This window comes from Paenibacillus sp. GYB003, from assembly GCF_036577625.1.
Taxonomy (GTDB): Bacteria; Bacillota; Bacilli; order Paenibacillales; family NBRC-103111; genus Paenibacillus_AB.
Map to the genome: position 1 here is coordinate 1 of NZ_JARBDC010000070.1, position 115,343 is coordinate 115,343.

At 60.1% G+C, this 115,343-nt stretch carries 89 protein-coding genes, 1 pseudogene and 2 other annotated features (1 of these 92 running past the window's edge); of the genes and pseudogenes, 15 read left to right on the forward strand and 75 right to left on the reverse strand.

All coding sequences use genetic code 11. The annotated features are described in order from the left end of the window. The 12 genes and pseudogenes from PV407_RS23055 to PV407_RS23110 form a co-directional block, all read right to left on the reverse strand. A pseudogene (locus PV407_RS23055) lies at positions 1 to 282 on the reverse strand (hypothetical protein); the annotation flags it as partial. 229 nt (positions 283 to 511) lie between these two features. Continuing rightward, a complete protein-coding gene (locus PV407_RS23060; RefSeq protein ID WP_332092355.1) occupies positions 512 to 1,330 on the reverse strand; it encodes a divergent polysaccharide deacetylase family protein in 819 nt (272 codons plus the stop codon). A 3-nt stretch (positions 1,331 to 1,333) separates the two neighbouring features. Then, a complete protein-coding gene (locus PV407_RS23065; RefSeq protein WP_332092356.1) occupies positions 1,334 to 2,521 on the reverse strand; it encodes a hypothetical protein in 1,188 nt (395 codons plus the stop codon). A 202-nt stretch (positions 2,522 to 2,723) separates the two neighbouring features. Further along, complete coding sequence (locus PV407_RS23070) at positions 2,724 to 3,083, reverse strand: NUDIX hydrolase (RefSeq protein WP_332092357.1); 360 nt, start codon at positions 3,081 to 3,083, stop codon at positions 2,724 to 2,726. Between the two features lie 13 nt (positions 3,084 to 3,096). Further along, positions 3,097 to 3,999 (reverse strand): macro domain-containing protein, encoded by a 903-nt coding sequence (locus PV407_RS23075; protein WP_332092358.1) that lies wholly within the window; start codon positions 3,997 to 3,999, stop codon positions 3,097 to 3,099. A gap of 47 nt (positions 4,000 to 4,046) precedes the next feature. Then, the gene (locus tag PV407_RS23080; protein ID WP_332092359.1) at positions 4,047 to 7,412 is read right to left on the reverse strand and encodes an AAA family ATPase; all 3,366 of its coding nucleotides are present in this window, start codon (positions 7,410 to 7,412) and stop codon (positions 4,047 to 4,049) included. Beyond that, positions 7,400 to 9,133 carry a hypothetical protein gene (locus tag PV407_RS23085; RefSeq protein ID WP_332092360.1) on the reverse strand — a complete coding sequence of 578 codons (1,734 nt, stop codon included), beginning with the start codon at positions 9,131 to 9,133 and terminating at the stop codon, positions 7,400 to 7,402. Before PV407_RS23085 ends, PV407_RS23080 begins: the two co-directional genes overlap by 13 nt. Before the next feature lie 1,401 nt (positions 9,134 to 10,534). Next, positions 10,535 to 11,155: a nitrite reductase gene (locus PV407_RS23090; protein WP_332092361.1), complete on the reverse strand. Its 621-nt coding sequence runs from the start codon at positions 11,153 to 11,155 to the stop codon at positions 10,535 to 10,537. Positions 11,156 to 11,189: 34 nt separating this feature from the next. After that, positions 11,190 to 12,056, reverse strand: a complete 867-nt coding sequence (locus PV407_RS23095; protein WP_332092362.1) for a hypothetical protein — start codon at positions 12,054 to 12,056, stop codon at positions 11,190 to 11,192. A 34-nt stretch (positions 12,057 to 12,090) separates the two neighbouring features. Next, complete coding sequence (locus PV407_RS23100; protein ID WP_332092363.1) at positions 12,091 to 14,526, reverse strand: heavy metal translocating P-type ATPase; 2,436 nt, start codon at positions 14,524 to 14,526, stop codon at positions 12,091 to 12,093. A gap of 37 nt (positions 14,527 to 14,563) precedes the next feature. Next, on the reverse strand, positions 14,564 to 14,764 hold the full coding sequence (locus PV407_RS23105) for a copper ion binding protein (protein WP_332092364.1): 201 nt from the start codon (positions 14,762 to 14,764) through the stop codon (positions 14,564 to 14,566). 219 nt (positions 14,765 to 14,983) lie between these two features. Then, positions 14,984 to 15,313 (reverse strand): metal-sensitive transcriptional regulator, encoded by a 330-nt coding sequence (locus PV407_RS23110; protein ID WP_332092447.1) that lies wholly within the window; start codon positions 15,311 to 15,313, stop codon positions 14,984 to 14,986. 188 nt (positions 15,314 to 15,501) lie between these two features. On the opposite strand from PV407_RS23110, the gene PV407_RS23115 reads away from it, so the two are divergent. Both PV407_RS23115 and PV407_RS23120 read left to right on the forward strand, forming a co-directional pair. Further along, the gene (locus PV407_RS23115; RefSeq protein ID WP_332092365.1) at positions 15,502 to 15,813 is read left to right on the forward strand and encodes a DUF1806 family protein; all 312 of its coding nucleotides are present in this window, start codon (positions 15,502 to 15,504) and stop codon (positions 15,811 to 15,813) included. After that, positions 15,810 to 16,520, forward strand: coding sequence for a PIG-L family deacetylase (locus tag PV407_RS23120; protein WP_332092366.1), 711 nt, complete (start codon positions 15,810 to 15,812; stop codon positions 16,518 to 16,520). Before PV407_RS23115 ends, PV407_RS23120 begins: the two co-directional genes overlap by 4 nt. 265 nt (positions 16,521 to 16,785) lie before the next feature. Here PV407_RS23120 and abc-f read toward each other — a convergent pair whose 3' ends face one another. The 6 genes from abc-f to PV407_RS23150 all read right to left on the reverse strand — a co-directional run bounded on the left by abc-f (position 16,786) and on the right by PV407_RS23150 (position 26,152). Then, entirely contained in the window at positions 16,786 to 18,711 is a 1,926-nt protein-coding gene (gene abc-f / locus PV407_RS23125) for a ribosomal protection-like ABC-F family protein (protein WP_332092367.1), read from the reverse strand. A 451-nt stretch (positions 18,712 to 19,162) separates the two neighbouring features. Further along, the gene (locus PV407_RS23130) at positions 19,163 to 19,546 is read right to left on the reverse strand and encodes a VOC family protein (protein WP_332092368.1); all 384 of its coding nucleotides are present in this window, start codon (positions 19,544 to 19,546) and stop codon (positions 19,163 to 19,165) included. 83 nt (positions 19,547 to 19,629) lie between these two features. After that, positions 19,630 to 21,522 carry a right-handed parallel beta-helix repeat-containing protein gene (locus tag PV407_RS23135; RefSeq protein WP_332092369.1) on the reverse strand — a complete coding sequence of 631 codons (1,893 nt, stop codon included), beginning with the start codon at positions 21,520 to 21,522 and terminating at the stop codon, positions 19,630 to 19,632. Between the two features lie 27 nt (positions 21,523 to 21,549). Beyond that, positions 21,550 to 23,391 carry a hypothetical protein gene (locus PV407_RS23140; RefSeq protein WP_332092370.1) on the reverse strand — a complete coding sequence of 614 codons (1,842 nt, stop codon included), beginning with the start codon at positions 23,389 to 23,391 and terminating at the stop codon, positions 21,550 to 21,552. A gap of 355 nt (positions 23,392 to 23,746) precedes the next feature. Further along, on the reverse strand, positions 23,747 to 24,739 hold the full coding sequence (locus PV407_RS23145) for a LacI family DNA-binding transcriptional regulator (protein ID WP_332092371.1): 993 nt from the start codon (positions 24,737 to 24,739) through the stop codon (positions 23,747 to 23,749). Positions 24,740 to 24,865: 126 nt separating this feature from the next. Next, on the reverse strand, positions 24,866 to 26,152 hold the full coding sequence (locus PV407_RS23150) for a Gfo/Idh/MocA family oxidoreductase (RefSeq protein WP_332092372.1): 1,287 nt from the start codon (positions 26,150 to 26,152) through the stop codon (positions 24,866 to 24,868). A gap of 173 nt (positions 26,153 to 26,325) precedes the next feature. Between PV407_RS23150 and PV407_RS23155 the strand changes: the two genes are divergently transcribed. Then, a complete protein-coding gene (locus PV407_RS23155; RefSeq protein WP_332092373.1) occupies positions 26,326 to 27,153 on the forward strand; it encodes an AraC family transcriptional regulator in 828 nt (275 codons plus the stop codon). Between the two features lie 15 nt (positions 27,154 to 27,168). Here PV407_RS23155 and gpr read toward each other — a convergent pair whose 3' ends face one another. Beyond that, a complete protein-coding gene (gpr, locus tag PV407_RS23160) occupies positions 27,169 to 28,173 on the reverse strand; it encodes a GPR endopeptidase (protein WP_332092374.1) in 1,005 nt (334 codons plus the stop codon). A gap of 205 nt (positions 28,174 to 28,378) precedes the next feature. Between gpr and rpsT the strand changes: the two genes are divergently transcribed. Continuing rightward, on the forward strand, positions 28,379 to 28,651 hold the full coding sequence (gene rpsT, locus PV407_RS23165; RefSeq protein ID WP_332092375.1) for a 30S ribosomal protein S20: 273 nt from the start codon (positions 28,379 to 28,381) through the stop codon (positions 28,649 to 28,651). Positions 28,652 to 28,717: 66 nt separating this feature from the next. On the opposite strand, the gene holA is transcribed toward rpsT, so the two are convergent. The 3 genes from holA to PV407_RS23180 form a co-directional block, all read right to left on the reverse strand. After that, positions 28,718 to 29,731, reverse strand: coding sequence for a DNA polymerase III subunit delta (gene holA, locus PV407_RS23170; protein WP_332092376.1), 1,014 nt, complete (start codon positions 29,729 to 29,731; stop codon positions 28,718 to 28,720). A gap of 343 nt (positions 29,732 to 30,074) precedes the next feature. Further along, positions 30,075 to 31,406 (reverse strand): anti-sigma factor family protein, encoded by a 1,332-nt coding sequence (locus PV407_RS23175; protein ID WP_332092377.1) that lies wholly within the window; start codon positions 31,404 to 31,406, stop codon positions 30,075 to 30,077. Beyond that, entirely contained in the window at positions 31,403 to 31,951 is a 549-nt protein-coding gene (locus PV407_RS23180; RefSeq protein WP_332092378.1) for an RNA polymerase sigma factor, read from the reverse strand. Before PV407_RS23180 ends, PV407_RS23175 begins: the two co-directional genes overlap by 4 nt. 244 nt (positions 31,952 to 32,195) lie before the next feature. Between PV407_RS23180 and PV407_RS23185 the strand changes: the two genes are divergently transcribed. The 3 genes from PV407_RS23185 (at position 32,196) to PV407_RS23195 (ending at position 34,162) form a co-directional block, all read left to right on the forward strand. Continuing rightward, complete coding sequence (locus tag PV407_RS23185) at positions 32,196 to 32,615, forward strand: BlaI/MecI/CopY family transcriptional regulator (protein WP_332092379.1); 420 nt, start codon at positions 32,196 to 32,198, stop codon at positions 32,613 to 32,615. Continuing rightward, positions 32,612 to 33,469, forward strand: coding sequence for a M56 family metallopeptidase (locus tag PV407_RS23190; protein ID WP_332092380.1), 858 nt, complete (start codon positions 32,612 to 32,614; stop codon positions 33,467 to 33,469). Before PV407_RS23185 ends, PV407_RS23190 begins: the two co-directional genes overlap by 4 nt. A 93-nt stretch (positions 33,470 to 33,562) precedes the next feature. After that, positions 33,563 to 34,162, forward strand: a complete 600-nt coding sequence (locus tag PV407_RS23195; protein ID WP_332092381.1) for a DUF3105 domain-containing protein — start codon at positions 33,563 to 33,565, stop codon at positions 34,160 to 34,162. Positions 34,163 to 34,248: 86 nt separating this feature from the next. On the opposite strand, the gene PV407_RS23200 is transcribed toward PV407_RS23195, so the two are convergent. The 9 genes from PV407_RS23200 to PV407_RS23240 form a co-directional block, all read right to left on the reverse strand. Beyond that, positions 34,249 to 35,331, reverse strand: a complete 1,083-nt coding sequence (locus PV407_RS23200) for a VanZ family protein (RefSeq protein ID WP_332092382.1) — start codon at positions 35,329 to 35,331, stop codon at positions 34,249 to 34,251. A gap of 172 nt (positions 35,332 to 35,503) precedes the next feature. Beyond that, positions 35,504 to 36,859 carry a tyrosine--tRNA ligase gene (tyrS, locus tag PV407_RS23205; protein ID WP_332092383.1) on the reverse strand — a complete coding sequence of 452 codons (1,356 nt, stop codon included), beginning with the start codon at positions 36,857 to 36,859 and terminating at the stop codon, positions 35,504 to 35,506. Continuing rightward, positions 36,844 to 37,095, reverse strand: a binding site (T-box leader). It overlaps the preceding gene by 16 nt. A 514-nt stretch (positions 37,096 to 37,609) precedes the next feature. After that, a complete protein-coding gene (locus tag PV407_RS23210) occupies positions 37,610 to 38,260 on the reverse strand; it encodes an SOS response-associated peptidase family protein (RefSeq protein ID WP_332092384.1) in 651 nt (216 codons plus the stop codon). A gap of 88 nt (positions 38,261 to 38,348) precedes the next feature. Continuing rightward, positions 38,349 to 38,837 (reverse strand): NUDIX domain-containing protein, encoded by a 489-nt coding sequence (locus tag PV407_RS23215; RefSeq protein ID WP_332092385.1) that lies wholly within the window; start codon positions 38,835 to 38,837, stop codon positions 38,349 to 38,351. A 1,390-nt stretch (positions 38,838 to 40,227) separates the two neighbouring features. Beyond that, positions 40,228 to 41,685 carry an RCC1 domain-containing protein gene (locus PV407_RS23220; protein ID WP_332092386.1) on the reverse strand — a complete coding sequence of 486 codons (1,458 nt, stop codon included), beginning with the start codon at positions 41,683 to 41,685 and terminating at the stop codon, positions 40,228 to 40,230. Positions 41,686 to 41,849: 164 nt separating this feature from the next. After that, the gene (locus PV407_RS23225) at positions 41,850 to 44,429 is read right to left on the reverse strand and encodes a DNA internalization-related competence protein ComEC/Rec2 (RefSeq protein WP_332092387.1); all 2,580 of its coding nucleotides are present in this window, start codon (positions 44,427 to 44,429) and stop codon (positions 41,850 to 41,852) included. Positions 44,430 to 44,525: 96 nt separating this feature from the next. Next, on the reverse strand, positions 44,526 to 45,038 hold the full coding sequence (locus PV407_RS23230) for a deoxycytidylate deaminase (RefSeq protein ID WP_332092388.1): 513 nt from the start codon (positions 45,036 to 45,038) through the stop codon (positions 44,526 to 44,528). Positions 45,039 to 45,051: 13 nt separating this feature from the next. Further along, positions 45,052 to 46,344 carry a homocysteine synthase gene (locus PV407_RS23235; RefSeq protein WP_332092389.1) on the reverse strand — a complete coding sequence of 431 codons (1,293 nt, stop codon included), beginning with the start codon at positions 46,342 to 46,344 and terminating at the stop codon, positions 45,052 to 45,054. A 103-nt stretch (positions 46,345 to 46,447) separates the two neighbouring features. Next, positions 46,448 to 46,939, reverse strand: coding sequence for a ComEA family DNA-binding protein (locus tag PV407_RS23240; protein ID WP_332092390.1), 492 nt, complete (start codon positions 46,937 to 46,939; stop codon positions 46,448 to 46,450). 180 nt (positions 46,940 to 47,119) lie between these two features. On the opposite strand from PV407_RS23240, the gene comER reads away from it, so the two are divergent. Further along, positions 47,120 to 47,953 (forward strand): late competence protein ComER, encoded by an 834-nt coding sequence (comER, locus tag PV407_RS23245; protein WP_332092391.1) that lies wholly within the window; start codon positions 47,120 to 47,122, stop codon positions 47,951 to 47,953. Positions 47,954 to 48,032: 79 nt separating this feature from the next. On the opposite strand, the gene leuS is transcribed toward comER, so the two are convergent. The 6 genes from leuS to fabF form a co-directional block, all read right to left on the reverse strand. After that, on the reverse strand, positions 48,033 to 50,483 hold the full coding sequence (gene leuS, locus PV407_RS23250; RefSeq protein WP_332092392.1) for a leucine--tRNA ligase: 2,451 nt from the start codon (positions 50,481 to 50,483) through the stop codon (positions 48,033 to 48,035). Between the two features lie 220 nt (positions 50,484 to 50,703). Beyond that, positions 50,704 to 50,951, reverse strand: a binding site (T-box leader). A gap of 158 nt (positions 50,952 to 51,109) precedes the next feature. Continuing rightward, positions 51,110 to 51,715: a pentapeptide repeat-containing protein gene (locus tag PV407_RS23255; protein ID WP_332092393.1), complete on the reverse strand. Its 606-nt coding sequence runs from the start codon at positions 51,713 to 51,715 to the stop codon at positions 51,110 to 51,112. Between the two features lie 124 nt (positions 51,716 to 51,839). Continuing rightward, the gene (locus PV407_RS23260) at positions 51,840 to 51,956 is read right to left on the reverse strand and encodes a pentapeptide repeat-containing protein (RefSeq protein WP_332092394.1); all 117 of its coding nucleotides are present in this window, start codon (positions 51,954 to 51,956) and stop codon (positions 51,840 to 51,842) included. Beyond that, the gene (locus PV407_RS23265) at positions 51,953 to 52,372 is read right to left on the reverse strand and encodes a pentapeptide repeat-containing protein (RefSeq protein ID WP_332092395.1); all 420 of its coding nucleotides are present in this window, start codon (positions 52,370 to 52,372) and stop codon (positions 51,953 to 51,955) included. Before PV407_RS23265 ends, PV407_RS23260 begins: the two co-directional genes overlap by 4 nt. A gap of 272 nt (positions 52,373 to 52,644) precedes the next feature. Beyond that, positions 52,645 to 53,766, reverse strand: coding sequence for a DUF3900 domain-containing protein (locus tag PV407_RS23270; protein ID WP_332092396.1), 1,122 nt, complete (start codon positions 53,764 to 53,766; stop codon positions 52,645 to 52,647). Between the two features lie 105 nt (positions 53,767 to 53,871). Then, positions 53,872 to 55,110, reverse strand: coding sequence for a beta-ketoacyl-ACP synthase II (gene fabF / locus PV407_RS23275; protein WP_332092397.1), 1,239 nt, complete (start codon positions 55,108 to 55,110; stop codon positions 53,872 to 53,874). 148 nt (positions 55,111 to 55,258) lie between these two features. On the opposite strand from fabF, the gene PV407_RS23280 reads away from it, so the two are divergent. Then, complete coding sequence (locus tag PV407_RS23280; RefSeq protein ID WP_332092398.1) at positions 55,259 to 56,101, forward strand: helix-turn-helix transcriptional regulator; 843 nt, start codon at positions 55,259 to 55,261, stop codon at positions 56,099 to 56,101. 580 nt (positions 56,102 to 56,681) lie between these two features. Here the strand turns inward: PV407_RS23280 and PV407_RS23285 are convergent. The 30 genes from PV407_RS23285 to PV407_RS23430 form a co-directional block, all read right to left on the reverse strand. Further along, positions 56,682 to 57,152 carry a DinB family protein gene (locus PV407_RS23285; protein WP_332092399.1) on the reverse strand — a complete coding sequence of 157 codons (471 nt, stop codon included), beginning with the start codon at positions 57,150 to 57,152 and terminating at the stop codon, positions 56,682 to 56,684. 25 nt (positions 57,153 to 57,177) lie between these two features. After that, a complete protein-coding gene (locus PV407_RS23290; protein WP_332092400.1) occupies positions 57,178 to 58,365 on the reverse strand; it encodes a HEAT repeat domain-containing protein in 1,188 nt (395 codons plus the stop codon). 124 nt (positions 58,366 to 58,489) lie between these two features. Beyond that, entirely contained in the window at positions 58,490 to 59,524 is a 1,035-nt protein-coding gene (locus PV407_RS23295; protein ID WP_332092401.1) for a stalk domain-containing protein, read from the reverse strand. A 541-nt stretch (positions 59,525 to 60,065) separates the two neighbouring features. Continuing rightward, entirely contained in the window at positions 60,066 to 64,793 is a 4,728-nt protein-coding gene (locus tag PV407_RS23300) for a cadherin-like beta sandwich domain-containing protein (protein WP_332092402.1), read from the reverse strand. Positions 64,794 to 64,811: 18 nt separating this feature from the next. After that, on the reverse strand, positions 64,812 to 67,559 hold the full coding sequence (locus PV407_RS23305; RefSeq protein ID WP_332092403.1) for a VCBS repeat-containing protein: 2,748 nt from the start codon (positions 67,557 to 67,559) through the stop codon (positions 64,812 to 64,814). Between the two features lie 382 nt (positions 67,560 to 67,941). Then, positions 67,942 to 69,906, reverse strand: coding sequence for a glycoside hydrolase family 15 protein (locus tag PV407_RS23310; protein ID WP_332092404.1), 1,965 nt, complete (start codon positions 69,904 to 69,906; stop codon positions 67,942 to 67,944). Positions 69,907 to 69,929: 23 nt separating this feature from the next. Beyond that, a complete protein-coding gene (glgA, locus tag PV407_RS23315; RefSeq protein WP_332092405.1) occupies positions 69,930 to 71,366 on the reverse strand; it encodes a glycogen synthase GlgA in 1,437 nt (478 codons plus the stop codon). 27 nt (positions 71,367 to 71,393) lie between these two features. Next, a complete protein-coding gene (gene glgD / locus PV407_RS23320) occupies positions 71,394 to 72,506 on the reverse strand; it encodes a glucose-1-phosphate adenylyltransferase subunit GlgD (RefSeq protein WP_332092406.1) in 1,113 nt (370 codons plus the stop codon). Then, the gene (locus PV407_RS23325) at positions 72,503 to 73,669 is read right to left on the reverse strand and encodes a glucose-1-phosphate adenylyltransferase (protein WP_332092407.1); all 1,167 of its coding nucleotides are present in this window, start codon (positions 73,667 to 73,669) and stop codon (positions 72,503 to 72,505) included. Before PV407_RS23325 ends, glgD begins: the two co-directional genes overlap by 4 nt. A gap of 59 nt (positions 73,670 to 73,728) precedes the next feature. Further along, on the reverse strand, positions 73,729 to 75,636 hold the full coding sequence (gene glgB, locus PV407_RS23330; protein ID WP_332092408.1) for a 1,4-alpha-glucan branching protein GlgB: 1,908 nt from the start codon (positions 75,634 to 75,636) through the stop codon (positions 73,729 to 73,731). Between the two features lie 466 nt (positions 75,637 to 76,102). Beyond that, positions 76,103 to 77,410 (reverse strand): 2-oxoglutarate dehydrogenase complex dihydrolipoyllysine-residue succinyltransferase, encoded by a 1,308-nt coding sequence (gene odhB / locus PV407_RS23335; RefSeq protein WP_332092409.1) that lies wholly within the window; start codon positions 77,408 to 77,410, stop codon positions 76,103 to 76,105. Beyond that, the gene (locus PV407_RS23340) at positions 77,403 to 80,300 is read right to left on the reverse strand and encodes a 2-oxoglutarate dehydrogenase E1 component (protein WP_332092410.1); all 2,898 of its coding nucleotides are present in this window, start codon (positions 80,298 to 80,300) and stop codon (positions 77,403 to 77,405) included. The genes odhB and PV407_RS23340 overlap by 8 nt, the downstream gene beginning before the upstream one ends. Positions 80,301 to 80,489: 189 nt before the next feature. Continuing rightward, positions 80,490 to 81,134: an HD domain-containing protein gene (locus tag PV407_RS23345; RefSeq protein ID WP_332092411.1), complete on the reverse strand. Its 645-nt coding sequence runs from the start codon at positions 81,132 to 81,134 to the stop codon at positions 80,490 to 80,492. A 19-nt stretch (positions 81,135 to 81,153) separates the two neighbouring features. After that, positions 81,154 to 81,987 carry a class I SAM-dependent DNA methyltransferase gene (locus PV407_RS23350; protein ID WP_332092412.1) on the reverse strand — a complete coding sequence of 278 codons (834 nt, stop codon included), beginning with the start codon at positions 81,985 to 81,987 and terminating at the stop codon, positions 81,154 to 81,156. 120 nt (positions 81,988 to 82,107) lie between these two features. Then, entirely contained in the window at positions 82,108 to 83,007 is a 900-nt protein-coding gene (locus PV407_RS23355) for a CvfB family protein (protein WP_332092413.1), read from the reverse strand. Further along, positions 83,004 to 83,351: a ribosome silencing factor gene (gene rsfS, locus PV407_RS23360; protein WP_332092414.1), complete on the reverse strand. Its 348-nt coding sequence runs from the start codon at positions 83,349 to 83,351 to the stop codon at positions 83,004 to 83,006. The genes PV407_RS23355 and rsfS overlap by 4 nt, the downstream gene beginning before the upstream one ends. 37 nt (positions 83,352 to 83,388) lie before the next feature. Next, a complete protein-coding gene (gene yqeK, locus PV407_RS23365) occupies positions 83,389 to 83,967 on the reverse strand; it encodes a bis(5'-nucleosyl)-tetraphosphatase (symmetrical) YqeK (protein ID WP_332092415.1) in 579 nt (192 codons plus the stop codon). Continuing rightward, positions 83,957 to 84,544 (reverse strand): nicotinate-nucleotide adenylyltransferase, encoded by a 588-nt coding sequence (locus PV407_RS23370; RefSeq protein ID WP_332092416.1) that lies wholly within the window; start codon positions 84,542 to 84,544, stop codon positions 83,957 to 83,959. The genes yqeK and PV407_RS23370 overlap by 11 nt, the downstream gene beginning before the upstream one ends. A 12-nt stretch (positions 84,545 to 84,556) precedes the next feature. Further along, positions 84,557 to 84,847 carry a ribosome assembly RNA-binding protein YhbY gene (yhbY, locus tag PV407_RS23375; RefSeq protein ID WP_332092417.1) on the reverse strand — a complete coding sequence of 97 codons (291 nt, stop codon included), beginning with the start codon at positions 84,845 to 84,847 and terminating at the stop codon, positions 84,557 to 84,559. Between the two features lie 57 nt (positions 84,848 to 84,904). Next, positions 84,905 to 85,756 (reverse strand): shikimate dehydrogenase, encoded by an 852-nt coding sequence (gene aroE / locus PV407_RS23380; protein WP_332092418.1) that lies wholly within the window; start codon positions 85,754 to 85,756, stop codon positions 84,905 to 84,907. 122 nt (positions 85,757 to 85,878) lie between these two features. After that, entirely contained in the window at positions 85,879 to 86,994 is a 1,116-nt protein-coding gene (gene yqeH / locus PV407_RS23385; RefSeq protein ID WP_332092419.1) for a ribosome biogenesis GTPase YqeH, read from the reverse strand. Then, positions 86,991 to 87,539, reverse strand: a complete 549-nt coding sequence (locus PV407_RS23390; RefSeq protein ID WP_332092420.1) for a YqeG family HAD IIIA-type phosphatase — start codon at positions 87,537 to 87,539, stop codon at positions 86,991 to 86,993. Before PV407_RS23390 ends, yqeH begins: the two co-directional genes overlap by 4 nt. Positions 87,540 to 87,713: 174 nt before the next feature. Further along, entirely contained in the window at positions 87,714 to 89,963 is a 2,250-nt protein-coding gene (locus tag PV407_RS23395; RefSeq protein ID WP_332092421.1) for a DUF4129 domain-containing transglutaminase family protein, read from the reverse strand. After that, the gene (locus tag PV407_RS23400; protein WP_332092422.1) at positions 89,960 to 91,186 is read right to left on the reverse strand and encodes a DUF58 domain-containing protein; all 1,227 of its coding nucleotides are present in this window, start codon (positions 91,184 to 91,186) and stop codon (positions 89,960 to 89,962) included. The genes PV407_RS23395 and PV407_RS23400 overlap by 4 nt, the downstream gene beginning before the upstream one ends. A gap of 27 nt (positions 91,187 to 91,213) precedes the next feature. Beyond that, positions 91,214 to 92,173 (reverse strand): AAA family ATPase, encoded by a 960-nt coding sequence (locus tag PV407_RS23405; RefSeq protein ID WP_332092423.1) that lies wholly within the window; start codon positions 92,171 to 92,173, stop codon positions 91,214 to 91,216. Positions 92,174 to 92,534: 361 nt separating this feature from the next. Then, a complete protein-coding gene (locus tag PV407_RS23410; protein WP_332092424.1) occupies positions 92,535 to 94,640 on the reverse strand; it encodes an LTA synthase family protein in 2,106 nt (701 codons plus the stop codon). A 242-nt stretch (positions 94,641 to 94,882) separates the two neighbouring features. Beyond that, on the reverse strand, positions 94,883 to 95,248 hold the full coding sequence (gene spoVAE / locus PV407_RS23415) for a stage V sporulation protein AE (RefSeq protein WP_332092448.1): 366 nt from the start codon (positions 95,246 to 95,248) through the stop codon (positions 94,883 to 94,885). A gap of 14 nt (positions 95,249 to 95,262) precedes the next feature. After that, complete coding sequence (gene spoVAD, locus PV407_RS23420; RefSeq protein WP_332092425.1) at positions 95,263 to 96,279, reverse strand: stage V sporulation protein AD; 1,017 nt, start codon at positions 96,277 to 96,279, stop codon at positions 95,263 to 95,265. Between the two features lie 2 nt (positions 96,280 to 96,281). After that, positions 96,282 to 96,758 carry a stage V sporulation protein AC gene (gene spoVAC / locus PV407_RS23425; RefSeq protein WP_332092449.1) on the reverse strand — a complete coding sequence of 159 codons (477 nt, stop codon included), beginning with the start codon at positions 96,756 to 96,758 and terminating at the stop codon, positions 96,282 to 96,284. 48 nt (positions 96,759 to 96,806) lie between these two features. Then, complete coding sequence (locus PV407_RS23430) at positions 96,807 to 97,667, reverse strand: DUF421 domain-containing protein (RefSeq protein WP_332092426.1); 861 nt, start codon at positions 97,665 to 97,667, stop codon at positions 96,807 to 96,809. Positions 97,668 to 97,827: 160 nt separating this feature from the next. Here PV407_RS23430 and PV407_RS23435 point away from each other — a divergent pair, with 160 nt between their 5' ends. Further along, a complete protein-coding gene (locus tag PV407_RS23435) occupies positions 97,828 to 98,034 on the forward strand; it encodes a DUF1657 domain-containing protein (protein WP_332092427.1) in 207 nt (68 codons plus the stop codon). Between the two features lie 235 nt (positions 98,035 to 98,269). On the opposite strand, the gene PV407_RS23440 is transcribed toward PV407_RS23435, so the two are convergent. Beyond that, on the reverse strand, positions 98,270 to 99,451 hold the full coding sequence (locus PV407_RS23440; RefSeq protein WP_332092428.1) for an MGDG synthase family glycosyltransferase: 1,182 nt from the start codon (positions 99,449 to 99,451) through the stop codon (positions 98,270 to 98,272). Between the two features lie 256 nt (positions 99,452 to 99,707). Between PV407_RS23440 and PV407_RS23445 the strand changes: the two genes are divergently transcribed. The 4 genes from PV407_RS23445 to PV407_RS23460 all read left to right on the forward strand — a co-directional run bounded on the left by PV407_RS23445 (position 99,708) and on the right by PV407_RS23460 (position 103,641). Continuing rightward, positions 99,708 to 100,742, forward strand: a complete 1,035-nt coding sequence (locus tag PV407_RS23445; protein WP_332092429.1) for a sensor histidine kinase — start codon at positions 99,708 to 99,710, stop codon at positions 100,740 to 100,742. Between the two features lie 110 nt (positions 100,743 to 100,852). Continuing rightward, entirely contained in the window at positions 100,853 to 101,392 is a 540-nt protein-coding gene (locus PV407_RS23450; protein WP_332092430.1) for a SiaB family protein kinase, read from the forward strand. An 11-nt stretch (positions 101,393 to 101,403) separates the two neighbouring features. After that, positions 101,404 to 101,793 (forward strand): DUF1987 domain-containing protein, encoded by a 390-nt coding sequence (locus tag PV407_RS23455; protein WP_332092431.1) that lies wholly within the window; start codon positions 101,404 to 101,406, stop codon positions 101,791 to 101,793. Next, positions 101,794 to 103,641: a SpoIIE family protein phosphatase gene (locus tag PV407_RS23460; RefSeq protein WP_332092432.1), complete on the forward strand. Its 1,848-nt coding sequence runs from the start codon at positions 101,794 to 101,796 to the stop codon at positions 103,639 to 103,641. 18 nt (positions 103,642 to 103,659) lie between these two features. On the opposite strand, the gene PV407_RS23465 is transcribed toward PV407_RS23460, so the two are convergent. The 5 genes from PV407_RS23465 to PV407_RS23485 all read right to left on the reverse strand — a co-directional run bounded on the left by PV407_RS23465 (position 103,660) and on the right by PV407_RS23485 (position 112,548). After that, positions 103,660 to 104,397 carry a response regulator transcription factor gene (locus PV407_RS23465; RefSeq protein ID WP_332092433.1) on the reverse strand — a complete coding sequence of 246 codons (738 nt, stop codon included), beginning with the start codon at positions 104,395 to 104,397 and terminating at the stop codon, positions 103,660 to 103,662. 86 nt (positions 104,398 to 104,483) lie between these two features. Beyond that, positions 104,484 to 105,875, reverse strand: coding sequence for a class II fumarate hydratase (fumC, locus tag PV407_RS23470; RefSeq protein ID WP_332092434.1), 1,392 nt, complete (start codon positions 105,873 to 105,875; stop codon positions 104,484 to 104,486). Between the two features lie 147 nt (positions 105,876 to 106,022). Beyond that, positions 106,023 to 107,957: an ABC transporter ATP-binding protein gene (locus PV407_RS23475; RefSeq protein WP_332092435.1), complete on the reverse strand. Its 1,935-nt coding sequence runs from the start codon at positions 107,955 to 107,957 to the stop codon at positions 106,023 to 106,025. Between the two features lie 157 nt (positions 107,958 to 108,114). Continuing rightward, entirely contained in the window at positions 108,115 to 109,107 is a 993-nt protein-coding gene (locus tag PV407_RS23480; RefSeq protein ID WP_332092436.1) for a Gfo/Idh/MocA family protein, read from the reverse strand. Between the two features lie 399 nt (positions 109,108 to 109,506). Next, complete coding sequence (locus PV407_RS23485) at positions 109,507 to 112,548, reverse strand: glycoside hydrolase family 2 TIM barrel-domain containing protein (RefSeq protein WP_332092437.1); 3,042 nt, start codon at positions 112,546 to 112,548, stop codon at positions 109,507 to 109,509. 113 nt (positions 112,549 to 112,661) lie between these two features. On the opposite strand from PV407_RS23485, the gene PV407_RS23490 reads away from it, so the two are divergent. Next, the gene (locus PV407_RS23490) at positions 112,662 to 113,534 is read left to right on the forward strand and encodes an AraC family transcriptional regulator (RefSeq protein ID WP_332092438.1); all 873 of its coding nucleotides are present in this window, start codon (positions 112,662 to 112,664) and stop codon (positions 113,532 to 113,534) included. A 43-nt stretch (positions 113,535 to 113,577) separates the two neighbouring features. Here the strand turns inward: PV407_RS23490 and PV407_RS23495 are convergent, their stop codons facing one another. Then, positions 113,578 to 114,861 (reverse strand): ABC transporter substrate-binding protein, encoded by a 1,284-nt coding sequence (locus PV407_RS23495; protein ID WP_332092439.1) that lies wholly within the window; start codon positions 114,859 to 114,861, stop codon positions 113,578 to 113,580. A gap of 71 nt (positions 114,862 to 114,932) precedes the next feature. Then, positions 114,933 to 115,343, reverse strand: partial view of a LacI family DNA-binding transcriptional regulator gene (locus PV407_RS23500; protein WP_332092440.1) — the end only. It continues 570 nt past the right edge of the window; only the last 411 of its 981 coding nucleotides appear in the window; the start codon falls outside the window, past its right edge — the gene reads right to left on this strand; it ends in the stop codon at positions 114,933 to 114,935.

The window sequence follows — 115,343 nt, forward strand, 5'->3', positions numbered from 1 at the left end:
TTTCGCCGAAAACGTCGTCGGCTTCCGCTCGCCCTGCAGCTGCGGCAGCTCCATGGCAAGCATGTCCATAAAAAACGATGCCGAAAGCGACGCCGCCGCCCCTTTCATCGCCCATGACGAAGAAACGTTCCACTTATGTTGAGCGAGGCCGTACAGCCCGGTTGCGAACAAAAAAAGCAGCACCGCGGTCGAAATCGCGGCGAACAGGCGGCTCATGGACCGCACCGCCCGCCACGTTCGGGTAATAAAACTGACGTTCATCGTTGCAACGACCCATTTCACGGCAATCCCTCCCGGCGTGTCTATCGAATCTACTTGTATTTCAAATCTATGAAAGAGGGAGTTCCGGTAGAACGGTTGCGCAAAAAAAATAGCCCGGGACCGGCAAGCCGCCGCCTACGGGGCGGCGCTATGCCGAATGCGGGCTATCGAACGTTCGCGACGGGAGGGCGACCGCTATCAATCTGCAAACCTTTCAACCTTCGCACGGCGGCTTGTCGGATGCGGTCCGTCATTGTCCTGCCGGTCCGATTCCGGTAGAGGGCACGAGCTCGGACAGGCGGACGAACCGCAGCTCGCCTTTCAGGGCCGGCGTCTCGTGATGCAGGACGGCCGTCGTCTTTTTGCCGGGAATGCCGACATGGCCGATCGCGATGCACGTTTTGTTTTCCATCGCGCGTTTGCGGATCAGTTGGAGCTGCTTCGTGATGTGGGACGTGCTGACGACGTCGTCGAGAAAAATTTCGTTTTGCACGAGCGGCACGCCGAGCTCGGAGGCGACGCGCGGCGCCACGCTGCGGTAGTTCGTTTTGCTGTCGAGATAAAACAGGCCGCGCTTTTTGCACACGTCCAGCACGACGCGCATGACGCGCTCGTCCGCGGTCGCTTTCGAGCCCATATGGTTGTTGATGCCGACGGCGAACGGCACCGCGTCGATCGCCGCTTCGACTTTGCGGCGAATGTCTTCTTCGGACAAATCGGTCGTGATCGCGCCGGGACCGAGCCAGCTTTTGCGGCCCCGCAGCGGCTCCATCGGCATATGGACGATCACGTCGTGCCCGACGCGATGCGCCCATTCCGCGTCGCGCTTCGTCGTCGCCAAAAACGGCATCACCGCCACCGTAAGCGGAATCGGGGCGTTCATCACTTCCTCCGTCCCGGACATGTTATTGCCCAGATCGTCGATGACGATCGCCACGCGCCTTCCTTCGACGACCGCTTTCCCGTCCGCTTCCGCGGCCCGGCCGGATAACCCCGCGAGCAATGCCGTCAGGCACGTCAGCAGCAGCGCCGTCTTTTTATGAAATCGGATGGTACCGCGTCCGTACATCGCTTATGCCCCCTTCTTTCGGATGTTCGAATTTCCTTTGCTGCCGGATTTCGATTCGACGCCGGTAATGATCCAGGGCGATCGAACCGTTTCGCGCGCAAACTGCAGCCGGACCGTTTCCTGCTTGACGCCGCCGCCTTTCCATGTCCACGCCGCTTTGACGGAAATGTCCGCGGTCACGGCGTCCTCGGCTCCGTCCTGTTCCTTCGGCGGCTCGATCCGTACCGCGTCCGCCTTGCTCAGCCACTGCAGGAACGTCTGCAGCGTTTCGGACGACGATCCTTGAAGCGCGGCCCGAAGCACCGCTTCGTCCTGTTGATGCAGCGCGTCGAATATCGCTTCCGTCCGCAGTTCCGGCGAGGATGCCCGGAACCATTCGGGCAGCTTGCCCGCCGCCTTGTGAACCATAAGCTGGTGCGACAAATCGGTTTTGCCGGAACGGTGGGTCGTGCTGCCGGCGAAATGGATGCAGAAGTGGCCGGAAAATCCGTTGTCCGGAATGCCGTCTCCTCCGTGCGGCATGCCGTGCATCGAAGCGGCGATCGCCGAGCCGTCGTCCGACGTTACGACGATCGCTCTCCGCCGCCAGCTCCATTTGCCCCCGTAGATCTCCTTCATGACCGCGGTATCGCGCCGCGTCAGCGGCTGAACGTCCGCATGGCTGCTGCCGGCTCTGCGCTGCGCCCGAAAAGAAAGCCCCGTCTCCAAATCGACGACCGTTACGATCGCTTTGCGCGGGATACGCGATTTCGCCTGGTCCCATTCGACGATTTCGCCGTAATGCCGTTTCCGCAGCGCCCCGGCGGCGGCGATCCACTGCCGGCGCACTTTGGAGGACAGTGTAATGCTGCGGTTCGCGCCGGGGTCGAACAGCACCCCGTCTTCGCGCATGGCGAACGTCCGTTTCGCGCCTCCCTCGGCGATCTCCACGTACGTATCGGTATACAAGGTCGACGGGGCGGTCAGCGTTTCGATTTTCGCTTTGTTCCAAGCCCGCGTCCAATCTTCTCGCGTATGCGTTTCGGCTGTCGCATACTTCGCGGATTCGCTGGACTTGACGGAAACGGTAATCGTGACGTCTCCGTCGTTTCGCGCCGATTCGCCCGCGGCCGGCCGTTCCGCGCAAACGAAAGCGAGCGCAATGATCCAGGCGACGACCGGCCGCCGAAACACGCCAATGATCCGTCTCATGCATTAGCCTCCAAGCAACGATGTCTCCTTTTCATTGTTTACCGCAAGTCGCAAAATATGTGCCGAATCGTTTTTGTGCCCGAAAGACCGGCGATAGCGTCACTTAGGCGGAGCAAACAAAAAACCGACCCGTCGTAGCCGGGTCGGCTGCAGCTGCCGTTCCATGTTCAGCAAATCTCGATAAAACTAGATTTTTGCTTGTTTACTCGCTCCACATCCCGATGATCGGCCCCGTATGATCGTCGAATTTGTCCGCATCGTCCAGCGGCACCCAGGCGACCTCCAGCAGCTCTCCGTTTTCCGGGCGGCACGCATCCAGGCTCAACGCGCCGCCGACGATTTCGGCCGTAAACGTATACTTCCGTTCGCTTCGATACAGCAGGCCGGTCGTTTTCACGTCGTAGCCCGTTTCCTCCTTCACCTCGCGGACGCACGCTTCTTCCGGCGTTTCGCCTTCCTCGATCCCGCCGCCCGGGAAGTTCCAGACGACGGCGCCGCGGCGAACGTATTGTTTGACCATCAGCACTTGCCCGTTTCGTACGATTACGGCCTGCGATAACATGGCGGTCGCCTCCCTAACGTTCATGCCCGGTGAGCGCCGGCCCCCGAGGTTCGCCGTACGCGCAGGCGTACTTCAAAAAGAAGCGCAGCTCCTCCAGATCGATATCGTGCGTTTGAAAATCGCGGGGATGGATGACGATCGTCAGCCGCTCGGCGAACTTGCCGGCCGCACAGGCGGCTACGAACGACAGGATGATCGTTCGGATCAGGTCGCCCCGCGTTCGGTCGATCCGGGACAGTCCGCTGCCCAGCACCGGCACGACGAGCGGACCGATTCCCCCGCGCCGCGCCACATAGCGCCACAGCTTGCTCAACGCCAGCTCGATATGGGCCGCCGAGGATGCCGCTTTGCCGTATTCGTTCAGTTCGGCGATGGCGACGAAGTACGCTTCCTTGCCGCCCGCCTCGACGCGCGCGACCGTGCCGATCGGATAAACGCGTCGGCCTCCCGAATCGTCGTCCGACGTTTCCAACCCCGGACGCTCATCCGCCAAAGACGCGGTCAGCAAGCCGTCCAAGCCGGCCGGAGAACCGCAAAAACGATGCGCGAACTGCGCCTGAACGCTCGCCGGGTCGATTCCTGACGTGCGGAAATCCGTATTGCTTCCGATAATGCATACTCCGTCCGATTCGAAGCAATCGCCCACGCATATTTCGACGAACGCGTCTTTCCCGCGGACCCGTTCCTTCATCGACAAGCGCGGCCTGCACTCCCACAACGTCCAGCCGAAGCCGACCAGCAAAAAGGAAGGCCAATGGGCTTGAATCGCCGCCCCGACGGCCGACGAGAAAAACGCGACGATCTCCGTAACGAGCCATAGAACGGCGAAAACGGCCAGCATCGACTTCACGGCGTTTTGTAACGAAAACGAATACCGCCAATAGTTTTTCGCGATAAACCCTCTCAGCCATGCCATCGCACAGTTCTCCCTTCGCGCCCGTGCGCCGCTCCGGTCGGTATGCGCTATGTCGCCAGCGGAACCCCGGATTCTCGATGCGGCAAATACGTCTCCGCCTGCACGTTCACCTGCCGGTCGGCGCGGCTGAAATGGAATGCCCGGAAGCGATCCTCGAAAATGCTGAATTTCCGCCGAAACAAGCCGGCGACCGTCGGATTCGCGGTGGTGAACACGATCTGCGTCCCGCGGGCAAGCGTCAGCTGCCGCAAAAAGTCGAGAAGGGCGAGCACGTTTAAATCGTCCATGTTGGCGACAGGCTCATCCAGCAAAATGAAGTTGGGCACCGTATCCAAGCTCATGTGCATCACGAAAAAAATCGACAAAATGACCGCCGTCCGCTGACCGGTGCTCATCTGATGGATGCCGTACCGGACTTCGCGTTGTCCGTCCCCTCTCCGGACGGCGGCCAGCTCGTTTTGCGCCAGCGTCAATCGTTCGAATTCTTGCGGGGAATGAAGACGCACGAACAAATCGCTGATTGCCGCAATATTCGCTTCCACGAAATCATCGATATAGGCGGAAAGCGGGCGCAGCCCGCTGAGCGCCGCGACGGCCCGCTCGCAGCGGCGCAATCGGTCGCGGGCGTCGTTCAGCGCCGCCTCCGCCTTCGCCAGCTCGGCCGCGGCGCCGGACGCGTCCCCGCCCGGCTGCAGCGTTTTCAGCAGCAGACGGATTTCCTCTAGCAGCTTGGTCAAATACGCCCTCCAGCCTTCGATTTCCTTGTCGTCGTCCCGGAAGACGCCCTTCTCGTAAAGCATGCGCGAAGCCGTTCGCATCGCGGTTGCCCGCTGCAGCGACTCGCTTTTCTCCCGGAGTTCGTTTTCGGCCGTTCGCCGCGAAAGCTCCAAACGTTCCAACGCTTCCGTCGTTCGGCGAATGTCCAAGCGCAGCTGATCGATCGGCTCCGCCATCGCCCGCCGTTCGCCGCTCAAGCCGCTCTCCTTTTCCGCCAAAGCTGCCCGAACCTGGTACCCGGAGCCGGCTGCGGTCATAGCCGTTTCCGATTCGATCGACCGAATCAGCCGGCCGAACCGGCGAATCCGGTCCATCGTAAAGCCGCTGCCGTCCAAACGGGCGGCTTCCCGTTCCAAGACGTCCAGCCGGCCGCGCACCTCCTCCGACCGGCGGGTCAGCTCCGCCAGCCTGGACTTGATCTGCGAGGCGTCGAACCGGTCCGGACAAGGCTCGACGCCCAGTTCGGCCGCATTCGCGTTTATGTACGCGCGCGCTTCCCGCAATTGCCCGAACCGGTCGAGCTCGGTTTGCAGACGGGCAAGCTCGGCGTCACGCCGGTCGCGCTCCCGGATCAGCTCCTGCTCTTCTTCGCGCAGCTTGCGCAAATACGTTTCGTCGTTTCGAAGCCCGGTCTCCATCAGCTCGGCGAGCCGTTCCGCCGTCCGGTGATCGGTGCCGCACAGCGGACAAACTCCGTGATCCGCATGCGTCTTCGCGTACTGCCGGCCGAGCGATTGCAGCTGTGCCAGCAGCTTCTGCGCGGAGTCGGACTTCTTCTCCTCCTCGCTTATGCGCGACGTCAGCTGCCGCAGCCGGGCAAGCGCCGAGTCGGCCAGCTCCTTCGCCGTTTCCCATAGCCGCTGCGCCTCCTCCGGCCGCTCCTGCGAGAACCCGAAGTCGGCGAGCGGGCCCCATTCCAGGCGGATGCGCTCCAGCAGCCCGGCGCGCCGGCGCAGCTCCGCCGCCTCGACCTCCAGCTTTTCCCGCAGTTGCCGGCTTCGCTCGTCGTCGAAAAGCGGCTGCAGCATTTCCGTTTCTTCGGCCAGCTCGCGAATGCGGGATATCCGGGCGTCCAGCGCCACGGCCGCCCGTTCGCGCTCATGCAGCCGCTCCCGAAGCCCGGTAAGCCCGGGGAGCTTCGCCGCTTCTTCCCGGCTCGCGGCGAGCTTCCGTTCCAGCTCGGCCGATTCCGCGGCCAGCTTCGATCCGGCGGCTTCGATTTGCCCGAAGGCGACGATTTGCAGCTTTCCGGCTTCCTTGAGCGGCAATGCGATCGCATCCAGCTCCGTCGCATGCGCATAGAGCCGTTCCAGCCATTCCGTCAGCTCGCGTCGGTCCGCGGGCCGCTCCGGCAGCGAATAGGAGACGGACGCCTCGCTCAGCAATCGTTTCAGCGCGGGGATGGACGCCCGTACCTGCAGGTCGACCCGTTTCTCGCGTTCGCGGATTTGCGTCCGCAAAATATCGAGCTCGGCTTCCTTTTCCACCGCCTGCTTGCGCAGCGACGGCAGCTTTTCCGCAAACTCTTCCCCGTACTTCTTCCATCGCTCCTCGATCAGGCCCAATTCTTCGCCGAATACGACTCTTGCAAACGCTTGCCGGTAATCCGGCTGCTCTCCGTAACAAAGTCGATACACCGTCTCGGAGGAAAAATAATTGTATTGATGAAACAGCTGATTCAGCGCCGTATTTCGCGTTCGCTCCCTGGGCCGCTGCCGGTAAAAGCGGCTTTGCCGCCCCTTTTGCTCGTTTGCGTCCGGAATATCGCAAAGCTCCAGCTCGAGTTCCCCGTGCGTCAATACAACACGCCCGTCCCACAGCTCGTTCCCGCTGCCGGCCGCCGAATCGTATCGTTTGGCCAGCTCGTTCCGCAAAATTTTTCCCGTGAACGCCAGCTCGATCGCTTCCAGCACGGACGTCTTCCCCGCACCGTTCGCGCCTTCCAGCAAATTGATCCGGGCAAAGTCGAGCGTCTCGCCCGGCCGCCAGCAGTACGGCCGGTATCGCGCGCCGAATTGCAGGCTGCGCACGCTCGTTTGCGAAGGTGCGGACGCAGGGCCGGCCGGCGATTCGTTCTCGTGCGGCTTTGCCTCGGGAGCGGCGGGGGCGACTCCGCTTAAATATTGGGTCAGCAGCGGTCCGGAGAACGGCTCCAGACAAAACGACAGGCCGGCGCCGTTCAAGCTGCGGAACCAATCCGCGTACGGGTCCGATTGCCGCACGTCTCGCCGCTTGTCCGGCAGTTTGGCGACGGGCAGCGTCTGCTCGATTTTCGAGAAAGGGACGACAAGCTTGCGGCCGTATCGTTTGCCGCTTTCGACGCGATGCCTGCTTTCCGCCGGAACCCGGTCGAACGCCTCGTCGTCCAGCACGTACACGACGTACAAATTCCATGTCCAATCTCCGCGAAGCCGGAAGTAATACGGCCCGACATGCTCGTCCTCGAACCGCTCGAAGGCGGGTCCGCTTTCCGAGATGCTCAAGAATCGTTCCGCTTCGATCGGCAATACGATATATTTGCCGACGAATAACCCGCCCGAATGGTGCGCGGCCTCGATGACGGCCGTTTCGTTCCCTTCGTGCGCCTGAATATAGGTCAAACCGGCAGCCCGCAGCCGCCCGATCAACGATTCCATGCTCGGTTCCCCCCATCGGTAAACTCGACGCTCGTCCTTACTTTGGCGGGCGACGTATACTCGACCGACCGAACGGGATAAGCGACGGTTTCATGGCTGCCGGTTTTGGTCGAAAATACGCAAACCTGGTGCTCGTAATCTTTGCCGACCCGGCGGCAAAGCTGCACCGCCATTTCCTGCGCCTTATGCTCGGTGCGGGCGTAAGCGACCCAAACGCCGTCCCGTTCCTCCCCTTCGTCCGGAAACAGGTTGAAGTGGGGATAATCGTCCGCCAAGCGAAACCGGAAGCGGCCCTCCAGATGCCGCAGTTGGCCGGGCAGCCGCTCGGACTCCGCGCGCAAGCAATCGATCAGCTTGCCGACCCGGTCGGCGTCTTCGTTGCGCAACGGCTCGCAATCGTCGTCGATATGCAGGCCGAGCCGCATGCTGATTTCCCGTCCCCCTCCGTCCGCCGCGAAACGGAGCTGGCCGTCCTCGCCGTGTCCGAGGCATAAGCCGAAGAAGCGGTCGCGCTTTTCGATCGAAGCGCGCAGCGGGAAATCGAACGAACCGGTCGCCGCCGCCGTCAAAGGGTCCGGCAGCCGGTCGTCGAACGGCAGGTCCGCTTCCCGCCACTCCCGTCGTTGTTCGTCCGGAACGTAGACGCGCAGCGCCTTCGCGCCGGCCGGAACCGCATTCGCTTCAACCGTAGCCGGATTCGGCTTCTCGATCGCGACAAGCTGCAAATGCTCCCGTTTGTGCGCATACCAAACTTTAACCTTCGCTTCGTCCCAATAAGCGAAGCCGAGACCTTTGGGCATACTGTCGTTTCTCGCCGTACGAAGCGAACTTAACCATTCGCCGGAATGCTTCATATAGACGCATGACCAGGGAGCGGCTATTTCCAGCGACGATTGCGGCAAGCGCACCTCCGTCGATTCCGCCCAATTGGCCGTAACATATACGGTCCGCCGTCCTTCCGTGCGCGAGAAAATCGCATCCCGCAAACGGACCATGTACGAATGGCGGGGACGCTTGTTCAACTGCGGGTGCAAAACGATCCAATCCCCCGCTCCCTCGTTAAACAAAAGCCCGGCGTTCATATCCGGATGGAACGCATCCGCACAAATGATCGAGCAGAGCCGGTTCGCGCGTTCGGAACCGAACGTGTAGACGGCCGAGCCTCGGCTGAGCGCATCGCCTTCGCAGTATAGCTCGGGATCGCCGGACGCATGAAGCTTCAATTGCGGAGCTATACATAACGTATGCCCGTCCGAGCCCATAAATGCGTAAACGAGCGCGCAGACGAAATCTCTCCAGACAACGTTTCCCGCCGGTCGGAAAACGCGGGCCCGTTCCCCCCAGCCGCCGAGACGGTCGAGGAACCGCGAGCGCTCTTCTCCCTGGCACGCCAGGCACCAAAGCTTGCCGGGAGGCGGCTGAAGGCGCGGGTCGGCCGCCATTTCCCCGATCAGCTCGAGCGGAAACGAATATTCCGGCGTCAGCAGCACATCCGCCTCCGTTTCGCGCGCGACGCGCAAAGCGTCCTTGCACAACCCGTAGTGGGAATCGTCGGCCGTCTGCGGTCCTTGCCGGTCGTCCGCGTTCAGCCGCCCCCCGCATTGCAGACGGAGCAAGCGGATCAGCGGAGAAGCGGTGTCCGCGAATGAAAAGGAAGGGACGAGGTCGCGGCAGCCGGCTTGTTCCAGTACGGTTTCGATCGGTATAAGCGCGATGGACACGAATTTCCCTCCTTTGCCTAATCGCATGTCGGAGCTATAAGTCGATACGAAACGTATTCGATAAACCGGCTTGAAATTCCTGCCAAAAAGAGGAATCCTGTCTTTCGAAGCGCAGAATCGTCCCGGTCGATAAAAAAGCCGTCCGGGAAAACTTCCGGACGGTACTTTGACGCGCAAACCGATACGCTTGATCATGTGGAGGGAACGGGGATCAGGCTCCGGCCGCCGGTGAAGTCGCGTTGTTGATTCGATCTATGGGCCGCAACACGACTTCAACGGCGACCCGTCAACGTTTCGCCTTCATCGCCGCTCCCCCCTAAGCTCCCGCAGCCGCTTTCGGCTTCCATTCGCTTCTTTCGGTTTCGGTCATACGGCTTACGAATCGAGCAATCGTTATCGGGGCCGAATGCGGCGGTTTGAAATTGTAACGAACTCTATCAACGTTATGACCCGCGAATCGGATCGTTTTCTTCCCTTTTCGGCTCGATATCGGTGCAGGGATTCAAGCGAGCGGGAAATGCTCCCGCTAATTTCGATGGATTTCCCGTTTCCGGGCAAAGCAACTGGAAAACGTCCCGCTACAATCGTCCATATCGTCCATTTCGCCGATACAACGCCATTTTATCGGGAGCTTCTCCAGGTATTTCGAAACGGTGCCTATACGAGAGCGAGTGAACAGGAGGATTTCCCGTTTGTTCGATTCCAGTGGCCCGGCGGGAATAGGATACGTCCGGACGCGGAAACGTAAGGCCTGCTTGCCCTATGTTTTAGCGTACTTTCCGTTTACCTTCCGCAAGTAGAGCCTAATGCTTTTTTTTTGCGCAACCTCGTATCCTTCGCCGGCCGCCCGGCATCGGTAACGAATACAATGAGATGATCGAAAAGAAACCCGGAAAGAAATAACTTACTTAGTATTAAAAAAACGTCTATCTATCGACGTATTTCGAGGATGAGCGAAAACAGCCGGCTTCCGAAACGTAACGGACGCCACGGCGCTTATTTCGCGAAAATCGGCCGTTTTCCAATCGTAACGGACACCACGGCGCTTATTGGCTCCGATCCGCCGTCCAAAAGGGGTTTTTCGCCAAATAGCTGCGCTTGTATCCTTTAGAAAAAAAATCGCCGAAATAAGGCTCATTAGCGGCCGCCATGTCCGTTAGCGCTTGGAACTGGGGGCCCGTCCCGCCGCCGCCCCATGCTCGCCCCCCGCTCCAACTCCCGACGACGCCGGCGCAGTTCATCCAGGCCGTTCTCGCCGTGTCCCGTCGCAGGCAGCAGCAAACCCGCTCCGGCTTTGGCGCTTAAGCTGAGCGGGAAACGAAATGTAAATGTTAAAAAAGAAGGCGGGCGGATCATGTTCACAAGAACATAACCCGCCCGCTTCTCCGGCGTTTTCGCCGCTCACCCGGCGATTTCCCGCAAGCGCTCCGGCGAAATCCGGTCGACGAATTTGGCGAATTTTTCTTTCCCTTTCGCATTCGCCTTATAGAAGTCGATGACGGCGACGACGATCGGGACTAGGCGCTCCTCGGGCACTCCGGCTGCGAGAAGCTTCGCGATCGATGCCTTAAGTCCTTTCGGCTCGCCTCCGACATAAATATCGAAAACATTCCGCATTTTGACGACGCCGATATCTTTCAGCAGCGGCTCGCTCGTGCCGAGGGCGCAGCCGGCGTAGCCGACCTTGAGCGGCATCGGCGTCGCGATGCCGGCGATCGCCCGGTTGAGCCTGCGCGCGATGTCGAGTCCGGCCTCGTCCGCCCCTTTGCAAAAATTGCAGGCGATCAGGCTTTTCGTCACGAAGCCCGCCGGATACACCTCCAGGCCGTAACGTTCCAGTTGCAGCCTGACATCGTCGCTGCGGTCGGCCGGCAGTTCCACGTACAGCTGTCGAAACGGCGTCATTTCGATGACGGCGTCTTCGCCGGCCGCCGTGCCGATCACGGCGAGCTGCTCCGCCGTAAACAGGCTCCCTCCGACTTGAACCGGTGCCGCGACCGCGATTTTTACGCGCTCTTCCAACGGCCTCTCCCCCATTACCGTATTTTCGCCTCGGTCACTTTATGTTGACGACATAGGGGACGGTGATCACTTCGCCGTTATGCTGAAATTGTCCCCATATTTTGTAAACGCCGCTTTTCGGAAACGTTGCGGCGAACTGGGCTTTTGGCCCTTTCGCCTTCTCGTCCAGCGGATGAACGTGAATGTACTGCTCGGCGTCCGCCGACAAGATGACGACATGGCCGACGGCGCCCAAATATGGCTCCAGGTTGTCGATCCCTTTTTTCGTTTTCGCGTCGCGAACCGTAAACGTCAGCGTCGTCTCTTCGTTAGGCTTCGCGCCGCTGAGACCGAGCTCGACCTCTTTGCCCCCCGCCTCCTTGACGAGCTTGTCGTCGGCCGTGACGGCGGCGTGCCCCGCTTCTTTCCCCGATACGTTCACCCATTCGCTGAGCGTCGTGGCGGACCCGCCCTTCGGAATAAAATCCGCGAACAGCTTATAGTCTCCGCCCGCCGGAAACGTCGTGTCGATCGTAAATGTGCCGCCGCCTTTATAGTCGGGATGAATGTGCTGGAAAACCGACAAGTCGTGATTGACGACGATCAGATGAAGCAGCTTTTCGTGATTGATTTGAAAATCGTTTACCGGCTTGCCCGCCTGATCGGAGATTCGCACGGTCAGCTCGGTTTTTTCGTTCGCTTTGGCGGCGCCTCCGGCAAACGCGAACGACGCTTTCGTCTTGTTCGCCGCGGACTCCTTGTGGTCGGTCCCGCCGTGGCCGCCGTGGCCGTCGCCGGCCGGAGCGTTCGAGCTTTGTCCGGCCTCGTGGCCGGACGTATGGCTCGCTTTGTTCGCGCTACCGCAGGCGGACAAAAGTCCGAGCGCGAGCACGCTGGAAAGTACGATCATCGTTTTGTTCATTCGGGAAATCCTCTCCGTGTTTGGAATGGAACGATTAGCTTCGGATTTTGACCCGCTGCAGCCGCAGCGCGTTGAGAACGACGGACACCGAGCTTAACGCCATCGCCGCACCCGCGACCCACGGAGCGAGCAAGCCGATCGCCGCGACCGGTATGCCGAGCGTATTGTACCCGAGCGCCCAAAACAAATTTTGCTTGATGTTGCTCATCGTCTTGCGGCTCATATAGATGGCGTCCGGAATGCTCGACAGGTCGCCGCGCATCAGCGTCACGTCCGCCGCTTCCATCGCCACGTCCGTACCGGTGCCGATCGCCATGCCGATATTCGCGGTCGCGAGCGCCGGCGCGTCGTTGATGCCGTCTCCGACCATGGCGACCGTCTTGCCTTCCGCCTGCAGCTTCTTCACCTGCTCCGCCTTTCCTTCGGGGAGCACTTCCGCCAGCACATGGTCGATGCCGACCTGAGCGGCGATCGCCCTGGCCGTCCGCTCGTTGTCGCCCGTAATCATGACGACCTGGATGCCCATTTCCTTCAGACGGCCGACGGCCGCCTTGGACGTTTCCTTGATCGTGTCGGCCACGGCGACGATGCCGGCATACCGGTCGTCGATCGCGACGAGCATCGCCGTCTTGCCCGCTTCCTCCAGCCGCGCCATCGTTTCATAGGCTCGGCTCGCCTCTACGCCGTATTGTTCCAGCAGCCGGCGCGTGCCGACGAGCAAGCTTTTTCCTTCGACGACGGCCCGAATGCCGTAGCCCGGAACCGCCTCGAACGTTTGCGTGCCCGGCAGCTCGATGCCTTTATCGCGGATGCCGGCCACGATCGCTTCGGCGAGCGGATGCTCGGAATTTTTCTCCGCCGCTCCGACAAGGCGGAGCAGCTCCGTTTCGTCGCCTTCCGCAACGACGTCCGTCAGCTCCGGCTTCCCTTTCGTAACCGTTCCCGTTTTATCCAAAATGATCGCGTCGATTTTGTGCGTCTGCTCCAAATGCTCGCCGCCCTTGAACAAAATGCCGAGCTCCGCGGCCCGTCCGGACCCGGCCATTATGGAGGTCGGAGTGGCAAGTCCGAGCGCGCAAGGACAGGCGATGACCAGTATCGCGATCGCTTTCTCGAGCGCTTCGGCGAAATCGCCGGGCGTGACGAGCAAGTACCAGACGAAGAAAGCGACGACTGCGATTCCGACGACGATCGGTACGAAAATGCCGGAAATGACGTCCGCCACCCGCTGGATCGGCGCTTTGGAGCCTTGCGCCTCCTCGACCACTTTAATGATTTGCGCCAATGCCGTTTCTTTGCCGACTTTGGTCGCTTCGACGCGGAGCATGCCGTTTTTGTTGATCGTCGCGCCGATGACCGCGTCCCCCGCTTTTTTCTCCACGGGAATGCTTTCGCCGGTCAGCATCGATTCGTCGACCGACGATACGCCTTCGAGCACGATGCCGTCGACCGGCACTTTGTCGCCGGGACGGACAAGCACGATGTCGCCCGTTAGCACTTCATCGACCGGAATCGTCAGTTCCGCGCCGTCGCGGACAACGTACGCCGTCTTCGCTTGAAGACCCATCAGCGATTTGATCGCCTCCGACGTCCGGCCCTTCGCAAGCGACTCGAACAGCTTCCCCATCACCACAAGCGTAATGAGCACTGCGCTCGTTTCGTAATACAGCGACGGTCCGTGATGGACGCTGCCGCCGGCGGCGAACCATTCGATCGTCAAGTACAGGCTGTAGAAATATGCGGCCGACGTTCCGAGCGAAACGAGAACGTCCATGTTGGCGCTGCCGTTGCGGAGCGCCTTATACGCGCCGACGTAAAACTGCCTGCCCACATAAAATTGCACCGGAGTCGCCAAAATAAGCTGAAACCACGGATTCATGAACAGCTCCGGAATATAAATCCACGAAGTGAACGAGAAATGGGCGACCATGCTCCAAAGGAGCGGCAGCGACAAAATCGCCGAAACGAGCAGCTTCCTTTTTTGACGGCTTGCTTCTTGCTCCCGGACATCACCCGCCCGCTCCCGCTCTTGCTCCGTGACCGCCTTGTACCCGAGCTGCTTCACTTTGTTTTGCATATCGGCAATCGAGACTTCGCCCGGCGCATATTCGACTCTGGCCGTCTCCATCGCGAAGTTGACGGAGGCGCTCGTGACGCCGGGAAGCTTGCTCAGCCCTTTTTCGATCCGGTTCGCGCAAGCCGCGCACGTCATGCCTTCGAGCTTGAAGTTCGCAACCTGCTTCGCCGTGCCGTACCCGAGCTTCTCGATCGTTTGCTCGAGCCGGGCGGCGTCGATTTTATGCGGATCGTAAGAGACGCTTGCCTTTTCGAGCGCGAAGTTGACGTTCGCCGAAGTTACGCCGTCGAGCTTGCTCAGCCCTTTCTCGATCCGGTTCGCGCAAGCCGCGCAGGTCATGCCGGTAATTTGCAGCGTCGTTTGCTTCGTTTCGTTTGCGGATGTCGCTTCCATTATCGTTTCACTCCTTAAGTAGCAAACGCGTTTAAAATTACTTCACGTCGTAGCCTTGTTCTTCTATCGTTTCCTTGACCGTTTCGAGGGAAAGCTTGCTTTCGTCGAACGACACTTCGACCGAATGGCCGGACAAATTCACTTTCCCGGCGGCCCCGATTTGCTTCAACGCGCCTTCGATCGAGTTCACGCAATGCTGGCAGCTCATGCCTTCCACTTGCAGCGTTACAGTTTTCATCGTCTCATCATCCTTTGCTTGAATAGTTTCGATTCGTCGCAACTATTATGGCCGAATCGCGTTGTCGCCTTTCACGATTTTAGTATACCCCACTACCCTATATTGCGTCAATACTTTTTTTACGATACCCTCGTACCCTATAAATAAGTTTCAAAAAAAGCGCCGCCTCCGCTGCCGCTCCGACGGAAAAAAGGGCAGCATTCTCTGCCGCCCGCCCGTTTACTTCATTAATTTGTTCATCGTCGTCATCAGCTCGCTAACGACGTCGGTATCGCCTTCCTGAATCCGTTCGATGACGCAGCTCTTCAAATGATGCTCGAGCAAAAGCTTGCCGACGCCGTTCAGCGCCGATTGGACGGAGGCGATCTGGTTCAACACGTCGTCGCAGTACGTGTCCTTCTCGATCAACCCTTTAATGCCGCGGACTTGACCTTCGATCCGGTTCAAACGGGAGATCAGGCTGCTTTTCACTTTATCCGAATGATGGCTTTTCCGTCCGGATTCGTCGTGCGAGCAGCATTCCGCCCCCGCTCCGGCCGTTTGTTCCATCGTTTCCGTTTCCGTACTCATTCGACTCGCCCCCTTTGCTTTCGATTATACTATACTCCCACCCCCTATTCCAAGAGGGAATCGTGCCGTTTGGCTTCCCTTATTATGCGCCGAGGAATTGCGCAAGCGGCCGTTCGCGTATGGTACAATAATGAAGAAAATACATTTCGGCAAAGGAATTCATCGCGATGATACCCATAAACCGAGCACATACCGAAACGGAGCTTCGAAAGTTCGTCGGAACGGACGCCTACGTTCACAGCGAAGCGACCTCGTTCGTATTCGTCCGCAACTTCAAGGTCCGGGTGACGAACGCTTTTGTTGCCGGAGAAGGCCCGTACCGCGTCGCCCTTCGCTTCGACGGACACGGCTGGCTCAGAATGGAAGCGCTCACGCATGTTGAGGTCGACGAGGCGGAGCGGCTGCTGCTGGCCGGCTACGACGACCGGGGACGAATGAACGTCGCCCTTCATCTGGGAAAGGAGCCGTTCCCCGAATGAACGCATCCGCGATAAACAAGACGCGAAAGCTGCTCGCCGTATTCGCCCATCCGGACGACGAATCGTTTATTTGCGGCGGCACGCTGGCGAAATACGCCGCCGAAGGCGTGGACATTACGCTCGTTAGCGCCACGCGGGGCGAGATGGGACGGCGCATGGGCAATCCTCCCTATTTGAACCGGGAAACGATGGCGGCCGCCCGGGAGAAGGAGCTGCGGCAAGCTTGCGGCTGTTTGGGCATCCGGCGGCTCCTCTTCTTCGATATTCGCGACAAGACGGTCGAGTTCGTCGACGAAGCGGCATTGACCGGGCGAATCGAAGCGCTTATTCGCGAGATCGGCCCCGACGTCGTGCTGACGTTCCACGAGAAGCTGGGGGGCCACCCGGATCATTGCGCGATCGGCAAAGCGGCGACGGCCGCCTGCAAACGAGCCGGGCTGCTGGAGTCGCTGTACTTTATTTCCTTCGGCGGCACGATGGAGCGCCCGGAACCGTACGGCTATACCCGCGACGATATCGTCAAAATCGACATTTCCGCTCATCTCGAAGCGAAGCTGTCGGCGTTCCGGGCCCACCGCTGCCAGTCCGAGATCGACGAATGGGTATGGCTTCCGGACCGCGAAGCGCTGACCCGGTTCGGCAAGCACGAATATTTCATTCGTGCCGCCGCGGATCGGAAGAAGCGAAAGCCGGACCGTTTATTTTAGTTCGTTCGGATTGACATACGGCTAACGAACCGAACAAACGTTATCGGTGCCGATTGCGAAGGTTCAAATTTGTAACGAACTCCAATATCGCTATGACCGGCAAATCGGGTCGATTTCTTCCACTTTCGGCTCGATAGCGATGCGTAGATTTGTAAGCCTGGAAAAGCGATCGTTTTCCCGCCGATAAGCATAATACGATTCGTTAGCCGTCGCCCCGGATCCGCCCGGTCGAAAAAACGGCGGACGCCTTCCCCTTTATTCGGCTTCAACGATGGCCGGCATCGGCCAGCCGCTCGTACAGCAGCTCCCGCTCCGCCTCGAGCATCGCCTTCTCGCCGTGCAGCGCCATAAGCTTGCTTGCCTCCTCCTCCGCCATCATCGCTTCGTCCAGCAGCGCCAGCTTCCGTTCCACCGCCGCGATGTCGGCTTCGAGCTTCGCCTCGAGACGCTCGCGCCTCGCGTCCTCCGCCTTGTCGCGCGGCAGCGCGCGTTCCCGTACGCGACCGCCGTCGCAGGCGCTTTCGACGCCTGCCGCCGCATTCGCCGTCCCGCCGGCGCCGAGCTCCTCCCGCTTCCGTTTCGCCTCGGCATACGTCCCCTCGTACCGGGTCAGCTTCCCGCCTTCGAGCCAATACGTTACCGGGAACAGCTTGTTCAGCAAATACCGGTCGTGCGAGACGCAGACGACCGTGCCGGGGAACGACGCGAGCGCCTCCTCCAACGTTTCGCGGGCGTCGATGTCGAGATGGTTCGTCGGCTCGTCGAGCACGAGCACGTTCAGCTCCCGGTGCATCAGTTGCGCCAGCCGGAGCCGCATTCGCTCGCCGCCGCTCAAGCCGCCCACGCTGCGGAAAACGGAGGCGCCGTAGAACAGGAAGCCCGCCAGCAGCCGGCGCGCCTCGCCTTCCTCCACCGCGACGGCGTCGCGAAATGCGTCCAGCACCGTCTTCCGCTCGTCCGGAAACAGATCCTGCTGCGCCAAATAGCCGATCCTCACGCCGCTGCCAAGCTTGACCGTCCCCTCGTCCGGCTTCAGTCCTTCCGCGATCATCCGCAGCAGCGTCGACTTGCCGCTTCCGTTTGCGCCGACGATCGCCGCGAAATCCCGGTGGCGGACGCGGAGGCCGACCCCGTCGTACAACGTTCGGACGCCGTCTTCCGCCGTTCGGTGCGACAGGCGCACGTCCTCCATGACGACGACGTCGCTGCCGCCGCGCTCGCCGACGTCGAACGCAAGCCCCATCCTCCTGCGCTCCAGCACGGGGCGGTCGATCTTCTCCATCCGGTCGATCGCCTTCCGCATCGCCGCCGCCCGCTTGAACAGCGCCGGATTGTCGGCTTGGGCCGCCCACGCCCGAAGCCGCTTGATCGCCTCCTCCATCTTCCCGATCTTTTTTTGCTGCTCCTGATACGCGGCGAACTCCGCCAGCAGCCGACGCTCTTTCTCCTCGACGAACCGGGAGTAGTTGCCGTGATAAACGTCCGCGGCGCCGCCTTCCAGATCGACGATTTTGTTGACGACGCGATCGAGAAAATACCGGTCGTGCGAGACGATCAGCACGCTGCCCCGGTACGTCTGCAAATACGATTCCAGCCATTCGACGGCGGCCAGATCGAGATGGTTCGTCGGTTCGTCCAGCAGCAGCAGGTCGGGCTCCTGGAGCAGCATGCGTCCCAAGCATACCTTCGTCCGCTCGCCCCCGCTCAAGCCGGCGAACGGCAGCGGCAGCAGCCGTGCGATGCCGAGGCCGTTCGCGACGCGCGACAAGCTCGCGTCCGCTTCGTATCCGCCCTGGGCGGAGAAGGCGTCCTGCAGCGCTCCGTATTCGCTCAGCGCCTTCCTCGCAGCCTCCGGGTCCCGCGACGCCATAAGCGATTCCAGCTCCTCCATCCGATCGCGCATCCGGTACAAATCGGAGAGCGCCTCCCGAAGCACGTCCCCCGCCGCAGCCTCCTGCCCGTAGTCGGGAATTTGCGCGAGCAGCGCCGCCCGGCTTCCTTTCTTCCAACGAACGGTCCCGGAGTCCGGCAATTCCGAGCCGGCCAGCAGCTTCAGCAACGTCGTCTTGCCGCAGCCGTTCGGGCCGACGAGCCCGATCCGGTCCCCTTCGCGGACCTCGAGCGACAGTTGTTGAATAACGGGCGTTCCGCCCCATGTTTTCGTAATGGTATCCGCCGTACAAAGCATCATATCGATCATCCTCGCATTCGGTTTATTGGGTACGACAAAAAAGCCGCAGGCAAAAGTCAACCTTTTGCCCGCGGCTTCCCATAAAGGGCGCCGATCGAATGCGGTTATGAGCATTCGTTCGATCTACGGGGTCAAAACGTTGCAATCGCCGAAAAAGGACAGACTTCTCCCGTCTGCGGCCAAACGGAATACGATCGTAGCTTGATGCACCCAATAGTGGGACCACTTGCTACGCGCGGCGACTTGCAACATTTCGACACCTCCCTTACCGAACCGATTTCAAAACGACACGTCCACTATACCAAAAAACGGGAAAAACCGCAACCGGGCTGCAGCCCGGCCGCCGGCGCTTCCCGCCTTTCCCGGTCCGACCCTTTCGGATACCGACGTGAACGGCTAACGGACGCCACGGAGACTGATTCGCCCAAAACGGCCGTTTTCGAACGGACGATCAGCTGAAGCAGGTGCATACCATAATGATATTGCCGTCCGGATCCTTGAACGTAAAGTCGGACAAGTCGGGATACGTTTGAATGTCCGTTACGATTTCCGCGCCGAGCCTGCGCACGTGCTCATAGGCGGCGTCGATATCCGCGGCGCTCAGGTTGAACAGCGGCTGATTGGACGGAACGAACGCGTAGTCCGGCTCGAGGCAGTGGTCGTCGAGCGTAAGACCGGGCCGGCCGGGCCCCATCCCGAACGTATAGATCGGGCCGGCGAACGGCCCTTCCCCGACGTCGACGCCGAGCAGCTCGGCATACCAGCGTACGGCTGTTTCCAAATTCGTCACGTGGACGAAAACGGTGTCGATTCTGTTTTCGATCGGCTTCGGCATAGCGATGACCTCCGCAATAGGGTATAGCCTATTCCTATTCGCGATACGGCTCCGCTTTCCTTCTCGCCGGCCCGAAGCTTCCGTCAAAACCAAGTTCCGACCGCGCCGCTAATTTCCCATTTGCCGTCCGCCCGGCCCGCAAGCCGGATCGAGTCGCCCGGATTCGCCGACGCCACGACCGGACCCGACCCTGCCGGCTTCATAATCGCGGCTCCCGGCTGCGGAACGACGGCAAGCGCATGCGGCGCTTCGACAAAAAACGTGAACGCATACCCCTTTTTGGCCGCCGGCAGCGTCAGCTCGATCGCGCCGGAAGCGCCCGCATTCGTAATCGTATGTCCGATATGGCCGACGCTCACCGGACCGGACGACGCGATCGCGACGGAGGGCGCCGGAACGCCGGACGAGTGAATATCCTCCGCGGCCGGATCGATAGCGTACAAGCTTTGGGCGCCGCCCAGTACGGCGCAGCCGTCGAATACGACGTTTTTGATCGTTTCTTTGGCGTTGCGCTTGATCGCGAAGCCGCGAACGACGAGCGGGACGCTTCGATCGTCTATCGATTCGCAGCCGGTAAACCGGACGTTGCCGATCGTCGTTCTCGCCTGCTGCGGAACGGTCGTTACGATGAACGAAGCCCCGTACCCGTACGGATCTTCGGGCGCATTAACCGTGTTGCAATTGATCGCCTTGCAGCGGACGAAAGTCGTCCGAACGCTTTCCGACGAATTGGACAACACCGAATAACCGGCGTACTGCTCGTATTCGGCGACGCAGTCTATAAATTTCACTTCGCCCTTGACCGCCCTTGCGCCGTCGCCGCCGTAATTGACGGAGGAGCCGAACGAGTTGCCGCGCGTCCGGCAGTTTTCGAACGTAATGTCGACCCGTTCGTTCGCCGCCGTCATGCGATGCAGCGAAACGAGGAAGCCGCGGCCCACGTTGCCGTCCGCGACGCAGCCGACAAAGCGGATGCGTTTCAAAACGTCCGCGCCCGTATTGTTGTTCGGCTCGATGTCGACGCCGCTTTTCGGCGCCGTGCCGGTCGTATTCGTAAACCGGCATCGGTCCGCGAGAAATCCGTCGACCGAAATGATCGACAGCCCTTGCCGGCGGTTATTGTTCGCCGTGCAATCGCGGAGCGTTATGTTTTTGCAATACGGCTGCGCCGCCTCGTAGTTGCCTACGTAAAAGCCGTCGCCGCCGCTGTCGTTCGCGCTGATCCGTTCGATCGTCACGTTTTCCGATCCGCTGATGTCGAAGATGTGCGCCTGCTCGCCGGACGCATAGGCGGCCTTGTTCATTTTCAATACGGCGCCGTTGCCGACGATCCGAACGTTTTTCGCGTTTTTGATGCGAATGAGCCGTTCGTACGGAGCGTTGCGGTTGAGCGTATCGACCGCTTGCACGACCGTTCCCGGCTCGAACTCGACGACGATGTCGCTCGGGACGAACAGCTGCCCGGTCAAATAATAGGCGCCGGTTTGCTTCGGGATGAACAGCCGCTTTCCGGCCGCGGCGTTCAGCGCGTTTTGCAGCGCCGCCGTTTCTGCGGTCGCGCCGTCGCCCGCCGCCCCGAACCAGGTGGCGACCACCGTGTCGCCGACGACGCGCTTGAACCGTTTGCCGCCGGCGGTGACGACGACGGTTCCCGTATCGTCCGCCGAAGCCGTATCCGCCGGATCGTACAGGAACAAGCCCTGCTTGCCCGGGTCGACGACATAATAGGCGTCGTCCGGACGGGCGTCCGCTCCGTTCCGCAGCTCGGCCAGCGTCGTTTTGACGCAAAATTCGACGCTCTCCAGGTCTTTCCAATGGAACCTGCCGTTAGCTTGGCCGGCGCTGCCATAAACGCTTCCCGTCACGCCGGCTTGCGCGGCCGTACCGGCACCCGCGTTCAACATGCCGCCGGCCGCAAGGGCCGCGCCCGCCGCTCCGAGCGATGCGAGCAATTTTCGTCTGCTGATCGTTTCCATCGTTTGTTCCTCCTCGATTGTTCCGATTCATGCGGGCGAGATCGTCAACGATCCCGCATCGGTCACTCCGACTTTGTAAACGGTTCCATTCGGCGACGCGATCGACAGCTCCGTCGCCGTCAACCCTCCCGCCGTCCCGATCGTCGCCCACGTTCCCGGCGTGCCGTCCGCCGTGCATACCCAGCCGACGGGCGACAGCGACGACGGCTGCGCGTTCCATAGGACGGTTCCGCGCTTCCACGCTCCGGACGTCGGCACGGCCGTCGCCCATCCGACCGCCGCCCCTTTCGTCTGGATTTCCGGCGTCCCCCATTTGCTCAAATAAGCGCCTCCGATTACCGGAACTCCGGCGCCGGCAAACACATTGCTCTCCGTAATGCGCAAATCCGAGCCGGCGGCCGTCGCGTCGATCAAAATGCCTTTGACTCCGCATTCGGTCACATTGCCGTCGAACAGCGAATCGGTTACGACGTTTCCGAAATAATAGCCGCCGCCGGTTACGTTCGTCATCTGGTTGCCGGCTATGAGATGTCGGCTCGTCGCGGTCGAGCCGGCGAAGCGGACCGCTCCGTCCGACGACGTCGTATTTTGGATCCGGTTGCCGCAAAAACGGACCGCTTGGCAGCTTTGGAACGTGACGGCGACGGTTCTTGCGGCGTCGAACACATTGTCCGCGATGACCGGCGCGACGGCGTTCGCGACGTTCCAGCCGGCCGGGCCGGTCGAATAATCGCGATTTCCGCTGATTTCCAACCCTTTCACGACATTCGAGCTTGTAATCATCCGGCCGGCGCCGTAAAATTCGTTGCCGCGGATCGTCACGTGTTCGGAGGCGCCCGTCGTCGTGCTGCAGCGGAACAAATAGCTCGACTTCCCTTTGTTGCCGGCGATCGTAATGCGGCGGTTCGGGTACGCGGCGTTCGGATTGTACGAATTGACGAAATAAATTTCGCTGTAAAACTCGTTGCCCTCGATCCAGACGTCTTCGACGAGATCGGAGCCCGTCGACGACCCGTTCGGCTCCAGGTCGATCGCCGACACGTACGGGAACGGGTCGCTGATCGCGTTGGCGGCGATCCGCACGTTGCGGCCGGATACGACCGCGACCGCGCAACGCCGCGGGTTGCTCAGCACGTTTTCGCGCACTTGCACGTTTTCGCACGGCGCGACATAGTCCGAGCCGATGTAGACGCAGTCCCCGTACGGGGCATGCAGCCAGTTGTTGTGCACGCAGACGTTTTTGGAATGCGAAACGTAGACCAGATGAGACCATTCCCCCGCCGTGCCCGAGGAGTAGCCGCCGTTCAAATAAAGACCGGACAGCTCGAGACCGCCGCCGGCATACCCGACGATCAGAAACATCCGCTTCGCCAATTGCCCGTTCGGCCCGTCCATGCGTATTTCCGGCATGCCGACGCCGAAAATCGAGTTCGTTAACGAGACGGGGCCGGACAGCCTGTAATAGGACGGAGGAGGAGGCACGAGCACCGGTCTTCCCGTCGCCGCCGCCGCTTGGAACGCCGCCGTGTCGTCGGCCGTTCCGTCTCCGACGGCCCCGTGGTCGAGGACGTTCGCCCAACCGGGGTCCGCGCCCCCCAGCGGCGTCGTTCCTCCTCCGTAAACGCTGGAAGCGACGCGCGGACCGGCCGCCGCCTCCGCGCTGCCTGCGGCAAGCTGCATGAACGTTCCGCCCGCTGCGACCGTAAAGCCCGTCGCCCCGAGCGCGGCCAGCAGCTTGCGCCGCGTCAAGGCCGGCCCCGCTTCGCCGGGCGCCGCGCTCCCCGCGCCGTCCGAGCCATCTTCGCGCTTCGTTCTTTCCATGCCGTCCGTCCGTTCCTCTCCGATGCCGAGCTTCCGCGAATCCGTCATTTTTCAAATCCCTCCGTGTGGAATCGATTGAAAACATGCGGGTCTGAACAAAAGCTGTATAGGCAAAGCGCCGGCGTAAGCCGTGCGCGTTGCTGGAACAAGGCGACACCGGATAAGCCCGGCGATTCGAACTCATAACACGATTTCGTTTATGTATTTGAGCCTTTTCAGAGAAATTTTTGTTACACGTGTTCCATCCGCACGTACCGACACCGGCGAATAAATCGTGCAACCCGTGCTGCAGACCGTCAGCTTTTAACCCCATCATATTACACGTGTTCGCAGAGGGTCAAGCTTTTTTTGCCGCGAAAGCGGTCGGCGGCGCATCGCCCGGAACGCTCCGCCGGAAAGCTTTTTATTCCGGGCCGGAGGCGACTTTGCCGACCGATTTCCGGATATGCATCTCGCAGCCGATTTCGACTTCGGCCCATCGGCTTTCGCCTCTGCCGTCCCGGCCGGTCAAAATGTCGAGCGCCGTCGCGGCGAGCCTCGGGATCGACGGACCGACCGTCGTCAGCGGCACCTCCATCCGCTCCATCTCGGGGATGTCGTCGTAAACGACGAGCGAATAGCGCTCCGGGATTTTTATTTTCCGTTTGCGAAACAGCTTCAGCAGCTCGAACGCATACGTCTGGCTGTCGACGACGAACGCGGTGGGCCCTTCTCCGCCCGCTTCGAGCAGCGGCAGCAGCTTGTCGTCCGTCACCGAATCGCCCGGATCGATCTGCACGTAATAATGGTCGTGGTAGTCGAGACGCAATTCCAGCAGCCCTTGCGTAAAGCCGGTCAGCTTGTCGGAACGGTTGCCGACGAACGTCAGCCTGCGGTGCCCTTGCCCGGCCAAATACCGGACCGCTTCGTACACGCCGGATTTGCGGTCGATGCCGACATAGTGCGTCCGCTCCATCCTGCCGCCGCCCATCAGCAGCATGCTGCCGTGAAACAGCTCGCGGCGCTTGACGAATTGGGCGTTCGGCCGCCAGTCCGGCGCGCACCAGAATACGATCCCGTCGACGAAATGCTCGTTGAAAATGCGAAGCGCCTCCGGGGGCTCGGCCAGCGACAAAATGACGTCGAGCCCGCGGGACGCCGCTTCCTTCTGAATTTGCATGCCGAGATGGTAAAAAAACAGCCCTTCGATTTTCGGCCAGATGAGCCCGATCGAATTCGTCTTGCGATCGACCAGCCTTTTGGCCGCCAAATTCGGCACGTAGTTCATCCGCGCGGCGATGGCGACGATTTTTTTGCGGATGTCCTCGCTGACGCCGGGCGCGCCGTTCAACGCTTTCGAGACCGTCGGATGGCTCACGCCTGCTTCTCTCGCTATATCTTTGATCGTTACTTTCATCGGGACGGGCTCTTCCTTTCCGGTCGTAAAAAATATCGCTCTTCGTCCCTCATTATATTACACGTGTTCGCAAATGTTAAGAGCCGAAATCGGCCCGTCCCGCGGGCGTCTCGCGACGCCCGCCGGTTAAAATTTGACCAAATCGTCGATCCGCACCGCGCCGCCGGTTTGCATCGACAGATTGCCCGCCACGCCGGTCAAAATCGAAACCGCTCCGTCGACATGGGACGCCGCCCGGCGGAACCGGTCTTCCGTCCGCTCGCCGAACAGGTCGTTCAGCAGGATCGGGTCGCCGCCTCCGTGTCCCCCCGCGCGTTCCTCGATTTCCACCTCGTACGCTTTGTCGAACATCGGCTGCACCGTCAGCTTTTTATACGACAAGGCGCCTTCGTCTTCCTTCTTGCCGCCGGAATTGACGTAAGCGCGCTCGACGACCTTCATCTCGATGCGTCCTTTGCTTCCGTTAAAGACGACGTTGTAGCCTTCCCACGGCAAGTAGGCGTTCAGCGAATACGTCATGATCGCCTTGTTTTTGTAGCGCACCATGACGCCGAGCGTGTCCTCGATGCTGATGCCGTCGCCGAACACGCTTTGATCGCGCTGGTAGCCGTCGTCTTTTTCCGCGTCCAAATAAAGCGACTTCAGGTGGGCGTTTTTCTCGAGATGGATCGCGAACGGATCGTTTTTCGCCGCCTCGCTGCCGTAGGCGCGCTGGTAGAAGCTCGTGACGCCGCGCCGTTCCGCGTTTTCCCGGCCGTAGAACATGAGCCCGCCCATCGCGTAAACGGTATCCGGGGTCGTGCCGAGCCAAAAGTTGACGAGGTCGAAATGATGCGTCGATTTATGGACGAGCAGCCCTCCGCTGTTGCGCTTGTCGCGGTGCCAGCGGCGGAAATAGTCGGCTCCGTGCACCGTATTGAGCAGCCATTCGAAATGGACGGAGAAAATGTCCCCGATCGCGCCGTCCATAATGAGCTCGCGAATTTTCGTATTGTGCGGCGCGTACCGGTAGTTGAACGCCACGCGCAGATCGCGTCCGGTTTTTTTGACCGTATCGAGGATCAGCTGGCATTTCTCCGCGTCGATCGTCATCGGCTTCTCGGTCACGACGTCGCAGCCGAGCTCCATGGCGCGGACGATGTACGTATGATGCGTCCGGTCCATCGACGTGACGATGACGACGTCCGGCGCCTCCTTCCGGACCATCTCGTCGAATTCATGACTGCCGTACAGCGCGACTTCCGGATGCGCGTATTTATCCTTCAGCAGCCGATTCGCGTATTCGAGCCGGGTCCGGTTTATGTCGCAAAAGGCGACGAGCTCGCATGTGTCGCGGAAGCTTTTGGCCAGCGCGCCGTAAAAAAACTCGGCTCTGCCGCCCGTCCCGACCAGGGCGTACTTCTTTCGTGTCACTTGAGGCCACTCCTTTTGGTAAAAGATGCGTACGCCCTCATTGTATAGCAAAAATTTTGCGATTTCTCCGATTTGTTTGCGCTTTTCCGCCTTTTTTGCGCATATTTTGCGGTCGCCGGCGTTACGCGATGCCGGGGTCTGTAGTACAATTCAGTGGGGGGAGGTCGTCAGCCGTGAAGGAACCGTTTTACATCCATATCAGCAAAATTTCCGGCCATCACTCGATGCCGTCCAACCATTTCCACGAGCCGTACGAAGTGTACTATTTGCTGTCCGGGGAGCGCCATTACTTCATCAAGGACCATACGTACAAAATCGCCAAAGGCGATCTCGTATTCATCGATAAAAACGAGCTGCACAAAACGAGCGATGCCGGCGTGCCGAATCACGAACGCATTTTGATCAATTTCAACGAGCGGTTTCTCGACCGTTTCGACGAGCCGCTTCTGTACGAGCCGTTCCGGCGCAAAACGAGAAGACTGCGGCTGAATTTGCCGGAGCGCGAATGGATCGAACGGCTTTTGTTCGAAATGCTGCAGGAGGATCAGGAGCAGCCTCCGGGCCATGTCGCTTCGCTGCAGGCGAAGCTCGTCTCGCTGCTGCTGTGGTGCGCGCGGAAGCTGGACCGCCAGGAGCGGGAGCCGGCCGCGCACGAGCATGAAAGTCCGGCGCACAAAAAAATTTCCGAAATCGTCGAGTTCATCAACGACACGTACGAAACGCCGCTTTCGCTCGAATCGGTCGCCAAAGCCCACTATGTGAGCCCGTTTCATTTAAGCCGCATGTTCAAGCGGGTAACCGGCTTTACGTTCGTGGAATACGTCAATACGGTGCGGGTGCGGGAGGCGCAGCGGCTGCTCAAGGAGACGGGATGGAAGGTGACGCGGATCGCGGAGGCGGTCGGCTATGAAAATATCGGGCATTTCGGCCGCGTTTTCAAAAAATTGACGAAAACGAACCCGCTTGATTACCGGAGGTCGGTCAAGCGGGCGGAAACGTAGCGGACAAGCCGCCGTTCAGTGGGTGTAGGCGGCGACGTTGTTTTGGTCGATCGCCTCGTGCAGCGCCGCATTCAAGCCGCTGGCGATAATGTTGGCCGTATCCTCGATGAATTGGTCGATATCTTTCGGCGTCACGAGCAAATTATGGCCGACCGGCTCGAGCACTTCGCGGACGAGCTGCAGCCGCTCGTTTTCGTCCATGCTTTCGAGCATGCCGAATATTTGGCTCGTATTGCTCGTCTGGTTTTTGAAATGGTTCAGCATCATGTCCATCGTGCTGTTCACGATCGTCGACGCATAGACGACGGTCGGCACGCCGATCGCGATGACCGGAACGCCCAAAAAGTCGACGGTCAGCCCTTTCCGCTTGTTGCCGACTCCCGAGCCGGGGTGAATGCCCGTATCGGCGATCTGGATCGTCGTGTTGACCCGCTCCAGCGCCCGCGAGGCGAGCGCATCGATGGCGATGACGAGGTCGGGGCGCGATTTTTCCACGATGCCCTGGACGATTTCGCTCGTCTCGATCCCGGTCGTGCCGAGCACGCCGGGAGCGACGGCGCTCACCTGGCGGTAGCCGGGGCTGACCTGTTCGGGCATCAGCTCGAAATAATGGCGCGTCACCATGACGTTGTCGACGACGAGCGGTCCGAGGGCGTCCGGCGTCACGTTATTGTTGCCGAGCCCGATGATGAGCACCTTCGCGTCTTTGCCGATACCGATCCGCAGCAAAAAATCGGCGAATTCCTGGGCGAAGCGGGTCGCCACCTTGTCCTGCAAATCCGAATCTTTCTCGCGCAGGCGCGGAACTTCGATCGTCACGTAATGGCCGCGCAGCTTTCCGACCGCCTGCGCGCCTTCGTCGGTTTCGATCGTCATCTTCGTGATCGTCATGTCCCCGTCGTCTTCCGACGTTTCCGTATGTACGCCCGGTATCGCGTCCCCGAGCCGGCCCGACGCCATCTCCTTCGCTTCCAGCGCCAGGTCGGTCCGTACGGAATATCGGCTTAAATCGAGATCCATGTCAAATCGCTCCTTCCGGTTGTCGACTGCTTGTTAGTTTGTGAGAAAGCCGGAACGATTATACGGAACCCTTTTCGCGGAATCGTTGCAATTTGGGACTGCCCATGGTAAAATGTATAAAGTTGTCGACAAACATGGCAGTCTTACGATCGGTTGTCTTGGCATCGTCGAAAGCACGTTTTTGTTTGTAAGGAGGTGAACGATCGTGCCTAACATTAAATCCGCCATCAAGCGCGTGAAGACTAACGACAAGCGTCGCCTTCAAAACGCTTCGCAAAGATCGGCACTGCGTACGGCAGTCAAAACGTTCGAAACCGCAGCCGCTTCGCAAAACGTAGAAACGGCCAAGCAAGCGCTTATCAACGCTTCCAAAAAGCTGGACAAAGCCGTTTCGAAAGGTTTGATCCACAAAAACGCGGCAGCCCGCAAAAAATCCCGCTTGGCGAAACAACTCAACGCGCTTAACGCTCAAGGCTAAGCGAAAAAGTCCTTGCTCACCGTCGGTGCAAGGACTTTTATTTTTTTGCGCTCCGCGCCCCGCTTCTTATGCCGCCAGCCCGAGCAAAAACATCTCGAGCCCGACCACCTTGTCGATTTTGCCCGTCTTCATCTTATAATCGAGCTCGGCCAGCTGGTCGATGATGCGCTCCAGCTTCTCCGGCGCGAACTTGTGGCCCTGCTCGGCGGCGATTTTGACCGCGTACGGATGCAGGCCGAGCTGCGAAGCCATCTGCTGGTGCGACAGCCCCTGCTTGGACAGCTCCTTCACCTGCAGCACGATGCGGAACTGCCGGGCGATCAGCAGGACGAGCTTCACCGGCTCCTCGCGCTGCTTCAGCAAATCGTACAAAATCGAAAACGCGCGGTTCAGACGCAGGCGGACGATGTCGTCGATCAAAATGAACACGTTCTGCTCCGTGCTGCGCGTCACCAGCTTGTCCACGATCGCGCCGTCGGCGACGCCGCCGGTTCCGACATACAGCGACAGCTTCTCGATTTCCGCCGCCAGTGTCTGCAGCGAGCCCCCCGCATACAAAATCAGCTGATCGGCCGCCCCTTCCGCGAACGTAAACGATTTGCGCTCCGCCAGCCGGACGACCCATTGCAGCAGTCCGTCCGCATGGAGCGGCGCGAACGGGATCGCGACGTCTTTCAACGCTTTGACGATTTTTTTGCGTTCGTCCAGCTTTTCCGCGTCGACCGTAAAGACGATGACGGAAAAATCGGGCGGCGCTTTCATATAGTCGAGCAGCTTCTCCGGCTGATGCTGCGCTTTGCCGCTGTCCTTCGCTCCGGTGAAAAAGACGGCGTTGCCCGCGATCACGAGCTTCTTCGGCGCCATAAAGGGCGGCGTTTGCGCATCCTCGAGCACGACGTCGAGGCTCGTTTCCGCCAGGTCGTACTTGCTGACGGCAAAGTCCCGATACTCCGGCCCGACCAGCTTCTGCTCGGCGAAATCGAGAAACTCGCGCAGCAGAAACGATTCCGAGCCGTACGCGATATAGACGGGCGAAGCGTTCCCTTTGCCGAGTTCGCGCGCCGCCGTTTTGTAATCCATCGGTCTCCCCCTTGCCGCTTCATCATTCTACGCTTAAGGATAACAAAAACAAAGGGATGACGTCAAAGCGCCGAGATCGCCTTTTCTCGCGAAAAAACGATCCGGAACTTCGGCATCATCCCTTTGTCCCAGCACATCTATATAAACATCCGGCCCAGGGCTCCCAGGCGCCCGACACCGAACGGTCATACATGGCAGGTCTTCGACTACGTGAACCGTCTTGTTACTATACGATATGCGAATCGCCGCAACGTGTGCGCCGGCGACAAGCCTGAAACGCGTTTATTGCGAAAAAAAACGCCGGCGCCGCCGCGCGAAAGAAAAAGCCGCAAGCGCGCTGCGCTTACGGCTGTTGGACCGTCTCCGTGCTTTTGGCGATATCGATCGCGATCGTTTTCGTTTTTCCGTCCTTCGTCGTGACCGAATACGTCAGCTGCTTGCTGCCCCGCCAGCGGAGCAGCTTCGCGCTGTCCTCCGCCCCCCAGGAGCCGGAAACGAACATTTGCGTCTTCTTGTCGTCGTTCGTCGTGACGACGATTTTGCGGTTCTCCGAATCGACGGTCGCGACCAGAACGCCGTCCTCCGAGACGAGTATCGGAGGCGGCAGCGTCATCAGGCCGGACATCTCCGGAGCGCCGCCCGTTCCTTTCGCCTCGTCCGCCGGTCCGGCGATGCCGAACCGCTGCCCGGGGCCGCCGCTTCCGGACGCGGAAGGCGAAGCCGACTCCGCCCCCTCCGCGGCGGATATGCCCATTTTCGTTTTGTCTTCCGCCGAACCGGCCGAACCGGCCGAACCGGGCGATCCGCTTTCGAACGCCGACTTGTTCGCATCGGCCATGCCGCCTCCGCCCGAAATCGATTCCTGCTTCCCTTCGGTCGGGACGGAACCGCCCGCATCCGTCCGTGCCGGCGTATCGCCGCCGGTCGAAGGCGCCTTGTCGCTCGCGGCGCCGGCGCCGTTCGGCGCGGTTCCGCCTGCCGGCGCGCCGCCTGCGGTCCCCTGCTGATTGCGCAGGCTGTTGGGCGCAGGCGCAGACTCCGCCTGCCCCGACTTGACCGTCTTCCCGGACTCGACGCCGCTTTGCGCGACGGCCGGCCCCCGTTCCTTCGGCTCGCCGCCTCCGGCGGAAGCCGCCGGCGCTTCCGGCTTCGCGTCGGCCGCCGTTTGGCCGGACGAAGCCCGGCTCGAGCTCGCCGACTCGTACGTAGCGGACGATTTGTTCCGGCTGCCCGAATCCATAAGCATCCGGGTATCGTCGGCCACCTTCGTGCCGTCCATATCGTTAATGAAAAGGGCGAGCAGCAGTCCCGCGGCCACGATGCCACCGGTCGCCGCCAGCGACCAGGCCGCCCGGAACCGGCCCGGACGCTCCGTCGTCAGCGGAACGACCGCCGAATCGGCCGCGCCGGCCGTCGCCGGCACCGGCGAAACGTCGCCGCGTCCGTTCGCCCGGTCTATTTCCGCAAGCTGGGGCAATATCGAATCGACCAAACTGAACGGCGGAGCGACTTTCGGCAGGCTGGCGAGCTCTTGGGACAACTGCTGCAATTTGGCGAACATTTCCATGCAATCCGGACACCGCTGCAAATGCGTCAGCATCGCTTCATGCTCCGCGTCGTTCAAATCTCGATCCAGATGCCGCTGCATCAGTTCCATCACCTCGTCACAATTCATCCCCGCACACCGCCTTTCTGATAATCTCGGAGTAAAGACTGCAATTGCTGCCTCGCCCGGAATAAATACGACTTCACCGTGTTGAGAGGCAGATCGAGGGAGTCGGCGATTTCGTTGTACGAGAAATCCTGCAAATACCGGAGCACTACGACAGCCCGGTGATGCTCGGGCAGAAGCTCGATCGCCTCCTGAATATCTTTCGCCACGTACGCGGACATCAGCTCGTCTTCGACGGAGCCCGCCGACGTGAACACCATATTGTGCTCCTCGATCGATACCGTCGCTTTCGTACGGCGGAACTTGTCGATGCAGATGTTCGTCACGATGCGCTGTACCCACGTTTTGAATTGCGCTTTTTCTTCATAAGAATTGATTTTCGTATATATGCGGATTAACGCTTCTTGAGCGGCGTCTTTGGCGTCCTGCTCATTCCCGAGAATGTAGTAGGCCGTACGATACACATGTGTTTCGATTTCTCGCAATAGGGTTATTAGAGCGTCGCGATCGCCCGATTGGGCAGCCTTGATCAATTGCTGCTCTACCACAAGGATCCCCCTCTCTTGCAACCTTTTAAACGGGCGTCGCCCGGAAAATGTTGCATCAAGCTTGAAAAATATCGGTCATCAGCTTTCCGTTACTAGAATAACAGAAAATGCGGGCACGGTATACCGCCTCGGTCGCGATGCCTAAACTAACCATCCGGCGAAACGAAAGCTGTCGGACAGCCTCCGCCGCCTCGCTTGACGTGCCCGACCGCCCGCACTACAATAAGTAGTGTGAGGTGTAGCGATGGACATTCGCCCTTTTAAAGCGAACGAAAAAGGATTGAACCGGTTTTTCGGACCGCTTGAAGCGAAAATTATGGATATCGTCTGGTCGGAGCCGGACATATCGATCCGGGACGTGCAGAGCCGGCTGGCCGCGGGCAAAAACGTCGCCTTCAACACCGTTATGACCGTCATGAACCGGCTGGCGGACAAAGGCTTGCTGCGCAAACGGACCGAAGGGCGCGTTACGCTGTACAGCCCCGCTCAAACGAAAGAGCAATTTCTCGTCACCCGGTCGAAGGAGCTGACGCTGGAGCTGGTCGACGAGCTCGGCTCGCTCGCCGTCCATCATATGCTGGACGTGCTGGAGGAAGCCGACCCGCTGCTGCTGAACAAGCTGAAGCAAAAAATCGAATCGATGAAAAAGGACGCGTCGTCATGAACTGGCATACCCGCTCCGAACGGCTGTACCGGTCGTCGCTGCTGCTCGCCGTTTTCATTTTTACGCAGATGGGCACGTACGCGCTGCAAATCGTTCTCGGCGGCAGCTTCGGCTTCAACGTGTTCGAAGCGTGCAGCGGCCTGCTCATGTCGATCGGCATGCCGGTTCTCGCATACGCGCTGGACGCCCTCGTCGTCGCCACGATCGTTACCGGGCTATGGCAAACGGCGCGCCAGCTGTATCATACGCGCAAGGCGCGAACCGCGTTTTTGCGGCGCGCGGATACTAAGAAGACGGAGGAGCTGCTGCGAAAGTTCGGTTTGCCCGGGACGACCGCCCTCGCCGTCATCGCCCATTCCGCGCCGCTCGCCTTCACGATGGGGCTGTACCGGCCGCATATCGTCGTCTCGAGCGGGTTGATCGAGCTGCTCTCGGACGAAGAGCTGGGCGCCGTCCTTCATCACGAACGGCATCACCAAGCGTCGCGCGACCCGCTCCGCTCGTTCGTGCTCGGCCTATGCGCTTCCGTCGTCTGGTATTTGCCGATCCTGAAATGGACGAGCGGCCAGTTCCGCATCGCCCGGGAGCTGCTGGCCGACGAATACGCGGTGTCACGCTCGGGCGGCTTCGAGCCCGTGGCCGGCGCGCTGCTTAAGCTGGCCCGCTGCGCGGGACGAACGGACAAACCGTTTTTGCACGCTTCCTTCGCGGAAACGTCGATCAATTACCGGATTATGCGGCTCGTCGATCCGCTTAACGTAACGCCGCCGAAGCTGCCGGCGCGTCCGGCGATCGGTTCCGCCGCCATTGCCGCCGCGCTTACGGTTGCGTTTATTTGTACGCTGCAGGCGTAAGCTTGTATGGCCGATCCGCCGGGATGGCGGAATTTTTTTAGCGTGTCACACTACGCTGCGTAGTGCATTACGTATGAAGGGATGAACCGCGAATTGAGCCAACCGAAACCGAACCCGAAATCGGGCCCGTCCCCGAGCAAATCGGCGGCCAAACGAAGCTCCGCCGCGCAAAAAGCCGAGGAGGCGCGCAAACGCGGCAAGCGGAAGCGAATCGCCTGGAGCGCGGGAGCCGTTCTGCTCGTTGCCGCCATCGTCGTCCTGATCGCGAATCGTCCCCCGAAGCCCGGCGAGAAGGTCGAAATCATGGCCGACCAATCGCATATCGCGACCGCCGATTCGCCGCACAAGCCGTACAACACCGATCCGCCGACCAGCGGCCAGCATTTGCCGTATATCGCGACTTGGGGCGTCCATAAGGAACCGCTGCCGAAGGAGCTGCTCGTGCACAATCTCGAGGATGCCGGCGTCGTCTTGTACTATAACGGGCAAACGGATGCGGAAACGATCGACAAGCTGGAGACGATCGTGAAACGGTATCCGAAATACGTGCTCGTCAACCCGTATCCGGATATGCCGAACCCGATCACGCTGACCGCATGGGGGCGCATCGACCGGCTCGATGCGTTCGACGAAAAACGGATCGTCGACTTTATTCAGGCTTACAAAGGCATCGACCACCATCCGCGCGGCTGACCGTACGGAAAAAAGCAAAGACGCCTTCCGGCCGCCGCACGATGCGGGGACGGAAGACGTCTTTTCGTTTGCGCCCGTCCGAAAGCTCAAAAAATTTCGTGCTTCGTCCCGCTCCACCGCTCGTAAAACAGCTCGTTGTTTTTGCGGAACAGACGGATCGCCACGTGGATGGCGAAGACGGTATCAACCGCGGCGACGGCGATGAAGCTGACGCCGAGCAGAGCCGGAGGCAATCGCTGCACCGCGCCCAGCAAAAAGATCGCGTGCGCGCCTCCGACGAGCCCGTACAGCGCGCCGTAGCGCACGAGCAGCTCCTTGAAGCGGATGCGCTCCCCGCCCCCGATGACGCGGATTCGCACGATATATTTGCCGAGCGTCCGGCCGTTCGTCGCCAGCGGCAGCATAACGAAATACAGAAAGCAGACGACCGCGTACAGCACGATGTCCGGACTGCGCATGAACAGCAATGCAGCCGGAAACAGCACGATCGCATCGAGCTGGAGGGCGATGAACCGTCTCGTCAGCCCGACTCGTTCGCTTTTCAGATCGACGTTCTCGTCGAGCCGGTCGGGGCGCGGCAGCAGCTTCATGACGAGGGGCGCGGCCATATATCCGAGCGCTCCTCCGAACGTGTTCAGCATCAGATCGTCGACGTCGAACAGCCGGTACGGGCACTTGTAAATGCCGTACAGCCCGGTCACCTGCGTAATTTCAAAAAACAGCGACAGCCCGAACGCGGCCGCGACCGCCTTGCCGAAGCCGAAGCGGAAATAGTAACGCAGGTAAACGCCGAGCGGGACGAGCAGCAGCACGTTGAACGCCGCCTGCAAAAACGCCCGCTCCGTAAACAGGCGCACGTACGTCGACGGCACGCCGGGCTGCAGTCCCGTTTCGCGCACGAAGTCTTTGACGAACTGGAACGGAACCCAGGACATATACGATTCGCGCCATGGAGCGCACGTGTTCCGCGATGCCGGAAGCGGCAGGATGACCAAGTACAGCGCCGTCAGCACATACAGCAGCAGCGAGTATATGACGACTACGCGAATTTTGTTGACGTACCCGTATTTGCGGTACTGGACGATCAGAAACGGCAGCGTGAACAAAAACGCCAATATCGGGAACGTCAGAAAGGCGTAGCGGATCGGAATCAAATAAGACTGCAGCATGCGAGGCTCACTCCAACAAATGATTAAGTCTGCATTATACCCCGGCTTTCCCGGTTTATCCATCGATTTTCCTTACATTTCGGCCGAGGATACGTGACGGCGCCGTCATGCGGCGAGTCCGGGGGACGAAAAAAAGGAGCCGCGCCCGGCGGCTCCTTTCGTTATGGGCCGTTTATTCGAACTTGACCAAATAGTAATTTTTTTTGCCTCGGCGCAAAACGACGTAACGGCCGTGCAGCCTTTGCTCGCTGCGGATCGCGGCGTCGATGCCGCTCATCCGCTCGCCGTTGACGTATACCGCCCCGCTCTCGATATCCTGCTTCGCCTGACGGCGCGACGGCGCCGCTTTGGCCGCCACGAGCAGGTCGATGAGGCCCGTTTCCGGCTCGTCCGGAAGCACCGTCGTCGGCATGTCCTGCAGCGCTTCGACGAGCTCCGCCTCGCTGAGCGAGGTCACGTCGCCGGAAAACAGCGCCTGCGTAATGTTTTCCGCGCTCTCGACCGCCTCCTGCCCGTGCACGATCCGCGTCACCTCGCGGGCCAGCTCGCGCTGGGCGACGCGTTTTTCCGGGCGCTCGTTCAGCTCCGTCTCCAGCTCGGCGATCCGCTCCCGCGATAAAAACGTGAAATATTTCAAAAATTTGACGACGTCCTGGTCGTCGGTATTGATCCAAAATTGGTAAAACTGGTACGCCGACGTTTTGCTCCGGTCGAGCCAGATCGCGCCCGATTCGGACTTGCCGAACTTTTTGCCGTCGCTTTTCGTCACGAGCGGCATCGTGATGCCGTAAGCGTCGCCGCCGCCCATTTTGCCGATCAGATCGAGTCCGGCCGTAATGTTGCCCCATTGGTCGCTGCCGCCGAGCTGCAGCGTGCAGCCGTGATCCCGATGCAGCTTGTGGAAATCGTACGCCTGCAGGATCATGTAGCTGAACTCGGTGTACGAGATGCCGTTCGCGAGGCGGGAATCGACGGAGTCTTTGGCGAGCATGTAATTGACGGTGAAATATTTGCCCACGTCGCGCAAAAACGAAATCGCGTCGAGCGAAGCGAGCCAATCGTAATTGCTTACCAGCTGGGCCGGATTATCCTTGCTGTCGAAATCGAGGAAGCGGGACAGCTGCCGCTTCAAGCTTTCCGTCCATCCGGCGACCGTTTCCGCCGTGTTGAGCGACCGTTCCGTCGACCGTCCGCTCGGATCGCCGATCAGGCCCGTGCCTCCGCCGACCAGCGCGATCGAACGGTGGCCGGCAAGCTGGAACCGGCGCAAGCATAAGATGGGCAGCAGGCTGCCGATATGGAGGCTGTCCGCCGTCGGGTCGAAGCCGCAGTACAGCACGACGCGCCCGTTGTTCAGCTTGTCCGCCAGCCCTTCGCGGTCGGTCACCTGATAAATGAGGCCGCGGTATTCGAGATCGTCCAGCAATTCGTTTTGCGTCACGCGCGTTTCCGTCAACTTGCATCGCTCCTTGTCGGTTCGGTTGAAAAACAAAAAGACCCGTCCCGGCTGCAGCCAGGGACGAGTCATCGCGGTACCACCCTAGTTGAAAACGTCTCGTTGCGCAATCGAGACATTTTCCGCTCGCATCGGATAACGGCCGACGGTCCGTCCCAGTCTTCCGCACGCGGCGATATCGCGGGCGGGTTCGGCGCAGGATGCTCGGGGACGTAATTCGCGTACGCTTGCGCACCGGCTCGCACCGACCGCCGGCTCTCTGGGGCTGCTTCAGCGTTACCGCTACTGATTCCCTTCATTGCAGCATATTGCAGCTGTAAAGCTTGCTTCCTTGCGGAAGCGCATGATCTTTATATACCATTTTCGGGCGGCCGTTGTCAATTCGGCCCCATTGACGTTACATAAGTGCAGCCCGATCCGCTGTAGAAGGATACTGCCAATGTCGCTCGGGCGGCGTGGATCGGCTTGAAGGGTGCATTGGCGCCAGCGAAGCGTTCTTTCGCGGTTCTCCCGGTCGCAGGGCAGCAAGAGCCCCTCCCTGCCGGAACGTCGGAGAAGGGCTAACGGACATCACGGCCTCTATCTGTCAAAAATATGCCGTTTTGGAAACGTAACGGTCGCACAGCGCTTATTCGCGACAAAATGCCCCCAATGGCCTGCATGTTCACCGAATAGTGCGCCTATGTCCGTTACAATTTCAAAAGTGCGGATTTGACGCCAATAGCGCCGCCATGCCCGTTACGTTTGGCGCCAGGACCGACAGCGCTGCATTCAATGCGGCATTGACCCCGAACGCTTCGGGCCGCTGAACTTACCCGGCCGTCAAGCAGGGGACGGCTGCCATCCGCCTTCCCCGTCCGCCGGGGCGGGAACCGCTCCCGGACGAACGAGCGTCCTCGGCTGGGCGTCCGCAATCGTCTCAACCAAATCGCATATTTCGCGTTTGGACAAAAAATCGGCCGACAGCCACGCGTCGATCTGCCGGTCCGCGAGCAGCATCGGCACTTCCTCCTCGAAGCCGGGCGCCGCCGAATGGACGGACAATATCGTGCATGCGCGCAGCTCCTCCCCGTTCGGGCTAATGCGCACATCGTACACGCCGGCCATTGCGAGCGGACGGTCGCCGCTGTGCAGCATAATCGGCTGCGGCTCGCGGTTTCGCCTCCGCGCCGGCTCAAGCCGGTAGTACGCGCTGCACGGAACGACGCATCGCTGCCGTTTCAGCAAATAGTCGAACGATTTGTTGTTCAGCACCGAACGGCTGTCCGCCTGCACCGCGTTTTTGGCCCAATACGGAAGCAGTCCCCACCGGTATTCGTCCAAAATCCGTTCATTCTCTTTGCCGCTGATGGCGAATACGGCTTCGGTCGGGGCATATTCGCGATCGCTTTCGACGTAAGCGAGCAGCTGGGTCACGTCGAAACGGTCGATCAACGAGCGGGCATCGGCCTGCAGCGTAAATCGGTAGCTCATAGTCGGGAACCTCCTTCGCAATTGGTCGAACGGTTCAATCCCCTTTACTATGCGCCTATGAAACCAGATTTATCCTCCGGGCGCGGAGTTACTTGACGACGATTTCGCCGCTCGCCGCGTACGTTTGCCAATCTTCGATCGTTTCCCGATACAGCGGCGGAATATCGGGAAGCGCGTCCAGCGCAAAAAACGCGGCGTCCGTCGTTTCGTCCGTTTCCGTCAGCAGCTCGCCGCTCCACTCCTCGATTAAGAAGACGACGGAAAACAGTTTGTTTTCGTCCCCATAGCCGTTCGTATACTCGAAGCGCGGGTCCGTATAAAGCGCAATCGGCTTCGCCGATACGACGTCGAGCCCGGTCTCCTCCTTCACTTCCCGCTTGACGCAGCCCAAGATCGACTCGTGAAGCTCGAGGCCGCCGGCCGGCATCGCCCACGCCCCATTGTCTCTGCGTTTGACGAACAGGATGCGACCTTCGCGATCGCGCACGATCGCCCTCGCCCCCGGCGCGATCAACATGCGGTGCCCGACAAGCTTGCGAAGCTGTCCCAAATACGATTGTTCCCAGCCGATTCCCATACCGTACGCCTCCTTCAGCGATTCGGGACATTTTTCGTCCCTATTGGACTAATTAGGTCCCTATAGTACATAGTATACGATCAGCCGCGCTTGCTTACAACGGCCCAATGATCGGAGGCAACGCAACCCCAGTGTTGGCTTGCAACCGTGTCGTCGCTATCCGCTCTCGCCGCTCTCGCCGCTCTCCCCGCTCACACCGACTCTTCACAAACGAACTCGCCGGAGGATTTATCCTGGAAGGTAACGCGCTTCTATAGCATAGCGGTACGAATTTTCCGTTATTGACGTCAGTTCCGCAGATAGATTTCGTCGGAAGTCAAGGAAAACTTAACGATGCGGGTGCCGATAGCGGAACAAAGGTACCACTTCTTGGTAATATTCATGCAACTTCCCATTTGTTGGCGGAAAATGAGTCCGCTATTCGTTGTCGGTAAGAAAACCGGCTATCGACGTATATCGAGGATGTGCCAAAGCCTTCGGCTTCCGGAACGTAACGGACGCCACGGCCCTTATTTCGCGAAAATCGGCCGTTTTCCAGTCGTAACGGACACCACTGCGCTTATTTGCTCCGAACCGTCGTCCAAAAGGGGGTTTTTCGCCAAATAGCTGCGCCCGTGTCCGTTAGACACAAAATAAGCCGAAATGAGGCTCATTAGCGGCCGCCATGTCCGTTACACACTTGGAACTGGGGGCCCGACCCGCCGCCGCCCCATACTCGCCCCATACTCGCCCCATGCTTGCCCCCCGCTCCAACTCCTGACGACGCCGGCGCAGTTCAACCGAGCCGATATCGCCGTTTCCCGCCGCCGGCAGCAGGAAACCCGCTCCCGGCTTCGGCGCTTTAGCGAAGGTCGGGACAGGACGGTCTTTTCTGCGCAAACCGAACCTTTTTGCACGCCGAAACGGCAGCGGAGCGAGACGAGATGGAAATGCTCCCGTTATTTTCGAAAGATTCCCGTTTCCGGGCAAAACAACGGGAAAACATCCCGCTACATTCGTCCATACCGCGCTTTTCGCCGATTCCGCGACATTTTATCGGGAGCTTCTCCCGCTATTTTAAAACGACGCCACTAGGAGAGCGAGTTAACGGGAGGTTTTCCCGTTCGTTCTGTTCCAGCGGCCCGGTAGGATTCGGATCGGTCGGACGTGGAACAAAAGGCGCTGCTCGCTGCATCCTTTACCGTCCTCCCCGTTACAATACTAGAAGGAGACAGCAATCCCGTCCCTTCGTCCGCAGCATCGATAAGTCAACATTTTCAGTCATCCGAATACCACGAGATCGTCAAATAAGAACCCGTAAAGAATTCTTCAATCCCAAAAGAAAGACCGGACGAGCTGGTCCGGCTCGTTCCGGTCTTTGTGCCCCTTTTAGGACAGCCTATATTTGCCATCAATGTTTCTCGATCGTCAGCTCGGCGATCGTCGTTCCGTCCACCCGCACTTCGATTTTTTGAGGAATTATATAGTACGGATACGGGATGCCGATCTCGGCCCGGTAGCCGCCCTCCTTTGCCAACGCGAACGCCGCGACGGTCGGCTCGCGTCCGTTCATTTTCCATTCCGCCGTAGGCCATTTGCCGTACAGCATTTTTCCGGCGGCGTCCTTCAGCTGCAAATTCAGCTTTACGACGTATTGGTTGTCCCGGACAAACGTTTCTTCCACGGCGACCGTCGAAAACGAAGCGGAAGCATATTCGCGTTGAAGCTCGTTTTTCACGACCGGTTTACTTGTCGCGAAGCTTCTGTAGCCATGACCGAGCTGACCGTTGTCGTTTCTCCCCCATACCCAGATCCGCTCTTCATCGTCCGTCGCCACGCCGTGATCGCGTCCGACCGACACCGTCGCAAAATGCCCGCCGTCCGTTATTCGTTCCGGCTCGAAGCGGACGGTCTCGCCCGAAGCGTTCTTGCTCGGCCCGGCAACGCCGACTCCCCATACCCACAGGTTGCCGGTCTCGTCGACCGCCGCGCTCGACCGCTCCCCGGCGGCTATCGCCTTCATCGCCGGCAGCCCGGTCAATTCGACCGCGTCAAGGCTGTAAAGCGTCCCGCTGCCCAGACCGAGCTGGCCGTCCCGGTTCACTCCCCAGACGTACAGCTTGCCGGACCGGTCCAAGGCGATGGAATGGTCGTAACCGGCCGATATCGCTACGATATCGTTCAACGGTATGAGCCTGCCGCCTTTGTTCAGCATCACCTGCCGGACATCGCCGTCGGCCTTCCCTTGGCTGCCCCAAGTCCAAACTTCCCCGTCTTCATTCAAGGCGAGCGAATAGCCGAAGCCGGCGGCAACGGCAACCGCGTCGCGCATCGGTCTCAATCCGTCCATCACCCGGACCGGCTTGCTGCGGTCCGTCTCGGTGCCGTCGCCCAGCTGCCCGTACCGGTTGCCGCCCCATGCCCACACGTTTCCTTTCTCGGACAAGGCGAGAGTATGGTCATAGCCGACGGCGACCGCTTCGATCCTCGTGCCGCCTTCGAACGGAACTTGAACCGCCGCGGCGTAAGGCTCGATGTCCCCTTGCCCGAGCTGGCCTTTATCGTTCTCGCCCCACGCCCATACGCGGCCCTCGTCGTCGACGGCGGCGGCATGGGCATATCCGCCGCCGGCCTGTACGACATGATCCAGCACGCCGCCCGATTGCCGCCCTACTTGCGATGCGAACATGGACCCGAGCTGTTTCCCGAACGACCAAACCGTGCCGTCCTCCTCGACCTGAATCGAATACTGGTACCCTGCCGTTATTTTCGGTTCCGCGTTGACCGGCTTGCTTTCCGCCGCATGAACGGACGGCGAGCCGGCAAGCAGCGCGGCGAACGCGATCAACCCCGCTTTGCGCTTCCACATCGTGCTTGCTCACTCCTCTTAGTCGTTTACTTATTAGACTGCCATCGATGCCAAAAAGTTCCACTATTTTGAAAAAATATAATCATTTATTGAAACCTTTTGTCGCATGCTTTGGCGGCACGATGAGCGAGAACCCGGGTTTATCGCAAAATAACCGGAATCGTCTATAACTTCGTATCGATTTCCAGCCCGTTTTTCGTAACCGTAAACACGACTTCGCCGTCGCGGTCCGTACGGTAAATGTCGCTGCCCGACCGTTCGAGCCGTTCGACGACGCCCGGGTTCGGGTGGCCGTAGCTGTTTTTCAACCCCACGGAGACGACGGCCGCCTTCGGACGCCAATACGCCAGCCATTCGTCGCTCGTCGACGTCTTGCTGCCGTGATGGGCCACCTTCAGAACGTCGATCGGCGCGTAACGCGGCGGCGGCGACCGGTCCGCTTCGGCGGGAGCGCCGCTCGGTCCCGTCCCCTGCGTCGCTCCGACGCTCCAGGAGGCAAGCAAGCTTTTTTCGTCCTCCGCCCGCATATCTCCCGTGAACAAAAAGCGCGTACTCCGCATTTGCATCAGCACGACGACCGATTCGTTGTTTTGCTCCTCGGCGACGCGCGCCGTCTTGTCCCCCCCGGCCGACAAGACGGTCAGCCTCGTATGGCGGTCGGCCTCGATCGTTTCGCCGGGCGGCACGCTGACGATCGCCGTTCCCCGCTTCATCGCCGTTTCGAACAGCTTGCGCGACGAATCGCTGCCTTTCCACGTTCCGTTCATGACGATCGCGCGTACCGGAATTTGCTCGACGACCGCTTGCAGCCCGCCGATATGATCATGGTCTTGATGGCTGACGACGAGCAGGTCCAGCCGATGGACGCCCCGCTGCTTGAGCAGCGGAACGAGCAGCTTTTTTCCGACCTCGTACGGATCGCTCCGTTCTTTCCATTCCTCCCCCGGCTTCCGGAACGTCATCGTCCCTCCCCCGTCGACGAGCACATGGCGGCTTTGCGGCGTCCGGATCAATATGGAATCCCCTTGCCCGACATCGATGACGCTCACTTTTCCGTTCCGGTCGAACATATCCGGGGCGTAGCCGAACCAGAGCAGCGCCATAAGCGCGGCTGCGGACACGTACGCGACGGCCGGCTTCCCTTCTTCCTTCCGGCGGATCGTTCCGGCGTAAACCGCTCCGAGCAGCGCGTAGTAGACGGCAATCCACCATAAGGCGGGCTTCGGCCAGACGAGGCGCAGCGGGTCGTGCGCAGCGGCCGTGTCGACCAGCCAAAACGTCGCCGCGTTCAGCTTCGCGACGATCCAGCCGATCAGCGCGCCGGCATGCGTCGAAGCCAAGCCCGCCATCAATGCGAACGTGGCGAGCGGCAGCACGACGGAGCTGATAAACGGAACCAGGATCAAGTTCGCGAACGCGGACAGCAGCGAAATGCCGTTAAAGTAATATACCGTAATCGGAAACGAGGCGAGCTGGGCGACGACCGTAACGGACAGCAGCGAATTGACGTGCCGGGAGCGAATCGGCAGCAAACGCGAAAAGCGCGGCACCCCGACGATCAAAAAGGCGGTGACGAGAAACGAAAGCTGGAAGCTGACGTCGTACAAATAGTACGGCTCCCACAGCAGCATCAGCACGGCGGCCAGCCCGATGATATTCGGCGCGTCTTTCCAGACGAGACGCCTTGCCGCGTACAGGCCGATCATCGCCATAATGCCGGCGCGCACGGCGGACGGCGAACCGCCGGTCAAGGCGACGTACATCGGCACGAGCAGCAGCGTGATCGTCAATTGGCGTTCGCGGGTCAGGCCGAACACGCGCAGCAGCCAGATGCAGCCGGCCACGAAAATGGCGACATGCAGCCCCGATATCGCCAAAATGTGCGTCAAGCCGAGCTGCGAAAACTGCTGGTACAGCTCCGGGTCCATATCGTCGGTAAGGCCGAGCACCAAGCTTTTCAAATAGCCGGAGTCCGGTCCGTCTCCCGCAAACAACCGATCGAACACGCTTCCGAGCCGATCGCGCAAATCGTCGTTCCAGCGCAGCAGGCGGACGGGATCCGGCAGCGATGCGAAGCGGTCCCGCGGCGCCGCCGCGGCCAACGCCGCTCCCGCCTCCGCGCCCGTTCGCATGCCGTCCAGCCCTTTGGCGGAAAACAGCCAATGAATATGTTTGCGGTACAAGTACAAGCCGTAATCGAACGCGCCGAAGTTTCGCGGAGGGTCGGGCCGCTTCAGCGCGCCGGCGATCTCGACGACGTCGCCGCGTCCCAGCGCGAGAGCCCGCTCCTTTTCCTCGGGCTTCAGCAGCCGGATCGAGACTTGCATTTTATCGGTCGTTTGCGCCGTTTCCCCGGCTTCCGCGAACCCGACCGAGCGCGCGCGGATCGTAAACGACACTCTATCGCCGTCCACCTCGACGCGGCTTACGATCGTTCCGATCACCGCCGCTTCCCGCTCGGCGTTTGCCGGCGCCTCCGCTGCGGCTTCCGGCGGCACGATCGTCGGCTTGTTGCGGGCGTCGCAGCTTTGGTAATACGCCGCTGCCGCCGCCGCGACGAGCAGCAGGCCGACCGCCTGGCGACCCGGAATCGCGAGCAGCGCCAGCATGACGGCCAGCGCGACCGCAACGATCGCCGCTTTCCACGACAGCAGGCCGGGCGGAAGAGCGCCGCCGACGGCGGTCCCGACAACCCAGGCGACCGCATGGGCCGCGAGCGGCCGGTTCATGACATGGTTAATCAAAACAAAAAGCACCCCTTCGTCTGAAGAGGTGCTTCCTCACTCGAAATAGATAGCGTCGTCATTCGATGCGAGCCGTACGGACGCCGCGCCCGCCGGTCAGTTCGTTACGTCGCTTGCGATGCCGGACGGCGGCGTGTAGTCCGCCAGCTGGCGGAACCGGATGCCGCGCGTCACCATCATTTCGGTTACTTTGTCTTTATCCTTCGGGTACGGCCGGTGAAAGACGATTTCCGTCACGCCGCTGTTCGCCAGCATGTTGGCGCACGTCCAGCACGGCTGATCGGTTACGTAGACGGTCGATCCTTCCCGGTCGCTGCGGTCGGTGAACAGCAGCAAATTTTGCTCGGCGTGAATCGTGCGGATGCATCGCTGCTTTTTGACCATTTCCTCGCGGCCGTCGACGAGCTTCACCTCGTACTCCTCCACAAGCATGCAGCCGGCTTCGGAGCAGTCGGGCACGCCCATCGGCGCGCCGTTGTAGGCCGAGCCGAGCAGCTTCTTGCCCTGCACGAGCACGGCTCCGACGCGGCGGCGCGGGCATTGCGATCGCGTCGACGCCATATAGGCGATATCCATGAAGTAGGTGTCCCAATCTTTCCGTCTGCTCATGCCGCGCCTTCCTTTATTGCTGGCTGGCGCGAATCGCTTGATCGAGATCGTGCAAAATGTCGTCGATCCCTTCCGTGCCGACGGACAGACGAATCATGCCCGGCGTAACGCCGGTCGACAGCAGCTCCTCGCCTTCGAGCTGGCTGTGCGTCGTGCTGGCCGGATGAATGATCAGCGACTTCGAATCGCCGACGTTGGCCAGATGCGAGAACAGCTTCACGCTGTTGATCACTTTTTGTCCCGCTTCGACGCCGCCTTTGATGCCGAACGTCAAAATGGCGCCTTGGCCTTTCGGCAAATATTTTTGCGCCAGCTTGTACGACGGATGGCTCTCGAGGCCCGTGTAGCTGACCCATTCGACGCCCGGATGCGACTCCAAAAACTTGGCGACGGCGAGCGCGTTGGAGCTGTGCCGTTCCATCCGCAGGTGGAGCGTCTCCAATCCTTGCAGCAGCAGGAACGAGTTGAACGGGGAAATCGTCGCCCCGATGTCGCGGGCCAATTGGACGCGGGCTTTAATGATATAGGCGATCGGTCCGACCGCATCGGCGTAAACGACGCCGTGATAGCTCGGGTCCGGCTCGGTGAGGCCCGGGAATTTGCCGCTCGCCTTCCAATCGAACTTGCCTCCGTCGACGATGACGCCGCCGATCGACGTGCCGTGCCCGCCGATGAATTTCGTCGCCGAATGAACAACGATATCCGCACCGTGCTCGATCGGGCGAAGCAGGTAAGGGCTCGGGAACGTGTTGTCGACGATAAGCGGGATGCCGTTGTCGTGCGCCACTTTGGCGACCGCCTCGATATCGAGCACGTCGCCCTTCGGGTTGCCGATCGTTTCGGCGTACAGCGCTTTCGTGTTCGGCGTAATCGCCTTGCGGAAGTTTTCCGGGTCGGACGAATCGACGAATTTGACGTTGATGCCGAGCTTCGGCAGCGTGATTGCGAACAAATTGTACGTGCCGCCGTACAGCGTGCTGGACGCCACGATTTCGTCACCGGCGCCGGCGATGTTGATGATCGAATACGTGATGGCGGCTTGTCCGGACGAAGTCGCCAATGCGCCGACTCCGCCTTCGAGGGCGGCGATCCGTTTCTCGAATACGTCGGACGTCGGGTTCATCAGACGCGTATAAATGTTGCCGAATTGCTTCAGCGCGAACAAATCGGCCGCATGCTCCGTATCGCGGAAACCGTAAGAGGTCGTCTGGTAAATCGGGACGGCCCGCGACAGGGTCGTCGGGTCGATTTCCTGGCCGGCGTGAACCGCCAGCGTTTCAAGGGAAAGTTTGCGTTGCTCGCTCATAGGATAACGGTTTCCTCCTTCAAAAATGACCGATGATGGATAACGACAATATTGTCTCATATTTTCCAGCAGATGAAAAGACAACCTGTGCCGGAACGTCTCTTTATTGCGGCTCGACTTTAATAAACGGCTTGAGCGACTCGAACGTTTTGTCCCCGATGCCCTTCACCTTTTTCAAATCGTCGATCGAGCGGAACGGCCCTTCCCGCTCGCGGTATTCGGCGATCGCCTTCGCTTTGGACGGGCCGATTCCCGGCAGCTTGTCCAGCTCGGCCGCAGTCGCCCGGTTCAGGTCGGTCGCGTTCGCTCCGGAGCCGGACTGCGCCTGCGCCGCGGCCGCATCGGCGGGGCTGCCCGGCGGCACGGATGAGCCGCTCGGCTGCGCATTCGCCGTCTTGTCCGGCGCGGGCGGGGCGGCTTCTCCGGGCGCGCGACCCGCGAACAGCTCCGCAAGGTCGCCGTTGCGGACGATCCGCGGCCCTTCCGCGATCGTGTCGCTCCCGCGGAGCAGCGCGCTCGTCGTCCAAAGCAGCGCCGCGACGCTCCCCCAGATCGCCGCCGCGACGAGCCAGCTGCGTCTTCGATTCGTTGACATGGCTTTTCCTCCTTCACCGCGATTATTTACAGCGCGCCGAAAGCGGCATAAACGTTTCCCGCCGTTCATATACATAAATGAAATTGCGGGCCGGACGCTTTCGGGCGACGACCGTCGTTCGATTTTCGAATGGGGACCGTTCGGTTTATACCGTCTACTTCTCCGGGAGGGATACGCGGCATGAAGATTGGCTTTATCGGAACGGGCAGCATGGGTACGGTGCTGATCGAATCGTTCATACGTTCCGGGGCGGTGCAGCCGTCCTCGATTATGGCAAGCAACCGGTCCCGGGAAAAGGCGGACCTTCTTGCCGCGAAATATCCCGGACTGACGGTCGCCCCGACGAACCGGCAAGTCGCCGCGGCTTGCAATACCGTCTTCGTGTGCGTCAGACCGCTCGTCTTCAAAACCGTCATCGACGAAATCAAAGAGGCCGTATCGCCGGATACGCTCGTCATTTCGATTACGAGTCCCGTGCTGCTGAAACATTTGGAGTCGGCGCTTCCCTGCAAAGTCGCCAAAGTGATTCCGAGCATTACGAACGGCGTGCTCAGCGGCGCGACGCTGTGCATTTTCGGCGAGCGGCTGGACGAACGCGAACGCGACTCGCTGGAATGGCTGCTCGGAATGATCGGCAAACCGGTTCGCGTCTCCGAGCGGCATACGCGCGTCACATCCGACATATCCAGCTGCGGCCCCGCCTTTCTCGCCTATTTCGTGCAAAAACTCGTCGACGCCGCGGTATACGTGGCCGGCGTCCCGCACGCCGAAGCGACCCGGCTCGCCTCCGAGATGGTGCTCGGCACCGGGAAGCTGCTGACCGAAGGAGGCTTTACGCCGGAGACGCTGCAGCAGCGCGTCGCCGTGCCCGGCGGCATTATCGAAGCCGGGCTCGAGCTGATGGACCGGGAGCTCGACTCGACGTTCGTCCGGCTGCTCCAGGCGACGCACGCCAAGTACGAAGAAGACGTGGAAAAAGTGGAGCAGCAATTTTTCGACACCGCACCAGAATAAACGGCCGGCCCTGCGCCCTCGGAACTGCTTGTTCCTAGGCGAGGCCGGCCGCTTTTGTGTGCCGCTGTCCGTTCTTCTTTTATCCGACGACGATGTTGACAAGCTTGCCTTTGACGGCGATCACTTTGCGCACCGTCTTGCCGTTCGTCGCTTCCTTCACTTTATCGAGTCCGAGGGCGATTTCCTGCATCGCCGCTTCGTCGGTGTCGCTCGCGATTTTGACCCGATCGGCGATTTTGCCGTTCACCTGCACGACGATTTCGACTTCGTCGTCGACCGTCAGCGCTTCGTCGTACGTCGGCCACGGAGCGTACGTGATCGTCTCGGTGTGGCCGAGCTTTTCCCACAGCTCCTCGGCGATGTGCGGAGCGATCGGCGCCAGCATCTGCACGAAATGGTTCATCGCCTCGCGAGGCAGCGACTCCGCTTTGTACGCTTCGTTGACGAAAATCATCAGCTGGCTGATCGCCGTATTGAAGCGCAGCGCCTCGTAGTCCTCGGTCACCTTTTTGATCGTCCGGTGCCACGTCCGTTTGAACGATTCGCTGCCTTCGCCGCCGATCTTGCCGTTCAGCGAGCCGTCCTCGCCGACGAACAAGCGCCAAATCCGGTTCAGGAAGCGGAACGAGCCTTCCACGCCGTTCGTATTCCAAGGCTTCGTCGCTTCGAGCGGCCCCATAAACATTTCATACAGTCGCAGCGTATCCGCGCCGTATTCGTTTACGATGTCGTCCGGGTTGACGACGTTGCCGCGCGATTTGCTCATTTTCTCCATGTTTTCGCCGAGAATCATCCCTTGGTTGACGAGCTTGTAAAACGGCTCCTTCGTGGCGACGACGCCGAGATCGTACAGCACCTTGTGCCAGAAGCGCGCATACAGCAGATGGAGTACGGCGTGCTCGGCTCCGCCGATGTACAGGTCGACCGGCAGCCATTCCTTCTGCAGCTCCGGCGAGCAGAGCGCCTTGTCGTTATGCGGGTCGATGAACCGCAAGTAGTACCAGCAGCTGCCGGCCCATTGCGGCATCGTATTGGTCTCCCGCTTCGCCGGCTTGCCCGTTTCGGGGTCGACCGTGTTGACCCAATCGGTCACGTTCGCCAGCGGCGATTCGCCGGTTCCGGACGGTCGAATTTCGTCGACCTCCGGCAGCAGCAGCGGCAGCTGGTCTTCCGGCACCGGCTTCATCGTGCCGTCCTCGAGATGGAGAATCGGAATCGGCTCGCCCCAGTAACGCTGGCGGCTGAACAGCCAGTCGCGCAGACGGTACGTCGTCTTGCCTTGTCCTTTGCCGTTCGCCTCGAGCCATTCGATCATGGCGGCGATCGCCCGTTCGTTGTTCAGCCCGTCGATAAATCCGGAATTGACGTGCGCTCCGTCGCCGGCATACGCTTCCTTGGCGAGATCGCCGCCCTGCACGACTTCGACGATCGGCAAGTCGTACTGCTTCGCGAACTCCCAGTCGCGCTGGTCGTGGCCCGGCACTGCCATAATGGCGCCCGTCCCGTAGCCGCCGAGCACGTAATCGGCGATCCAGACCGGCACTTTCGCGCCGTTCACCGGATTGATCGCGTACGCGCCGGTGAAGACGCCGGTTTTTTCTTTGGCGAGATCGGTGCGCTCGAGATCGCTTTTCATCGCCGCTTTGTCCTGATACGCTTTGACGGCGGCCGCTTGCTCCGGCGTCGCGATGGCGGCGACAAGCTCGTGCTCGGGCGCGAGCACGCAGTAGGTCGCTCCGAACAGCGTGTCGGGGCGGGTCGTGAAGACGGTCAGGCTGCGGCCGGCATGTCCGTCGATGTCGAAGACGACTTCCGCGCCGGTCGATTTGCCGATCCAGTTGCGCTGCATGTCTTTAATGCTTTCCGACCAGTCCAGCTCCTCGAGATCTTCGAGCAAACGTTCCGCGTACTCGGTAATTTTCAGCACCCATTGGCGCATCGGCTTGCGGATGACCGGATGGTTGCCGCGTTCGCTGAGGCCGTTGATCACTTCCTCGTTGGCGAGCACGGTGCCGAGCGCCGGACACCAGTTGACCGGCACTTCCGCCACGTAGGCGAGACCTTTTTTGTACAGCTGGATAAAAATCCACTGCGTCCATTTGTAATAAGCCGGATCGGTCGTGCTGATTTCGCGGTCCCAGTCGTACGAGAAGCCGAGCGACTTGATTTGGCGCCGGAAATTGTCGATGTTCGTGAACGTGATGTCCCGCGGATGCTTTCCGGTATCGAGCGCGTGCTGCTCGGCCGGAAGCCCGAACGCGTCCCAGCCCATCGGGTGAAGCACGTTGTAGCCTCTCATCCGCTTGTAGCGGGAGACGATGTCGGTCGCCGTATACCCTTCGGGATGGCCGACGTGCAGGCCCGCTCCGGACGGATACGGGAACATGTCGAGCGCGTAAAACTTCGGCTTGTTCGATTGCTCGAGCACCTTGAACGTTTTGTTCGTTTCCCAATATTGCTGCCATTTCGGCTCGATCGCCTGCGGGTTATAGCCCTGCGCTTCTTTCGGCGAGCCCGTTTGCTGCGTCATATGCGTTTCCTCCCTTAGATACCCCAAAAAGTGAAGCAAAGCTTTGCAGTGCGGTCCCGGCATGCCCTCTGCCGATAACGGAACGCGGTTCCGCTATAGCACCGGCAAGCCGATGGTCCCGCTCCAATAGCGTACTTTCATTCCGCTATTCTACCCGGTCCCGTCGAGCGCCGCGACGGCTGCCCGAACAAACCAAAAACCTCCCATCGCTAGCGCAAACGCTAGGGACGAGAGGTTTGTTTCCCGTGGTACCACCCTAGTTGGCGCGTGACCGTACTTCGATCGGCGCCCACTTTACCCCTTAACGCGGGGACAACGATCCGGTTTGCCGAATAGGCGCATCAAGGCGCTTTCCGGGTCATGCCGTCGGCTCGAAGGCGAGTTCGCTCTTCCCGTTTACCGGCTTTCACCATGCGCCGGCTCTCTGCGAAACGTGAATTCGCTACTGTTCCTTGTCAAAGCTTGTATTCGATATAGAACTTTTTAGATATTATAAAGGGTTCCGAGCGGTAAAGTCAAGCAACCTTCCTCCCCCGTGACCGCCATACCGCGCATCCGTCATCCCCTTGCGCAGCCCGGCTTCCACGACGCCCGCCTCAAGTCGGGCCATAAGGAGGCCGAAGCCCTCAATCGACTTTCGCGCCGTAAGAGCGCAAAAAAACGACGGCCTGAGCGGCGTCCATCCGTACGCCCTTCACGTCGAACGATTTAAAATCGACGCCGTCCATAATCGCGCCGCGCAAATCCGCCCCCTGCAGCTTCGTTTTGGCCATGACGGCTCTCGTCAAATCGCAGTCGCGCAAGTCCGCTTTCGCCAAATCGGCCTCGTACAGATCGGCCTCGACAAAACGGATGCTGCGCAGATGCTGCTTGGCCAGCCTCGTTTGCCGCAGATTCGTATAGGACCAATCGCCGTTCGTCAGCGTAATGCCGTCCATATTCGCATTGGAAAAGTCGGAGCCCGTCATTTTGCAATCGGTAAATGTGGCGACGAAAAGGTTCGCGTTCACGAAACTGCAGTTTTCGAAAGCCGAGCCGGCATGTACGGACGCGTTCAGCATCGCGCCTTGAAAATCGCAATGCACGAACCGGCAGCGGTTCGTTTGAATTTCTTCCAACGAAGCGTGGGCGAACGAGCACCGTTCGAACGTGCAGCTCACGAACTCGCTCTCCTTCAAGTCCCGTCCGCTGAAAACAACCGCTTCATAGCGCCGATCGATATGCTGCTCCATCATGCAACCTCCGGATCCGTCATTTCATGATCAGTCCGAGCAAATTGACGAACGAAAAAGCGTGCCGCGAAGAAATGATGCAGCCGCGCAAATCTTCGATTTCCACGGTCAATCCGTCGAATTCTCAATCGCTCAAATCGATTCCTTCCAGCTTGCAGCCCGATAAATTGGCTTGATCGATCCGACATTCCGCAAACCGTATCTCCTGAAAGGCGGATTGAAAAAAGTCGGCGCCGATCAAGGAATCGCCTTCAAAAGAAACCCGCTTGAAGGCGGCGAAGCGGAATGCGGCGTAATCGCCGACGCAGCCGAAAAAAGCACGTGCCGAAAGCGGCTCCTCGTGAAATCCGTCGCGATACATTTGCAATTGCGGAGCTCCGCGCAATGGAAAAACGAATAGGTGAAGCCGACGTTGGAAAAATCGCACTTGTCGAACGCGACGTCCGTCGCCTCGACGCCGTTGAGCGTCGATTCCGTAACGGTGACGTTCGCAAACGCGACTTTGTCGAACGAAACCTTCGAGGCTTCGCGACCGTCGATGACGGTATCGACGACGGCTCCGAGACGATATTCGTCCTTCGAACGAAGCGAGCTTACTTCATCGGTGATGAGAGTCAGGCCGTCGGGAATATTCGGAGCGTCGATGTTGAAGGTCATCGTTTCGTTCCCTCCTAACGATTGGCGAAAAGCGGATGAGCATTTGGAAAATCCAGGAATTCGACGTCGTTTGAAACGATCATACCAAACATACGTTCGTTTGTCTAGAGTCCGTATCAACTTTGTCTCCGGCTCGACCGGATGCAAAAAAGAGCCCCTCCCCGGAAGGAGAAGAAGCTCCATGACAGCAAAAACGTGCGGGCCGAACTCTCTCGACAACCAATAGCATCCGCGCTTCGCAGCATGCCTTCGGCCGGTAAAGGCAAAGCCGCTTACCACGGCACGCCGTCGCCTCCGCCTGTCCCGCCGGCAAAAGTGCCGTCCGGCGCCGGCGCCGGCTTCTCGATCAGCTTCCGCGCCACGTCCTCGAACGATTCCGGGTGCAGCAGCTCGACCGGCGAAAATCCTTTCTCGAATTGAAACGAATCGCCTTCGATCAGCAGCACGTACCGGCCGTGAAGCTGCGCCACGTGAACCGACTGCCCGTAATCGGCGAGCAGCGCCCGAACGGTTACCCCGTCCAGCTTGAACTTGAGCTCGATTTCCGGCTGGCGCTCGACGATGCGCATCGCCGCCTCGGAGACCTGCTCGTGGCTCCACTTCTGCTGCAGCTCCCGCTGCTCGCTGGCCGCCCACAGCTCGATCTCCTCCGCCTCGCGCTGCCTGCCTTCGTGCTCGGCCGGCTGGTCGTGCCATTTTTGCTCCATATACTCGTGCACCATGCCTAGCACCTGCTCGTTCACGATTTGCGGCACCGAAGGCTCGTACGAAACGAACTTGAGAAAATCTTCGAAATAGCGCGCGTGCGACGATTGGTGCAGCTTCAGCTCCCACTCCTCGAGCATCCCTTCCTCGGGAATGTGCGGGTACTGGATCGCTTTGATGTTTTTGGCGCTGATGGCCATATCGACGTGCCGGACCAAGCTTTTTTCGTCGGCGATCGTGGCGATCTTCGGCTCGAAGTCGCACTTCATGACGAACAGGATCGGATCGTCGAACCATTTGCTCAGTTTCGCCGACACGACGATCAGCGCGCCACCGCGAACGGCGCTCGTGTCCATGTACGCCCGCACCAGCTCGTCGCTCGCATACAGAAACTGCTGGCTGTCCTCCGCGAAGCGGATTCGCTGAAACAGCGCATAATTCGGATTGCCCGCCAGCTCGAAGCCCGGCTCCACGATAAACCGGCCGATCTTGGTCGGGACCTGCTCCGAGAACGGATTTCGTTCCGCTTTCCGTTTGACGATGCGGGCGAATTCCCCGTCCAAAAACTTTTTCAGTTCGCTCGTCTCGTACGCTTCGCGGTCGAGCGTTTGGTAATGCTTGTACGATTTGGACGATTGATCCTCGGTTTGAATGACGAAAAACGATAAATATTGAACGTAAAAATCCACGGGTAGAACGCTCCTTCTTCGCTGCCTTCGCTTCCGAGCCCAAAAGCTACGAAGTCTACTTTACCAAAAATGGTCTCCCGTTGGAATACCCGCGGACGATAACGGTCAGCCGCCGTACTTCCGCAGCGCGATGACCGCGTTGTGGCCGCCGAAGCCGAACGAGCTCGACAGGCCCACGTCGACGCGGGCGCTTCGCGCCTCGTTCGGCACGTAATCGAGGTCGCACTCCGGGTCCGGATGATGCAAATTGATCGTCGGCGGCACGATGCCGTCCTGAATCGTTTTGACGAGCGCGACCGCTTCGACGCCTCCGGCCGCGCCGAGCAGGTGGCCGATTGCCGATTTGTTCGCGCTGATCGGGATTTCGTACGCCTTCGGACCGAACAGCCGCTTGATCGCCTTCGTTTCCGAAACGTCGCCGATCTCCGTCCCGGTCGCGTGCGCGTTGATCGCGTCGACGTCATCCGGCGACAGGCCCGCATCCGCGAGCGCCTCCCGCATCGCGCGGTACGCCCCGTCCCCTTCCGGATCGCTCGCGACCATATGATACGCGTCCGCGCTGACGCCGTAGCCGACGATTTCCGCATGGATGCGGGCGCCGCGCCGCACGGCGTGCTCCAGCGACTCCAGCACGACGATCCCGGCGCCTTCGGCCGCCACGAAGCCGTCGCGCTCCTTGTCGAACGGGCGGCTCGCCTTCTCCGGCTCCCCGCTCCACGTCGACATCGCGCCGGCATTGATAAAGCCGGCGAGCGACAAATCGACGATCGTCGCTTCCGCGCCGCCGGCCACGACCGCGTCCGCGCCGCCGCGCTGAATGAGCTTGAACGCTTCGCCGATCGCGTTGTTGCTGGCCGCGCAGGCGGTGACGGGGGCGAGCACCGGCCCCTTGAAGCCGTTCAAAATGCTCACCTGCGCCGCCGCCATATTCGCGATCATCATCGGAACGAGCGTCGGACTGACCCGGCCCGGACCGCGCTCCAGCAGCGTCCGGTAGTTGTCCAGCATCGTCTGGATGCCGCCGACCCCGGAGCCGATATAGACGCCGATCCGTTCCGGATCGACCGAAGCCGCGCCGAGCGCCGCGTCGTCGAGCGCCTGCTTTGCCGCCGCGACCGCGAATTGGCAAAACCGGTCCATCCGCCGCGCTTCCTTGCGGCCGATCGCCGCCTCCGGATCGAAATGTTTCACGATCCCGGCTATTTTCGTTTTATAAGCGGAAACGTCGAAGGCGTCGATCGCCGAAATGCCCGACCGGCCGGCGGTCAAAGCGTCCCAAAACGCTTCGACATTTTGCCCGATCGGCGTAATGACGCCCATTCCCGTAATGACGACCCGTTTCACGTTGATCATCCTTCCTTTGTCAATGTCGATAGCATTAGCATGTCACAAGATTTATCCTATTACAAGTTATAGGTTATCCTGGTATAATTACTGATAGGAAAGCAAACGGAAACGCCGCGACCGCGAGCGACATGCGAGGAGGAACGATATGAACGACGATCAACGATTGAAGGCGCTGTCCGCCTTTTTGATCGCGCACCGCGCGAAGCTCGGGCCGCAATCGGTCGGACTGCCGGCGGGCGGACGGCGGAGAACGCCGGGATTGCGCCGGGAGGAAGTCGCCCAGATCGCGGGCGTCAGCACGACCTGGTACACCTGGCTCGAGCAGGGGCGCGACATCCGGATGTCGGCCCAAGTGCTGGAGCGGATCGCCTACGCGCTTCAGCTGAACGAGGACGAGCGGGACTATATGTTTTCGCTCGCCATGGAGCAATCGGCGCCCGCGCCGGCCGAAGCGCCTCCGGCGGAAATGTCGCCGGCGCTCGACTTGATCGTCGGCGAGCTGCGCGGATGCCCGACGATCGTGTCGGACCGCAAATGCTTCATCGTCGGCTGGAACAAGGCGGCCGCATCCGTTTTTATGGATTTCGCCCAGGTGCCTCCCCAGGAGCGCAACTTGATCTGGCTGCTGTTTACGAGGAAGGAGCTGCGGGCGCTGGCCGTCAACTGGGAGCAGTTCGTGCGCGGGTTTTTGGCGATATTCCGGTATTATTACGGCAAATACGTGGGGGACGCCTGGTACGGCGACTTCGTCGAGCGGCTCAGCCGGGAGAACGGCGATTTCCGCAAGCTGTGGGACATTAACGACGTCAGCTCGGCGCCCGAGGTGCTCATCGAGTTCCGCCACGCCAAGGCGGGCAAAATGCTGTTCGACCTTACGTCGATGCAGGTTCAAGGACAATCCGACCTGCGCCTGAGCGTCTATACCCCTTCGGCCGGCTCCGGCACGGAAGCGAAGCTGAAGCGTTTGATGGACCGTCTGGGCGAATAAACGGCCGGGCGCGATTCGGAGGCGAACGAGCCGCCGATTCGCTATTTGCGAGACAGAAAACAGTCAGGGAGAACTACCCTGACTGTCCGTTTTGAAGCCGCATGCAGCGATTCTTTCCGACTGCAAAGACGTTCCGGAGCATAGCGAACCGTAATTCTGTAATAACGAACGTCAAATCGTTATTTCGATCAAAAAATAGCGGAAACGGAGCAATAAGAAATCCATTTTACTAATAGCGAACTTGGACTCCGCATTAATAAAATCAAATTCATTCTTTTCGAAATACGGATGGAAACCGGCAAAACAGCGTATTCATGTTCACTATGACTATACTTGGGTTCGTTCTTTTGCCGAAAGCTCCCGCGACCGCCGCCATCGACTTCTCCGATATAGGGCTAGCGAACCGTGCAATCGTTATCGAAGCCGGATTTCCAGGTTCGATATTGTGTAAACGAAAGAAAAAAGGCGCCCGGAATCGGACCATGGACCCGCGGCTTACGGGCACCGTCTCCGGCCAGGAAACGCCAAAAAACCCGACAAAGCGCGATCGCGCGCGCCCCGTCGGTTTTAGTTTCAAAAGTCAACGGCCGCTCTCCGTTTGGGCGACGACTCTTTTCAGCGCCTGAATGTAGCCGGCGTGCAGCCCCTCGTGGCCGACGCCGAACGCGAGCACGTCGGCCAGCCGGTCGAGCTCCTTGAACGGTACCTTCAGCTTCTCGTCCAGCCGGCCTTCGATCCGTTTGCGGATCCGTTCCGGCTGCTCCTCCAGCAGCGTGCGCAGCTCCGCGAGCCCCGGCGCCGGCGTCTGCCAATCCGCGGGCTTCGTGCCGCCAACGAACAAGCTCATCAGCTCCTCCGGCAAGTCCATCGGTTCCCCGATCAGCCGAAACGCGAACCGCTCCTGTACGGTTACGATATGTCCCAAATTCCAGCGGATATTGTTGTTGAACCCTTCGGGCACGACGTCCGCCTGCGATTCCGTCACATCTGCGGCGATTTGCAGCGTGCGGCTGCGGCTCATGTCGAGCAGCCGGAAAATCATCGCTTCCATCGATAACACCCCTTCGCTTGAAAACTTATTTCGGCAGCATGGCCCGAAGCTTGCCGGCCGCTTCGATCGACGCCTGGAAATCCGGGTACGCGCTCAGCATCCAGTTGCGGTGCAGCGCCGCCGTTTCGTCCCGCTCCGGTTCGCCGTAAGGCCAAACTTCGCCGATCCCTTCGACGTACTGCTTGATCAGCAGAAGGAAGGCGTTGCTCCATTCCCGGGTGTTGCGAATCGTCGGGACGAACGGATAATAGTGGTCGTAGGATGCGCGAATGAGCGTATGCACGACTTCCTGCCAGACGGCCGGTATTTCCGCGTTCGCCAGCTTTTCGGCCAAATCGGCCGGCAGCTCCGGCTCGTCGGTCGAAGCGTGCCGTTCGTACTCTTCCGCGGTAACGACGCCCTGCTCTTTGGCGATCCACAGCTTCATCCGGTCGAGCGCCGGCTTGTAGGCGGCGGGGACCGATATCGTCAGCTCCGGCTGCGGATCGTCCAGGTTGACGACGTACGGCTCGCCCATTTTATGGATTTTGATGTTGCCCCGGACTCCGAGCCAGCGCAAAGACAGAAGCGCCTGCGTAATCACTTTTCCGTTCGCGTCCTCGTTGCGGCAAACGCGGCGCAGCAGCTTCTCGCTGCGCGGGTCCGGCACCATGCAGAGCAGCCTGACGGCGTTCAGGGCGGAATCCGTATCTTCGTTCAGCCATCCTTGCACCCGGCTGAACAACGAGTCGAGCGATTCGCCCGTCAGCACGTCCAGCTCCATCGTCCGACCGGCGAATTCCTCCAGACTGAGCACCCCTTGCGCCTTCAGCAGCGCCTCGCCCTGCTTTTCCTCCAGAGCGCGGTAGCCCTGCTCCATTTCGTCCGCGAGCTGCGCGTAATTGTCCCGTTCCTGGCCGCTCAGACCGAACCGTTTCGACATCGCGCGGAACCATTCGGACAGCGCGAGCGGGCTGCGCTGGAACATCATCATGGCGAACGTCACCAGGTTTTTGTCGAACGGAAGCCCTTCCTGCCGGGCGTACCGGGCGAGCGCGGTTTGCGCGTCCTCCTCCCGGCGCATCAAAGTGAACGACATGATAAGCCCGTTCCATGCGTCGGCGTTCGTCGCGTCCTGAACGATGGCTCGGTGAAACGAAAAGGCGGCGGCGCCGTATGATTCGTTGTCCAAATAAAACCGTCCCATGCTGCCGAAATCTGTGAAAGGATTCATCGTCACCCTACCTTATCTTCAAAATCGTAAGACAAGTATACCGTACAAACGAACGAAAAGCAGCCTCCCCGGCCGCTTTTTTTGCTCGCGCTTACATGCGCCCGCGGACGGCGGGCGCATCGTTTCAATTTTCGATCAGCTTCCACGTCGCGGCTAGCCGTTTCAGCTCGTCGTACGCCTTGTCGCCGTCGCCCGTCACGACGCCGGTCAGGCAGTACGCCCGCTTCAGATCCGGCCGCTCCGGGTCGTCGCGAAGCAGTACGAACCACAGCTCGGTCGTCACTGCGTCGGACATCGCGGCGGCCGGCGGCGTACGCTTCACTTCCATAAAGATCGCCTTGCCGACCGGGAGCTCGGCCGGCTCCTGCCTGACGATTTCCGCGTGATTGCCGACCGCCTCCTTGGCGCCGGCGGCGGCCGCCACGCCGAGCCGCTGAAACTGCGCCCGGACGTCCGCCCCTTCATAAATGCCGTCATACTCCGAAAACGGCAATCCGTTCGGCAGCACGACCGACTGATACGCCCACTCGGTCGGAAACGAAGAAATGCGCCAATAGCCGTCTTCCTCGCGGACGATGACGGGGAACGAAGCGATTTTGTCCCACCGTTCCGGCTCCCGAATATCCGTCGAGGAGCGGTAATCGAACTGCACCCGGAACGTTTTCGAGCCGTCGCCGTTCGACTCCGCCTTGCTTATGCGGTACCGTTCGAGCCAGGGGCTGGACGTTCCGGTCACCCATCCGTCCGCTTCCAGCGATTCGCGCTGCAGCTCCCGCTGCCGCTCGGACAGCATCGCGTACTGAAGCGCGCCGTTGCGCGTCTGAACCGCTTTCGCCCACGTATCGACCGCCGCTTCCGGCGTTTTCGCCGCCAGCGCGCTTTGCAGCAGACGAATTTGCCGCTGCAGCGACTCCGATTCCGGCGCGGTCACCCGCACCGCCCCGCGCTCGCCGTCCCATTCCACCTTCGCGCCGAGCGATTCCGCCATTTCCCGGACGGGCGCGATCACTTTCCCGTTTTCCAGGCGCGGCGCGGCTTCCGGCGATTCGAGCAGCCGACCGTTCACCCATACCCGGATGCCGTCCGCCGCGGATACGCCCGTTACGAACACCAATACGGCAACAACGGCTCCCATTGCCGCGATCCACGACTTTTTCACATGCGTTCACCCCTTTTCCATTCTCTGTAACATGTTGACGGATGAACCGGGCAAAAAGTTGACCGCTCGGCCGCATTTTTTATCGCTCGGAAAAGTCCGCGTCTCCAATAGACCTTCGCTGCGCCAATAAGATAAACGTCCATCGACGTATCTCGAGGATGAGCGAAAACAGTCGGCTTCCGAATGCGTAACGGACGCCACGGACCTTATTTCGCAAAAATCGGCCGTTTCCAACTCGTAACGGACACCACCTGCGCTTATTGGCTCCGAACCGCCGTCCAAAAGCGGTTTTTCGCCAAATAGCTGCGCCTGCGTCCGTTAGAAAAAAACAGGCCGAAAGGAGGCTCAATAGCCGCCGTCAGCAGGAAACCCGCTCCGGCTTTGGCGCTTAAGCGATGGACCGAATGTCTTTTCTTGGCAAACCGGAGGTTTTCCAGTTCGTTCGATTCCTGCGGCCCACGAGACCATCAAATAAGAACCCGAAAAGATACAAACAGAGCCGGACGGAGAACAGCTCCGCCGGCTCTAATGCGCAACCCGGTCAATCGGCCCCGTCCGGGCCCCGATGATCTTGCCCCGCCTGCCGGGCGGCTTTGATGAGATGAATGAAGTACGTTTTCTTTGCCAGCCCGTCTTCTCCGGTCACTTGAATGTATACCCTGTTGCTGCCGGCGGATACGGCCGCCGGGAGACTTGCGGCCCCGCTCGGAACGGTCTCGAACTCCCCGTCGTTCACCTTAACCCGGATCACCGCTCCGCCGTATCGGGCCGCCGGCGTGACCGTCACGCTCGGCACGCTGTTGCCGACATGGACGGTCAATTCCGCCGCATCCGCGTCAAAACGCGGCACCTTTTTGCCGTTGATCCGCAAATCGCTCAAATCGGCGGCGTCGGGCGGAGACTGCTTCGCAATCTTGACGGTACGCTGCTCGAGCGCCACGTTCCTCGCTCCGTCCGTCGATTTGATCTGCAGGGTAAACGTCCCTTCCCGATCGAAGCGAATCCCGTTTTCAAACGCGGTCCACGCCGCCCCGCCGTACACGGAATAAACGACGGAGGTAACGGCGCTCTGCCGGTCGGCGGCATAGACGCTTACCGTAACGCTTTGATTCGACCACGTATCATTCACGTACGGCGTGCCGTCGTATCGGGTCATCGTTACCGTCAGCTCGGGCGGCGTCGTGTCCTCCGGCACGACGGGCTCTACGGTCGCCAGGTTTTGCACCCACTCGGCCGGATAGCCGAACGCGTACCATTTTTCCAGCTTGACCTTGTCGCCCAGCTCGCCGAGCAGCGTGGAGCCGTCAGGCGTACCCGCCCGCCAGTTGTTGAATATATAGACGCCGTCATACCCCGCTTGATAAAACTCGTGCGCCCGCAGCATGAATTGCTGCTTGCTGGTCCGCTGTCCGCCTTTATTCAGGCGGATGCCCCTTTTCAGCAAATCTTCCTCCTGCCGCGTTAAATCGCTGCCGGAAAGCGTGGCGTTCATATTGCCGTAAAGCTTTACATTCGTTCCTTCCGTCAACGTTTTGAAATAGTCGATCCCGTCAAAAAACGTTTCATGGCCGAGCGTGCAAACCGTAAGCGTATCGATCAGCTGCTCCTGGATCCACGCTTCGATATCCAATCCGTTCTGAACATAAAGATCGTAAGGGATGCGCACCGAAATTTGTTGTCCGGCCAGCTGCTGGCGCACGTCCCGCATGAATCCGGTCATAACGTCGGCTTTGAAGGCGTTCCATCTTTGCTGGCCTTCCGGTGTCGTCTCCTGCCTCGGATGAACGCCGTATTGCTGCATATAGGCGTCGGTTAATACCGGTTCATAGCCCAACACATACGGATATCGGCAATAATCCAGTTCCACCCCTTTGAGGAGACGCCGCCCATTCGCATCGGACACGGCGGCCGCCTCTTTCAATACGTCGATTACAAATTGTCTGAATTCGGGGTAAGCGTAGCTCATCCGGTTATCCGGCGATCCGTCGGTTTTCGTCTGCCGATATCCTTTACCCGCAAACTCGTCATACCGGGGACCGTTCAGCCAAGGGTACGACGCAGGGCTGTAAAAAGCGTTCATACGCAGCGAAGCGTAAGCATCCATGCCGATTTCGTTTACCCGTTCGGCCACGATCTTCAAAGGATCTTTTCCCGCGTCGATGTAGCTTAACACGACGTCCCGCACCCGTTTGTCGCCGTCGCGCATCAGATTTTGCTCCTGCTCCGGCGTCAGATTGCGGTAAGGCCGTCCGGCGGTTTCGCTGTCGCGCAAAATCAGCATCGTTGTCCCCAACGTCCAATACAGCGAATTCGCATCCCGGCCTTCAAAGAAATCGACCGCGTTGTCCAGCAGCTTCTGTTCGGTATCGTATAATCCGGAAAAATAATCGCTGTAGCCGTCATTGTTATAAATCACCCGCCTGCCCGCTTCGCCCTCATCCCGCTTCGTATAGAGCGCAACCTCTTCCGCGCTCAAGCCCTTCAGCTTGACATAAGCGATTCTGGCCTGCTTGCCGGCGACAGGTGCGATTTCGACCGTGCCGCTGTCGAATTCGGACGCCAGAGCGAACGCTTCCGAGATTCCCTTGCCGCCGTACGGTTCGTCGTTCGTTACGCCATCGACGACGATTTGCCGCGATTGATCGCCGCCGGACACGGCAACGCCTTCCGTTCCCGTCACATAGCCGATATAGACGCCGAACCAACCGTTCAAGCGAACGGGGAGCCGAAGCGGACCGGCATCGCTTGCGCTTTCCAATAGCAAACCTCCAGTCTCGGTTCCGTCGTACGTGTAACGGGCCAGCCGCCAGCCGTCCTGCCACGGCGGCCTGCCGGCGGAATCCTCCGAGTAGTCCATATCCGTAAAAAGATGCACCCGGCCGGGAACGGCCTCGATTTGCTGTCCCGCTTCCAGCTTCGAAACCGATGCGTATACGTCCACCTTGTGCGCAATTTCGCTTTTTACTTGACTGCCGTCTTTCAGCTTCAACAGAAGCTCCATCCATCCGGTTTGACCGTTTGCGGCCAGCTGCAGCGGTACCGTCGGGCCCCGCACGGGCTGTTGAGCTTGCTGCACGACCTGACCGTCCCGGACAACCTGCGCCTCGATCGTAAGCCTGCCCGAATCAAACCACAGCGGGTCGGTATCGAATAATGAAACGATTGCCGATATTTCTGCCGTATCCGATTCAGGAAGTACGGATACACCCACGATCTGAGGCTGAAACTCGCTCCATTTCGGCAGCAGCTGTTTCATCAGCTTCACGCGGTCGATATATACCCGGGTTTCCCCTGTGGCTCCGGCGGCTTGATTGATGACGGTTATACCGTCCGGCTCCTGAACGGGCATGCCGGTGTCGGGCCAAAATCCCAGCTTTATTCCGTTCCGGGTGAGAATCAATCGAGCATGCTCGTCGTAAGCGAGCCCCCACTGGTCGTAATAGGTCGCGGACAGCAAGCCCGTTTCGATGCTGCGGTAACTGCCGTTTGCCTGGCTGACATAGATTTGGCTGCCGTTGTTAAATACAAGCTTATGCTTTTTGCCGCCGGCAACGACCTCGATCATAAAGCCCTGATCGGCCCCGGGCGCGGCCGGCTGCGCCAAAGCGGCGAATCTGGCATCGAATTCGAGCGACCATGGTCCGGAACCGATCGGGACCTGGCGCTTGATTTTCGTTTCCTTTGCCGCGTCCGAACCGGCATAGGTCAAGTAGCGGCCTTCCTCGGCCGGAAGCATTCCGTCTACAACCCCGTTCGAACGCGCATAATCGGTAAAATACGCTCCCGCAGCCGGCGGATCGACCGACCATTTTGCCGTATGCAGATTGGAGGCGTCGTCGTCGATCAGGATATTGGGATCCCCCGCCTCCGTCTTATACACCTTAACGGAATCCAGGTAAACTTCATTCGTACCGGAAACCCGGTCGAGAGGCACATTGGCGATTTGCAGGCGGTCCGTTATTCCCGCGGCGGGGACCGCAACCCGATCGAACGTCGCCACGACGGAGCCGTCCAGCTTCACATAAACCGTATCCTGTCCGTTGAAGCCGATTTCCCAACGATGGAACGCATCGTCGGTCGGCATCGGCACCTGCTTGCGGTTATTGGCGTCGGTCATCACCTTATCGGTATCGTTAAAAGCAACCTTGTACCGTTTCTCGGCCGCGTATATATCGAAATAAATGCCGCGATCCGCAAAATGCTGCGAAGGCTTGATCAGATCGACAAAGCGGGCGGAAAATTCAACGGCCCATGCCCCGGGACCGATCGAGAGAGGCTTTATGATTCGTGCATATTTCCCCTGGGCGCTGGCCCGCTCATCCCCGTAAAACAAATATTGTCCGGGCGGAACGGGCTTCGTGTCGATCCGATTCGGGTTCCCGAGCGAATGCGAAGAATCGACGATATAAAGACCGTCGATCGGCGCTATTCTTCCCGTCCAGCCCGCCGTCTGCAAGCTGGAACCGTCGTCGTCAAACAGCGTGTCGGTCGGGACATACGTTTGCGGTCTCGAATACATGCGGATGCTGTCCATATACACCTCGTTCGTTCCCGATTCCCAGTTCAGCGGAGCGTTCAGAATGACCAATTCATCCTCGCGTCCCGAAACGGGTATCGCAATATGGTCGAAGCTTGCCACCGTGCTGCCGTCCAGCTTCACCGCGACCGCAGCATCGCCGTCATACGAGATTTCCCATTCGTGGAACGCATCGTCGGCAGGCATCGCGATTTCCCTCTGTTCATAGGAGCCCGGCGCATTTTTCATCGCCAGCAGCTTGTTCGTATCGTTGAAAGTAAGCTTGTATTCTTTTCCGGCCGCAAAAATTTCAAAGCTGATTCCCCGATAAATCGCGTGCTGGCTCGGCTTCATCAAATCCACAAACTTGGCCGAAAACGAAAGGCTCCATGCGCCGGATCCGATCGGCATCTTCTTGGATATCGTCGTGTATTTCGACAAAGCGCTTGCCGTCCGATCCCCGTAAAATAAATACTGTCCGGGCGGGACCGGCTTTGTCTGAATTCGATGGGGGTTGCCCAAGGTGTGGGCGGAATCGACGATGTAGACGCCTTCCTCGGGCGGTGAGCTCCGGCTCCAACCTGCCGCCTGCAGGCTGGAGGCGTCGTCTTCAAGCCGGACGACGGGTTCGCCCGGCGAATCGGCGAAGACCGCGTTAACGGTCCCGGTCAGCGCGGGCATGGGGGAAAGTCCGAATCCGAACAACCCGACGAGAATCAAACCGAACCGTCTGCGCCATGAGGCTTTCAACATAGGACCACCTCCCGTTTTTCATGAATTTGTCTCATAGACAAGGCTTACCTCCCGAACGCGCGGAGTGCCGCCGCTGTTGATCGCGCCAAGCGCCAGGCGGTATTGCACCCAACGGCCCGAAAACCGGTCCGCAGGCCATCCGCTCTCGCCTTCAAACCAGTCGCCTTCCCCATCCGTCCCCTTCCAGGCTTGGGCCCGCAATTGCTCCTCGCTTGCCGCGGCCCGGAGCTGAGCCTTCACCCACGTTTTGTCCGGAACGTCCGCAGCCCATGAAATGCCGGTCAGCGAGCTTCCTTCCGGCAGCTCGATCGCCCGGGATTCGTAATATTCCTCAGGGCCCCGGTCCATCACATTGCCGATATCCGAATGCGTAATGCCGTGAGGACCGAACGTAGGCAATTTGGTGACCCGCTGCTCGGAAAATCCTTCCGGACCGTTCCACCATACGAAGGACAACCCCGGGTGATTGCCGAACGTTTTATGGTTGGCGACGGCCAAATCGATGTAACCGTCCTCGTTAAAATCCGCCGCCAGCGCTCCCGCCGCGGAATGCGAGAACAAGCGCGTGCGCTTTTCCGCCGAATAGACGCCGCCCGGCTCTCCCCAGTAAATATAAGAATCCAGGTCGCGCGTCCGCGTCTCGTGATAGCAGGCGACAAAAATATCGAGGATGCCGTCGCGATTAAAATCGGCGATGGCCAGATCGGCGGCGAAATGAGCCGGCAGCTGCGTTCTCCGGTCGTTCGAATACCCTTCCGGACCGCCCCAGTAGATGTACACGAACGTTCCGTACGGATCGCCGGCATCCGGTCCTTTAAAGCCTCCGATAACCAGCTCCGGCCAGCCGTCCCCGTTCAAATCGGCCGCGCGCGAGCAAATCCCCGACCCTTCGGGCAGCAGCGTTCGACGTTCCATATCAAATCCGTCCTCGCCGCCCCACAAAATAAGCAAATCCTGCGTCGGTCCGCAGTCCGGTATAACCAGATCCAACCAGCCGTCGCGATTCAAGTCGGCCAGCGTCATAAAGCGCGGCTGGGCATACGTCACCCCGTCTGCAACCAACTTGATCCGTACCGGCTCACCGACGAACCCCTGCTCCGAGCCGTAAAAAATAAGCAGCTCGTCGTTGTTGTGGCCGGCCGCGACCAGGTCGAGCCAGCCGTCCCGATTGAGATCCGCGCAGCAGCTGCTCATCGTATGCTTCGTCGGCAGTTCGACTTTATGGTCCGGTATGAAGCCGCTCGGACTGTTGTAATAAATATAGCAGCCGTTGTTAAGATGCATCGCGTTCTCGTTGCAGTTGGCGATCAAAACGTCGGGTAGCCCGTCATCGTCGAAATCGCAAATCCGCACTTCCGTGGCCGCCCAACCCGGCAGTTCGATCCTGCGATCCGCCGAGAAGCCGTCCGGACCGCCCAAGTACACATAAGCCGGCACATCCCCCAGTATCCGGTTGGACAAATGATTCAGGAAAATAAGCTGCGGACGGGGAGCCTCCATCGTTCGGGCGACAAATACGGCCACGGCATCATGCGTTTGCAGCCGGATGGGCTCCGACGCCAATCCTTCCGGCGTTCCCCTGAAAATGCACGATTCAAACGTATAGCTTCGTTCCGTCCTTCCCTGGCAGACGATGATCTCGTCGCAGCCGTCCCCGTCCAAATCTCCCGCTACGAGATCGTAAGCGCTCCTCGTCGAAAAACGGGTTCGGCTGTCGTTCGAGTAGCCGCCATCCGAGCCCCAATAAATCCAAGACCATTCTTTTCCATCCTCATCCTTCCGGCGGGATGCCAGCACAATATCCTCCTGCCCTCGCCCCCTCAAGTCAGCGACCGCTGCGCTCGTCGCTTCGCCGCTGTCGAGCGTTATTGCGTTCCCGACGCTCCTGTCGGCCAAAACCGGCACAAACAGCGACTGTCCCCCGCGGCAAAGGAAGATGTGCGGAATTCCGCTCAGCTTGACAACCTTTAACCGAGGGGCATCCGACACCCGATACACAAACAAATGGCCGGCGCTTGCGCCGCTCGCCGCCTTGTCGATATTGGCCGTAATCGTCTTTTTCCCCGTTATCGCCGGGTCCAGCCACAGACGCCGATCCGTCCGGATCCCGTCGGCGCCTCCCCAATAGATGACGATCTCGCTCTCGTTCGTCCGAATGATTAAATCGTCGCATCCGTCGCCGTCCAAATCGGCCGAGGCGACCGAATCGAGCGAATGATCCAATTCGATATCGGTATAACCGTTCGACCGAAACCCGCGCGCTTCCTGAACAAATATCCGCAGCTTCTCAAAGCTGACGAACGCCAGATCGTTCCGACCGTCGCCGTCGAAGTCCCCGATCGTTACGCTTTTGCACGACGGCGCCCAAAGCTTGAGCATCCTCTTCGTGCTGTATCCTTCGGGCGAGCCGTAATAGATTTGCGCGTACACAAAATTGGAGACCCCGTCGTATTGGTTGCCGACGACCAGATCCTCATAGCCGTCGTTGTTCAAATCGCCCACGGCCCCGGCGTACGCGCCGTCGGTAGGAACCTCGATCCGCTCGCCGACGCCTAACGGATCGACATACACATAGGCGGGTACCCGCGGTTCGTCGTCCTGCGAATTCACGATCGGCAAATCGATATAACCGTCCCCGTTAACGTCAAAATGATGAATCCGCTGCAAAATCCCTTTTCGCGAAACGTACAGATTTTGCCCCGCGTTGCCGAATGTCCCTTGAATAAACGCGTCAAATCCGACATCCTTATGTACGTGACGGCTCATGTCCACCTTCCTTTCGGGTTAATGAACGCTTCTAAACGGAGCCTTCTCGAAGGAGCATAACGCGGCGCAACAAATGAAAGCGTTGTCAATAAAAACGTTACACCCCGTCTTCGAAAAGAAAAAAGAAGACCGATAAACCTCCCATCATTTGATAATATGGTCATACCATTATACACCGTCTACATGCAATCATATAGGTTCACGGTTGATGTGTCAATATACGGAACGGACGATTTCGGCTTGTTTCCTGGCGAAATTGAATCGAAGAGACGAAGCCCCGATCCGGATCTCCGGAACGGGGCAAGCTTGGACCCTCCAATTTTGCAGCGCGCGAAACACCCGGCACAGCGGCTCCCGTCCGGAGTTCCGGCCAGATTGAACCTCAGCCCATTAGCAGCTCCTTGCGCTTACGCACATATTTGCACACCGTCTCCACATAGGTGGCGTGCGACCACGTTAACGGCGCGACCGACAGCGGCGTCCCTTCCAGCGGATGAAGCTGCTCCGGCAGGCTGCCTCCCGGCAGCGTCCAGCCGGCCACCCGCTCCAACGCGGCGCGCGGCTCGTCCAAATCTTCGGGGGTGCGGGCCGTCTCGATCCGGAATTCCGCAATCCACAGCGTGCAGATAATCCACGGATTGCCCGGAACGAGCCGCAGGTCGCCCGTCTGCTGAAAATAGTAGTCGTTCGTATAGCGGGCGATGCCGCCCACCTCCGTCTTCACCGCCAATTCGGCCGCGATGGCGTTCATCGTGCGCACGACCCGCTCGTCGGTCGCGGGCAGTACGCCGAAGGCGAACAAGCCGAACAAGCTGCTTTCCGGCGTCATGTCTTTTTCCCAGCCGGAATCCCGCTGCACGAGCCCCCGCGCGAACCGTCCCGACGGCTCGTCCCACAACCGCGACAATATGCCGCGTTTGATTCGTTCCGCGACGTGCCGGTACGTGTCGCTCCGCTCGTAGTCGCCGAACAGGTCGGCGAAGGAGGAAGCGGCCGTCAGCCCGGCGTACACGCTGCAAGCCGTATACGTCCAAATGCCGTACCGCTCCTCCCACAAATCGTAGCTCGGAAGAGGCAGCTCGAGCGAAGGCTCCACGTACTCGCACAAAAACGACGCGGCTTTGCGCACGAGCGTCGGATAGAGCGACTGCGGAAGCTCGATTTCCCCGTGCCGTTCGTAATCTTTCCACAGCGCGTGCAGCACGAGCGCCGTTTCGTCCTCCTGGATCGGCAGGCGGGGCGTTCCGTCCACGATGTACGGATGCCAGCTCGACCCGACCGTTCCGTCGGGATTGTATTTGTGATACAAGTACCCGCCGGGGGACAGGGCGCGATTGCAGAAATGGAAAAACGGCGCGACCGTGCCGTGGTACCCGGCCAGCGACATCGCGTCCGCGATCAGCGCCCCGTCGCGCGGCCACATGTAGCTGTAATGGTCGCGATTGTACTGCAAAATGTCGGTGTCGTTCGCCGCCAAAATCGCACCGCGCTCGTCGATTTGCGTCCGGACGATCAGCAGGCTGTGCTTGAACAGCCGTACGACGGACGCCGGCAGGTCGCCGAAATCGTCCCCTGCGCGCGACAGCCAATGGTTCCAGTAAATGACGATCCGGCTCAGCAGCTTCTCGGGCTGGCTTTCCTGCACGTAGAGGTCGAGCCGCTTCGCTTCTTCGAGATCGGAGCCTACCGCCATCCAGTAATAGACCGTACTTTCGCCGCCCGGCGGCAGGACGCAGCGCAAGCCGATCGCGCTGTCGACCGAGCCTTGCGCGATGGCGTTGCCCATCAGCTCGCCGTCCTCGGCGTCGCGCCACGTCCCTTCCGCGGCGTGGAACCGTTTGATGCCGGTCGAATATTGGTGGATGCCGCCGAGCTTGGAGCAGCCGTTGAACATGAAGTAGTAGTTCCGCTTGTAATGAAAGACGGTCCGGTTGTCCGGATAGTAGGCGGCCGTATCGCCGACCTCGTTGCCGTCGATCATCAAGTCCTGGTGAAAAAACAGCTTGACCTCCTTCGGCTCCCCGGTCCTATTGCGTATGAACACCCGCTTGATGTACAAGCATTCGCGCTGGTGGACTCCGTCGTTCATGTGCAGCTCCAGCCCGAGTCCGGGATGGCGGGCGGTCACGTTCGTCACGAGCGAATTTTCGATATAGCCGAGCTCGATCGTCCATTCCGGATCGTCCAGCCAGGCGAACGAGCCGTTCGCCCATACGCCGAACCGGCACGGCTGGCCGCCGGTATGGTTCACTTGGCCGACGTACGGATAATACAAGTCGCGAATAAAGCAGCTTTGGTCCAAATTGATTAAGCATTTGCCGTTTCCGATAACCAGATGCCTTGCCATACCCACAATCCCTTCCGAGTCGGTCAGGACGGCTGCGCCGCCAGCTCGCGATACAGCTCGCGGTACTGCCTTGACGAGGCGTCCCAACCGATATCTTTTTTCGCTCCGTTCGCGACGATGCGCCGCCACGTTTCCGGATCGCCGTAAAACGACAGCGCCCGCCTGATCGTGTACAGCATATCGTGGGCCGAAGCGGGGCCGAACGTAAAGCCGTCGCCTTCCCCGGTATATTCGTTGTACGGAACGACCGTATCGAGCAGTCCGCCGGTTTCGCGGACGATCGGCACGGTCCGGTAGCGCAGCGAGATCAGCTGGCTGAGGCCGCACGGCTCGAAGCGGGACGGCATGAGAAACAGGTCGGACCCGGCGTAAATGCGGCGCGCCAGCCCTTCGTCGAAACGAAGCGACGCCGCGATGCGTCCGGGGTAACGGGCGGCGGCGTCCCGCAGCATCGCTTCGATGTCCGGATCGCCCGAGCCCAGCACCGCCAGCTGCACGTTTTCCAGCATCAGGCCGGGGAGCGCCTCGCCGAGCAGGTCGAACCCTTTTTGCCGCACGAGCCGGGATACGATGCCGATCAGCGGAACGTCCCCGTCGGCCGGAAGGCCGAGCTCTAGCTGCAGCTCCGTTTTGTTTTGCCGCTTTTTGGCCAGCGAGCTGCGGTACGGCACTTTGACGTGGACGTCGTTCATCGGGTCGTAGCTGTCCGTATCGATGCCGTTGACGATGCCGCGCAAATCGCCGGCGCGCTGCCGCAGTACGCCGTCCAGCTTCTCGCCGAACGGCTCCGTCTGAATTTCCCGCGCGTACGTCGGGCTGACCGTCGTCAGCTTGTCCGCATAGCGAAGCCCGGCTTTCATGCAGCTGCCGGCTCCGTAAAATTCGAGCCCGTCCTCCGTAAACAGCTCGTCGCCGACGGAGAGCAAGTCCTGCAGCAGCTCGCGGGAAAAGACGCCCTGATACATCAAATTGTGGATCGTAAACACGGAACGGACGCCGCGCAGGCCCGGCAAATACGAGTAGCGGGTGCGCAGCAAAAACGGAACGAGCCCGGCCTGCCAATCGTGGCAGTGGACGACGTCCGGAAGACGCGCGGTCCGGCTCAGCGCCTCCATGAAGGCGAAGCAATAAAAGACGAACCGTTCCGCGTCGTCGCCGTAGCCGTACAGCCGACCGCGCTTGAAATAAAATTCGTTGTCGATGAGCAAGTAACGGACGCCGCCAACCGTCGTTTCCACGAGCCCGCAATATTGGCTCCGCCAGCCGAGCGAAACGTGAAACGCGTCCGCGGTGACCGCCCCGTCCAAATATTTTTCCGGGATTTCCCCGTACTTCGGCAGCACGACCGTCACGTCGACGCCCTGCTTCGCCAGCGATTTGGGCAGCGCGCCGATTACGTCGGCAAGCCCGCCGGTTTTGACGAGCGGAGCCGCTTCGGAGGCGGCAAACCAAACATTCATCGCTTCAGTCCCTCCCGATTCGCCGGTTCAGATCACGTTCCGTTTGACCGCCACGAACGGCGTGTCGACCGAGCCTTTCAGCCCTTTCGCCGGGCGCACCTCGACTTCTTTGTCCAAAATGCAATGCTCCAGCGAGCTGTTTGCGCCGATGACGCTGTTTTGCATGACGATGCAGTTGCTGATGACGGCGCCGGGACGCACCTTTACGCCGCGAAACAAAATACAGCCGTATACGGTCCCTTCGATCTCGCAGCCGTTCGCGATCAGCGAATTCGCCGCTTCCGAGCCGCGTCTGTACCTCGTCGGCGGTTCGTCCTTCACCTTCGTGTAAATCGGCCCGGGGCGGTGAAACAGCTCGTTCCAGACGTCAGGCCGAAGCAGCTCCATGCTGTGCCGGTAATAGGCGGGAATCGTATTGACGACGGCGAGCGTCCCTTCGTGCATGTAGGCGCCGACGACCAAATCGTCCAGCCGGTGCAAAATGGCGTGGCGGACCAAATGGTCCCTCCCCTGCGCGAGCGACGTCTCGACCAGCTCGATCAGCAGCTCCTTGCGCAGCACGTACATGTCCATCGAAACGATATCGCTGTCCAGCCGGCCGAAATGATCCTGCATGTCGAGCACCCGGCCGTCGGCGTTGACCCGCACTTTGCGCGTCAGCCCCGTCTGCGCGCCGGGCCACCGTTTGCATACGACCGTGACGTCCGCCCCCCGGTCGATATGATGCGCCAGCACGTCGGCGAAATCGATGTTGCACACCATATGGCTGCGGCAGACGACGACGTATTCCTGCGGATTGCGCGCGAAATAATCGAGGTGGCGATAAAAATGGTACAGGTCGCCTTTGCCGAAATCGGCCTGATGGTCCATCGCCGGCGGCAGGACGAACAAGCCGCCCTTTTTATGATGCAAATCCCAGTTGCTGCCCGAGCCGAGGTGATCCATGAGCGAACGATATTTCGTGTGCGCGAAAACGGCGACGTTCGGCACGCCCGAGGAGACCAGCGAAGAAAGCACGAAATCGATCAGCCGGTAGCGGCCTCCGAACGGAACGGTCGCCAGGCAGCGGTTCGAGGTGAGCGGCCCCATTTGCTCCGTCTCGTGAATCAAATTGATGACGCCCATCATCGGCAGCTTCATACCGTCCTCGCCTCCTTCGCGGCCGAATCCGCCGGTACGGTCGTGCCGCAGCCGACGACGGCGATATCCGCCGAATCGAAGCCGCCGACCTGCACCCCTTCGCCGACGACCGCCCCTTCGCCGACGATCGCCCGGACGATCCGCGCCCCCCGGCCGATCGTCGCTCCCGGCATAATGACCGAGTCCTCGATCAAGCTTCCGATGCCGACCTTCACCCCGTGGAACAGTACGGACCGGTCGACGCGGCCTTCGACGACGCACCCTTCGCTGACGAGCGAGCTTTGCACGCTGGCGAGCGGAGACACGTACTGCGCCGGACGGTTCGGATTCGCCGTATAAATGCGCCACGTCCGATCGGTCAGATCGAGCGCCGGCTCGTCTTCCAGCAAATCCATATTGGCTTCCCACAAGCTTTCGATCGTGCCTACGTCTTTCCAATAGCCCGCGAATCGGTGGCTGTACAGCCGGGCGCCGCCGGCCAGCAGCGCCGGGATGACGTCCTTGCCGAAATCGCCGGACGAATGCGCGTCGGCCTCGTCGCGCAGCAGCGCTTCGCGCAGTACCGGCCACGAAAACACGTACACGCCCATCGACGCCAGGTTGCTGCTCGGCTGCTTCGGCTTTTCGACGAATTCGGCGATGCGGCCGTCCTCGCGGACCGTCATGATACCGAAACGGCTCGCGTCCGCCCACGGCACCGTGATGACGGCGATCGTCACATCGGCGCCGTTCCGCCTGTGCGTCTCCAGCAGTGCGTTATAGTCCATCTTGTAAATATGGTCGCCGGACAAAACGAGCACGTATTCGGGATCGTACCGCTCGATGAATCCGATATTTTGATAAATCGCGTTGGCCGTCCCTTTGTACCAGTGACCTCCTTTTTGACGCACATACGGAGGCAGCACGTGCATGCCGCCGTCCCGCCGGTCGAGCCCCCACGGGCTGCCGATGCCGAGATGGCGGTTCAGCACGAGCGGCTGGTACTGCGTCAGCACCCCGACCGTTTCGATGCGGGAATTGGCGCAATTGCTGAGCGCGAAATCGATAATGCGGTACTTTCCTCCGAAAGGAACGGCCGGTTTGGCCAAATCTTTCGTCAGTACGCCGAGCCGGCGGCCTTCCCCGCCGGCCAGCAGCATCGCTACGCATTCGGTGCGGCGCATATCGGATTCTCCTCTCGGGGTGTAGGTTTCCGGCGCGCCCGCCAGGCGGCCTGCCGCTCCTAGTTCCCGCCTCCGGCGATCGGCTCTAGGAGCAGAAACGTCAAAGGGGGAACGGGCAGCTCGACGCTGAACGGCATGCCGTGAAGCTTCAGGCGGTCGGCCTTGACGCGCCGGGGCATCGGCCGCCCCGCGCCGCCGTATTCCGCCGCATCGCTGTTGAAAACGACGCGGTAAGCCGATCCGGCCGGGACGCCGATGCGGAAACGGTCGTAATCGGTACGGGAAAAGTTGCAGACGGCCGCAACGTGACCGCCGCTCTTTCTTCGGCGAATGAACGAAACGACGCTCTGCTTCGCGTTGTCGGCGTCGATCCATTGAAACCCGCGGGGCTCGTGATCGCATTCCCATAAAGCGGGCCGCGAAGCGTAAAGACCGTTCAACGTTTGAACGAAGCGATGCAGGCCGGCGTGCATCGGATAGTCGAGCAGCATCCAGTCGAGCGAAGCGGCGTCCTTCCATTCGGCGAATTGGCCGAACTCGCCGCCCATGAACAGCAGCTTTTTGCCGGGAAAAGAAAGAAAATAACCGTAAAACAGACGCAAGTTGGCGAACTTTTCTTCGTAGGAGCCGGGCATTTTGCCGAGCAGCGACCGTTTGCCGTGAACGACTTCGTCGTGCGACAAAGGCAAAATGTAGTTTTCGGAGTAGGCGTACATCATCGAGAAGGTGACGAGCGAATGCCGGGAAGGCCTGTCGGCGGGATCGGTCTCCATGTAGCGGAGCATGTCGTTCATCCAGCCCATGTTCCATTTGTAGTTGAAGCCGAGGCCGCCGGCGTAGGTCGGGGACGTGACGCCCGGCCATGCCGACGAATCTTCGGCGATCATCAAGCTTTCGGGGTAATGGCGAAAAACGGTTTCGTTCAGCTTGCGCAAAAAATCGAGCGCTTCGAGATGCTCGTACCCGCCGTGGCGGTTGACCGCGTGCAGATGCTCCGGCTTGTCGAAGCGCAGGTCGAGCATGCCGGCGACGGCGTCCACCCGGAAACCGTCGATATGGTAAACGTCCAGCCAAAACAGCGCGTTCGAAATCAAAAAGCTTTGCACCTCGGGCTTGCCGAAGTCGAAGGCGAGCGTCCCCCAGAGCGGCTTCTCCGCTTTTCTCGGATCGGAATCCTCGTACAGGGGCGTGCCGTCGAACAGCCGCAAGCCGTGATCGTCCTTGCAAAAATGGCCGGGCACCCAGTCGAGCAAAACGCCGATGCCGCGCTTGTGGCAGCTGTCGACGAGCGCCTGCAGCCCTTCCGGCGGCCCGTACCGGCTCGTCGCCGCATAATAGCCCGTCGCCTGGTAGCCCCACGAAGCGTCGAGCGGGTGCTCGGCGAGCGGCAGCACCTCGATGTGCGTAAATCCCGCCGCGGCGGCGTACTGGACGAGCTCGTCGGCCAACTCGCGATACGTGCGGAACCGTTCGGGAGCGTCCGTCCGCCAGCTGCCCAAATGCACCTCGTAGATGAGCATCGGCCGGCCGTAGGGAGGATTTCGCCGTTTCCGCGCCATCCATGCTTCGTCGGTCCAGCGGTAGCCGTCGAGTTTCGCGACGATCGATGCCGTGCCGGGCCTCCGCTCCGCGCGGAAGGCGAACGGATCGGCCTTCAGCCGAACGGCGCCGTCAGGTCCGACCAGCTCGTACTTGTACGGCGTTCCTTCGCCGATGCCGGGAACGAATCCGCTCCATACGCCGCCCGGGCCGATTCGCCGCAGCCGGTGACCGCTCCCGTCCCAATCGTTGAAGCTTCCGGCGACGCGCACGTCGGACGCATGAGGCGCCCATACGACGAACCGGACGCCGGATACGCCGTCCCGAACGTGGAGGTGGGCGCCGAACGTGCGGTACGCCCGGAACAATTGACCGCGGCCGAACAAATACAAATCTTCGGGAGTAACGTCTGGAGATACGGCGGCCATCGTTCGCGAGCACCTCCTTGCCCATCATTGCGAATTAAAATGTTAACGTTTTGTAAATTTACCTGACAGAAAATGTGGATCTATTTTTATTATAGAGGATTCCTTGAACATTTTCATCCGATTAATGCAAAAAAACAAGCTCTTCTCAGCCCTTTTTTTCTTAATCTCGTACCGTCCTGCCGCTTCGCTGCCGAACACTCAACAATACATTTCATGAAACGACATATTTCCTTACATAAATAAAACATTGTCGAATGCGGTCGGCAGCGCGGCTCGAACCCCGAAATCGGGAGAAACGCGCTTGCGCGGCATCGGTCTTCATGAAGGAGGCGGAAGGATTTACGAAAAAAAAGGGATTCGGCATGCGCCGGTTTCTTTGTCGTCGAACGAATCGCGAAACGCAAAACGGACTGCCCCTGCGCCCAAGGCGCATTGGCAGTCCGTTCGTTTATGCCGGGGTACCGGTTCAGCTTTCCAGCAGAAGCGATTCCGGATCTTCCAGCAGCTCTTTTACGGTTACGAGGAACCGGACGGCTTCGCTGCCGTCGACGATGCGGTGATCGTACGACAAAGCGATGTACATCATCGGCCGGTTTTCCATCCGCTGCTCGTCCAGCGCGATCGGGCGCCACTGGATTTTGTGCATGCCCAGTATGCCGACCTGCGGCGTGTTGAGGATCGGCGTCGACATGAGCGACCCGAATACGCCGCCGTTCGTAATCGAGAATGTGCCGCCCTGCAAATCGGACAGCGCCAGCGAATTGGACCGCGCCTTGTTCGCCAAATCGGCGATGGCGCGCTCGATCTCGGCGAAGCCGAGCCGGTCCGCGTCCCGCACGACCGGAACGACGAGACCTTCCTTCGCGGATACGGCGATGCCGATATCGTAATATTTTTTCACGATAAGCCGATCGCCGTCGATTTCCGCGTTCAGCATCGGGAACTTTTTCAGCGCGCCCACGACCGCTTTCGTGAAAAACGACATGAAGCCGAGGCCGATATCGTTTTTCTCCTGGAACGACTGCTTGCGGCGTTTGCGAATGTCGAGAATTTTCGTCATGTCGACTTCGTTGAACGTCGTCAGCATGGCCGCCGTCCGCTGCGCTTCCACGAGCCGCGTGGCGATCGTTTGCCGGCGCCGCGACATGCGGACGATTTCGACCGGCTTGGACGGATCGTCCAAAACGGTTCCGCCCGCGGAGCGGTTCGAAGCCGGTTCGGCCGGCGCCGCGGGAGCGGCGCCCTGCGGTGCCGCCGCGTGCGACGTTACGTCGCCGCGATGGATGCGTCCGTTCGGATCGGCCGGAACGACCCGCTGCAGGTCGATGCCCTGCTCCCGGGCCAGCTTCCTTGCCGACGGGGACGCGACGAAGGCGCCTGCCGCATCGGCAGCGGCCGCCCCCGTTGCCGGAGCAGCCGCTGCCGCGGGCGCTGCCGGCGCCGCCGGTTCCGGCTTCGCGACCGGCTGCGGCGCCGGCTCGATCGGCGCGGACGGCTGCGCGATTCCTTGTGCTTCCGCACCCGGCTGACCGGCCGCCGCTCCTTCCCGGATCGTCCCGATCGTTTCGCCGACTTGGACGCTATCGCCCTCGACCTTGCGAATTTCCGCGACGACGCCGGACCGCTCCGCGTTCACTTCCAAATTGACTTTATCGGTTTCCAGCTCGACGAGCATGTCGCCCTGGTTCACTTGATCTCCGACTTTCACTACCCATTTCGCGATAGTGCCTTCCGTTATCGATTCGCCCATTTCGGGCACTTTAATGTCAGACATGGACTGGGCCTCCTAGACGTTCATTTTGGAACAAGCTGCGGTCCGTCGCGCCCGCAAGCAGCTGACGCTGTTCGAACGTATGCACGCTTTGGTAGCCGCTCGCCGTGCTGGACCGCTCGGGTCTGCCGACGTAGCGCACGATGACCCCTTCGGGAGCCAGCTCGCGGATGCGCGGCTCCATAAAGCTCCACGCCCCCATGTTGCGCGGTTCTTCCTGCATCCATACGATTTCGCGCAAATTGCGGAAGCGCGCGGCGATGCGGCCGAGCTCGTCGGCCGGGAACGGGTACAGCTGCTCGACCCGGGCGACGTGCAGCCAGTCCCAATCGGCCGCCGCGTCCGCCTGAATCGTCTCCTCGAGATCGACGGCGACTTTGCCGCTGCACAGCACGAGCCGTTCGACGCGGTCCGGCTTCGAGCCGAGACCCGCCTGCTCCAAAACCGGCTGAAACGATCCTTCGCACAAATCTTTGCCCGGCGACGCGACGCGCGGGTTGCGGATCAAGCTTTTCGGCGCCATCACGATCAGCGGCCGCGCCTCCTCCGATTCCGTCGAAGCGGCCTGCTTGCGAAGCAGGTGGAAATATTGCGACGCCTTCGTCATATTGACGACCGTCCAGTTGTTTTCCCCCGACAATTGCAAATACCGTTCCAATCTCGCGCTGGAATGCTCCGGTCCTTGCCCTTCGTAGCCGTGCGGCAGCAGCAGCGTAAGCGACGATTTTTGCCGCCATTTGCTCGTTCCGGCCGACAAAAACTGGTCGATGATCACCTGCGCCGCATTCGCGAAATCGCCGTACTGCGCTTCCCATATGACGAACGTATCCGGAGCGAATACGTTATAGCCGTATTCGAAGCCGAGCACGGACGCCTCCGACAGCGGGCTGTTGTAAATCGCGAACGACGCCTTCGCCTGCGGCAGCGCGTGCAGCGGGCAGAACAGCTCGCCCGTCGACTTGTCGTGCAGGACGAGGTGGCGGTGCGCGAACGTGCCGCGCTGCGAGTCTTGTCCGCTAATCCGGATCGGCTTCCCTTCCGCGAGAATCGTCGCGAACGCAAGCGTCTCGGCGAGCGCCCAGTCGACCTTTTCCCCTTCCTCGAGCGCGTTCGCCCTCCGTTCCAGGATGCGCTGCAGCTTCGGATACATATGGAAGCCTTCGGGCCGCTTGAGCAGCTCGGCGTTGATGTCCCGAAGCAGCTCGATCGATACCGGGGCGACGGGAGCGGGCGCGGCCGGCGCGGCATGTCCGCCGCTTTTGCCGTTTCCGTCCTTATCGCCGCCGGCGAGCATTTCCTCATAGGCGGCCTGCAAAGCGGCGGCGGCGTCCTTCTTCATCGCCTCGGCCCGTTCCGGGGTGAGCACGCCGTCCGCGATCAGCTTGTTCGCGTAAATCGTCGCCGCCGTCGGATGGTTTTTGACCGCTTCGTAAATGAGCGGCTGGGTCGTTTCCGGATCGTCCGATTCGTTATGTCCGTACCGGCGGTAGCCGATCAGGTCGATCAAAAAGTCTTTCTTGAACTTCTCGCGGAACTCGCAGGCGATGCGGACGGCCGCGATGCATGCGTCCGGATCGTCGGCGTTGACGTGCACGATCGGAATTTCGAACCCTTTGGCCAAGTCGCTCGCGTAATGCGTCGACCGGGAATCTTCGCTTTCCGTCGTGAAGCCGATCCGGTTGTTGACGATAATATGAATCGTTCCGCCGTTGCGGAAGCCCGGAAGCCGGTTGAAGTTGAGCGTTTCCGCGACGATGCCTTCCCCGGCGAACGCGGCGTCGCCGTGCATGAGAACCGCCGCCGCGACGCTTTCGTCCTGAACCGGATTGCCGCGATGGCTCCGGTCTTCCTGAGCCGCTCTCGTAAAGCCCTCGACGACCGGGTTGACGAATTCGAGATGGCTCGGGTTGTTCGCCAGCGTCAGCCGGACGACCCGCCCTTCGTCCTCCTCCACGTTCCGGTCCGCTCCGAGATGGTATTTGACGTCGCCCGTCCAGCCGTAATTGATCCCGGTCGAGCCTTCGGACGGAACGAGATCGCGGTTCGGCGAATGGTGGAATTCGGCGAATATTTTGGCGTAAGGCTTGCCGAGCACGTGGGCGAGCACGTTCAAACGGCCGCGGTGGGCCATTCCCATCAGCACGTGCTTGCCGCCGCCTTTGGCGACCTGGTGGACGATTTCGTCCAGCATCGGCACGAGCGCATCGTTGCCTTCGATGGAAAACCGTTTCTGGCCGACGAACGTGCGGTGCAGGAAGCTTTCGAACTGCTCGGTTTGGATAAGCCGGTTCAGCAGCTCCACCCGCTCGCTCGCATCCAGCGTGTCGGAAACCGGCGTATATTTTTCGACGCGTTTATTCAGCCAGTCGCGCTCGCGTTCCTCGTGCACGTGGCTGAATTCGAAAGCGATCGATTTCGTATAAGCTTGGCGCAGCCTCTGAACGGCGTCCCAGCCGGTCGCGATATCGTCCGGCGCATTTTCCCATATAAGCGAAGCGGGGAGCGATTTCAAATCGTCCTCGCCGAGTCCGTACGTTTCCGGCTCGAGCACCCGCGTGTCCGCGACCGGGCCGAGCCCGAGCGGATCGATGTCTGCGGCCAAATGGCCGTAAGTGCGGATGTTCCATATAAGCTTGCCGGCCGCTACCGCTTTGCGCACCAGCTCCGGATCGATGCCTCCTGCGGCGACGGCCGGCGCGGGCGCAGCGATCGGCTGCTCCGCCGGCGCCCACGATGCGGGAGGCGCTCCCAGCTTCTCGAACAGCTCCCGAAACGTCCGATCGACCGAATCGGGGTCGGCCGCATAGCGCTCGTACTGCTCCTGCACGTATCCAAGATTGGGGCCGTAGTAAGTTCGCCACAGCTTCTCCAAGTTCGCATCCCCAGTCTTCATTGAACAAACCTCCTGAATGCTTTTGCGCGGAAGCCTCGCTTCGCGAAGCACATACCACTAGTAAGACCAGTATACGCGAAATAAATCATATAATAAATAACTTGTTTTGTATAAATTCAATCTAATTTTGATATGGATTGTTAAAAAGAAAAATCTAACCGCTTCCGACCTCGCCGATCGGGTCAGCTATTAGATTGCCCCATTCCATTCTTTATGAAACTGCTCCAGGTACCTTTCCATAAACCGGTGCCGCTCTTCGGCGATCGCCCGGGCCGTTTCGGTATGGAGCAAGCTTTTCAGCTTCAGCAGCTTTTCGTAAAAATGGTTGATCGCCGTCGTTTTGTCGGTCCGGTACTGCTCCGGCGTCATGGAGCTTCGCGGGGGCAAATCCGGATCGTGAATCGGATGCCCCTTCCATCCGGCGTAAACGAACGTGCGCGCAATCGCGATCGCGCCGATCGCATCGAGCCTGTCGGCGTCCCGGACGACGCTGCCTTCGAGCGTCCTCATCGCCGAAGTCCCGGAGCCGTACGACATCGTGGCGATAATGTCGACGATATCGCTTTTTACGGCTTCGTCCAGCGGCTCGCCGTCCAGCCAGCGCCGCACCTTGGCCAAGCCGGCCGCTTTGCTCGGGTTCAGCTTTTCGTCGGCGACGTCGTGAAGCAGCGCCGCCAGCTCGCAAACGAACGGGTCCGCGCCTTCCGCTTCGGCAATCCGCCTCGCCATGCGGACGACCCGCTCGACATGATAAAAGTCGTGGCCCGTCGCATCGCCTTCGTGCACCGTTTTGGCGAACCGCTCGGCGCGCCGCAACATTTCGCCCTGCTCCATCGAAATCGCTCCAATCGGATTAAGCCTGCATTCCTTCTTCCTTGACGCAGACGAAAAAAGCGCGCTCCGTTTCCGCGGTCGGCGGCTTGTAAGCGAAATCGGCGTACGTCCGGATTTGCGAAAATCCGGCGCCCTCCAGCAGCTCCCCGATTTGGGCAAGCGGATACGCGCGCTGAACGTGCCTTTCGTCGATCCGGATATACCGTGCCGATTCCGCGATCGCCCCGCTCGCTCCTTCGGTCGGCGGCTCCTGGGCGAGCCATTCCGTTTCGCGGACGAAAATGGCCAGATCGTGCTCGAGTTCGCACCGCTCCTCGTCCAGCTCGCTCGTCCAAATGTACGATATATCGTCGTCGTTCAAAACGAACGGCTGCATCTCCGCGTACGATTTCAGCTGCCCTTCCGTATGCACGTCGAAAATGAACGTGCCGCCGTCCTTCAGCCCGGCGTACGTTTGTCCGAACAGCGCGGCGAGATCGTCCTCCTCGGTCAAATAGTTGACACAGTCGCAGCACGAAATGACCGCGTCGACCGGCTCGGGCAGCTCCCATTCGCGCATGTCCTGCTGAAGCCAGGTGACCGAGCCCCCGGGCGCGAACGGAAACAGCCGCTGCTGCCGTTCCGTCTTGTCCTGCGCGACCGCCAGCATGTCGTCGGACAAGTCGATGCCGTACACGCGCAAGCCCGACTGCGCCAGCGGGATCGCGATATTGCCGGTGCCGCAGCCGAGATCGACGACCGACGCCGGCTTGCGCGTGCCGTCCCAGCAGCCGCGGATGAACCGGATCCATTGCGGGTAAGGCATTTCATCCATCAGCCTATCGTAAATGTAGGCGAATTGTCCGTAGCGCATAGTGTTCCCCCTAACCGCCGCCAGCCTCTTATGGCGTCGGGACCGTTTCTCTCCGTCGTCCCGCCCGCCGGACCCTTTTCGGCTCCGACGACACGAAAAGCCGCGCGGGCGGCTTTTCGCTCAGTCCTCTTTTGGCTGCAAATGCGTCCAGCTTCCTTCCTGCCTGACGAGCCCTTCCTTCATCAGCTTGCCGAGCGCCCGCTTGAACGCCGCCTTGCTGATGCCGAATTTCGCCGAGATCACGTCCGCCGGCGTCTCGTCCGAATAAGGCATCGCGCCGTTCGGGCGCTCCCGGAGAAACGCCAAAAGGCGATCCGCGTCCTCGACGCGGCCGATTTGCTTCGGCTGGCGCATCGACAAGTTGACCCGGCCGTCGTCGCGGACGAATACGACCCGCACGTTGACCCGCTCGCCGAGACGAAGCGGACGGGTTCTTTCCTTCTCGTGAATCATCCCGATCGCGCCGAAGCCGAGCACGCCCCCGTCGCAGACGACGAACGTCCCCATCTGCAGCGGCTTGTACACGGTCGCGTCCACCTGACTGTTTTTCCACGATTCGGGCGCCCGGAACGCCAGCTCGGACAGCTCGCGCTCGCCGGCCAGCTTGGCGGTCATCCGGCCCTGCCGGTCGTGGTCGAGCTTCACGTAGACGCGGTCGCCCGGCTTCGGGCGCAGCTCCTTCGCTTCCGGAAGCTCCGAAGCGGGCAGCAGCAGCTGGCGGCCGAGCCCCATTTCGAGGAAGCAGCCGAATCTCGGATGAATGTCCGCCACCTCGAGCAGCCCGATCTCGCCGAGCCGGATGAGCGGCTTGCGCATCGTCGCCGACAGCCGGTCCTCCGTATCGTGAAACAGAAACGCCTCCACCTCGTCGCCCGGCTTCACCGTCCCGACGACTTCGCTGTAGTGCAGCAGCACGTCGCGGACGCCGTTTGTCAAGAAGAAGCCGTTCGGCGGCACTTCCCGCGCCACCCGCAGCCGGGCCGTCGTGCCGGCCTCCAATCGATCCGCTGCCGATGTCATACGAGCTCTACCACTTTCGCGTCGGACCAAAGCCGTTCGATGTTGTAATACTCCCGTTCGTCGCGATGGAAAACGTGCACGATGACGTCGCCCAAATCGACAAGCACCCAACGGGCCGCGTCGAACCCTTCCAAGCCGCGCAGCGGGACGTTGCGCTCGCCCGCCACCTTGCGCACTTCCTGGGCGATCGCCTGCACCTGCGTATCCGAGTTGCCGTGGCAAATGACGAAGTAGTCGGCCACGAGCGAAATGCCCTTCAGGTTCAGTACGACGACGTTGTGCGCTTTTTTATCCTCCACCGCTTTCACGACTTCGTTCATAAGCAGATCCGGCGCTTGATTCATTTGCATTCCCCCTAGAAAATATTCCCCAAAAAGTGGACTACCCCAATTCCGGCCTGCCGATTTCGTCGAGCAGCGCATTGCGCGCGGCCAACGTCAGCGGGTACACTTTTTTCCCTTTCGCCAGCAAAAACTGGATCGTCGAATCGAAGCCGGCGACGAGCGCTCTCTCGAGGCTATGTTCGGCAATTTCCCGAATATTATGCACGCCGGGAAAATCGCGCCCCGGCTCGATATAATCGGCGAGACAGACGATCTTGTCGAGCAGCGACATCTTCTCGCGGCCGGACGTATGGTACCGGATCGCATCCAATATTTCCGGATCGTCGATGCCGTACCGGCGCCGGACGATTTCCGCCGCCAGCGGACCATGAATAAGCTGCGGATCGTAGCGGAGCAGATCGGGATCGAGTCCCGCTTCCGCATATTCGCGGCGCTGCTCGTCGATCGGCCAATATTTGCAGTAATCGTGCAGCAGCGCGGCCAGCTCCGCCTTCTCCGCGTCGGCTCCGTACTTCGCCGCAAGCGCCGCCGCCGAGCCGACGACGCCGAGCGTATGCTCCCATCGCCTTGCGGGCATTTGCCCGCGCGTTTCTTCGATCAACCGTTCACGATTCATACAACCGATTCTCCTCGATATAGGCTAGCACCGCATCCGGGACGAGATACTTGATCGATTGGCCGGACGCGCGCATATTCCGAATCGTCGTGGACGAAATGTCGACCTGCGGCATCGTTACGGAAACGACGCTGGCGCGAATCGCCGGCGGGAGCCCCCGGGTATCCGCCGAGTAGCCGGGGCGGGCGAGACCGATGAACGTGATAAGGGCCGCGAGCTCGTCGATCCGCATCCAGTTCGGCAAATATTGCACCATATCGGCTCCGATAATGTAAAAGAAATCGCAGTCCGGATGCCGAAGCTTCAGCTCCCGGACCGTATCGATCGTATACGACGTGCCGCCGCGGCGAATTTCCGTCTCCTCCGCGCGAAATCGGCGGTTCCCCGCGATCGCCGCCTTTACCATCGCCAGCCGCTCGTCCGCGTTCGCCTTCGGGGCGTTCGGCTTATGCGGCGGGGTGCCCGCCGGCATGAACCAGACTTCGTCCAGTCCGGCTTCTTCCCGCGCCCGCTCCGCCGCGAGCAAATGCCCGAGATGAATCGGATCGAACGTCCCTCCCATAATGCCTACTCTCATGGACGACACTCCTTAAGGGAGCTCTATCTTTTTGTTTTCCTTCGATTCCTTGTACAGCACGATCGTCTTGCCGATTCGCTGCACGAGCTCCGCGCCCGACCGGCTGGACAGCTGCTCGGCGATGTCGTCGCTGTCTTCCAGACAGTTGTTCAGCACGGATACTTTGATCAGCTCGCGTACCTCCAGCGCCTCTTCGATGTGCGTAATCAAATGGTCGTTGACGCCGCCTTTGCCGACTTGAAAAATCGGGTCGAGATGGTGCGCCTGCGACCGCAAAAACCGTTTTTGTTTGCCCGTTAGCATTTGTATGATCGATCCCTTCAAGGTAACTGCTTTTCCGCGGCCTGCGCCGTCCGCTTCTTAAAACGCGGCGAGAACGGCTTCCCGCATGGCCGCGACGGGCGCCGCCCGGCCGGTCCAATATTCGAACGCGTACGCGCCCTGGTAAATGAACATGCCGAGGCCGCCGTGCGTCCTGGCCCCTTTCGCTTCCGCTTCCCGCAGCAGCCGGGTGACGAGCGGATTGTAGACGATGTCGCTGACCGTCAGCCTTTCGTGAAACCACGACGTATCGATCAGCACGTCGTCGACGTTCGGATGCATGCCGACTTCCGTATTATGCACGATCAGATCGATTTCGTCGCGAACGTCGTCGATCGCGTCGTATCCCATGCCGGCCGCTTTCGTCATCGGGCCGATGACCGCGGCCAGCTCCTCCGCCTTCGATACGGTCCGGTTGGCGATGTAGACGGCGGACGCCCCCTCCTTCGCCAGCGAATACGCCACGCCGCGCGCGGCGCCGCCCGCTCCGAGCATGAGCACCTTTTTGCCGGCGACGGTGAAGCCGGCTTCCTCCTTGAGCGAACGGACGTAGCCGATACCGTCGGTATTGTAGCCGGTCAGCTTGCCGTCGTCGTTGACGATCGTATTGACCGCTCCGATGGCGCGGGCGTCCTCGTCGATCTCGTCCAAATAATCCATTACTTCCAGTTTGTGCGGGATCGTCACGTTCACCCCGCGAAACCGCATCGCGCGTATGCCGGCGACCGCATCCTTCAGCTGGCCCGGCAAAATGTGGAACGCCGCGTAAGCCGCGTTCAGATTCAGCTCGCGAAACGCCCGGTTATGCATAATCGGCGATTTCGAATGCTTGATCGGGTCGCCGAATACGCCGTGCATGACCGTTCCGGTATCGATTTCCCACTGTTTCATTCGACCGTGTCTCCCCTCCGGGTATATGCGCCAGCGGCACGGCAAAGGCCGTCCTTCTATCGTACAGCGGAAGAGGCTTCCCCGTTCCGGCTGCCGCCGTCTATCCGCGCCCGCCGTCCCGGTCAAATCATCGGATCGCGCAGCGCGACCTTGACGCCTTTCGGCGCGTGCACGACGATTTGCGCCCCGGCGTCGCTATTGACGGCAATCCAGCCGAGACCGGAGACGAGCACCTCGCCGACGCGCCCTTTCGGAATGCGAAACGCGTGCTTGACGAGCGGCGGCAGCGCGTCCAGCCGGTCGGCTTCCGGCGGAGCCAGCATTTCCCCTTTATGCGCCGCATAAAGCTCGTCGGCCTTTTCCAGCTTCGTCCGGTGAATCGTCAGCGCGTTCGATACGTAGCAGGTAAACGACTGCCGCTCCCCCTGAACGAAATCGAACCGGGCGAGGGCGCCGAAAAACAGCGACTGCCGTTCGTTCAATTGGAACACCGACGGCTTGATCGGCTTGTCCGGTAGCACCGTTTTCAGATCGCGCTTGTCGATCAGCTCCGTCAGCCGGTGCGAATAGACGATTCCCGGCGTGTCGACAATATGCCGCCCGTCGTCGAGCGGAATATGAACGAGATCGAGCGTCGTTCCCGGAAAAGGCGACGTCGTCAGCTCCGCCTCCAAATCGCTGTAATCATGGATAAGCCGGTTGATCAACGTCGATTTGCCGACGTTCGTCGCACCGACCACGTAGACGTCTTGATCGCCGCGATATCGGGCGATCGTTTCGACGACCCGTTCGAAGCCGATATTTTTTTTCGCGCTGCACAGCACGATTTCCGAAGTCCGAATGCCGTTTTCTTTCGCCTGCTTCTGCACCCAGTTCAAAATCCGGTTGACGTTGATCGCCTTCGGCAGCAGATCGATTTTGTTGACGACGAGAACGACGGGGTTTTGCCCGACGAACCGATGCAGGCCCGCAATCAGGCTGCCCTCGAAGTCGAACAGGTCGACGATGTGGACGACGAGCGCCTTTTTCGCGCCGATCGAGCTCAATATTTTCAAAAAGTCGTCCTGATTCGGCGTTACCGTCGACATTTCGTTGTAATGCTTGATCCGGAAGCAGCGCTGGCACGTTACCGTCTCTTTTTGCAGCGCCGCGGTCGGCGCATAGCCGAGCTTGTCCGGCGCGTCCGTCTGAATCGGAACGCCGCAGCCGGCGCATTTTTGTAGGTTATCGGTAGTCATGGCCGACGGTCCTCCCATTCCATCATCCCTCTGCGCTTCATCCACAACAGCGCCGCCTTTTCGATGCGCCGGTTGATTTTCGTAAAAAAGCCTTCGTCGCCCGGCTCGATCGGCGTAACCAATATCGTAAACAGGCCGAGCCGATTGCCGCCCAGCACGTCGGTCAGCATTTGATCGCCGATGACGACCGTTTCGTTCGGAGCGAGCGACATGATCGACATCGCTTTCCGGAACGCGGCGTTCCCGGGCTTCTTCGCCCGGAATATGTACGGAATCGAGAGCGGTTCGGAAAATCGCGATACGCGAAGCCTCGTGTTGTTGGAAACGATCACGACGCGAAAGCCGATCGTTTGCAGCGCCTTCAGCCACGCGAGCAGCTCCGGCGTCGCTTCCGGATGCTTCGCGCCGACGAGCGTGTTGTCCAGATCGGTGATAATCCCCCGAATCCCCGTATCCCATAGCGCCTGAACGTCGATCTCATAGATCGAACGGACGCTTTTTTGCGGAATCAATTTTTTCAGCAACCGCCACTCGAGCTCCTTCATTTCCTTATATATACGACAAACTATACCATAGATGCCCATACCCTGCAAAACGGATTCGGTCGCGCCGCCCCGCCCGGCAAACGAAAACGAAGACGCCCCCGTCCCCGCTTGCCGCAGCGGTATCGGGCGGCGCCTTCGATTGCACGGCCGACTCGGCCTTGCTCCTGCCGTTTCCTACATCGATTCCCTCAGCTTGCTCACCGTGCGCGTAAACGTCGACAGCTCCTCGTCCGTTATCGGCGAATCGCTGTATTTCGCCTTCTCGAACAAAAACAGCAGCGACTCCAAATCCTTTTGCAGCCACTTGTCTTTGACGATCCAGCGCTGCGCCGTTTCGCGCGCCGTTTCGTGCTCCGAGCGGGAGTACCCTTTCCGCTTCGCGTATCGGAGCAGCTTCTCGAATTCGAGCACCGCCTTCTGGCTCGCGTCGAGCTGTCGGCCGAGCGGCACGATGACGCCCAGCTTCCGGAACGAGCGGCGGTTCATCCACAAAAACGCGACCGCGATCGCCAGGACGACGGCGCCGGAGCCCCAACCGATCGCGCGCGGCATAACGCCGCCTTCGCCATCGGCCGAAACGGTCGCTTCGTCCGTCGCGGACGGAACCGTCTCCAGATTGATCGGTTCGTCGGCCACGAACGTCGGAAGCGCGAAGCCGGCCGTCGGCTCGAACGGAATCCAGCCGTAGCCCGGGAAATAAATTTCGACCCACGAATGCGCGTCCGAATTGCGCACCGTATAGTCGCCGGCTCCGTCCGGATCGATCAATTCCTCCGGCAAGCCCATCATCTCTTCCGTCATCACGTTGACGCCGGGCGTATATCCTTTCACCCAGCGCGCCGGAATGCCGAGCGAGCGGGCCATGACCGCCATCGCGGTCGAGTAATAGTCGCAGTATCCTTCCTTGATTTCGAACAGAAACCGGTCGACGAAATCGCGGCTGCGTCCTTTGCTCAAATCCGGCGTATTCGTATAAGGAAACGTCGTCGCCAAATAGTTCTCGAGCTGCTTCACTTTATCGTACATGTTCGTGCCGGTCGCCGTTACCTGCTGGGCGAGCGTTCGGACCCGGTCCGGCAGCGTCTCCGGCAAAAACAAATATTCCTCGAGCCCCGCGCGGGTCGGCAGCTCGACCGGCACTTTCCGCAAATCGGCTTCGCTCACGATCGGAACCTTCGACGTTATCGAATACGTTTGCGGATACGGCATCCGACCGGTCGCGTTCCAGCGAAGCTCGCCGAGACGGGGAGACCATTGCAGCGGCGCCAGGCTCGCCGCCGAGCCGTTGACCGCGACGCTTTGCACCTTGTCGATCGAATAGGCGCCGAACAGCACCGGATAATCTTGACTCGCTTCCCCGAGCACCGTCACCGTCTGCGTGACGTCGACCGTCTTCACCTGCAGCGGGGCGAGGCGCGGGTCTTGCGGCAGCGAGGCGTCGGCCGTCACCGGAACGAGCTGGGCTTTCCGCTCCACGTCGCTCGCGATCCACCCTTTGCCGGTGTACAGCGACCGCGTCTCGCCGCGCCAGTAGCTGCGGTGCGACGTCGAGATCGACATGACCGGCGTAAAGTCGAACGAAAACTCGCCGCCGAGCGTCGAGTCGTTGCGGCTATAGCCCGAGGACGAATCGCCGCCCACGATCGACGTCGTTCCGAAGCCTTTGTTGAAAAACGTAATTTGCTCGCCGCGAATGTTTTTCCACAGCGTATACGGATCGGTCATCAGCGCGCGCACGTCGGGCGCCAGCGTCCCGAGAAACACGACCAGCGACACGAGGAACACGATCGGCATCGATACGCTGAGCGGGTAATCGGAAAAGTTCGACCATCCGACCGGATTTCGCTTTTTCAGCCCCGCGAAATGGCAGACGATCAGCAGAAACAGTCCGCAAAAAATAACGATGGCGACCTGCAGCCACAAGACGAGGAAGCTGAACGAATCGCGGATGGCGAACGCAACGACCGACAGGACGAGAACGAGCATAATGCGCCACTTCGCCTTCATCCACCAAAGGGCGGCGAGCGAAACGAGCCAGACGGCGAAGGCGAACCAAACGTACGGGTCGAACTGCATGAAATTGCTTTTCAGCAGGGCGAAGACGTCGTTCCAAAACGCGCCCCACTCCCGGATCGAATGAAAGGAGCGGCCGACCGGACGGTAGTCGAGAATGACGCTGAGCACGGCCATAATACCGACCAGCTGGAGCAGCCGCCTAAGCGACGCGTGAAGCCGCGGAAACAGCTCCACGACGAAGACGACGAGCAAGGTCAGCTGCACGATCGTGACCGTTTCCGGCAGCCATACCCCTTCCTCCTTCGAAATCCAGACGACGAATTGCAGCAAAAAAATTCCGGTGAAAACGGCCGTCAGCCTTTCCGGCCAATCCTGCAGCAGCAACCGCTGCCATACGCTCTGCTTCATGAAGGCCTCCCTCCGAGCGCAAGCGCCAGCTCGTCGAGGGAGGAGACGGCATATCCCATCACGCCGGTCGTCTGCATCTGCCGCTTCCATTTGTCCTGGCCTTCGGCCGGTACGCCGCTGGACACCCACATATGGCAAGGGTTCATTTGCCTTTGCTCGATCCAGGCGAGCGCCTGCGTCATCGCTTCGTCGTATTGCGGGGAAATGATCGTGAAAAACACGCCGGGCATGAACAGGCGGGCCCGGTCTCGAAGCACGTCCATCAGCGAATGGGTGCCGTCCGGCTCGACGTCGATCAAATGATTGTATATCACTTTCTGATGGTTCGCGCTGAATCTCGGCTCGAAATATTTCGAATCTTTGCCGACCGACAATAGCCCGAGCGCCAAATCCCGTCTTCCGCCGTAATCGATCAGCGAGGCCGCGATCGAAACGGCCAGCTCGAAATGCTCCTTGCTGCGGTACGCCTTCGCGTTGCGATCGAGCAGGACGATCGTTTTCGGCAGCGATTCCCGCTCGAACTCTTTCGATTTCCACGTTCCCGTCTTCGCCGTCGCGTTCCAATGGATGCGCGACAGACGGTCGCCGTAAATGTATTCGCGGACGCCGTTAATTTGCGTCGTTTCCCTGTGGGAGCGAGTCGTCGCGGAATGGTGGTGCATGCCCCGAAACAGCTGGTGCAGCTGCTTCCATTCGCGAATATGGATTTTTTGCGGCAGCACGCCGAACGAGTACGGCATCTGCAGCTGGCCCGTATGCCGGAACAGGCCGAATATGTCTTCCGTCGAGCAGTCGGTTTCGCCGAATTCGTAAAACCCGCGCCGCAGCGGAGGCGTCCGGTACGACACTTCCCCGCGCCGCTTCCAGTCGGGAATGAGAAACGTTTCGAACACGTGCTCCTCGCCGCCCCGCCGGACGAGCCGGTCTTTGACCGACACGTACGGAACCGGCCAAAAGCCGGGGATGTGCACGTGAATTTGCACGGCCAGCGACGTTCCCGCCTCGAGAGCCGCCTCGTGCTCGCCGTTCAGCAGCGTCCGTCCGCCCTGCGTTTTGGAGATGCCGCTCCAGCGGCTGAGCGCCAAATACAGACACAGCACCGCGACGATAATGAACACCATGAAGGCGAGCTTGCCGCCTTGAAACAATAAGAACAAAAAGCTGAGCGCAAATAATGCCGCTATTCCCCAGAAGCGGGCCGAATATCTGGATATGATTCCCATCTTATGCTCACCCCGTTTCCGCGTCCGTTACTTTTCGAGACGGACCGGCACGCGCACCTGCCCAAAAATGGATTGGAATACCGACTCGACGGTCAATCCGTCGATTCTCGCCTCGGAATGAAGAATCATCCGGTGGCCGAGCACGTACGGCGTCAAATATTTGATGTCGTCCGGAATGACGTAGTCGCGTTCGCGCAAATACGCCAGCGCTTTGGCCGCTTGCATAAGGGCGATCGTCGCCCGCGGGCTTGCTCCGAGAAATACCGATTGGTGCTCGCGCGTCTTCCGCGTAATCGACACGACGTAGTCGGCGACCGCTTCGTCGACGTGCACCTCGCGCACGCGCCGCTGGATGTCGAGCAGCCGCTCGACGTCGGCGACGGGCTCCAGACGGTCGACCGGATGTCCGGTCGCCTGGGCGTACAGCATTTTTTTCTCGGTATCGTGATCCGGATACCCAAGGCTGAACTTCATCATGAAGCGGTCAAGCTGGGCTTCCGGAAGAACGTACGTTCCTTCGAAGTCGATCGGGTTTTGCGTCGCCAGCAGCAAAAAAGGCGCGGGCAGCGGATAACAGTCGCCGTCGACCGTCACGTGCCGTTCCTCCATCGCTTCGAGCAGCGCGGATTGCGTTTTCGTCGTCGCCCGGTTGATTTCGTCGGCGAGCAAAATATGGGTCATGACCGGGCCCGGCCGGAACAAGAACGTTTCCTGCTTCGGATGGTAAATGGCTACCCCGGTTATGTCGGTAGGCAGCAAATCGGGATTGCATTGGATGCGGCGGAACTGGCCTTGTACGGATTTGGCCAACGCTTTGATGAGCACCGTCTTCCCGGTTCCGGGCACGTCTTCGAGCAGAACGTGTCCTCCGGCAAGAGCGGCGGTCAGGAGCAGCTCGACTTCGGCGGCTTTTCCCATAATGCAGGATTCCAAATTGGCCTTCAACTGCTTTAAAATGGCTAAATCTTCCACAAATAGTGCATCCATCTCGTCCTGCTCCTCTCCATGGGTCCGTAGTTCCATATCCGGGCGATGCCGGCGGTCGTACAATGTGCCGCTGGTATTTCTATTCTACAAGAATTGAAAATACCCGTATAGCCCTTTACGGTTAGAAAAAGTGTCCGGTTGTTAGAGAAAACGGCACGATTCGACTTTCGGTTCGACCGTGACTCCATTATTATGTATACGCTTGCAGCGAAAAAAGGTTTCATCGTTTGACATGCGGCAAATTCCTCCATACATTTCATGTATGACGGCGTTTTTCTCCGCTTTCAAACCGGCGTCGGACGGAAAAGCAAAAAAACAATCGCTTCCGGCACGCGGCCGGAAACGATTGTTTTCCGAATTTCTATTTCGCGGCGGCTTGAACCTGTACCGTCTTCACGTTCGATTCCGCCACCACGATATCTTTCGAGTCGAGCACTTTCACCTGCAGGTCGCACACCGCTTGCTTCAGCAGGTCGGCCGGAATTTTGGCGGTCAGCTCGCCGTTCGTCTCCCGTTTCGTTTCCAGCGCTTTCCCGTTCGCGTACAGCTTGCCGAGCGCCGGGAAATTTTTGCCCGAGACCGATACGACCGTCTCCGTTCCGGACTTGAACGTTTCCGGCGCGACCCGCTCGATCGTCATCGGCCCGAATCCGAGGAAGTAGTTCGGGTTGACGATTTTGTTTTTCAGCTCCCCGTACGCGTGGCGCTCCCCGAACATGATGTCGTATTGGAGCAGCTCGTACCGCTTCAGGTCGCCGCCGTTCTTTTTCATCTCGTCGGTATACGGCGGGACGATCGGCGTCCGCTTGGACAGCTCCCGCAAAAAATCGGTATAGTACGAGCCCGTCACCTTCGCCTTGTCGAGCACATAAGGGCCGAGAAACGAAGGGCTCATGTCGAGCGTTTCTTTTTGTTCCGGCAAATAGTTGTTCCAGACGACGACGGGCGTCCGGTACATTTTGTCGAGAAAATCCGGATCGTTTTCGCCGCTGATCCATTTCGCGTCCTTGTACGCCTTGTAATCGTCGCCGAGGTACGGCAGATGGTCGCCGAAAAAGGCGATGATCGTCGGCTCGTCGACGTTTTTGTAATGCTCGACTAGCGTCCGCAGCATACGGTCGGCGTCGTAGGCGCCCTTCGCGTACGTCTCCAGCATGCCTTTCGTATCGACCGGAATGTCGCCCTCCGCCTTGAACGGATTTTCTTCGAATTTGCCCGGATAATAATGGAAATGGTTTTCCATCGTGTTGGCGAAGACGAAATCGCGTTCTTTCGTTTTGCCCGTCTGCTCGATAATCAGCTTCGCCACTTCGCTGTCGGCGATATACGGGCCTTCGTAGACGGGATCGAAAAACTCGATCGGAATGTACTGCGCGAAGCCGAAGTTCTGATACACTTTGTCGGCGTTGAAATACCAGCGGTGGAACGGGCTGATCGCCGTCGAATAATACCCTTGGCGCGCCGCAATGCTCGCCAGCGAGTCGATTTCGTGCGTCACGTACTGGTTGTACGGAATCGTTCCCTGCGGAAAAAACCGCATCGAGTTGCCCGTCAGCACCTCGAATTCGACGTTGGCCGTTCCGCCCCCGAACTGCGGGGACAGCAGCGTGCCGGACGCCGTCTTCTGCTGGAGCTCGTGCAAAAACGGCATCGGATCGCGATTGAACTTGACGGTTTGCAGCTGCGTCGGATCCCAAAGCGATTCGCTCAGCACGACGATAATGTTCGGCTTCACGCCCTCCGTAAAGCCCGCTCCGCCGATCGGGGATTCCTTGCTCGACACGATCGCTTCGATCGCCTTCTGGTCGTATTCCTCCAATTTGCCCACGCCCATATACCCGATGTTGAGCACGGTCGCGAGCAGCCATCCGTTCGTGTCGACGTTGGCGGATTGATCGTACATGATCGGACTGATGCCGAACGCGCTTTTGACCGGTATCGGCTTGTCCGTATAGACGGCGGCGACGAGCGCGACGGACGCGAGTCCGAGGACGACCCTCTCTTTCCAGCGGATCGTTTTGACGACATGGTTCGTCCGGTACAGCAGCAGCCAGCTGACGGCGACGAAGACGAGCAGGTCGGCGAACAGCTGGAGCGTGACGATATTTTTCAAATATTCGACCATGTCGCTCGCCTCGCCGGTCAGCACGAAGTCCCAGGGGAGCAGCGGGATGCCGAGCATTTTCGACTTGACGCCGGTTACGAGCGCGAACGCGAAGCCGATCGCCGAGACGATCCAGTACGAAAGGCGCATCCTTCCCGTCAAGGCCGTCAGCAAAAGCCATACGCCGAAAATGATCGCGCCGTTCAGCAGCAAAGCCGGGACGTTCAGCACCGACCATACCATCGCGCCCCATGTCCGATTGCGGCTGAGCGCTTCCATGAGCAGCACGAGCCAGCCGGATAAAACGATCATCAAGTACCGGTGTTTCAAATACGCCCCCGCGGAAGCGAGCCAATTGTTCATCGTTTCCAATCTCCCATTGTTTTCTCTCTATCCGGTTCGATATGAAGAACTTGTAAACGCCGATGCAACAATGAAGCCATTATAACATGACTGGAATACCGCTTACAAAATTATATTATGGCAGCCGCCTCGCCCCCCGGAAGCGCAAAAAAACCCCGTAAGCGGCCGTCGTCCGCATGGTGGACGACCGGTCGCCGTCGGGGTTCTCCGGCGCACGGCGCAGGGGCGGACGATGGCGCCCGTCACCCTTTCGGCCTGACGAACGTCGCCGCCAAAAACGAAAAAATGATCGCGGCCGATATGCCCGCGCTCGTCACCTCGAAAATGCCCGTAATGATGCCGACCCAGCCGTGCAGCTTGTACTCCTGCAGCGCGCCGTGGACGAGCGAGTTGCCGAAGCTCGTTATCGGCACCGTGGCGCCCGCTCCCGCGAATTCGATAAATCGGTCGTACAAGCTTTTGTCGCCGATGATAATGCCGTCGACGAGCGCCCCGACGACGACGAGCGCGCTCATCGTATGGGCCGGCGTCAGCTTGAGGACGTCCATAAGCAGCTGCCCGATTACGCAGATCGCGCCTCCGATGACGAACGCCCATACGAATTGCATCAAATGGTCCATAATCAGCCGCTCCTTCCGCTTTCGATTGCTACGGCATGCGCGATGCACGGGATGCTTTCCCCCTGCTGGAACGACAGCGGCGACAGCAGCGCGCCGGTCGCCACCACCAGCAGCCGGTTCAGCTCGCCCTGCCGCATCAGCTTCAGCAGGTGGCCGTACGTGACGACCGCCGAGCAGGCGCACCCGCTTCCCCCGGCTTGCACCGCCTGCTTCTCGACGTCGTACACGAGCAGTCCGCAATCGTAATACTTCGTCTGGCCGATCGGCACACGATGCTTCTCGAACAGCTCGCGGGCGATCGAATAGCCGACCGAAGCCAGGTCCCCGGTCACGATCATGTCGTAATGGCCCGGTTCGACGCCGAGATCGCGCAGGTGGGCTTCGATCGTGTCGACCGCCGCAGGCGCCATCGCCGCTCCCATATTGAACGGATCTTTGATGCCCATGTCGACGACCCGGCCGATCGTCGCCGAGGTCACTCTCGGACCGTCTCCCTCCGGCCCGAGGACGGCCGCGCCGGAGCCCGTAACGGTATATTGCGCGGTCGGCGGCTTCTGCGAGCCGTACTCGGTCGGATAGCGGAACTGCTTCTCGACCGTGCAGTTATGGCTCGCCGTCGCCGCCATGGCGTGCTTCGCGTAGCCGGAGCTGACGATCATCGAGGCGATCGCGAGGCTTTCCATCGAGGTGGAGCACGCCCCGAACACGCCGAGATAGGGCATCGAAAGCGTCCTTGCCGCGAACGTGGCGCTAATGATCTGATTGAGCAGGTCGCCGGCGACGAAGCATTGGATGTCTCCGTTCGTCAGCCCGGCGTTTTCGACCGCGAGCTTCGTCGATTCCTCCAGCAGCTTCCGCTCCGCCTTCTCCCAGCTGTCCTGTCCGATCGTCAAGTCGCCGTGGACGATATCGAAATCTTTGGCGAGCGGTCCCTCGGCTTCGTCCGGACCGACGACGGTCGCGGTCGATAAAATAACGGGAGGCTTCGCGAACGTCCACGTCTGATGTCCCGTAAGCATCGTTACCGTCCCCCCAAGTCGATCAGCATGTGAACGATCCCGACGACGAAAGCCGCGACCGTCCCGAAGACGATGACCGAGCCGGCCAGCTTGAACATATTGCTGCCCGTGCCGAGCACGAGCCCTTCGCTGCGGTGCTCGATCGCGGCCGAGCACATCGAATTGGCGAAGCCGGTAACCGGCACGGCGCTTCCCGCCCCGGCCCACTGCGCGATTTTATCGTATAAGCCGAGGCACGTAAGCACGACGGAGATGAAGATGAGCACCGCGACGGTCGGACTGCCGGCCGTTTTTTCGGTAAAGCCGAACCAATGAATGAACATTTCGCTGAACAGCTGGCCGATCATGCAGATCGTTCCGCCGGTCAGGAACGCCAGCAGGCAGTTTCGGCCGACCGGCCGCGGCGGCTCCTTCTTTTTGGCGAGCTCCTGGTATTCCTGCTGGACGGGAGTAAGCTTCTTTTTTTTCTGTGCGGCCATCGTTGCCATGCAAACGTTCGCTCCTTTTGTCGTCCGGAAACGGCTCCCCTATCGCTTCAAGAAAGGCTCCGCTTCACGCAGGACGTTTTTCATCGATTCCACGCATTTCCCGTATAGCTTCTTCCCTTTGCGGTCGTCCGTCGCGAGCGAGAACAGCTCCAGATCGGCTTCGCATTTGCGCAAGGTCGCCCACAGCACTTCGCGCTGGCTCGGCTCGGGCGTTTTGACCTGATCGTCGTACAAATCCACGGTGAGCTCCCCGTATGCGTCGACCTGCGCCAAAAAGACGTTTTCCTGCGCAACCCCTAGTTTCTCCAGCTCGGCGCTCAGCCATCCGCGGTTGAAGCCGGCGGTCGCCAGCGGCTCGTCCACTATTTCGCCGTCCATAATGACCGTCTGCGGCTCCTGGACGTTCGGCACGCGGATGCCGAGGCTTCGCGGCGTAAGCGGCTGATTTTCTTTCGACAGCATGACGCTTACCTCCCCGTCCGACTCCAGCACGGCGAATTCGACGTCGGCGACGCGGAACGCGTTTTTTTTGCGCAGCTCCTCCAGCAGCTCGTCCGTCGTGAGCATCACTTTTTTCAAATTGTCTTCGAGCACTTTGCCGTCCTTGATCAAGACGGTCCCGTCCCCGTCGAACAGGTTGCGCATATGCTTGCTCTTCATCGACAGCCATTCGAAGCCGAGCGGGATCAGCGTCCATACGAGCATGGCGGCCACGCCGAGCATAAAGTGGCTTTCCAGCTCCAGCGAGATGAAGCCCGCGATTTGTCCGATCGTAATGCCGACGATGTAATGGAAAAAGTTGAGCTGGGACAGCTGCTTTTTGCCGAGCAGCCGGGTCATGAGGAACAGCACCACAAGGGCGGCGAGAGATCTCAGCACGATCTGCACCCATAACTGCATGTAGTCTCACCGGTTCTTTCTAAGTAATGTGATCAAGCTGGAATGCGATGTTCAGCCTTATTATGGGTAAAAGAAACGGCTGCTTCTCATGTAAATTATTTACAGATATGCAAGCGAACAAGATGGGAAATATAGTGTTGGAAACGGAGGTGAACCGCACATGACCGTAGCATCTCAAGTGAAAACGTGTCTCGCTTCCCTGAAAAGCGCGCAGGCGAGCCTGGAGCAGTTTGCGCTCAACACCCAAAATCAGGAAGCGAAATCCGTCTTCCAAAACTGCGCGCAAACGACGCAGCAGGTCGTCGACCAAATCGCAGCCCGCGTAACGGAGCTGGAAAACGAGGAACCGCAATATAAAGGATTTTAAAAAAACGCAAAAAAGCAGCCGCCGCGAGCGTCAATGACGTTTCGGGCGGCTGTTTGCGCCGCTAATGCCTATGCGCTCCCGCTTTACGGAAGCAAGAGGAGCACGATAACGAGCAAAATGAACAAGACAAGCACGAGTACGTTCCGCTTCATGGAGCCGTCCCCCATCGCAATCGAATGAACGTTCCATCCAGCTTATGCGGCGAGCTCGCGCAATGACCGGGCGAATGCCCCGGTCATATGCCGACCCGGACGAACGGGCTTTCCCAGCTCGGCGCCGGAATGTGGCGGGCCGCCATGATCGCGTCGAGCGCCCGGTACGACGCCGTTTCCATATGCATCGTTTCCATGTTGCGTCTCATGGCGGACAGACGCTCCGGCTGCCGGACGAGCTGACGCACCGTCTCCATCAGCGCTTCCTCGTTCGCGGCCCGGACGGCGACGCCGGCGCCCGTCAAGTAGTCGGCGTTGTCCTCCTCCTGGCCGGGCAGCGGGCGGTACAGCACCATCGGCAACCGCATCGCGATCGCTTCGGACGTCGTCAGGCCGCCCGGCTTCGTCACGATCAGGTCGGCCGCGCCCATATACTGCTCCATATTGGTGATAAAGCCCGTAAGGCGAACGTCGTGGCCGGGCGCTTCGCTGTCCAGCCGCTCCTGCAGCTTGCGGCGCAGCTTCTCGTTATGGCCGCATACGACGACGACCTGCATCGCGCCGGAACGGGCATTTTCGAGCATCAGCCGGACGACCCCCTCGTGCATCATCCCGTAGCCGCCTCCCATCAGAAGCAGCACCGGCTTATGCACGGACAAGCCGAGCTTTTCCCGCAGCGCCGGACGATCCGTTTCGAGCGCGCCGAGCGAAAACGGCGGACGGATCGGGATGCCCGTCACCTCGATCCGGTCGGCCGGGACGCCGGACAGCGCGAGTCCGCGCCGCACTTTGTCCGATCCGACGACGTACAGGTCGGTTCCCGGATGAACCCAATAGCTGTGATCGGTATGGTCCGTAATGACCGTAACGGTCGGGATGTCGGTCAGGCCCGACATTTTGAGCGCCGACATCGCCGCCGCGGCGAGCGGAAACGTGCAGACGACGACGCTCGGCTCCGTTTCCTCCAGCAGCCGGACGATCCGCTTCAAGCCGTACCAGCGAAGCCGGCTGCTCATGGTCGACAGCGTCGTCCCCTTTTTCGTATGACGGAACAAATAGCCGTATACGGAAGGAAATTTTTGCACCCCTTGGTGGAACACCGCCTTGCTGATGCCGTGCAGCCGCGGCAGCGTCCATTCCATGAAATCGACGATCGTGACCTCCGCGTTCGGCCGGGTCAATCTGCACGTTTCGAGCAGCGCCTGCGCCGCCTGCTTGTGTCCTTCCCCGTACGGCCCCGACAAGATCAATATTTTTTGATTCATCTTCTTTACACCCGCCCTGTTCATCAAGCTTATGGCATTATCATAATGCCTTCAGCCGGCCATTCGAAACGGACCGTCGCCGTATTCCGGCCCGTACCAAAGTCTAGTTCGCGCCCCGGTCTTCCCACGGGCTTGTTCGTTTCCTTACGAAAGTATACAGCGAAAAGATTAACATTTATGACGGCAAATTCTGAATCTTTTCTTAAAAAACGTATGCTATAATGAGTCACAACCCGCGACGAGGAGTGGATTTTCGGTGGAACTCGGCACACCTTCCGAGCAGGACGTGTTTACGGAAGAGCTGCGTATTTTGAAAGCCGCCAAAGCGGATGTGGCCGCCCGGAAGCAGCCGGGACGAAAACGGTACGAGCAGCTCGCCTGCCATTACGAAAAGCTGCTGAAAATGACGATGAAGCTTTCGCGTATCAGCGACATTCAAGGCAGAACGCTCAAGGAACGCGAGCAGGAGCTGAAATCGGCCCACGCTGAGCTGCAGCATATGGAAGAGCTGCGCAGGCAGCTGATCTCCGATATATCCCACGAGCTGCGGACGCCGATCACGTCCGTGCAAGGATACGTGAAAGCGTTTCTCGACGACGTCATCAAGCCCGACGAAGCGTATTTGTCGATGCTGTACCATAAGCTGCTGACGATCGACCGTCTCATTACCGATTTGTTTCAGCTTTCGACATTGAAGGCGAACCAGCAGCCGCTTTACTTTCGCTCCATGCCGCTGATGAGCTGGTATTCGTCGCTCCAGGGCAAATACGAGCTGGAATCGGGCAAAAAAGGCATCGCCCTCGCGTTCGAGCCCGCCGTCGGCACCGACGAAGGAACGTCGCTGCGGGCCGAAACGGCCGTCCTTCTGCTCGACACGGTCAAAATCGAACAAGTCGTCACCAACCTGATCGACAATGCGCTGAAATTTACCGCGGGCGGCGGATCGATCCGCATCGGCGGCCGGCTGTCCGAGCGTCCGCCCGAAGCCGGGGTGCTGTGCAGGTTTCCGGACGAACGCGATTCGCCGGGATGGTTTACGTTTACCGTCGAGGACACCGGCGAAGGAATCGATCCGAAAGACCTTCCGTTTATTTTCGAACGGTTTTTCCGCGCGGGCGACATCGCGAAACGCGGCGTCGCTGGCGCCGGACTCGGACTCGCCATATCGAAGGAAATCGTCATGCGGCATCAAGGGCAAATCGGCGCGGACAGCGTCCCCGGCCGCGGCAGCCGCTTTCACTTCTCGCTTCCGGTTCGCGACGCGGCGAATATCGACAAGACGCGGCCATAATCGACAAATTTTCGCAGGCCGTCTTCAACTGGGCCTTTTTTCCTGTTACACTGATAACGAAATCATCCATAGACCTTTCATCCATACCGTCCGAACAGGGGGAACATGCATTGGAACGCGACTTATTGCAAGTCCAGAACATGCTGCGGGACAAAGGCATACTGATCAGCTTCGCCGGACGTTTGTCGCAAAGCCTGATCGAAGAGTACGGGGCCGCCGTCAAATCGTATCTCGAAAACGAAGAACGCCCTCAAAACGAAGTGTATCATATTTTTTCCATTTTTATCGAGCAGACGCAAAACATTAAAAACTATTGCTCGCTTAAACAGGAAAGCCCTTTCGGGGAGACGATCGCCCAATCGTGCATCGTGACGATCGGCAAATCGGACAACGGCCACTTCATCTGCTCCGGCAACATGGTCGCGAATGCGGATCTGGCCAAGCTGACCGCCCGGATCGATCCGCTCGTTTCGTTGGACAAGGCCGGACTGAAGCAGCTGTACAAGGAGAAGCTGCGCGAAGCGAGCGGCCCGGAAAGCGCCGGACTCGGGTTGATCGACATCGCCCGGAAAGCCCGCGGCCCGCTTATTTATTCGATTACCGAGCTCGACGCGAATTTATCCTTTTTCACCTTGAAAGCGATCGTATAGGAGTGAACTTCATGCAGCCATATACCATTGCGGGAACGAAAAGCTCCCCTGCCGTCGATTTCAACCCCGCCGACAACGTGTTGACGCTTATCGGGCAATCGTATCCGGAAAACGCCTTCAAATTTTACGAGCCGATTCTCGAATGGCTGGACGATTATTTGGCGCAGCTTTCCCCCGAGGACGAAGCCGTCGCCCGGTTTCAAATCCCGTATATGAACACGAGCAGCACGAAATGCCTGATGATGCTGCTGGAAAAGCTGGACGGCGCCTATGCGCAGGGCAAGCGCGTCGCCGTCCGATGGTCGTGCAACCCGGAAAACGAAGGCGAATTCGAATGCGCGGAGGAGCTGAAGGAAGATTTGAGCTTGCCGTTCGACATAATCGCTCTCGAGGACCGGTAAATGAGCGAAGAAACCGTCGTTTCGGACCGGGCGGCCGTCCGAAGCCATACGCTGTACGACACCGGGGTGGCCAAAGTGTCGGCGTTCGCGGCCGCGCTGCTCGTCGTCTCGATCGTCGTCACCGGCGCGATCGCCTATGCGATTACGAAAGGCCAATCGGTCAAAAAGCTGAAAGAGAACGATCTCGTCTATATCGCGGGCTCGATCGCCGCCAAAATCGACGGCAGCATCGAACGCGCCGCGGAAACGTCGCGGCTGCTCGCGGAAGATCGTGAAATTATCGAATGGATACGTCAAGGGGAAAAGCAAGATGCGGGCGGCGCGTCCGCTTTGGCGAAAATCGCCGTTCTGAAGCAAAAGCTCGGATACGACAGCAGCTTTATCGTCAGCATCCCGACCGGCCGCTATTACGCCGAAAACGGCGAAATCATCGACGTCATGTCGCGCGGCGATCCGGACGACAGCTGGTATTTCCAATTTTTGCAGGACAACAAGCCGCTCAATCTGGAAATCGACTATAACGAAGAGCGCCGGGACACGTTCGTCTTCATCAACGCGCTCATGAAATCGGGCGGCGAGCCGCTCGCGATCGTCGGCGTCGGGCTCAGCCTGAACGATTTGTCGGCCAAGTTCCAGGAATACAAATACGGGCAAAACGGCAGCCTGTGGCTCATCGACGACGAGGGCACCATTTTTTTGTCGGACGAGCTGGCCCAAAACGGCAAAAACATTCGTGACTTCATGCCGGCGAGCGCCGCCGTCCTGGTCGCCGTTCCGGACGCGGGCTCGCAAAACGTGCTCGAATTCAAAGGCGCGGACGGCCGAACGAACGATCTCGTCTCGTTCCGGGTGCCGTCGACCGAATGGACGCTCGTCGTATCGGTGGACCGCGACGAAGCGATTTCGTATTTGCGCACGATCCAGGGACAAACGGCGGCGGCCGTCGCCGTCTCGCTCATCTTCGTCGTCTTTATTTTCTACTATACGTCGCGCAAGCTTGCCGAGCCTTACAAACGGGCGATCCGGCTCAATATGGAGCTGGAAAACCAAATTTCCGCCCGCACGCGGCAGCTTGCCGAACAAAACGAAAAAATGATGGACAGCCTCGACTACGCCGGCCGGATTCAGCAGTCGTCGCTGCCGTCGGAGGCGGAGCTGCGCGAGGCGTTTCCCGACCATTTCGTGCTCTGGAAGCCGAAAGACGTCGTCGGCGGCGACTTTTATTGGATCAAACGGGTTCGGGAAGGATGGCTCGTCGCCGTCGGCGATTGCACCGGTCACGGAGTGCCCGGAGCGTTCATGTCGATCATGGCCGTATCGCTGCTCAATCAGATCGCCGAACGGGACGGGGCGGCGGACTGCGATCCGAGCCGGCTGCTGTCCGAGCTCGATCGGTCCGTCAAGCAGACGCTGCATCAGCGGGGGAACGGCGGATTGACCGACGACGGCGTCGATATCGGCCTATGCCTGATCACGCCGCGGCAAACCGTTTTCACCGGCGCCAAGTTTACGCTGTACGTGCGCACCGCGGAAGGGCTGCGGGAAATCGAAGGCAGCCGCAAGTCGGTCGGCTACCGGAATACGCCTTCCGACTATGCGTTCGCCAGCGCGGCGATTCCGACGAAGACGGGCGACGAGCTGTATTTGTTGTCCGACGGGTTAACCGACCAAAACGGGGGAGACAAAAATTATTCGTTCGGCAAAAGCCGGTGGAGGCTTTGGCTGGAGTCGAGCAAGGACGCGAGCATGGACGAGCGCAAACGTCTGCTCGACGAGGAATTGCGAGCCTATATGGGAACCGAGCCGCAGCGCGACGATATTACCGTCTTCGGCTTCCGGCTCCCGTAGCGGCGCGGGGCGAATCGGTTACCGGTAAGGCGTCCCCTCGTACCGGTATCCCATTCCCCGTACACTGACGATATAACGCGGGTCGGCCGGATTTTGCTCGAGCTTTTTGCGCATGTTGTAAATGTGGACCATGACCGTTCTCGGATCGTCGTTGCTGTCCCGGCCCCAAACGTGTTCGTACAGCTCGGATGCCGAAAACACTTCGTTCGCCCGGCTCGCCAAAAAGAGCAGCAGCTGAAACTCTTTCGCCGACAGCTTGATTTCCCGACCGTCCGCATGGACGGTCATTTTTTTGGAATCGATATGGATGCCTTCCGCCGGAATCGCCGGCTCCGGCGAACAGCCGACGACGGCGGACGCCGGGTCGTAGCGGCGGTAAATCGGCGCCCTTCGCATGTTCGCCTTCACTCTCGCCACGACGACGGCCGGGTCGAACGGCTTCGGAATATAATCGTCGGCCCCGAGCTGGAGTCCCCGGATAATGTCCTCCGCCTCTCCGCGGGCGCTGACGAACAGGATCGGCACGTTGGATACGCTGCGTATTTGCTCGCAAACGATAAGGCCGCTCGCTCCCGGCAGCTGGATATCGAGCAGCACCAGATCCGGCTGAACCGTTTCGAATTCCCGCAGCGCGGATATGCCGTCGCTCGCCCCGACCGCGTGAAAGCCGCTCTTGATCAAGTAGAGACGCAGCAGCTCGCGAATTTCGTTATCGTCCTCGACGATCAGAACGGTGGACCTTTCCCCATGATCCAAACGGGCTCCCCCCTGTAACCAGTTGTCCACCCTATTGTATCACCCCGAGGGAGGAATTGGTATCCGGCCCCCGTATCGCGGCTTGTTCAATCCTCCTGCGGGCGTATCATCCGCTCGGGGCGCACGAGCTGCTCGAACCGCTCCGCGGTCAGCAGACCGCTGCGCACGGCCGCCTCCTTCAGCGTCAACCCTTCCCTGTGCGCCAGCTTGGCGATCTGCGCCGCTTTCTCGTAGCCGATATGCGGGTTGAGCGCGGTGACGAGCATCAGCGACTGCTCCATTTGGCGCCGGATCGTTTCGTAGTTCGGCTCGATCCCCCGGGCGCAATGCTCGTCGAACGAGACGATCGCGTCGGCGAGCAGCCGCGCCGACTGCAAAAAGTTGTAGATGACGACCGGCTTGAATACGTTCAATTCGAAATTGCCTTGGCTCGCCGCGAAGCCGATCGCCGCGTCGTTGCCCATCACCTGGCAGACGACCATCGTCATCGCCTCGCTCTGCGTCGGGTTCACTTTGCCCGGCATGATCGAGCTGCCCGGCTCGTTTTCCGGAATGCGGATTTCGCCGAGCCCGCTGCGCGGACCGCTGGCGAGCCAGCGCACGTCGTTGGCGATCTTCATCAAGTCGGCGGCCAGCGCCTTGATCGCACCGTGCACGTATACCAGCTCGTCGTGGCTCGTGAGCGCATGAAATTTGTTCGGGGCGGAAACGAACCGTTTGCCTGTCAGCTTGCCGAGCTCGTCCGCGACCGTCTCGCCGAACCGCGGATGCGCGTTGATGCCCGTCCCTACGGCCGTTCCGCCGATCGCCAGCTCGCGCAGCGCCTCCGCGCTTTCGCGGATCATCGCTTCCGTCTTCTCCAGCATCCGGTGCCAGCCGCTCATTTCCTGGCCGAGCGTAAGCGGCGTCGCATCCTGCAGATGCGTTCGGCCGATTTTGATCACGTCGCGGAACGCTTCGCTCTTGTCGCGCAGCGTCCCCTTCAGCTTCGCGACGGCGGGCAGCAGCCGGTCCTCGACGGCCAGCAGCGCGGCGACGTGCATCGCCGTCGGAAACGTGTCGTTGGAGCTTTGCGACTTGTTCACGTCGTCGTTCGGATGAACGCGCGCCTCGCTTCCCCTCTCCGCGAGCAGCTGATTGGCGCGATTGGCGATTACCTCGTTGACGTTCATGTTCGTCTGCGTGCCGCTGCCCGTTTGCCAGACGACGAGCGGGAACTGGTCGTCCCATCGGCCGCCCGCCACCTCCTCGGCGGCGCGCACGATCGCGTCGGCTTTATCGTCGTCCAGCTTGCCGAGCTGCCGGTTGGCGAGCGCCGCGCTCTTCTTCAGCATGGCGAAGACGCGGATGAGCTCGATCGGCATCCGCTCCGCGCCGATCTTGAAATTGTCGAAGCTGCGCTGCGTTTGCGCCGCCCACAGCTTGTCCGCGGGCACTTTCACTTCGCCGAGCGTATCTTTTTCGATGCGGTATTCCATAATCCTGATCCTCCTTTTCGTATACCATTGTTTCCTTGCGGAGGCGCCCGTATCCTATTGTTCGGGCCGTTCCGGGGGAAGGCGCGAAAAAAACCTTCGCCGTCCGGCGGAGCTGGATGCGGCGAAGGTCGACAGGATGCATACTTGTTACGAAAGCAGCAGCTGCTTCAAATCCGTCGGGCGCATCGCCTTCAGCTGCTTCTCGTACAGCTCGCGATACAGGCCGCCTTGGCGGATGAGCTGCTCGTGCGTGCCCGATTGGACGATTTTCCCGTTCTCCATCGCGATGATCAAATCCGCCCGCACGACCGTGGCGAGCCGGTGCGCGATGACGAACGTCGTCCGGTTTTTCATCAAATTGTTCAGCGCCTCCGTCACAAGCTCCTCGGATTCGGCGTCCAGCGCCGACGTCGCTTCGTCGAGGATGAGGATGCGCGGATTTTTCAGCAGGGCGCGGGCGATCGCCAGCCGCTGCTTTTGCCCGCCGGACAGCCGCACCCCGCGTTCGCCGAGCACGGTGTCGTACCCTTTCTCCCATTTCGAGACGAACTCGTGGGCGTTCGCCGCTTTCGCCGCCTCGTACACTTCCTGCATCGACGCTTCCGGCCGGCCGTAGGCGATATTTTCGTACACGGTTCCCGAGAACAAAATGTTTTCCTGCAGCACGACCGCGATCTGCTTCCGCAAATCGTGAATGTCGTACTCCTTGATGTTGCGCCCGTCCAAATAAACCGCGCCTTCGTCCACGTCGTAAAAGCGCGGGATGAAGTTGATCAGCGTCGATTTCCCGGCGCCGCTCGGGCCGACGAGCGCGATCACTTGTCCGGGCTTCGCGTGGAAGCTGATGCCCTGAAGCGCCACGCGGGATTCGGTGACCGTCGGCAGCGGGTCCGGCTGCGTCTTCGGCGGCAGCCAGTAGAACGGCTTCGGCGGCTTTTGCCGCTCGACGATGTCCGGGTCGTACGGCTTGCTTCCGTTTTGCTTCGGCACCGGCAGCTCCGTTTCGTACGTAAACGAGACGTTCTCGAAGCGGATGTCGCCCCGGCATTGCGGCAGCGGCAGCGGATGCTCGGCGTTTTTCACGTCCGGCTCGATATCGAGCACCTCGAAAATGCGTTCGATGTTCGTCATTGCGTTCTGAATCGTGACGTTCACTTCCGCAAACCGCTGAATCGGCCCGTACAGCTGGCCGAGATAGGCGTTGAAGGCGATCAGCGAGCCGACCGTCATGTCGCCCTTCAGCACGAACAGGCCGCCGATCGACCACGTAATCAGCGTTCCCGAGTAGCCTACCGCCTGGCTGATCCGGCCGAGCGTATTGGAGAGCAGCTGGGCGCTCATCGCGTGATTGACGTATTGGTCGGACTGCTTGTCGAACCGCGCCAGCTCGGTATGCTCGCGGTTGAACGACTGGACGATTTTCATGCCCGAGATGCGCTCGACGAGCACCCCGGAAATGCGCTCCATTTGCCGGTTCACCGAGCGGGAGGCGAAGCGGATGCGCACGTTCAGGTTCGTAAACGACAAATAATAGATCGGCAAAATCCACAAGGACAGCAGCGCCAGCTTCCAGTTCAGCGAAAACAGGAGACATGCGGCGAAGACGACCATGATCAGATCGAACGCGACGTTGATGACGTTCGAGCCGACCAAATTTTGCGCTCCGTTGACGTCGTTGATCACCCTCGACAAAATGCTGCCGACTTGCCGGCTGTCGTAAAACCGCTGCGACAGCTTCTGGATATGCTCGTACAGCTGCCGGCGGATCCCCGCCACCATCCGGTTACCGAGCCGCGACATGACGTTGTTGCGAAGGTACGTAACGATAACGCTCATCGCATAGACGGATGCGAAAATCGCCACTACTTGTTTCAGCGTCCAACCGGACTCCGCCTGACCGAGCACGTCGTCGATCATGATTTTGGTCAGCCACGGACCGGTGAGCGGAACGATGAATTGCAGCAAGCCGAGGGCGACGATCGCCAGCAAGTAGTACCGGTACGGCTTAACGAATTGCAAATACCGCCGTACAAGCCTCTTGTTCCGGTCGACCGTCTCCCGTGAGTCACCCTCGTTTTTCACGCTTCTTCCCCCTTGTGCGGCCTGATCGCGCCGCTTGTAGCGAATCGCTTCGCCGTTGTGTATCCGTGCGGCGGGACCGTTCGAAAACGGCTGCGACGGCACGGGAAACAACCCAATGCCGACGTTCGGGTCGACATGCTGGGTTACTTCCTGCTCGTTATTCGCTGTCGGACGCGCCGACGGCGACTCTGGCGCCAATCCGGTCGGATTCGAACAGCGCATCCATCGCGCGCGCTTGCGCCAATATCGCGGCTCCGCCGTCCGGCATCGTTTCGCCGGCAAGCACGTTTGCGGCGAATCGTTCCGCCTGGAGCCGGAACGGGGTGATGCGATCGGTGACGAACGACTCGGTTTCGCCGTTAATCGTCACTTCCAGCGTAATCGACCGGCTGTCGCCGAACTGCTTCACTTCCAGCTCGCCCTTCGTCCCCCGGATCCGGTAGCCGCACCCGTACGCCATATCGACGGCGGCCGTCATCAATGCGGTGCCCCCGCCGGGGAACTGCAGCGTACCCGCGAAACGGAGGTCGACGCCGTCCTCGCCTTGGCGAATCATGCGCGCGTCGGCGCTTATCGGCTCCTCGCCGAACTGAAAGCGGCTCCACGATACCAAATAGCAGCCGACGTCGTACAGCGCTCCGCCTCCCCAAGCCGGATTGAGCCGGGTGCTGTTCTCGGACGCCTGAAACGAGAAATTGCCGATGAAATGGACCGGCTCGCCGATCCGGCCCGTACGCAGCGCGTCGCGGACGGCATGATGCCCTTCCATCGTGCGCCAGACGAAAGCTTCCTCCGCACGGACGCCGCGTCGGATCGCCAGCTCGACGATTTCTTTCGCCTCCGCGGCGTTCAGCGCGAACGGCTTTTCGAGCAGCACGTGCTTCCCGGCCTTGATCGCTTCGATCGCCCATTCCTTATGCAAATGATTGAGCAGCGCGATGTACACGGCGTCGATATCCGGATCGTCCAGCAGCTCGCGGTAGCCGGCGTAATGTTTCGGCACGCCGTACGTATCGGCGGCTTTCCGGCCGTTTTCGGCCGTCCGGCCGGCGACGCCGACCCACTCGGCGTTGCTTGCCGTCAGCAAAGCCGGACCGGCTTTGCCGACGATGTTGCCGGTGCCGAGCACGCCGAAGCGCAACTTGGTCATGGTCATCCCCCTCGCAAATACCTAGTGAACCAGCATTTTCCTACTCATTTTAATTGACGGACCGAACAATGTGAAGATGGCTGGGGAGGGGGGAGCCGCCTTGTGGCGACCGCACGGCGCATAATCGACGCATTATCCCCCCTCTGCTCCAAAATGCTTATTATTTTGCGCATGCAGAGGCATTGTCGGCAAAAACGGGCGGCCCGGTCCGGCGATGCGGAGCAAAACGACCGGTTCCGTTGACGCGAGAAGCCGTATCCGGCCTTCGGTGAAGCCGGAACGGTTCCGGGTTAGGTTCGCTTCCAGGCGAACCGCGCCTCCGACGGCGGCGCGGCTATAACAGCGAAAAGGGGCGGGCACGTCGGGCCCGCCCGCCTTCCAATCGCAAACGCCGCCGCGTTATTCGTCTTCCTTGAATACCGGCGTGACGACCAGCTCGAAATCGAACCGCTTCTCGTCGAGCCGGTACTGCTCCAGCAGCTGCGGACCGCACGAGTTCGACCCGACGCCGCTCATTTTGTAGTCGAGGTGGACGATCGTTTCGTCCCGGCGCTTCAGCTTGTAGTCGTGCGTGGCCGCGGTCAAATCGCCCGGCGTATAGTGCGACGCATTGAACGAAAATCTTTCGGGCGAAGCGAACTTCAGCCCCATCCCGAGCTCGTTCGAGACGATCGCCCATTCCGTGTCGTACCGCGAGCCGTTTTCCTGCGGCATAATGTAATGCTCGAACATGTCGTCGACGGACATGACGTATTTGCCTCTCTTCGCGCTGTGCCGCTTGTCGATATAGCTTTCGTGCGGTCCGAGGCCGACGTATTCGACCTCCTCGCTGCCCTTCGGCATCGTCAGCTGCAGGCCGAACCGCGGCAGGAAGCCCAAGCTCTCCTTCACGCTCACGCTCGTGCGAAGCGAGACCGCGCCCGATCCGTCGATGCGCCATACCGCTTCGCCGCGCAGCAGCGGCGATTTCGTATAGCCGCCGAGCGAATAGGAGGCCTTGATTTCGACCGCCGAATCGCCGATGCGGCTCCAGCCGCAATCGTACACCTTCATGTCGGCCCGGTCGAACCCTTCGTTCAGCCACGCCTGCTTTACGTTTCGGTCGTTGTCGGTCGGCGCGCGCCAGACGACGAACCGCGCGGGTGCCGCGAGCAGCGGGACGCCGTGCTTGGACAGCTGTACGAACGTGCCGGCGCCCAGATCGAACGCATGCCGGAAGTCGAAGCCTTCGACGACGAGCAAGTCGCCGATTTGGCTTGCCTCGACGGCGGCACCGGCACCGGCTGCTGCAGCGGCGGCGTCGGACGCCGGCGCGGCGGACGGCAGCCCGAACTGCGCGAACGCCACCTCGTGGCCGAATTCGGCCCAGCGCGTCTGCTCCTTGAGCCGGCAGGAGACGGTCAAAATCGGCCGTCCCCGGACCGCGTGCGGAGAATCGTACGGCAAGGCGACGACCTGCGTCTCGTGCGGTCCCGCCTCCAGCCGCCATACGTTTCCTTGGCTCGCGACCGCGCCGTCGACCGTTACGGTCCAATGCAGGCACAGAGCGGACAAATCGACGAAATCGTACAGATTCGTTACGCGGATCCGGCCCGCGGCCAAATCGTCGGCTTCGATCCGGACCGGCGCGATTACCTGCTTCAGCTCGAGCAGCCCCGTATGCGGCTTCCGGTCGGGCGACACGAGCCCGTCGATGCAGAAGTTGCCGTCGTTCGGCTTGTCGCCGAAGTCGCCGCCGTAGGCGAAAAACGGAACGCCTTCCGCCGTTTCGGCGCGAACGCCGTGATCGCACCATTCCCAGACGCAGCCGCCCATCAGCAGCGGATAGCTGTAGATGACGTCCCAATAATCGTTCAAATCGCCCGGGCCGTTCCCCATCGCATGGCTGTATTCGCACAAAAACAAAGGCTTTTTGTTCCCGGGGTCCGACGCGTATTCTTCGATCGCCCGGACCGAAGCGTACATGCGGCTTTCGAGATCGAGGACGTCCGTATTCGCCGCCCCCTTGTACTGCGGCGCCGCGCCTTCGTAGTGGACCGGCCGCGAGCCGTCGCGTCCTTTCGTCCATTCGGCCATCGCGATATGGTTCGCGTCGTACCCGGATTCGTTGCCCATCGACCAGACGATGACCGAAGGATGATTTTTGTCCCGCTCGACCATCCGGACCGCCCGCTCCACGAAAGCGTCCTTCCAGTCCGGGTTCGCCGACAGCTTGTGGAACGCGCCCTCGGCCCAATTGTAAGCCGCGCCGATGCCGTGGCATTCCAGATCCGCTTCGTCGATTACGTAAAAGCCGTATTCGTCGCACAGGTCGAGAAAGCGCGGATCGTTCGGATAATGGGACGTCCGGATCGTATTGACGTTATGCCGCTTCATCAAATCGAGGTCGCGGATCATATGGTTCAGCGGAATCGTCTGCCCGAGCGAAGGATGGGAATCGTGACGGTTGACGCCCTTCAGCTTGACCGCCCGGCCGTTTATCGTAAAAACGCCGTCTTTGATCTCGATGCGCCGGAAGCCGACCGGAAACCGCAGCACTTCGCCGGCCGCGTGCACGTACAGCTCGTACAAATACGGCCGCTCGGCGTTCCAGAGCGTCGGCCGCGCAACCGGCAGCCCGATCGTCCCGCGTCCGTCCAGCTCGGCTTCGGACGCGGCGACGGTCGCGCCGTCCGCGTCTTTCAGCTCCGCTTTTACGGTTACAGGCCCGGTCGTCTCGATGTCCGCCCGCAGCTCGGCTTCGCCGAAGTCCGGGGACAGCTCCTGCCTGACAAAAACGTCGCGAACGTGCGCCTTCTCCCGCGCCAGCAAATAAACGTCGCGGAAAATGCCGGAGTATCTCCATAAGTCTTGGTCTTCCAAATACGTGCCGTCGCACCATTTCAGGACGAGGACGCACATCCGGTTCGTTCCGGGCCGCACGTGGGCGGTAATATCGAATTCGGCCGGAACGCGGCTGCCCTGGCTGTATCCGACGAAGGCGCCGTTTACCCATAGGTAGAAGCAGGAGTTGACTCCTTCGAACACGACGTAATTGCTTTTGCCCACCCAACGCTCGCCCGTTTTGAAGTCCCAGATGTACAGCCCGGCCGGGTTGGCGTCCGGTACGTACGGCGGGTCGCACGGAATCGGGTAATTGACGTTCGTATAATGCAGCTGGTCGTAGCCGTTCGTTTGCCAGCACGAGGGGACGACGAGCTCGTCCCAACCGCCGGCGTCGTAGCCTTCCTCGCAAAACGACAAGTCCGCCTGCCGCACGCTCGGATAATAGCGGAACTTCCATGCGCCGTTCAACGTTCGGTAAAACGGGGAACGCCCCCGCTTGCCCGCTTTCGCCGCGGAAGCGTCGCCGTACGGAATATAATGCGCCCGCGCCGCCTCCCGGTTCACCTGCAAAATGCCGGGATTTTCCCAAAGCTTGTCGATCCGTTTCGTCGTCATCTTATCGCTCCTTGTCGCCTAAATCGCTTCCATGCCCCCATTATAGATGTGGTATACTGGAACATCATACAACCAAAACGGACATAATCCCGTACAAAAAGGACATGATGGACTTGACGCCAGTCGACATGCCGCTGCTCGCGCTGCGGTCGAATTTGCAGACGCCGCCGGAGCAGGACGTCCCGATCCGCGTCTATACGGTCGGCACCGAAAAGCAATCCGCGATAACGCGGATGAAAGGCTTTTCGGCGAACCAGCTGTTTTTGACGTTCGCCGGCTCCGGTCTGTTCCGGCCGCTCGGGCAGGACAATTGGGACATCGTCGAAACGGACACGCTGCTGTACATCCCGGCGGGCCTGCCTCACGAATACGTGCCCCAAGGCCCCGATCCGTGGTACGTAGGCTACGTGACGTTCGTCGAGATGCGGGAAGGCTTGCTGGAGGGCTGGGGCTTCGGCAAGCAGCCGTACCGGCAAAAGCTGGCTTCCGCGCGGGCGCTGCTCGCGCCGCTGGCCGCCGTTTGGTCGTGCTCCGGCCCGGAGTTCGACGCCTGGCGTTCCGCCGAGCGGCTGTTCGCGTTTTGCCTCGAGCTGAAAAAGCAGGCGGCCGGCGCCGCGGGAGCCGAAACCGCCGACAGCGTGGTCAAAACGCCGCGCTACCGCGATTCGGCCGCCGGCAGCGCCGTCCGGTTTTTGCACGACCATTTGAACCGCGAGCTGACGATGTCGGAGCTGGCCAGCTACGTCGGCTATTCCGCCAAGCAGCTGAGCCGCTTGTTTCGCAAGGAGCTCGGCACGACGCCGATGCAATATTTGCAGCGCGTGCGGCTGAAGACGGGAGCGCTGCTGCTTGCCGAGCAGCCGCATATGACGGTCCGGCAAATCGCCGCGCATATCGGCATGGAGCCGGAATATTTCACCCGGCTGTACCGCCGGGCCTACGGGACGACGCCCTCGGAGGCGAGACGAAAACGGTCCGGGGAATAGCGCTTTCCCCCGGACCGTTGTTCCCGTTTTCTCGCACAGTCGATTATTTGCCGGTTTCGGCGGCGACCGCCTTGTTGATTTCCTCGTCCGCCTGGGCGAGCGCGGTGTTGACGTCGATCGCGCCGCTCGCGTATTCGGCGAACTTCGTTCGCACGATCGATTCGGCTTTGCCTCGGTATTGCGAAGCGATCGGATATTTGACCGGCTTGCTCTTGAATATGCTCTGCACGCTTTTCCCTTTGAACACGTCTTTGCTTTGGCCGAACGCCTGCTTGACGTCCGCCTTCAACAGCGGCGACACTCTCCCCGACTTCGAGCTTTCGAGCTGCACCTCGTCCGAGACGGCCGTCTCGACGACCTGCATCGCCCGCTCCTTATGCTTGCTCGCCTTCGTAATCATAATGACGCTGACGCTGGCGTTGCCGTACACGTTCGGCTTTTCCGGATAGCTCGGATACTGCGCGACGTCCCAATCGAGCCCGTTTTTCGCGGCCACCTCCAGCTCGCCGGCGATCGCGAGATCGGCGTACATCGCGACCGTCTTCTCCTTCAGAAAGTCGTCCTTCGCCTTGCCGGTCGTCATATTGCCCGGAATCGTATAAAACGCTTTCATCAATTCGAAAACCCGCTTCCATTCGTCCGTCCGCATCGTCGCTTTGTCCGTCTTGTAGTCGATCGCCGCGATGCCGAGCGGCTGCGACGCCCACACCATGTTGCCGATATCGAAGCCGCGGTACTGCGTCCCTCCGTCGTTGCGGGTCATTTTGCGGGCCGTCTCGAGCACCTGCTCCCAGGTCATGCCGTCCTTCGGATACGGAACGCCGAACTTGTCGAACAAGTTTTTGTTGTAGTAGAGCGCATGGTAAGCGAGGCTGACCGGCAGACCGAACAGTTCGTTGTTCGTCGAAGCGATCTTCACGTCTTCGATGTAGCCCGCTTCGAAACGGTTCAAATCGACGCGCCGCGACCCGATCAGCGGAGTCATGTCGTACAGCAGGTCTTTGTCCCGGTAGGAGGCCAGCTTTCCGTTGTACGATACGATCAGATCCGGCGTTTCCCCCGCCAAAATCAACTCGTCGAGCGTGGAGCCCTTCTCGTTTCTGTACAGCTTCAAATCGATGCTCGGATGCCGCTGCTTGACGGCCGCCGCCAGCTGGTCGATAAATTCCTGCTCGGTGCCGGAATCGTTCAGCAGCACGAGGCTGACCGGCTCCTCGCTCGCTTTGGCCGTTCCGTCCGCAGGGCCGCCGGCCGATTTTCCGCAGCCGGAGCCGACAACGGCGAGAACAAGCGCAAGAACGAGTCCTTTTCCATAATGGACCTGCATCGTTGTTTCCCCACTTTCCCCTATGTTTATACGTATAAATATTCGTCGCGGAAATCGCCTTCCGCCCGGCGTTACAGCGATTCCCGCTCGACCAGCTCGGCGCGCAGCACGCGATCGCCCGCGGGGCGCTTGCGCATTTTGTCCAGCATCACTTCCATGGCGATTTCGCCGACCTTTTCCCGCGGATAATGAATGACCGTCAGCGGAGGCGCCGTTTGCGACGACATCAAAATGTCCTCGGAGCCGGCTACGGCAAGCTGGCCCGGAATGCGGACGCCGAGCTCCCGGCATGCGGCCACGATGCCCGCGGTCATCAAATCGTTCGCGCCGACGATCGCCGTAAACCGGTCCTTCTCCTGAAGCGAACGTTTGACGGCGCCGCAGGCGGACAATAGCCCCCCGTCCGCGTACAAAATGTCGCTTTCCGCCAGGCGCAGCCGCTCCGCTTCCATCGCCCGCCGGAACGCCTCGAGCCGATGGCG

Bases quoted from the DNA above. Each gene is read 5' to 3' on its own strand.
- PV407_RS23060 (WP_332092355.1), bottom strand. From the start codon at position 1,330: ATGTACGGACGCGGTACCATCCGATTTCATAAAAAGACGGCGCTGCTG.
- PV407_RS23065 (WP_332092356.1), bottom strand. From the start codon at position 2,521: ATGAGACGGATCATTGGCGTGTTTCGGCGGCCGGTCGTCGCCTGGATC.
- PV407_RS23070 (WP_332092357.1), bottom strand. From the start codon at position 3,083: ATGTTATCGCAGGCCGTAATCGTACGAAACGGGCAAGTGCTGATGGTC.
- PV407_RS23075 (WP_332092358.1), bottom strand. From the start codon at position 3,999: ATGGCATGGCTGAGAGGGTTTATCGCGAAAAACTATTGGCGGTATTCG.
- PV407_RS23080 (WP_332092359.1), bottom strand. From the start codon at position 7,412: ATGGAATCGTTGATCGGGCGGCTGCGGGCTGCCGGTTTGACCTATATT.
- PV407_RS23095 (WP_332092362.1), bottom strand. From the start codon at position 12,056: ATGAACAAAACGATGATCGTACTTTCCAGCGTGCTCGCGCTCGGACTT.
- PV407_RS23100 (WP_332092363.1), bottom strand. From the start codon at position 14,526: ATGGAAGCGACATCCGCAAACGAAACGAAGCAAACGACGCTGCAAATT.
- PV407_RS23105 (WP_332092364.1), bottom strand. From the start codon at position 14,764: ATGAAAACTGTAACGCTGCAAGTGGAAGGCATGAGCTGCCAGCATTGC.
- PV407_RS23110 (WP_332092447.1), bottom strand. From the start codon at position 15,313: ATGGAACAAACGGCCGGAGCGGGGGCGGAATGCTGCTCGCACGACGAA.
- PV407_RS23115 (WP_332092365.1), top strand. From the start codon at position 15,502: ATGATACCCATAAACCGAGCACATACCGAAACGGAGCTTCGAAAGTTC.
- PV407_RS23120 (WP_332092366.1), top strand. From the start codon at position 15,810: ATGAACGCATCCGCGATAAACAAGACGCGAAAGCTGCTCGCCGTATTC.
- abc-f (WP_332092367.1), bottom strand. From the start codon at position 18,711: ATGATGCTTTGTACGGCGGATACCATTACGAAAACATGGGGCGGAACG.
- PV407_RS23130 (WP_332092368.1), bottom strand. From the start codon at position 19,546: ATGCCGAAGCCGATCGAAAACAGAATCGACACCGTTTTCGTCCACGTG.
- PV407_RS23135 (WP_332092369.1), bottom strand. From the start codon at position 21,522: ATGGAAACGATCAGCAGACGAAAATTGCTCGCATCGCTCGGAGCGGCG.
- PV407_RS23140 (WP_332092370.1), bottom strand. From the start codon at position 23,391: ATGACGGATTCGCGGAAGCTCGGCATCGGAGAGGAACGGACGGACGGC.
- PV407_RS23145 (WP_332092371.1), bottom strand. From the start codon at position 24,739: ATGAAAGTAACGATCAAAGATATAGCGAGAGAAGCAGGCGTGAGCCAT.
- gpr (WP_332092374.1), bottom strand. From the start codon at position 28,173: ATGGATCTCGATTTAAGCCGATATTCCGTACGGACCGACCTGGCGCTG.
- holA (WP_332092376.1), bottom strand. From the start codon at position 29,731: ATGGATTACAAAACGGCGGCGCGCGAACTCGGCAAAGGGAACGCTTCG.
- PV407_RS23175 (WP_332092377.1), bottom strand. From the start codon at position 31,406: ATGAATTGTGACGAGGTGATGGAACTGATGCAGCGGCATCTGGATCGA.
- PV407_RS23185 (WP_332092379.1), top strand. From the start codon at position 32,196: ATGGACATTCGCCCTTTTAAAGCGAACGAAAAAGGATTGAACCGGTTT.
- PV407_RS23190 (WP_332092380.1), top strand. From the start codon at position 32,612: ATGAACTGGCATACCCGCTCCGAACGGCTGTACCGGTCGTCGCTGCTG.
- PV407_RS23200 (WP_332092382.1), bottom strand. From the start codon at position 35,331: ATGCTGCAGTCTTATTTGATTCCGATCCGCTACGCCTTTCTGACGTTC.
- tyrS (WP_332092383.1), bottom strand. From the start codon at position 36,859: ATGACTCGTCCCTGGCTGCAGCCGGGACGGGTCTTTTTGTTTTTCAAC.
- PV407_RS23210 (WP_332092384.1), bottom strand. From the start codon at position 38,260: ATGAGCTACCGATTTACGCTGCAGGCCGATGCCCGCTCGTTGATCGAC.
- PV407_RS23215 (WP_332092385.1), bottom strand. From the start codon at position 38,837: ATGGGAATCGGCTGGGAACAATCGTATTTGGGACAGCTTCGCAAGCTT.
- PV407_RS23220 (WP_332092386.1), bottom strand. From the start codon at position 41,685: ATGTGGAAGCGCAAAGCGGGGTTGATCGCGTTCGCCGCGCTGCTTGCC.
- PV407_RS23230 (WP_332092388.1), bottom strand. From the start codon at position 45,038: ATGAGCAGACGGAAAGATTGGGACACCTACTTCATGGATATCGCCTAT.
- PV407_RS23235 (WP_332092389.1), bottom strand. From the start codon at position 46,344: ATGAGCGAGCAACGCAAACTTTCCCTTGAAACGCTGGCGGTTCACGCC.
- PV407_RS23240 (WP_332092390.1), bottom strand. From the start codon at position 46,939: ATGTCAACGAATCGAAGACGCAGCTGGCTCGTCGCGGCGGCGATCTGG.
- comER (WP_332092391.1), top strand. From the start codon at position 47,120: ATGAAGATTGGCTTTATCGGAACGGGCAGCATGGGTACGGTGCTGATC.
- leuS (WP_332092392.1), bottom strand. From the start codon at position 50,483: ATGACGCAGCAAACGGGCTCGCCGAAAGAAGCGCAGGGCTATAACCCG.
- PV407_RS23255 (WP_332092393.1), bottom strand. From the start codon at position 51,715: ATGGAGCAGCATATCGATCGGCGCTATGAAGCGGTTGTTTTCAGCGGA.
- PV407_RS23265 (WP_332092395.1), bottom strand. From the start codon at position 52,372: ATGACCTTCAACATCGACGCTCCGAATATTCCCGACGGCCTGACTCTC.
- PV407_RS23280 (WP_332092398.1), top strand. From the start codon at position 55,259: ATGAACGACGATCAACGATTGAAGGCGCTGTCCGCCTTTTTGATCGCG.
- PV407_RS23285 (WP_332092399.1), bottom strand. From the start codon at position 57,152: ATGGAAGCGATGATTTTCCGGCTGCTCGACATGAGCCGCAGCCGCACG.
- PV407_RS23290 (WP_332092400.1), bottom strand. From the start codon at position 58,365: ATGAATCCTTTCACAGATTTCGGCAGCATGGGACGGTTTTATTTGGAC.
- PV407_RS23300 (WP_332092402.1), bottom strand. From the start codon at position 64,793: ATGTTGAAAGCCTCATGGCGCAGACGGTTCGGTTTGATTCTCGTCGGG.
- PV407_RS23305 (WP_332092403.1), bottom strand. From the start codon at position 67,559: ATGAGCCGTCACGTACATAAGGATGTCGGATTTGACGCGTTTATTCAA.
- PV407_RS23310 (WP_332092404.1), bottom strand. From the start codon at position 69,906: ATGGCAAGGCATCTGGTTATCGGAAACGGCAAATGCTTAATCAATTTG.
- glgA (WP_332092405.1), bottom strand. From the start codon at position 71,366: ATGAATGTTTGGTTTGCCGCCTCCGAAGCGGCTCCGCTCGTCAAAACC.
- glgD (WP_332092406.1), bottom strand. From the start codon at position 72,506: ATGAAGCTGCCGATGATGGGCGTCATCAATTTGATTCACGAGACGGAG.
- PV407_RS23325 (WP_332092407.1), bottom strand. From the start codon at position 73,669: ATGCGCCGCACCGAATGCGTAGCGATGCTGCTGGCCGGCGGGGAAGGC.
- glgB (WP_332092408.1), bottom strand. From the start codon at position 75,636: ATGGCCGCCGTATCTCCAGACGTTACTCCCGAAGATTTGTATTTGTTC.
- odhB (WP_332092409.1), bottom strand. From the start codon at position 77,410: ATGTCTGACATTAAAGTGCCCGAAATGGGCGAATCGATAACGGAAGGC.
- PV407_RS23340 (WP_332092410.1), bottom strand. From the start codon at position 80,300: ATGAAGACTGGGGATGCGAACTTGGAGAAGCTGTGGCGAACTTACTAC.
- PV407_RS23345 (WP_332092411.1), bottom strand. From the start codon at position 81,134: ATGGAGCAGGGCGAAATGTTGCGGCGCGCCGAGCGGTTCGCCAAAACG.
- PV407_RS23350 (WP_332092412.1), bottom strand. From the start codon at position 81,987: ATGCGCTACGGACAATTCGCCTACATTTACGATAGGCTGATGGATGAA.
- PV407_RS23355 (WP_332092413.1), bottom strand. From the start codon at position 83,007: ATGACATCGGCAGCGGATCGATTGGAGGCCGGCACGACGGCCCGGCTG.
- rsfS (WP_332092414.1), bottom strand. From the start codon at position 83,351: ATGAATCAAGCGCCGGATCTGCTTATGAACGAAGTCGTGAAAGCGGTG.
- yqeK (WP_332092415.1), bottom strand. From the start codon at position 83,967: ATGAATCGTGAACGGTTGATCGAAGAAACGCGCGGGCAAATGCCCGCA.
- PV407_RS23370 (WP_332092416.1), bottom strand. From the start codon at position 84,544: ATGAGAGTAGGCATTATGGGAGGGACGTTCGATCCGATTCATCTCGGG.
- yhbY (WP_332092417.1), bottom strand. From the start codon at position 84,847: ATGCTAACGGGCAAACAAAAACGGTTTTTGCGGTCGCAGGCGCACCAT.
- aroE (WP_332092418.1), bottom strand. From the start codon at position 85,756: ATGAAACAGTGGGAAATCGATACCGGAACGGTCATGCACGGCGTATTC.
- yqeH (WP_332092419.1), bottom strand. From the start codon at position 86,994: ATGACTACCGATAACCTACAAAAATGCGCCGGCTGCGGCGTTCCGATT.
- PV407_RS23390 (WP_332092420.1), bottom strand. From the start codon at position 87,539: ATGAAGGAGCTCGAGTGGCGGTTGCTGAAAAAATTGATTCCGCAAAAA.
- PV407_RS23395 (WP_332092421.1), bottom strand. From the start codon at position 89,963: ATGAAGCAGAGCGTATGGCAGCGGTTGCTGCTGCAGGATTGGCCGGAA.
- PV407_RS23400 (WP_332092422.1), bottom strand. From the start codon at position 91,186: ATGGGAATCATATCCAGATATTCGGCCCGCTTCTGGGGAATAGCGGCA.
- PV407_RS23405 (WP_332092423.1), bottom strand. From the start codon at position 92,173: ATGGATGCACTATTTGTGGAAGATTTAGCCATTTTAAAGCAGTTGAAG.
- PV407_RS23410 (WP_332092424.1), bottom strand. From the start codon at position 94,640: ATGAACAATTGGCTCGCTTCCGCGGGGGCGTATTTGAAACACCGGTAC.
- spoVAE (WP_332092448.1), bottom strand. From the start codon at position 95,248: ATGCAATTCGTATGGGCGTTCGTCATCGGAGGCGCGATCTGCGTAATC.
- spoVAD (WP_332092425.1), bottom strand. From the start codon at position 96,279: ATGCTTACGGGACATCAGACGTGGACGTTCGCGAAGCCTCCCGTTATT.
- spoVAC (WP_332092449.1), bottom strand. From the start codon at position 96,758: ATGGCCGCACAGAAAAAAAAGAAGCTTACTCCCGTCCAGCAGGAATAC.
- PV407_RS23430 (WP_332092426.1), bottom strand. From the start codon at position 97,667: ATGCAGTTATGGGTGCAGATCGTGCTGAGATCTCTCGCCGCCCTTGTG.
- PV407_RS23435 (WP_332092427.1), top strand. From the start codon at position 97,828: ATGACCGTAGCATCTCAAGTGAAAACGTGTCTCGCTTCCCTGAAAAGC.
- PV407_RS23440 (WP_332092428.1), bottom strand. From the start codon at position 99,451: ATGAATCAAAAAATATTGATCTTGTCGGGGCCGTACGGGGAAGGACAC.
- PV407_RS23455 (WP_332092431.1), top strand. From the start codon at position 101,404: ATGCAGCCATATACCATTGCGGGAACGAAAAGCTCCCCTGCCGTCGAT.
- PV407_RS23460 (WP_332092432.1), top strand. From the start codon at position 101,794: ATGAGCGAAGAAACCGTCGTTTCGGACCGGGCGGCCGTCCGAAGCCAT.
- fumC (WP_332092434.1), bottom strand. From the start codon at position 105,875: ATGGAATACCGCATCGAAAAAGATACGCTCGGCGAAGTGAAAGTGCCC.
- PV407_RS23480 (WP_332092436.1), bottom strand. From the start codon at position 109,107: ATGACCAAGTTGCGCTTCGGCGTGCTCGGCACCGGCAACATCGTCGGC.
- PV407_RS23485 (WP_332092437.1), bottom strand. From the start codon at position 112,548: ATGACGACGAAACGGATCGACAAGCTTTGGGAAAATCCCGGCATTTTG.
- PV407_RS23495 (WP_332092439.1), bottom strand. From the start codon at position 114,861: ATGCAGGTCCATTATGGAAAAGGACTCGTTCTTGCGCTTGTTCTCGCC.